Origin of the sequence: Enterococcus quebecensis (genome assembly GCF_001730365.1) — a bacterium.
Taxonomy (GTDB): Bacteria; Bacillota; Bacilli; order Lactobacillales; family Enterococcaceae; genus Enterococcus_L; species Enterococcus_L quebecensis.
The window spans coordinates 173,014-288,356 of the sequence record NZ_MIKB01000012.1 but is presented as its reverse complement, the minus strand read 5'-3'; the positions used below and the strand labels follow the sequence as shown (position 1 = coordinate 288,356).

Sequence of the window (115,343 nt, the reverse complement as noted above, 5' to 3'; positions counted from 1 at the left end):
TGTAATTTATTAAAATATCAGCTAAACTAGTAAGCGTGCTTGCGCCCTTAGTGTAGTGGATATCACGTAAGATTCCGGTTCTTGAGACGGGGGTTCGATTCCCTCAGGGCGCGATTTTTATAACTTGTTATAATATAGATTTATCATGATTTTTTACTACTATGTCAGTCCTAGAACTGATTATAACATATTTTCACAGTGATTATTTATTTAAATTTTATGCTGATTTGGGTGTAAAAATCTGTTAGCCAAAACATAATAAAATCAAAAACTCTCCTGTTATTTCAGGAGAGTTTTTTACTTATAATCGGTAAAATAAAAAATAACAGATACAACCATATTAGCTATTTTTTTAATCTTTCCCAGTTATATCTCCTCCAAAATAATTGTTTTAACATAAAGTATATTTCAATTATAAGTATATATTTCTCTTTATTTCCTGTTTTAACTAATGATATTCATCCATTTTTATCATTAGTCTAGAATGATATCATTAATATATAATGATTAAAAATAACATTTACGAACCTACAGACATAATGTATTATATAAATACCTCAATCACGATGAGTAAAAAATGAAAGTTGTGATAAAAAAGAAGCAGCAGATTGCAGATATAATGAATACATTTTATCTTAAGAAAAGAGGCTTTAACATGAATTTTAAGAACAAAATGAAGAAAAGAGCTTCATTACTATTGGTTGCTGCTATTATAATATTAATTGTGTCTGTCTGGGCAATCATTGAGTTGAAATACTTTTTTGGAGCCTTTGGTATTTTAATTAGTTTAATCGGAACACTCATCTACTCTAAATTAATAACAGAAATTAATTCCATCGAAGAATAATTTGTTAATGTACGAAAAATTTAATCGCTGCCTTTTATCATGTATGACCAGCCACAATAACGTTGTTTTTATCAATAACAATAGGAACCTTGAATCCAGAATTTTTTAATGATGTTAGCCACATAATTACGACCTCATCATTATTCCTTGGATTATGTTGAAATGATTAAATCTTCCATCTACTTACCTCTATACAAAAAAAACACTCAATGAGCGATCTTGATTTATTATTTAAAACTTTATACATAGTTAAAATGCTGTTTACCGTCACAAGTAGCATAAACCGTAACACAGAACAAGGAGATAGCCGTTGAGCTATCTCCTTGTTTGTTTTATAAGTTAAAATCAATGTCGCTGTAGTCGATACAAGGAATTGATTTCATGTGTATTCCCATTGTGTAACCTATTGTAAATTTAATCGGAACGGCTGAATAATTAGATATATAAATATATTCAGTTTGATTTTGAGAGCTATTTGTTGCTGCAGAAAACTTGTATTCTTCAACGGAATTGCTAGTAAATATTACCTCGTCCTTTTTGCCGTTATGATGTAAACCGAAATAATCATTGTTTGGATTCTCTGCTTTAACTTTGACTAATACTTTTGATGCAAAATTAGCTTTATTCGTTGTGCTTATACGGATGTAGTTATAATCTCCACTTCCCAAAGTGAACACTTGCCTAACAACAGTTGCTCTTGTCATAGGTCCTGATACCAGACCAACATTTTCTTTTGCCGATGCTGTCACTGCTGATAAACCATTTAGAAGCAATCCGAAAGCTACCAAACATCCAGCTGCTAATAATTTCTTTTTCATACTATTTAACTCTCCCTTCGTTTGAACATCATTCTACCACATAGAATATTATATACAACCAATAACATGAATAACCATATAAAAAGAAACAAAATCAGCGATAAATACTTGTTATACCCGTTCAAGTTATGACCATGCCCTGCTCTAATAATTAAGCAACCTTCACTAAACACTACAGCTCCTTCTTAATTTTAATCACCCACAGAAAGACCTTCAGTGGACATACATTTCAAAAGATAAAGACTTGTGGTCGCTAAATAATCGTATAATTGTTTTTGCCGATCTTTTTCCGCTAAATACACAACAATCATTAGGTCTATTTAACTCTCGATCTATTCAAAATTTTAAAAATAATTTAATCGATGAAAGGGGCGTAATCACTTCATTGGATCAGAATTCCCTTAAAATTTGTTTATAAATTATTTTGCCCTTTTAGGTTCAGTTTCAAAAAAACATTTGTCCATTTTCTAGTCGTTTCATAAACTATCTGCTCCAATTTATAGAAACGACTAGAGAAATAACTACTAAGATCAATCGCTCACTTTACCTCCTCCTTAAAAATATATTTCTCAATTCCCTCAACATACCAGTTCATATCAATATCTTTTTTAGTTTCTTGTAATCCAAGCGATTCAAAACTGTGCAAACCTCAAATAATCGATGTCTCTGTCGCCACCCCTAAAAAAGTCCTTGCCTAATTGTTTTTTTCGGCAAGCGTACCAAACTCAGTAGCCCCTTTATAATTATTGTCAATCGTCTCTAATAAGTCATAAAATCACCTAGCGTTTGACTTTGTATAGTTTATAAAATCCACTACTACTTGCTGTAACTCAAGTACCTCCTCTATATCCTGTCGAATTGGTAGTGATGATTTGAGTTGCATTATCTGATATAATCTCGTAGCTTACTCTTGACGATCCACTTCGTTTTCAAGTCTAAACATAGTTGTATGATTATCAATTTTACAATTGTTATATAGTTTTACATGCTTTTTTTATCACATTATCAATCATTTGCAAGTGTTGTGTCCTCCTTAATTGTCAGAAAATTCCGATTTCATATTGACATTTTTCTGTCTAAATGGTAACATTAAGTTACATCAAACAGTTATTAACTTTCAAAAGACGTGATTTCATGACAGTAGCATTAGTAGTTGTTTGTTTATTGATTCCAGCATTTTGTTATTAGTTAATCCTAAATTTTTGGAAGGAGTGATTTAAATGTTTGAACTTTTTTATGTCTATCTGCCTAACTTTTTAAGACCATAATGACCGTACAGATTAACGCTAAGTCGTTAGTCTGTTTTTTATTGCATCACACCACGAAATAAACCCATTTATATAAGGAAGCAATCTTTCCATCTGAAGAGAGTGCTTCTAAACATATTTCTCTGATTGCGATGTATTTAGCAACTAGATTCCAGGAGACAACAGGATTGACTAAAAATGACTTTGATTTTAACAATCAATAAAGCATTCGTTTACAAAAGAACTAAAAAAAACAGTACAAAAGCTATTAACTCAGTCCGAGTAGTGGTTTTTTATTTATTTTCAATAATATTTATAGCAATATCCCCTTAACTCCCTACATTTTCTCACTTTTCTATAGAATTCATCTAAAAAATGAAAAATATAATTTATTTTTTATGCTATGATAATCTTTTAATAAATAATTTTAGTTAGGATAGTCGATCTTATTGAGTCAACGTCATAAAAAACTATTAGTTGTATCTCTTCTTTTAGCTCTTATAGAGTTTATTTTAAGTCATTATTTTAATCAATTAACAATGATTGATTATCAACTTTTATTTTTAGTCATCACCATTTTACAAGGAGGAATTCTTTTATACTTCATACTCTCATTTGTCCTCTTAGTATTTATCAATCTAACGACTAGAAAATAAATTTATCTATTATTTCTGCACAAAAAAGAGTAAAGGAATTTGTCTTTCCTTTACTCTTTTTCTCTTTATAAAACCATTGTTTCAAGTTCAAAACGAATTTTACTTTGTAATTTTTGGATCTTTTCTATTTCCAGTTGATCTTCATCCAATTGATACTTTTTTGCTATTGAATGATTATAGGAAATAATATACGTAATTGCCCATAATTTGGGATTTTCAATAATTTTATCTGCCAATGGATATAACAGAGCAAAATGTAATCGTATTTCTTCCATAATATCTACTAATAAAATAGGATCGTCATTGATCAGTTCCTTTTCTAAAAACAGCAAAATCCTTTGATAAGCTGCACAATCTAGCGGAGTCCCCACAATCGCCGGAACAACTGTATATTTTTTGTTATCTCTCCACAAAAATTCGACTTCTTCTTTAACATGGAGATTTACAAGCTCTTCTAATACCCATGACCGAACCAAATTATGTACCCGCTCATCCAATAAAATCTTTTTTCCCATAAGAATAAATTCATCTTGAGGCAATTTGCCAGCTTTTTTTACGATGGTTAATTGTTCATAGTAATTATGTGTGTTTAAATAGTTCATCTCTTCTTTTAGTTCTTTGATTTTCACAACTTCATATTGTTGATACAGCAATTCAACATGGCGAACTTTTTTCTTCAAAGAAATCAACTTTCTCATTTCTCCACTTTGTTCCATCAAGATCCGCTCATTGATTATGCTATGCGCCTGAATAAACATATGATTCTTAATCAAAATTTGTATATAAAGTTCCATGTAATCTAAATAAGCGAAATAGTTTTCTTTCATTTCTGCAGCCAAAGATAAAGCTTGCTCATTTTCGCCAACCTCTAGATACATATTTACCAGTACTAAATTCAGTGGAAAATCTTGTCGAATTGCATAAGCTTGTTCAAAATAATCAACTGCCTCACTCAATTTATCCTTTTTTATTGCTTCTTGTCCCAACTCAATAAACCGTTCATAGTTCTTTGGAAATGGAATTTTATTTGTCAACAGAAACACCACCTTCCTAATGTTATTTCTCATGATATAGCACTTGTTATTACTAAATGATACCAAAAAGAAATAGTGTGTATACTTTAAAAAGGAAAAACTTTCACTTCAAACTAGTTATCGCCAAAAAAGCTTAACTACTTGCTAATATAAGTTTCTAATAATAATGGCTGTTTCTGCTTGTCCTTGTGCCTGCATCCGTTCTGCTTTTTCTATCAAAGTGAAGCCAACATAAAATTCTTTTGTCAACTCATCTTGTACTTTAAATTCTACAACGTCCTCTACATTAAAAGCGTTTGGTTCAACCTCTTGAACACTATCCCAACCAGTATCAATAAATACTTTTGTATCATCATTAATACGATCATTTGCGTCTAACTCTTCCACAAGCTTCTTTAATTGCGAAAAGGTCATTACCTCTACTCGATTATCCATTGCACTGCCTCACTTTCTGCTGCTTAATTTATTAGTTCTTTATCCCAACTACAAGTAAACGACACCTTGTCAACCATTTACTTTTTCTCCACTCTCATCATAACCTAAAATTGAATTTTATAACACTTAAAATTAAAAAGAAAAGAAATAAACTTTTGAGTCTATTTCCTCTCTACTACTATTTAAATTACTCTTTTGTTAGCTCACCGTCTTCAATACGGTAAACATTGTCGCTCCACTCGATCATTCTAGGATCATGAGTGACCATTATGGTTGCTTTTTGTTTTTCATGAGCTTCTTTTGCTAAAAGTTTTACAACTTCGTAGGCATGTTCTGTATCCAAACTTGCTGTTGGTTCATCGGCCAAAATCAAACTTGGTTCATTGAACAATGCACGAGCAATAGCTACTCGTTGACGTTCTCCACCTGACAAATCTCTAGGAAATTTATGAATCAAATCGGCTATATCTAAAGAAGACAATAGTTCATTAACTCGTTGCGTTTCCTTTTTTTTCTTTTCAATTTTATCTACTAAAGTAAATTGTTTTTCCACAGTAAGAAAAGGAATCAGATTAGAGGCTTGTAAAATAAACCCAATTTCCTCAAAACGTAGTCTTGAACGTTTTTTTTCATTTAAGTTGGTAAAATCTTTACCGTTAATCTTAATGGTACCAGATGTTGGTGTTTGTAAACCACCAGCAATTGTCAAAAATGTACTTTTTCCAGAACCTGAAGGTCCGATGATACTGACAAATTCTCCTGCTTCAACGTTTAAATTAATCCCTTTTAATGCTTCGACTTTCGCATGACCTTTGCCAAACGTCTTACGAATATCATCCATTACTAAAATATCAGTCATGTAATTAACCTCCTATCGCTTTCATTGGATCAACATGAGTAACTGTACGAATAGAGAAAACTCCCCCTAATACAGCAACAAAGACCAACACTATACTATACAGTGCTAAATTAACACTATCTAATTCAAATGGCATGGCAGATGGTAGTACAAGATTTGTAAGTAAAGTTAAGACTACACCAATCGCAACACCAATCACTCCTAAAATGAAGGTCTGAGCAATGATAGATTTTATAATGTACCCGTTTGAAACCCCTTGTGCTTTCATAACACCAAATAAACTAATCTTTTGTAAGGTCATCACGTAAATAAATATCCCTATTATCGCAGCTGTGATCGCAAATAAGAAATAAATCATCGCATTTAAAGTCAGATTTTGTTCACTGTATCCAGGTAATTTTTGGATAAAGTCTTCAATATCATATTTAGCTAAGTCATCATTATCCTTTGCGAATGTAATTTTATTTGTTGGAGTAGATCGAACAACAATTCCATTGATTGGAGCTTGATCTCCTTCTATAATTTTGCCAAATTTAAGTTCTTGCCATTGATCTATAGATGTATAAATCAGTGGTACGATACTAAAACTATTTTGGTTTGTGATACCAACCACTTTCAACTCTTTATCAAGTTTTCCGATTTTTACAGTATCACCTAGCTTGATTCCTTTATCCACTAAATTTTTTGGAATGATGATTTCTCCCTGGTTTTCAAAATAACGTCCCTCAACTAATTTGGGTTTGATTGAACTATTCTCAGTCACACCAAAAAGAGAAATATTGATTTTATCAGATTCTTTGTTGTGACCGACTTTATTCAACGCCCCAGCGTATTGTCCCAATGCTTCTTTTTGTTTTGCTTCCACTTGATCCAAATCACTCATTGCTAGACTTGAAGCATTCAAGCTCTTATTTGCATCATCCGATAAGATGATACTTGTTGCGTCCCAATTATCCACACCTTGTCGCACACCTTGAGCCAAACCATTAGCTAACCCAGACAACATGAATGCAACGTAAGCTACTAAAACAATGACACCAACTACTAAAGTATACCGAAGTTTAAAGTACTTCATCTCTTCTAAACCTAAAAACATGGATTCCACCTCTTTTTTATCAACTGATAAAAAAATGCCTAAAAAAAAAGAAATACACTTTTTTATCGCTTGATAAAAATATTAACATGAAAAAAAGAATTAAACAACTTTTTTATCAACTGATAAAAATAATTGTTTAATTCTTTAAGATAGTACTCCATGCAAAACCATTTCCATCAAATCAGCGATTTGCTCAGATCGTTCTTTTTCTGTAGAAAGTTGGTGAATCGTTGAAAACAACAAGGATAAACTCATCAGATAAAACTGCGCTGCCTTTCGAGAAGTGATCTTGTTACTTAATGGGTTTTGATTTGATTCAAAAATAGCTTGTATTGGTTCCAGATAATAATCATTTAATATATAAAACAATTGCTGTTTATTGTCCTGTTCCATCTCAGCTGCACTTTGATGAATAAAGGAAAAAATATCTCTATGGTACACACTCAACAATGCATTTGTACATTTAATCAATTGATTCTCCAAAGAGTCTGGACTTTTCTCAATTTGTTCAATATCATTTTTTAACTGGCTGCCAATTTGTTTATTTATTTCAATAAACAAAAGTTCTTTCGTGGAGAAATGATAATACAACGCCGGCTGTGTAATATTTGCTGCCTTAGCAATATCACGAGTAGAGGTATTTCTATATCCGTTTTCTAAAAAAAGTGCTTTCGCAGTTTCTAAAATAGACTGGTGAGTCACTTCGAACACTTTCTCTTTTTTCATTCCCTCTCCTCCAAACTTTCATATGATTACATCCTCATGGCTTCATGAACTATTTTAAAGCAAAATTGACAAAAAAGATAGTAACTAAAAAAAACCTCTTCTTTTTTATCAACTGCAACTTGATTCATACTTTCTAAATGACTATCCTATGTCAATCTCACGGAATAACTGTTGTTATCGAAATCTAACAGCGTTTACATTACAACAAACAATTTTTTTGAAATAAATGATCGTTTTTTGTAACTCCAGAAACAAACATTTAACCTCCCTTTTACAGACAATTCATACTTCCTGTGTTTAAATACTAGTTGGCCTTAGAAAAAGAAAAGCAACTTGCAAACTTACATTTTTGCTTTCAAATATAAAGACCAATTTTTATTTTTAAGGAGAGTTTTTTTGAAAAAAAATAAATTCATTACTAAATTAGTTTTAAGCTGTGTAACCCTTTCTGCAAGTTTACTACTAAGTAATCAAGCATTTGCAAACCCTGCTGAAGAATCCGTACATTCAGAAAAAATCATTACAGAATCTTCACAAAAATTATCACAACTAAAAGAAACAAAACAAAAAGTTTCAGAACAACAAATCAAAAAAAATAGTCAATTATCTACTTTAGATGAAAAAATTAAAAAAATCCAGATTGATCTTGACCATTTAAAAAAACTCAAGTCTATCGGAAATATTGTTAACACTTCAACAAAAAGCAGCAATCAGTCTGAAAATATTAGTTCATTCTTTTCACCAATCGTTATTAACGATAACACAACATCAAATACTCTAGATGAGAAAAATGAACAGTTGACTGAGCTAAAACAACAACAAGAAAGCTTAAAAACAGAAACACAAACCATTTCGAAGCAACAGTCACAACTCAATGATCAAGAAGCACAACTATCAGAACAAGTAGCACAAGCAAAAAAACAACAAACAGAACAAGCAAAACAATCTGATACTGGGTCTGCTATTGTAGCCGCAGCAAAATCACATCTAGGTAAACCTTATGTTTATGGTGCAGCTGGTCCTGACGCTTTCGATTGTTCTGGATTGGTTCAAGTTGCTTTCGCCTCAGCCGGTCGATCTATAGGTCGAACAACCGTTGATCAAGAGAGTGCTGGAACAACTATTCCAGTCTCTGACGCTAAAGCTGGCGATCTAGTTTTCTGGGGAAGTCAGGGTGGAACTTACCATGTCGGTATTTCAACAGGTGATGGTTCTTATATCCATGCCCCCGTTCCTGGTGATGTTGTACAAGTTGCAACAGTTGCTTCTTATGCTCCAGATTTTGCAATACATATTGTATAATTACTCTAGAGTCAAATAGGATGAGATCAAAGTAAAAATACTTTGATCTCATCCTATTTATTATTCAATTTGGGTTAAAAAATGACAAAAAAGATAATATATCAAACAAATCGTGTTTTCATCCTAATTTTATTCTCATTTATTTATATATAAGTCGAAATTATTGAGAATTTCGGGGAAGTGTGGTATTTTATTCTTGTGTGTAATTTGATTTGTGTTCCCTCCATCAATTTGATGGGGGAGCATTTTTTTTTGCTTATTTTTACTAGCCTTTACCAGCAAGAATTATTCATTCTCCCATAATTTCTTCGGTTATCTCTATCCATCTGACTATGTTCGCGCCTTCCTCTTCGATGGAAAGAATAATCAGTTGTTTCTTTCCATTCCTTTTGAATATCAGAGGCTTCTTTTTTCGTCAGCTCACCCGCATTAACTCTTTTCTCTAGTTCATTAGTAATGTCCTCTTGCTTATTTTTCCAGTGTCGTCCACCTCTACCTTCCATTTCAAATGTATTCATCCTGTTATCTTCAGAATTCCCAACAGCTTCAGCAACTGTGAAAATCCCAAAGGCTCCTAGAAATACTGCTAAAATGAGGCTACTAATTATTTTTTTCTTCATTTCTTGATTCCTCCAATCTTTTCTTTAGTTTATCCGCAAATTGTGTCAAATATGTGTCAAAAAAAAATTCCCCAAACATAGATTTATTGACTATAATAAAAGAAGAGTATAGGAGGACGTGCCATGAAAAACATCTTGATAGTTGACGATCATTCACAAATTACTGAAGTCTTAAAAGAATATGTTTTAAAAGAAGGTTTTTCCCCAATCATTGCTTCCGATGGAAAAGAAGCATTGCAACAATTCTTTAACCATTCAGTTGAGCTTATCTTATTAGATGTCATGCTCCCCAAAATCGATGGTTTCGATGTTTGTAAAAAAATACGCGAAACATCAAATGTACCAATCATCATGGTTACAGCCAAAGGCGAAGACTTTCATCGAATTATGGGATTAGACATTGGTGCAGATGATTACATTGTTAAACCCTTCTCTCCAAGTGAAGTCATGGCTAGAGTCAGAGCTATTTTAAGACGAATTGAACGAACAGATGATAACCAACATACCATGGATCAATTAATTTATGATAATTTAATTGTCTACTTGGAAGAAAAAAAAGTGACTATTGCCAAACAAGAAATCATGTTGACTAAAAGAGAATTGGAACTTCTTTGGCTCCTTTTAGCAAACCGAGAAAAAGTATTTTCAAGAGATAATTTACTGGATAGTTTATGGGGGATTGATTACTATGGTGATGCTAGAACCGTTGATACGCACATCAAACGATTGCGAGCCAAATTAGATGAAATCGACCATCCAAACTGGGAAATCGCTACAGTCTGGGGACAAGGATATAAGTTTGAGGGCAAAAATGAAAAATAAACTAACTAGAAAACTCATTCTTTATTTTTCACTCACTTTATTACTTTTTTCGATTGTCATCGGCATAGCATTTGGGCTATTATTTTCTAAACAAACGGTCACTATTCATACTGAAGAGATGACTCGGCGTGCAGTGGTCATAGCGGATACCTTGACTGATTATTTCTCCGAACAAAAAACATCAAGCAGTAATAACAGTTCTTCTATGCATGATATGATGGGTTCGAATTCCTCAATGAAAATGGGAATGGGATATTCTTCTTTCCTTAAATTCATGGATGAATTAGCAATGGATGATATTTGGATTGTTGATGAAAATGCAGATACGATCACTGTAGGGCATGGTATGCATAGTAAAGCATATAATAAGTTGCCAACAAATGCTCGTGATGTTATAAAAAAAGTGTATACAGGTAAGACAACTACAAGTGATGCTTTTAGTAATTTTATAGGAGAACCAACGGTTACAGTAGGTTCTCCTATAAAAAACAGTAGCGGTGACGTTTTAGCTGTTGTATTACTTCATTCAGCAGTATCCACTGTTCATAAAGAGAAAAAGCAGGGGTATGTACTTCTTTTCATTAGTATTTTGATCGCTTGGATCATTGGGCTTTTTCTTTCTATCATATTATCAAAAAAGTTCATTGCACCAATTAATAAGATGAGTAATTTTACCGAAGAACTTGTTGTAGAAAATTATGAAGAATCACTGGATATCATCGAAAAAAATGAAATAGGTCAACTAGGAGAAAAATTAACTATTCTAAAAAATCGACTAGCTGAAGCCAAATTTCAAAGAGAAAATCGAGAACAGGCACAAAAAAATTTCTTGTCTACGATTTCTCATGAACTTAGAACACCCGTAACTGTGATTCGTGGATCTCTTGAATCTTTAATTGATGGTTTGATTGATCAACCAGAAAAAATTGAGCAATACCACCAACAACTTTTAGATGAATCAATTGTCTTAGAGCGTTTGATTAATGATTTACTGGAATTATCCAGACTAGAAAATCCGGAATTTATAATAACAATGGAGCCTGTAGCAATTGGTGATATTTTATCCGACTGTTTGAGGAGTTTACGCTTGAAAGCCTCTGAAAAAGAACAACAACTCTTATTAGAAAATTCAGTAGAACAACCTGTTATCGTGAATGGGGATTATGGTCGAATTAGACAGCTTTTTGTTATCTTGATCGAAAATGCTCTCAAATTTTCTCCAAATCAGGCAAGAATAACTATTCAAGTTAAAACAGACACTAATAAATTGATCGTCAGTATTCATAATCCCGATTCATATATATCACCAAAAGAACAAAAAGAAATTTTCCAACGTTTTCACCAAGCACCAGCAAAAGAACAACTTGATGGCACAGGACTAGGTCTAACAATTGCCAAGGAAATAGCTGAAAGACATCACTTTGATTTAATCGTTAGCAGTGATAAAGAACTGGGAACCACGTTTTATGTTAAAATTCCCTTATAAACGAAAGAAACAACTGAACTCATCTGCTCTTGGCATGAGTTCAGTTGCTTCTTTCGTTTATTCTACCGTTACACTTTTAGCTAAATTACGTGGCTTATCCACATCATAGCCTCTTTGCAACGTTGCAAAATATGCGATCAATTGTGTTGGTAGAATACTGACTAATGGCGTCAACAATGGATGAACATCCGGTAAAACTAATTGATCTGTTTCTTTAGCCAACGAAGCTAGCGCAATCACAAAGTTATTTGCTCCACGACTTTCAACTTCTTTTAAATTCCCACGAGTATGTGCTGCTGTTTTTTTATCTGTAATCACACCGAAAACTGGTGTGCCCTCTTCGATCAGTGCAATCGTACCATGTTTTAATTCCCCTGCTGCAAATCCTTCAGCTTGAATATAAGAAATCTCTTTTAATTTCAATGCAGCTTCCATTGAAACATAGTAATCAACCCCTCGTCCGATATAAAAAGCATTTCTTGTATCTGTTAAATACTTCTCCACTAACTGACTGATGACCATTTTTTCATCAATAATCGTTTCCATAACCGCTGCAATTACACTTAATTCATGAGCAACATTAAAATCAATCGATACTTGATTTCCCTTTTCATCTCCCACAGCTTTAGCCAGAAGTGCTAAAACAGCAATTTGTGCAGTATACGCTTTTGTTGAAGCAACGGCAATTTCTGGTCCAGCATGAAGAAGTAGTGTATAATCCGCTTCTCTGGATAAGGTAGAGCCCGATCCATTCGTCACGGTCAATGATGGTAACCCAAGAGCATTAGTCTGTACCAATACCTGGCGGCTATCTGCTGTTTCTCCACTTTGACTTAAGAAAATAAAAAATGGATTCTCTGATAACAACGGCATATTATAGCCAAATTCGCTTGAAAGGTGAACCTCAACTGGAATAGTAGTCATTTTTTCGATAATTGCTTTACCTACCCAACCAGCATGATAACTTGTACCACAAGCAATAATATAAATACGATCACTAGCGGTTATCTTTCGAATGATTTGCTCATCGATCACAGTCGTTCCAACTGCATTTGTATATTCCTGAATAATTCGACGCATCACAGTTGGCTGATCATCTATTTCTTTTAACATATAGTATGGGTATGTTCCTTTTTCAATGTCACTTAAATCTAATTGTGCTTCATATGACTCACGATAAATAGAGTTGCCCTTTTCATCTTCAATATTAATTTTATCGGCTTGGACTGTCACCAGTTCTCCGTCAGCGATTTCTACAAAATGATTCGTTTGGTTGAGCATCGCCATAGCATCGCTGCAGATAACATTGAAATCATCTCCCAGACCAATCAATAACGGACTTTTATTTTTTGCTACATAAATTGTTGTCGGATCGTTTTTGTCAATCAAAGCAAATGCATAAGAACCTCTAATCACAGTTAGAGCTTTTTTCATGGCTACCTTTGTTGTCATTCCAGTTTGCGCAAAGTGCTGGATTAAATTTACAACAATCTCTGTATCTGTGTCCCCTTCAAATTGAAAATTTTTAAGAAATTCCTCTTTAATTTCCTCAAAATTTTCAATTACACCATTGTGTACTAAAATAAATTGACGGTTGTTTGATGTATGAGGATGGGCATTCCCTTCACTCGGTTTTCCATGAGTTGCCCAACGCGTATGCCCAATTCCTATAGTTCCTTGAACTTCTGGCGTTATTTGTTTTTTTAAGTCCGCAATTCTTCCAAGAGACTTTACTAAATACTCTTGCTTGTCATCTCTTGATACAAATATCCCAGCTGAATCGTAGCCTCTGTATTCTAATTTTTCCAAACCTTGAATCAAAATTTCTGTTGCATTCTCTTTTCCGATAATTCCTACAATTCCACACATAATGTTCGTTTCCTACTTTCTCAATTGTCTTAGGTCAATGATTAAGAAAAAAAGCCCCGTTGATAAACAATTTATCTTCAGTCATTTCCTGTTAAAATAACTTCTTATGTTTCCATATCACTAGGTTCAAATTTCTTAATTTTTCATCATATGTTTCTATTCTGCTTAGCTAGGCTTTTGTTATAATTTTGCAATTATTTTTTCTTCCTAGCTTGTAGAGTACAGTCCCTAGAGCTATCCGCCGAATCTTTCGATAAGCTCTCTCCTCGTCACCTGAATGCTCAGGCCTGGCGCTATCCCTTTATTGGTCTAACTACCCTCCTTTAAATCATATTCAACAGAAACTCCATTAATAATACATCAAACGAAACACGCATGTCAACATATTCATTAAAAACATAAATTGGTATAGTCTAAAAAAAGATAGGAGAAAAGTAAAAAACTTTTTTCCTATCTTATAAAAAATTATTAAACAAACGGATTATAAAATCTTCCTCCATTAACCTTAAATAGTGCAAAGCTGATAACTGTCAGTAAAACAGCCAAACTCATAACTAAAAAGTCAGCTCTATGAAACGGTCTTTGAGCATACCAAGTTCTTTTCTTCTTCTCTCCAAATCGGCGTAACTCCATTGCTGTACTGATCGTTTCAATTCGATCTAAACTAGAAAAAATCAAAGGAAAAACAATTTGAGCGGTTCCTTTCAGTCGTTGAAAGAGCTTGCCTTTTTTAGACATTTCAAAGCCCCGAGCTTGTTGAGCAAGAGATATATTGATAAAATCTTCTTGTATATCTGGAATATAACGTATTGCTAACGCCACCGCATAACTAATTTTATAACTAACACCAATCCGATTTAGACTTGACGAAAATTCACTTGGGTTTGTTGTTAAAAGAAAAATCAATACCAAAGGAATTGTACAAAAATATTTTAGGACTAAATTAAACTCGTAAAATAATTGTTCTTGGGTCAGCGTAAAACGACCTACACCTTGAAAAATAACAGTTCTAGAGTGATACAATTCCACTCCATATTCTGGTGCAAACAGATAGACAGCAATAATATTCAGTAATGAAAAAACAAAAATAAATTTTACCACAAATGATATTTGATGCCATTTAATATTCGACAACCTAAATAAAATCAATGACAATATAGTCATAAAAATGAGAAAACGTGTGTCATAAGTTGTCATGCAAGCGATCGATAAGAGAATCAAAAAGAGCAATTTAGTTGTTCCATTCAACCTATGAATAATTGTGTTATCAGGGATATAGCCTAACATTTGATGTTCATTCATTTCAAACGGACCTCCTGATCATATTTCATAAAATTTTCTGTGAACAAAAACGGATCGTCCATACCTAAATGTTGTGCAAAGGTAAATAAACTTGTTTCTTTAAGCGAAGCCTGCTCTACTAAACGAGAATCTGTCAGAACTTTAACAGGCGTTGTGTCCGCAATAATTTTTCCACCAAATAACACCAATGCTCGATCCGTATATTCTAACATAAGGTGCATATCATGCGTAATCATTACAATGGTTATTCCCATTCCATTCAGTATTTTCAAAAAAGTCATCATTTCAGTATAATGTTTGAAATCTTGACCAGCAGTCGGTTCATCTAAAATGATCATCTCTGGCTCCAAAACCAAAATTGAAGCAATCGTTACTCTTTTCTTTTGACCAAAACTAAGCGCTGAAATTGGCCAGTGTCTGTATGAATACAGTCCGCAAATTTTCAAAACATTTTCAACACGTATCGTAATTTCCTCTTCTGAGATTCCCTTCAAGACTAATCCTAAAGCAACTTCATCAAAAATCATTTTTTTAGAAATCATTTGATTGGGATTTTGCATGACAAAACCAATTTTGTCAGCACGTTCTTTAATAGAAAACTGTGAAAAATCCTTGCCATCCCAAACCATTTTTCCTGATTGAGGAGTAACAAACCCGCAAATCGCTTTACTTAGCGTAGATTTTCCAGCACCATTTTTTCCAACAACACTAAGAATTTCTCCACGATTAAACATTACTGAAATGTCATCCAACACATAGCGGTCATTTTTATTATATTGATACGTTACATTCTTTAGTTCCAATAAGGGTGCTAATTCACTAGGAGTTAACGGTTGCGATTGCTTTGTCATCAACTTTCCCATTTGTTCTTTTAGATTTGGTGCTTGAACTTTTTCAATATCAGACAAATGTTCAACTGTTTCTAAGTCTACACCAGCATACTTCATAGCTGTTATATATAACGGCTCCCGAATACCTTGCTCAGTTAAAATATTCGTTTTTAACAAATCATCTGGCGATAAATCTGACACTACTCGACCATCATTAAAAACAAGCACACGATCAACCGAGCGATATAAAACATCTTCTAAACGATGTTCAATAATCAAAACCGTTGTTTTCGTCTTTTGATGAATTTCATCAATCAATGCGATTGCTTCCTTCCCTGCTTGAGGGTCAAGATTAGCTAGTGGTTCATCAAATAACAAAATTGGCGCTTCATCAATCAAAATACCCGCCATCGACACCCGTTGTTTTTGGCCTCCAGACAAATCTTGAGGACGATGCTGTAAAAAATCATTCAGTCCGACAACTTCCGTCCACCGCTTAACTTCGGCTTTCATTTCTTTTTGAGGTACTTCATCATTTTCCAGCGCAAATGCAACATCTTCCCCCACTGTCAGTCCGATAAATTGACCATCAGTATCTTGCAAAACTGTTCCCACATCAAAAGATAAATCAAATAAGCTAGTTTTGGTTAAGTCTTTATCTCCAATTTTTACCCTACCTGTTATTTCCCCTTCATAACTATAAGGAATCAATCCATTAATGCATTGTGCAAAAGTTGATTTACCGCTACCGCTTGGCCCAACAATCAAGACTTTTTCACCTTCATAAATTGTTAAATCAATATTATGCAATGTTGGTTCAGCTTGGCTATGATACTGGAAAGTAAAATTATCGAATGTTATTAGTGGTTTTCTCATCGATGCCGCTCCTTTATTCTATGTAAAAAGGACAAGAAAAGACCTTTAAGCTCAGAAATTCAAGCTTTCTTTTTCTCATCCTTACTGTTATCTTCAAAAGTCATATTCATTCTAGAACTATTTTACTACATAATTAATCTTTTGTTAAACTACCTTTTTTCGTGCGGGTTGCAGCGTAGGCTGCCATCAATAGTGTACCAATGATCCCTACTGCAATGACATTTAACACAACAGCAATCACGCCTTGCGTATAGACTTTACTAGCTGGTTCGCTATAAATCAATACGTCTAATGTAGGTGCAACTAATCCCCAAACTAAAGCATTTCCAATCACTTGATATATATTAAAACGAATAATATCTTTTTTGTTGAATTCACCGTGTTGAAGATCAATTTTTCTTCCAGCAAACCCATAAACCACACCTATGATACCAGAACATAGAATCCAACTCCACCATGCGCTGCCATATGTGGTAAAATCTTTTAATGTATGACCAATTAATCCAATCAATCCACCTGCAACGGGTCCAAAAACAACAGAAATCAACGCTAAGAACGGATATGAAGTTTCTAAATTTGTATTAGGAAATCCTGTTGGAATAACGACGAATCGACCTAAAATGACAAATACCGCTGATCCGATACCTATTGCTACAATTGTTTTTACAGAAAAATCTTTTTTCATGTTCTACACTCCTATTCGAAAATAATCTTCGGCGCTTTTCTTAACTGGATCGTCCAATCTGTTCCCGTTCCAATATGATACAGTTTAGAAAAAGAATCCTGATTGACTGCCACACCGATGTTTACTAAGGAATTAACGTAAACTAACGGTTCTCCAATATTCACATCTGCAAAGGATTTAGCAAATTTCATAATATTCTGGTAAACTTTTTTCCCTTGATGATAGATTGTAACTTGTAATTGATCCCCATGAGCAACCCCTGCTGTCTTCAGAAAATCTAGTGGAATATTGGTCCACAAAGAACCAAAACGGATATCCAACACATCAATACTGCCTTCTAAAATCTGTTCATTACATGTTGCTTCAATCAAAGGCAATCGTTCGATAGAATCCATTGTAACAATACTACCAAGTTCTTCAAAACTGATTTCTCCACTGGCTAAACGCGCTCCATTATAAGCATAAATATCTCTTCCATGAAACGTGTGGCTCTCTTCCGAATGAGGCAAACGGCTTGTCACTTCATCAATCGAACGTATTTCTTCAATTCCTTGATAGTGGGAAATATGTGTCAAAGAGCCATTATCTGGCGTAATAATATAATGTCCAGAATTTGTCTTGGCTACGATGCTTCGTCTTGCACTCCCCACTCCTGGATCAACGACTGAAACAAAAACGGTTTCCTTGGGCCAGTATTTTACTGTTTGATACAAGCGATAAGAAGCTGACCAGATATCATAAGGTGGAATTTCATGGGTTAAATCTCCAATGATGATCTCATCACTGACCATATGCGCTACACCATACATCGCACTTACTGCTCCATCACCAAGACCAAAATCTGTTTGTAAAACTAAATGTTTTCCCATCTCTCTAATCCCTTCTAACATATATTCGTAAATAAATTAACACTTGAAAAAACAGGTTAAAATAGTTCTTTTTTCCTATCAATTCTCAAACATAGTACCTTTTTATCCGCTTTATGTCAACGGGATTATCGAACAATAAAAAAATAAAATTAAGAATCGTTCGTTATTTACAAAACAGAAAAATAACCTGATACACACATAATCATGTACACAGGTTATTTTAGAAAAGATAGATAATGATTAATCTACACCAATCTCAGCCTTTACTACATCGGCGATTTTATCTACATAGTAATCAACTTTTTCTTGTGTTGGCGCTTCAGCCATTACCCGTAACAAGGGTTCTGTACCTGAAGGGCGAACTAGAATACGTCCATCACCGTTCATTTCAGTTTCCATCGTTTCTACAATTTCTTTAATTGCAGGAACATCCATCGCACCATGTTTATCTGTTACTCGAATATTGACTAGTTTTTGTGGATAAACAGTCAACTCAGAAGCAAGTTGAGATAATTTTTTCCCTGTTTGCTTCATTACATTTAATAACTGAATACCAGAAAGCATTCCGTCACCAGTTGTATTATAATCTAAAAAGATCATATGACCAGATTGTTCTCCGCCAAAATTATAGTCATTTTTGCGCATTTCTTCAACAACATAGCGATCACCAACTTGAGTAATAACATCTTTCATTCCTGCTGCTTCAACAGCTTTACGGAAACCAAGGTTACTCATAACTGTGGTTACAATCGTATCTTTTTTCAAACGATTCTTTTCAGCTAGATATTTTGCACAGATAAACATAATCTTATCCCCATCAACGATGTTCCCTAATTCATCAACCGCAATAATTCGATCGCCATCGCCATCAAAAGCAAGACCCGCATCAGCCCCTTTTTCGACAACCATCTCCGCCAATTTCTCAGGATGCGTTGAGCCAACTCCATCATTAATATTTAAGCCATTCGGACTTGTTCCCATTGTATAGAAATCTGTTTCCAAATCTGCAAATAAACGGTTAACAGAAGTTGCTGTTGCTCCATTGGCTGCGTCTATACAAACCGACAAGCCAGACAAATCTCCCGGAATTGTTTGAACTAAGAATTGTGAATATTTTAGTAGACCTTCTGGAAACTCATCAAGAGTTCCTAAACCTTCGGCTGAAGGTCTTGGTAAATTGTCTTCATCTGCATCTAGCAACGCTTCAATTTCCAGTTCTTGATCATCAACTAGTTTAAACCCATCTGCTCCAAAAAACTTAATTCCGTTATCTTCGGCAGGATTATGAGACGCTGAAATCATTACGCCAGCAGACGCTTTTTGCAATCTCGTTAAATATGCTACTCCTGGTGTTGAAATAACACCTAGTTGAAACACTTCGATTCCAACAGATAAAAGTCCTGAAATCAATGCTTGTTCTAATAATTGACCTGAAATACGAGTATCACGACCTACGAGTACTCTTGGACGGCGTGTAGAATCTTCATGTTGACTTAATACATATCCGCCAAAACGGCCCAATTTAAACGCTAACTCCGGTGTTAACTCTTTATTCGCAATTCCTCTAACACCATCTGTTCCAAAATATTTACCCATTATAACTCTCCTTCTACTTGTTAAGATAGAATTTTTCCATTCTGATGAAGAATCCTCACAGGAATAAAAAAACCTCTTAATCATTTGACTTAATTCGCAGGAACTGAACTACTCCCATTTTCTTTTTCATTTTCAGCACTACTATCTGAACTAGGTACACTTGACGAGTTCGGTGTACTGGAGGAACTCTCTGGCTTCTCACTGGAAGGGACTGACGGCAACACCTGACTTGAAAAAGATGTTGTCGTACTTTGCCCACTCTTTTCAGAGAAACCTGTATTTGTTCCCGCAAAAATAGGATTTATCGTCACTTCTACTTCCTCAGGCGAAACAATATACGCTGTGTTTGTCGGTATTTTTATTGTTTGCTTCGTTGACGTCCTAATGGTACTTACATCTACTGGTAATTCAATTGTATCAATTGCATCTAATACTGATTTAGGTCCTTTAATCTCTGCTTTTTGTTGTGAAAGATTAAACGTATAGTGCGCAACTCCAGCTGGTGGTGAGCCCGTTGGACTAATGGTTAACCCAACCTCTTTTGTAGGTAATGATAGATTAACAACCACTTTTACTTGAGGAGCAGGATTTTCAATACTTAAGACTTGTCCTTTACTATCAAGAGCTTGGACATTAACGGTTTGTTTAATCGTATCAACAGATTGTTTCACATTCGATAATGGAGCAATCACACGATCAATTGCCTTAGCAGTCTCCTCCCCAGTGGTGATTTCAACTGTTTTAGGACTAATATCTATTTTCTCAACTTTGTACCCTTCTGCCTCAACAGATTCAGGTAACTGTGCTTGTACATCAAATGATTTCGTTACTTTTTTCTCTATTGTCGCTGTTATCGTCTTAGGTTCGATCTCAGCAGTTACAGCTGTGCTTAATCCTTTTACCCTTAACTTGATTTCTGAGGTTCCAAGCTGGGTTTTAGTTAAATCTGCGACTACTTGAAAATTTCTAGTATCTTCGTTGGATTCTAAATTTAATTGAATTCGATTTGCACTGCTTAAATGGACGTTTACGGTTTCTTCATACCCCGAAACAAAATATTTATCATGGTCATACTCAACCTGAACTGGAATATTATAAAGCATTTCATCATAGACTTGAGCCGTAGTGACTATATTAGCCATATTCCCCTGTGCATTAGCATTGAAAAATAGTAATAATGCAAAAAGCAATGCTAATAACCCGGAAAACCAATTACTTTGAGAGGGCTTTTTCATTTCTTTTTCGCCCCTTTCGACACACCTTCAATAAAGTGTTGTAAAAGATTTTTTCTATCTTTGCTTTCTTCTTTTGGAACTAATTCTGCTCTCAGAATTTTTAGATATTCTTCCTGCGTTAATCGAGGAATCAAGTCATTGTTTAGTGTTAAACTCACATCTCCTGTTTCTTCTGAAACAATAATAGTCACTGCATCACTAACTTCACTAATTCCAACGGCCGCTCTATGACGGGTTCCAAATTCTTTTGGAATCAAGTTACTTTCTGACAAAGGAAGATACGCACTTGCTACTGCAATTTTTCCTTGTTTTACAATCACTGCTCCGTCATGTAAGGGAGTATTAGGTATAAAAATATTGATCAGTAACTCACCTGAAATATCAGCATCCAGATCAATCCCTGTTTCAATATACTCATCTAATCCTGTGTTTCTCTCCACAGTAATCAAAGCACCGATTTTTCGTTTAGACATATATTGGATCGCTTTATCAAAAGCAAGAATCATTCTCTCGTCTTCTTGCTGCTCTGATTTAGTGGTGCGGAAAAAAGAACTTCGGCCTAAATGCTCTAAACCGCGCCGAACCTCCGGCTGAAATATAACCACTGCAGCAATCACACCATACATGATTACCTGATTCATCAACCAAGATAATGTATGTAATCCAATTACTTCACTCAATATCCGAATCACAATAAAAACTGCGACTCCTTTTAACAGCTGAACCGCTTTTGTTCCTCTAACAAGCATGATCAACTTATAAACAAGGTACCACACGACTAAAATATCTATAATATTGATTATATAATCACGGGACAAAAAATCTGACGAGATCAATTGCCGCCAATAATGTAAATCGAATAATTGACTAAGTTGAAAAGACATCATAAACCTCACTTCTCTCTGAAGATTTCTTAATTAGTATACCATAATCTTTTACTTGGTTACAGGATGAGAGTAAAAGATAGAAAAAATTAGGAATTGATCAATGAAAAGTGAAACAAAGCGATTTGCTCTCTTGATAATTAGGAAGCTGAATAGGGAACGCTTTTTGTGCTACGAAAAAAGGAAGAAAGAGTCAACAGCTCTATTCTTCCTTTCTATTTTAAAATCTCAAGTTACTCTTCAGTCTTCCCTCGTTTAGCAGCTCGTTCTGCTCGTCTAGCTGCTCTTCTTGCCTCAGCTTCTGGGTCCACAACTCGTTCTTTTTTGATCCGAGGGGCTTTTTCAACAACCACTTCATCTTTTGTTTTTTCTAATTTTGCTCGAATTTTTTCTTCTTGACCAGCCATGCGTGCGTAATTATAAAAGCGATTCTTCGCATCATCTACAGTCTTCTCGAAAAGTTTCCCAGCAAACTCTGGCTGGGTAGACTCTAACGATGAGAAGCGAACTTGTTTACGCATAAACTGTTGCATTTCTTCAAAATTCGGCTTTTTATAGTCTAATGTCATTGGATTTTTTCCAGATTCTCTTAATTCGGGATTATAGCGGTACAACGACCAATAACCAGAATTAACTGCTTCTTTTGCTTCTTCCAGTGTTTTACTCATTCCACCTGCCAAGCCATGGGTAATACATGGTGTATAGGCGATAATAATTGATGGACCAGGGAAACGTTCTGCTTCTTCAAAAGCTTTGATCGTCTGCATCTGATTTGCACCTGAAGCGATTTGAGCAACATAGACATTGCCATAGGTCATTGCCATCATACCTAAATCTTTTTTAGATACATATTTTCCACTAGCAGAAAATTTAGCGATTGCTGATGCTGGTGTGGCTTTAGAGGTTTGCCCACCAGTATTAGAATAAACTTCATTGTCCAACACCAACATATTGACATCTGCACCACTAGCAAGAACATGATCGATTCCACCATATCCAATATCATAAGCCCAACCGTCTCCACCAATCATCCACTGACTATTTTTTACAAATAAATCATTGTCAGCATAAACTGCTTCTAACAAGGGCTGACCAACTTTTTCATCAATCAAGGCTGCTTTCAGTTTTGCAGCACGTTGTTGTGTTCCTTCTCCTGTATGCATATGATTGGTCCAGTCTTCCATCAATAATTTCAATTGAGTAGAAGCCACGGCCATCGCTTCACTCATCTTCATTGCCAAATGTTCACGCCGTGTCTGGTTGGCTAATAACATTCCATAACCAAATTCAGCATTATCTTCTAATAATGAATTTGACCATGCAGGCCCTTGCCCCTCATCATTTGTTGTATAAGGAGCAACCGGAGCTGCCCCTCCCCAAATAGAAGAACAACCAGTAGCATTAGCGATCATCATCCGATCACCGAACATTTGCGTCAATAATTTCACATAAGGGGTTTCACCACAACCAGAACAAGCACCAGAAAACTCCAATAATGGTTTATTAAACTGTGTACCCAAAACAGTATTCGGTTTCGCTGGATTTTCTTTTTGTTTTAATGTCATTGAAAAGGCCCAATTCATGGCTTGTTCTTTTTGCTCTTCGTATGGTTTCATGACTAAAGCTTTTCCTTTAGCTGGGCAGGCATCTACACAAAGTCCGCAACCAGTACAATCTTCCACAGAAACCTGAATACGATATTTTAATCCATCTGCACCACGCATCTCTCTTACAATATAGCCTTCTGGTGCCTCTTCCATTTCTTCATCATCCGCTAAAAACGGACGAATCGCTGCATGGGGACAAACAAAGGCACACTCATTACACATCGTACAACGGTCGCTGATCCATTCTGGCACCTCAACAGCGATTCCTCTTTTTTCAACCGCTGTCGTACCAACAGGCATTCGTCCATCTGTCATATCATTTCTTATCAATGCACCAACTGAAAGCTCGTTTCCTTCTTGACGATTAATCGGTTCTACAATTTCATGAACATAGTCAGTTACATTTTCTTTACGAACTTTTGGTTTTACTTCAATTGTTTTCCAAGCATTTGGCACTTCGACTTTATGCAATAATTCAACTGTACGTTCGATTGCCTGAACATTTTTTTCAACAACTGACATTGATTTTCTTGCATAGCTCTTGAACGCTTCTTCTTTTAAAATTGGCAACACGTCTTCAAAAGGCATAATATCAGCTAATTTGAAAAAGGCCGTTTCCATAGCCGTATTGATTCGACCACCTAATCCAACTTCGCCAGCTAATTTCACTGCATTGATTGTATAAAACTGGATATCATTCTCAGCCAAATAACGCTTTAGTTTACTTGGTAAAAAACGTTCCAATTGATCATCATTCCAAACGGTGTTGAGTAAAAATGTGCCGCCTTTTTTCAAACCTTTGACTAAATCATAGGTATTTAAATACGCTGCTGTATGGCAAGCAACAAAATCCGCGTGCTCAATCAAATAAGTGGAACGAATGGGCGTATCACCAAAACGTAAATGAGACACCGTTAACCCACCAGATTTTTTTGAGTCATAATAAAAGAATCCTTGTGCATATTTATCTGTATGATCTCCGATAATTTTGATTGCCGATTTATTCGCACCCACTGTACCATCTGAACCAAAGCCCCAAAATTTTGCCTGATAGGTTTTAGAATTTGTCAGATCTAAAGCTTCACCTGAATCAAGAGAAGTATAGGTAACATCATCAACAATACCAATAGTAAAGCGAGATTTAGCAGATGTTTTATCTTTCAACAATTCATTATAAATCGCTATAATTTGATTCGGCAAAACATCTTTTGATCCCAATCCATAACGTCCACCAATGATCATCGGACGTAATTCAGATTCATACATCACACTTTGTACATCTAGTAACAAAGGTTCACCGCCTGCTCCAGGCTCTTTCGTACGATCCATTACCGCAATTGATTTCACTGTCTTCGGCATTTTTTCTAAGAAGCTTTCAATCGGAAATGGACGATACAAATGGATATTCAAGAAACCAACTTTTCGGCCTTGCTTTGTTAAATAATCAATCGTTTGTTCGATTGCTTGAGCTGCAGATCCCATTGAAACAATCACTTCTTCAGCTTCTTCATCACCATAATAAGTGACCAAATCATAATTTGTTCCTCTCAACTCGTTGATTTCATCCATATATTTCTTCACAACAGTCGGAATTTTATCGTAATAACTATTGATTGTTTCACGTTGTTGGAAATGAATATCTGGATTTTGGTTTGTTCCGCTAACAGACGGATGATTTGGATTCATGCTTCTACTACGAAATTCGTCTAATTTTTCTTGATCTAGTAAAGGAGCTAATTCATCATACTCCAACACTTCGATTTTTTGAATCTCATGACTTGTACGGAAACCGTCAAAAAAATTGATAAACGGAACACTTGATTCAATTGAAGCTAAGTGTGCTACCGCCGATAAATCCATCACTTCTTGCACGCTACTTTCGCATAACATTGCAAATCCGGTTTGACGAGCAGCCATAACATCCCCGTGATCTCCAAAAATATTCAACGCATTTGTCGTTACTGCACGACTAGCTACATGAAACACAGAAGGAAGCAATTCTCCTGCAATTTTGTACATATTTGGAACCATTAGTAAAAGTCCTTGTGAAGCAGTGTATGTAGTGGTTAATGCGCCAGTTTTCAAAGAACCGTGAACAACGCCAGCAGCTCCTGCTTCTGATTGCATTTCAACGATTTTAACTGGTTGTCCAAAAATATTTTGTTTGCCTTCAGCCGACCATTGATCAACTAATTCAGCCATCGTTGAGCTTGGTGTAATTGGATAAATAGCGGCTAATTCTGTGAACGCATATGAGATGTATGCCGCTGCCGTATTTCCATCCATCGTCTTCATTTTTCTCATTATAATAGTCCTCATCCTTCTATCTAAAAGTAGAATAGTTGCACGCATATTCTTCTTCATTATAACGGAATCAAGGAAAATTTGAAACAAGTTGTGACATTTTTTCACAAACTTATAAATTATCTACCCTTTCACTTTCAAAATAAAAGCGATTTTTACCTGTCAGCTATTTTCTTTTGTAACGTAATCCCTTTTCCGACATTCTTCTAAGAAGCTGGTAAAACCAATTATCTGTCGGAGCTATCCAACTTTGTTTGAGCTCATTTCGTTTGTTGGTATCAAAATATCGGGGTGGAACGCCATCTAATTTGTCATGAGTGTAATATTGATCAAATCTTGGACGCTCCCCATAATTAAAACTTTCACCATTTGTGATAGTACTTTCCCAATATTCATTCGTTCGAATGCTTTTTGTCCACTGACTTAATAACTGCCCTTGTTCATCTATGATAAATTCACTATGGTAATCTCCAGAAAGAATCTTTCGGTAAAAGCCTTCTTTCCTGACTTTCTTAAATAGTCCTTTGTTTGTAAGAGTCCTTTTGCCTTTATCTAAGTCTGTATCTAAGATATCTATTCCTATTTGGGCTCGATTATGGTATTGAGGATCAGCATAGAACCAATGATCCTTAAGAATCATTTTTATTGCTTCTTCATCATTTTTCAGACCAAACCTCTTTTTGTATGCTTCCACATATTCGATGTTGTGTTTATCAAGTTGATGTCTAAATTGATGAATTTTAGTTTCATCTGCATATTTCTTTTTGATTGCTATCTTTGATAATTTTTTATCTTTTTTAGCTACTATCAAACCATTAGGATATGCTTGTTGCACAGTTTTTGAGTAAATGTCTAAAAAAACAGCACCTGGAGACATTTGAGGATGAAATTTGTATCTCGCCTCGGTTGAAAGCTGTAAATCTCCTTCATCGTCAAGATAGCCACCTAAATGACGGATGACTAGCATGACTTTTTCTTTTTTAGAAAGCTGACTAGTTATAAACATCTCTGTGTAGCTATCAGAACCAACGAAGAAAACATCTAGATAGTCATTGATTGGTCGTTTCGTTTGCTTTTTGATATTGGTATTTTTTTGTCTATTTAATTGATCTATGTACACCAAAAGAGCCACTTGATCCCAGCCATCCCTTTCAAGATTTTGTACCTGTTGTAAAACTGTTTTTTTATATTCATTAAATTTAGAATTGGGTAATCCAATAGGTCTTTCTATTCTTTCAAAAATCGCTGTACAAAAAATTGACTCTTCCATGTTTTTCTCCTTAGTGTCCATTTAAACTCTACTATACATGCTTTTCCATTAAATTCACACTATTCATATGTATTAAAAACAGAAAAATAGACAAACCATTTTCAGGTTTGTCTATACTCACTAATTAATATAATTCCAAGTACTGTTCTCTTTCCCACTCAGAAACAGTTTGACGAAAAGCAGCCCATTCCATCCGTTTTGCTTCAACAAAGTTTGCATAGATATGACCGCCTAGTGCATCGATCATCACTTCATTTTTACGTAATTCTTTGATGGCATTATGAAGGGTTGAAGGTAAATCATGGATTTGCGCGTCTTTACGTTCTTCTTCGTTCATCACATAAATATTGCGGTCAACGGCTTCTGGAGGTACAATTTCGTTTTTAATTCCGTCTAAACCGGCTTGTAAAAGAACAGCCATTGAAAGATAAGGATTTGCTGAAGGATCAACTGAACGCAACTCTAAGCGAGTTGATAGTCCTCGTGATTCCGGCACACGTACAAGCGGCGAACGATTTCGACCACTCCACGCAACGTAAACTGGCGCTTCATACCCTGGTACTAGACGTTTATATGAGTTAACGGTAGGATTACAAACCGCAGTATAGGCACGAGCGTGTTTCAATAGTCCTCCAAGAAAATGATAGGCAGTTTGGCTCAATTGCATTGGACCGTCTTCGTCATAAAAGACATTCTCGTCGCCTTTAAATAAGGACATATTGCAATGCATTCCTGAACCACTGATACCGTATAACGGTTTTGGCATAAAGGTCGCATGTAAGCCATGTTTACGAGCAATCGTTTTGACCACTAACTTAAATGTTTGAATATTGTCGCAAGCTTCAATCACATCTGCATATTTAAAATCAATTTCATGTTGTCCTGGTGCTACTTCATGATGAGAAGCTTCCACTTCAAAACCTAGACTTTCCAGCTCAAGGACAATATCTCTACGACAATTTTCACCCAAATCTGTTGGTGCAAAATCAAAGTAACCGCCGCGATCATTTAAATCCGTGGTGATTTTACCATCTTCATCTAATTTGAATAAGAAAAATTCTGGCTCAGGGCCTAAATTAAATGAAGTAAAACCTAGCTCTTCCATATCTGCAAGCGCACGTTTCAAATTACCACGGGGATCCCCTGCAAACGGAGTCCCATCCGGATTATAAATATCACAAATCAAACGAGCAACCTTTCCATGAGAGCTCTCCCAAGGAAAAATCATCCATGTAGAGATATCTGGGTATAAATACATGTCACTTTCTTCAATCCTCACAAAACCTTCAATAGAAGAGCCATCAAACATCATTTTATTGCTTAACACTTTATCTAACTGGCTTACTGGAACTTCCACATTTTTGATTGTTCCCATAATATCCGTAAACATTAATCGTAAAAACCGAACATTTTCTTCATCGGCAATTTGTTTGATATCTTCTACTGTGTTTTGTTTTTTCGTCATTTTCTTCCTTCACGTCCTTCATTTTTTGTATAAATCTCAACGATTATAATTTCGGTCCTCTAGATTGGAATGGATTTTGTTGAGTAAGTCCACCTTGAGAAATAAGTTCATCATATAAAATTTTCCGAACATCTTCATCTGTCAGCGGTTTGCTTGATTCTTGAGCATGGATTTGTTCTTCTAGCTTCATTTCATAAACACGTTTGATGCCTGCCATATTTAGACCATCAGACAAATAATCTTTGATTTCCAACAAGACGTCAATGTCATTCAGTGAATACATACGTCGATTACCTTCACTTCTTTCTGGATGAATCAAATCTTGCTCTTCATAATAACGTATTTGGCGTGCTGATAAATCAGTCAGTTTCATAACTGTACCAATTGGAAAAACCGACATGGATCTTCTCAGTTCTTTCTCTCTCATATCCACCCCCCTCTCTTTATTAGGTATAGAATATCAATACTTTTTTCTATTGTCAACGATTTATGTTAGGTTTTCTGACATAAAAACCTTTTTTCTATTTTTATTCTAAAATTTAACGATTCTAGACAATTTTGGAATAATTTCCTAACATCTTTTATCATAAATTATTATTTCTGTGATGAATTCTCACATTTATAAAAACTAAAAGGGTATCAGACAAGAGTGAAAATCACTTTTGTCTGATACCCTAACTTCGGATATATGGTTGGAGAAGATGTATAACGCTACTGTCCCAACCGCTTTTTAACTATCTTTGTACCAATCTCTTGTCTGGTATTATCATTGCGAAGAATTTGTCCACCTTGACCCATTTTTAGCAAATCCCTTAACATGATAAACGTTTTGATCTTCATCAAAAATTTCAGATAAAAGTAATGTATGTCGTGTTAGTTCACTTAATAACTGTCCTTGATCTGAAGGTATATCCAGTTCGTAAGGAACCAACAACTCCATCATTTTTTCTCTAACAGCTTTTGTAAGCTCATCTTTTCCCAAAGTACTTTTAGCACAAACCAATACATTTGGAAATAAGGTTGGTGTAAATTCATCTTCATCAATTTGATCACTTTTATTATAAACTGTTAGCACTGGGATCTGCTCTAAATCCAGATCATTCAGTAACTCAACAACCGTTTGTTCATGTTGCATACGTTCTTCAGCACTCGCATCCACTACATGCAATAATAAATCCATACTTCGACTTTCTTCCAAAGTTGATTGGAAAGCTTCAATTAACTGCGTTGGAAGATCTTGAATAAACCCAACAGTATCAGTAATCGTCACAACCATCCCTTGCGGAAGTTGCCATTTCTTTGTTAAAGGATCTAGCGTCGCAAATAATTGATCTTCTGAATATGTCCCAGCTGTTGTAAGTAAATTCAAAATTGTCGATTTCCCCGCATTTGTATAACCAATCAAACCAATTTGAAAGACATCAGAAGATCGACGTTTCTGTCTACTTCTCTCACGATGAGCGGTTACTTCTTTTAACTCACGTCTGATTGCGGTGATTTTATTACGAATATGTCGACGATCTGATTCTAGCTTAGTCTCTCCAGGTCCTCTTGTACCGATTCCACCGCCTAAACGAGATAATTGTTTCCCTTGACCAATCAAACGAGGTAAAAGATAATTCAACTGTGCCAACTCAACTTGTAATTTACCTTCTTTTGAGCGAGCCCTCATTGCAAAAATATCCAAAATCAATTGTACTCGGTCGATGACTTTCACACCCACTGCTTCAACAATTAATTGATTTTGTCTTGGTGTCAGTTCATGGTTAAAAATAACAATATCTGCTTCATAAGCATCGACTAGCTGAATCAACTCTTCTACCTTCCCTTTGCCAATCACAGTCTGTCGGTCTATGCGGGGACGTTTTTGTGTTAGAGAAAAGACTACTTCTCCCTGTGCTGTTTTAGTCAAATTTTTCAATTCTTTCATTGAGCCTTCAAATCGAGTGTAATTATCCTCTGTTTCTACACCTACTAAAATGACTTTCTCTACTATTTTATTCATCTTTTATCCTTCCGAAGAATACAGCCAATCCTCTATTTCCTTTTCTAATTCTAAAATAGTTTCAGGCGTTTGCACTAAATCCCACCAGCTAGCATTCATACGATTTCTAAACCACGTCAGCTGCCTTTTTGCGTATCTTCTTGAATTTTGCTTTACTTGTTCAATTGCTTCTTCTAACGTTTCTCTCCCTTCAAAATAAGGGAAAAATTCCTTATAGCCAATTCCTTGAATCGATTGTTGCGTTTGTCTTTGATGAAGCAAGCCAGCTTCATTTAACAAGCCTTGTTCAATCATTAGATCTACACGAGTATTGATTCGATCATACAACAGTCCACGATCTGTTTCTAAGCCAATCAGAAGGTAATCATAAAGTTGCTTAGGCGCTTTTTTAGGTGCTAAAATACTATGGCCCGTTTTATCAAAAACTTCCAGCGCTCGAATCACTTTTACTTGGTTATTAAAATGGATACTTTCAGCTGCTTGAGGATCTTTTTCCTGAAGTAACTCCCATAACTGCTGATTGCCATTGGCTTCAGCAAATTGCCGATACTTATCCCTAATTTCTGTCGATTCATCTTGAGAACCAAGTTCAAAATCATAAAGTAACGCTTGAACATAGAGTCCCGTACCACCTACAACGATCGGTAATTTACCTTTTTTTACAATAGAATCGATAGCTAGACGCCCTTCTTTTTGAAAATCGGCTGCAGAGTATGTCTCAGATACGTCTCGACAATCGATCAAATGGTGTACAATCCCATCACGTTCTTCTTCTGTCACTTTTGCCGTACCAATGTCTAACCCTTTGTATACTTGCATTGAATCCCCGCTAATAATTTCTCCATTTAATTTCTTAGCTAATTTAATGCTTAATGCTGTTTTTCCAACTGCTGTTGGCCCTACAATTACTAGTACTTTTTTCAATCTATTCATCCTTTATTCTGTATCAGCTCACGTATTTGCAATGCTTTACCTGGAAAATCTGTATGAATCCCTGCTAATTGATGGTTAAAACAAAAGATCATCTGTTCCTCATTATTTACAGTCCAAGGGCGAATTGCTTTTGGAAAATCTATCAATTTATCTTCATGCTTTAGCACCCAATTGATGTTAGGATGAATCCCTTCAATAAATGTTGATTCAAGCGCTCGTTGTTCATCACTATCTGACATTTCAAATATCGAAGCAATTTTCTGACTCTTCTCGATTTCCCAAATGATCTCCAAACTCTTAAAATTAAAGCTTGAATACATGTAATCAAACGTCCATTGCTGTGATTTCATTAGTTGAACGATTAACGCTTCGATCCCTTCGTAATGTATCTTATCTGTTTTAATTTCAATATTCAATAGACCTTGAAAATTCTCTTTTTTTAATAACAACAACACTTCTACTAAAGTGGGTATTTCCTGAAACATTGGATTTATTTCAAACCAACTACCAGCATCTAACTGTTTCAACTCTTCTAGTGTTAAACGGTTCACTTCACCATGCCCATTTGTCGTACGGTCAACAGTTTCATCATGAATCACGATCAACTCATTATCTTTTGATAAATGTACATCCAACTCTATTCCATCCGCACCAATATGAATGGCTTCTTTAAAAGCTGCTAACGTATTTTCTGGGTGGGTTCCTTTGCTGCCACGGTGGGCGATTATTTTTGTCATAGTTGTCTCTCCGATCGAAATTATTGTATCACTCATAACGATGAGTATCAAACAATTAAAAGGATTAGCATTTTAAATCTCTATACTTTTCCATCTAAACAGAAAACCCTAGATGAATTTCACTCTAAGGCTAATAAACATTAATTTAATTCACTTTCTCCTTGGATGGGTATTTCGTGGAAAATAAAAATTTGATAGCTATCACCATGAAGAAAAGTCACTATTCCAATTTTGAGAAACTATAGGTAAAAAGGATATTGTGTAACTCGCCAAATAGACTCGTATTTAAAATAGCCCCTAGAACATCTAGTCAACTTTTTAACAAAAAGTAAATAGCTTTTCCATCCCCAGATCTATTCAATTTATTTTTGAATGCCACTTTGTTCATATGTAGAGAATCAATTCTCATAATAGATTCTTCAATACCTTATACTATAACCGTTTCTTTAGAAAGACCTAAGACATTTGTCATTGCTTACAAACTATGCCATTTTTGCTTAAGCTCCTGATATCAAAGTGTTATGTCTATAATGATAAACTGAAACTATTAAATCTACACTTTGAGCATTTTTTAGATGTTTCAGTTTGTACTTTATCAGAACATGTTGCTGTCCCATTTTCTATCAAGATATTATCTGTATTTATCGCGCTAAAACCAAATCTCTATCTAGAAAATCAACCTAAACTATTTCTTCATTACAAAGAACAAACCTTACAAGATTCATCAATAAATATTTAAAAATCCACTGATAAATCTTATAAGGTTTATTTTAATTCATGATTCGATTGTATAGTCTTGATTTCTCTCTGAGAATTAGCGTTTATTTTTTTCTGACATAAATAAAGTCTTGATTACCTTAATTTCACCAAAAATAGACATACAAATAAATACTACTCCTAGCCAAACTATCCCTCTAACTAGTAACGTAAAAAATAGACTAGAGAAACTTAGGAAAGGATTTGTTATGAAAACAACTATTGCTACTAATATACCTATAAAAGCAGGAATAATCAGCTGTTTCAATGCATCTTGTAGTCTGCCATCTAAAACTTTAGTCATTAATAACCAATAAGATACAGTAAAATTAACAAGATTAGCAAGGCATACAAAAATAGAAACATAGATAATCGTTCCAAGGCTCACACCAACTACTATACTAGGAATCATTATTAAAATAGAGATGATTCCACTTATTAGTAGCTTATTAGAATGATTTCTCGCCATAAATATACTACTCGTTACAGCATTTAGCATTTGAGCCCAGAGACTAAATGATAAAATAGAAAATGGAATCACTGCACCGTACCATCGTGAACCAAAAAGTAAAAAGATTATTTCCTTTGCATTTAACATCATAAAAACAGTTAAGGGAAAAGCAATTAAAGCTAATACACGAATAATTTTGAAAAAGGTTTCTCTAATTAGTTTTACATTATCCTGATGTTGTGAAAGTATTGGTTGCAATACAGGTGTTATAACCCCCAAAAACACCGTAGTGGGCATCGTAAGTAGTTGATAGCTTTTTTGATAATTAGCAATAGGAACTGGACCTAAAAATTTTCCTACTAATAAATTATCTGAATTTCTTGAAAGGTAATTAAAAATAGTGAAAAATAATTGGTTTCTTGTAAATGCTAGAATAGATAAAAAAGGTTTGATGCTTAAACTTCTAGTGAATTGAATTTTTACTGCAGAAAAATTTAACACCAATGAAACTATTGCTGGTATAACACTGCAAATAACTAAAGCATATATGCCAAATCCAGCAAAAGCAGCTGAAATACCCAAAATAGCCCCAATAAAACTAGAAAAAAACAAACGTAAATTCAATGCCCTAAAGCGCAAACTCTTATTTAAAATAGCCCTAGGAACAGCATTTATTCCTTCACAAAATACGATTAACGACATTGACCAAAATAATGTCTTATAAACATCGTTATGATATATATGAGCTACTAAATTACCTGATAGTCCAAAAATAAGTGTTAAAAAAATTGAAAATAACACAGTGTAATTAAATAGTATTCCGTAGTCCTTCTCATTCAATTCCTTTCGTTGAATAATCGCCGGACCTATTCCAGCAGAAGCTATCATTTGAAAAAATAATAAATAAACTTGAGCATTTGCTGCTATTCCAAATTCTTCCACTGCAATTAGTCTAGATAGAATAATATTAATCAGTAATTGAATTAATATTACACTATACTGACCCAGAGCTGTAAATATCATACCTATGCGAAAAGTATTATTCATTTTATGAAAACCATTCCCTTATTATAATTTAAAGCCACTCTAAAAAATATTAACATACAAATACTGAAAACTCAGAAATTGAAGAATCAATCTCTAACCGAACAAAACTATCAAATTACAATATTGAAGAAATTAGTAACGTTCCGATCGATGTTATCCTTTTATAAAAAACTCATTTAGTAATCTTTCTAATCAATTTTTTGATGAGCGTTTCTTTATCAATTTGATTTGTTTTATACATTTTACTAACTAATAAAATAAAAGAAGAATAGACGAACCATGTTGAATAGACAACTTTTCTTGGAAAAAAAAGTTTTGAGTAAGTTTTATTTTGAAGATACAATCTCTTCATCAAGTCTTTTGATAAATCTGTTTGATCTTCCACACATTTAACAGCAAGAAAATCATTTACATTCATAGCCTTTTGATAAAAATGCTTTAATGCTTCGGGATGATGTTCTTCAAAAAAGAGTAATGTAAGTTCATTCTTTTTTAGGATATCAAAGTTTTTTTGACTTATCTTTGAAGTTAAAGTTGAATTCATCGTAGTTCTATAATAATAACAAACAGTATCTACAAGAATAATCTCATCAATTTGATCAATTATTTCATAGAAAAAAATACCATCTTCATAGATAATTCCTTCATGAAATTTGACATGATCAATAAGCGTATGATGATAGATTTTTCCTGAAGCCGATACAGCATGATAATCTGACGCATATAGCTTTTCTACTAGTGATAAAAAATCACCTTTTAATGAGGTCATTTCCACTGACAAATTATTAGACAAGTCTTCTATTTTTTTAGAGAATTTACCCATAGCAATTTTTACATCCATTTCACTCACTGCTTTATAAAGAACTTCTACATGAGTTGAGGATATTAAATCATCACTATCAACAAAAATAAAATACGTCCCATTGGCATGTTGAATCCCAACGTTTCTCGCACTAGATTGTCCACCATTTTCTTTTACAATCAATTGAATATTATTCTCTGGATGATCATCACAAAATTTTTGGGCAATTATTCTTGATTGATCCGTTGATCCATCATCAATCAAGAGAATTTCAATATTCTTATACGTTTGAGAAATTAGACTTTCCAAACATTCTAATAAATAATTTTCCACATTATAAATAGGGACAATAATACTAACTAGTTCACTCATCGATAGCTCCTTTCAAATAGGCAATTACGGGAGAAAATGTTTTATCAAAAGTAAAATTATTTTTCCCGTAAAGATAGATTTCCTCCGAAAGCTGTTTTTTAGTTTTGTCTTTCAAAAGATTTTTATACCAATTTTCAATATCAGAAATTTCTATTGCTGTGTCATCACTAGAAACCCTATAATAAAAAGGTAAATTTCGCTCATCCAAGTCTGTCTTTACACCAGAAATAATCGGCAGACCCTTTGCAAGGTACTCTTTTCCCTTTAAACTACTATTGTAAGAAACACCTGAACGATGTCTTGCCAGAGAATCCACACCAATATCTGCTGCTTGATAAAAGGAAGTAAGTTCAGAAAGCTGTTTTCTACCTTCCAAATGAACTACATGTTCAAGTTGATAATCTGTAACCATCTTTTGATATTTTTTTAAAACAGGTCCATCCCCTATAAGCGTAAAAGTGATTTCAGTTTTATTTAGGTTATTGGCGTAATACTTATGTAAACCTTCAATAAGCCGATCATAGCCATGATAAAAACAAAGTGTTGCTACACCTAATAAATTAATTGATTGATCTTTTTTTTCACTCCCAATATTTAAACCTGAAAATTCATAGGCATTAGAAATATTGAGACATTCTATTCCAAAAATTTTTTGATCGTCTGAATAAGTAACTACACGATCAACATATTTTGTTAATTTTCCTGTCCACAATTTCTCCTTCATCATAATGTCAAATTTAACTAAGCCATTAAATTCATCCATATAAGGATATGTGGGAACTTCAAGGATTACGATTATATTAGGATTAAGTGTTTTTGCTTTTTTTACTAATCTAACAACACTCTTATCTAATACAGCACCTTTTCTTATGTACACAAAATCAAAATTTTTCCAGTTTATAGTTTTAGTATTAAAGTATTGTTCAGAGAAAAATGGAACTAGATTTCTTAATAAATGAAAAATATTCCTTTTTCCATTAATTTGTCTAGTCATATGAAAACCATTTTTTTCAAACTCATTTAATTGCTTATTAATTTTTTCTAAGATGCCATATGCATGTGTTAAATCTTGTGATAAGTATATTCCATTCATAAACTAATCCTCTTCTGTTTCATTCATCTTCTTCTTTAAAAGTGATAATTCTTGTGTCAGTACTCTTAATTGTTTTTCTGTATTAATTAGTGTAATTTGCGTAACCAAAGAGAAAAACAAGAGAATTCCAGTTAATAAGAAAAGAGCTAATGACGTTAATGTTGTAATTCCTAAAAATTTAGCCACTGTATTTCCTATTGGCGGGAACAATGCACCAAGTATCATAATAATCCCTAAGAAAAGCCATTTATTCATTTGACGCACTTCAGCGTGACCTTTGCGAGTCAAGTGGACAGTAGACGTAAAAAAAACAATCGCTATGATAACTGCTAAAATTTGTAATTGAAACGGCATTACTAAACTCCCTCCTTATCTATTAATGACGCAATTAAAATCGATAATGAAACATTAACCATGTAACTAACAGAATTTATAATATTAATACTAGACTTTCCAGTTTCTCGTTCAAACATTTTGACACCGACTTCTTTAATTCTATGTTTATTAGCTATCAGATACATATAACTTTCAGGTTCAGGATACTTGCTTGGGTATCTATCTACGAATTGCTGAATTATTTTTCTATTTCCCGCTCTGTACCCACTTGTGACATCTTTAATATTCACACCTGTCAATATTCGTATTAAACTAGACAAAATTTTAATACCTAATTGTCTAGCACCTGAGGATTTGAATTCTGAATCACTATCTAAAACAAATCTTGATCCTACAGTAAAATCAGTTTGATTTTCGATGATTGGATCGATTAGTTTAGATAGAGAATAAATATCATGTTGACCATCACCATCAAATTGAACCGCAATATCATAGCCTTCATTAAGTGCGTACTTATATCCAGTTTGAACAGCACCACCGATACCTAAATTGTAGACAAGTTCAATATGGTTAATATTATTTTGCCGTAAAACTTCTTCTTCATTATCCGTAGAACCATCATTAATTACAACATAATCAAGGTTATAAGGACATGCTTGTCTATATTCTTCTACTTTTTTTATTACATCCACAATTCCATCAGCTTCATTATACGCTGGAATGATCAATAAGATTTTATTAGTTTTCATTTTACCGTCCCCAAAAGTTGATTACGTATTGTTTGATTTCTGATTAAATGTATAAAACTTCATTATAAGTTTAGATATACTTTTTCCCCAATATCGTTCAAACAATACTTGCTCTTCGATTTCCCTCGTTTTATCAATTGTATTATTCGTTGTTTCAGAATCTTCATGTATTCGATGAAACATCAATTTTTTAGAAATATACTTAATATGCCCCTCTTTTTTCATGATTCTCTCCCAAGCATCCCAATCTAATGTCATCTTAAGGGTTTCATCAAATTTGAAGTCTTTTAATCTATCCATGTTATAGGACACTGCTGGACAAGAAATAAAATTACCAAAAGCATAAATTCTTCTTTGGTACCATTTAAATGGTAAAATAGATAACATATGAAGCCCAAATGTTTTAATATATAAATTAATATTTCTTTTTCTTAAGTTTCCTTCGTTATCTATCTCACTATAGTCAGTAAAAACAATATTACACTGTTTTTGTTTTTCAAAAGCTTCAAACACCGCTTCCCCGTAGTCAGAAACATATACATCATCTTGATGCGCAATCGTTGCATAGTTTGTTTCAACAAACGATAACGCATTATTCCAATCTTTACCAATGCCTCCACCTTGAAGCGTAAATATTGAAATATTATATTCTTTACATAATTGTTCGATATACTCATTTGGTGTACTTGTATACAACTGTACTTGTGATACACCAGCTTCTACAAGCGTTTGACTAACACAAGACTCAATGCAAGCTTTCAAATAAGGAGATTCTCCATAAGCACATATCATAAAAGTATGTTTTAACTTTTCCATACTGTTCCTTTCTTATCGCCATTAGCTAATAAAATAATTAATACAAAGAAAAAAATTAAGTTATCACCATCCGAAATTTGATCAGTTTGGTCGCAGATAACTTAATTGTATTGTACTATTTAAAATTGTGATATTCAAGTTTGCTTAGCAAACACTCATTATTCAGCGCAATTATTGCTTCGCAGAATAATGAGTATCTTTAATTAATGTGCTAAGAAAAAGAGACTCTAAAAAAATGACTGTTTGTTATTTACGAAATATTCGGTAACGGATCCTTTGTAACTTTTGACGAATTTTAAATTCTAATCGTGATAACTTACTCTTATTTTCATCTATAGTTAATAGATTGCCGATATGCCGAACCGAATTATCTTGATAGTGTTTATTACTATTTATTTCCTCAATAATTTCACTATAAACAACTGAAACTTCATAGATATTTTTTGCTTCTGATACAAAAACTAGCGCATCTTCTTGAACCTGTTTAAAGTTTTCTAATGTCGTTTCAATTACAGAAGTCAATTGATCTATATTACCAGTTTCATACATTTGTCCAAATTTAAACATTTCATAGGCAGAAGAATGTCCCGGATTATCAGATAAAATGACAGGAATACCATTTAACAAAGCTTCAACATAAACTAAACCGAACGTTTCCATTGCAGAAGGAAATACACAGATATCTTTATCCGTTATATATTCCCAAGGGTTTTCCATATTTCCCAAGAATGAAATATTTTTTAAGCGAGACTCTTTGATATGAGCCGTACATTCTTTTTTATACGTTTCGTCCCATCCACCAATAAAAACAAGTTCTACATCTGAGCGATTCATCTTTTCAAATGCTTGAATAAGTTCAAGTTGATTTTTTCTTTCAGATATTCTCCCGATAGATACGATTCTTTGTTTATTTCCAATTTTCGGCTTTATTGTTTCAATTTCCGTATATGGGGAGAAAGATTTTATTTCTCTCTCAGGAAACAATTCTGTTATTTTCTCACTTAATTGACCATTAACTGCAAAAATTTCAGCAGAATAATCATCAATGAAATCTAACTTATTAATATAATAAGAAAATTCATTATCCGGAAATTCATGAATTAACCAAAAATGTGGTGTATTCATTATTGCTGCTGCTACAGCGCCTTGAAAGATATTCACTGTATTGCTAATAACAATATCAACTTCATTTTCTTCAATTACATCCGCTATTTTTTTAATAGCTGACCTATACGAAGCAGCTCTCTCAGCTTCCGTTCCAAATAAGTGCCCAGGTGCATCTTCCCACCACCAGCGTTGACTATTAATTAAAACACAGTCAATACCACAATCAGTAAAACGTTTTGAATAGTCATTCTCAGTGACTTTTTGTTGAGTTGGGGCAATGTTTATCACTTTATACCCTTCAAAAGCCAAAAATTTCATTAAATTAAAAATTGATACTTCTGCTCCATTATCTAATGTACCTGTTGGTGAAATAAAGAGAATTGTTTTCATAATAAGATTCCTCACATTTTATAAATATCCATATAAAGCAACACAAGAATTAAGCACTGTAACTATAAATACTAACTTCATAACAAACAACTGTGTTTTATTTTCATCAAAATTAGAAAATAAATTATTAACTGCAAAATGAGGTTTTTTAATTACAGGCGCCAGGAGCAGTGGTACAAATCCCAACATGTAAAAATGATATCTCCCTTGGACTCCAGAGACATGTAAATCACCAACTTCAAAGACTCTTGGATCTCCAGTAATTGCATAAATTATTCCTAAAGTAATTATAGAAAAAATAGCTAAAAGCATTCTTACAAAAATTTTATTTACTTGAAACTTCACTTGTAAAGTTATTAATACAAATAACACAATAAACACAATAATATTTGTAAAACCTAGAAATCCAGCTTGCATAAAGAATGGCTGTGGTTTCTGTATCGACTCAAAGATTGTTACAACTACATCAGAAAAACCTCTTAATATCAATTCGACAGAATATACTGGATGGTTGATAAAATAGGATAATCTCCCACCACTTGATGTATTTTCGATGATTTGATCTGCCGAATGACTTCCTGGCATAAAAAATTTAAACAGCATATTTTGTACTAGCCACAAAAAACCTAGGAACAAAAAGGACATGATAGTACATACTGCCTTCAACCATTCTCGTGGACTTTTATAGTTATTTTTTTGTAAAAATAGTGGTAATAACATAAGTAAAATAGTTGGTGCCTTACAAAATACTAATCCTAAACAAGTAAAACTATACTTGACTACATTACTGAAAGTAACTTTTTTATCTCCACTTAGAAAATTGGTGATCTGTGCTAATACCAGCAAAATTAAACCATAATATAAATTATCATAGGTAAATCCCGATGAAATCCAAAGGGTATATGGTATTGCTGCTGTTACAAAAATCTGTAGTTTATAATTCCGACTGGTTTTAACAGCAGCCCAAACTAAAAATGCATAGAATAGTAAATTAAAAATTCGACCTAAATAATAAGAAACTGCAACTTTGTCACTAATCAGTCTACCCGCAACTATCCCTAGTGCACTTGGAATATACGCAGGATTATTAAATCCAGATACATCTAAAAGTTCTTTTTCATAATTTGAAGGGATATGTTCTAATTGAAGAAACTCTTGATTATATAAATTAGTATTTAATAAACTTTTATATTCAGGCTTACTTGGCAGTTTTGCAACTCCAAGAAAATCTGGTGAAACCATTAAAAAGTTTTTTTCGTTGGTTTGATTTCTTATTTTTCCATCCGCAACCTCTAATGCATGATAATAATGCGTATTTTCATCCAAATTTTGTCTAATAGGCATTATAAACGCATTTAATATTCCCATAACTGCTATGAGTATGAAGGCATTCCGAGATATTTTGTTTTTATCACTTAATCGACAAAAGGATAATAACATTACAAAAGCGAGTACAGCTAATCCCATATACAATTTTGGCCATATAGCAAATTTATACTGTAATAAAAATTGACCAAAAATCAGAAAAATAGTGAAAAGTAAAAACAACTTTTTATTTCGCCTTAATTCTTCAAAATTTTCCTTAATTAGATTCATTATTTTGACTCCTTAAAAATTTGGTCAGTTCATCTTCATGATTCACTGTAATTGTATGTTTAAGAACATATTCATAGGCTTTTGTAGCTATACATTTTCTATCTTCCAAAGTTTGAACTAAGCGATCTAACTTTTCAAACCAATCTGCATCATTAACAAGAATTCCTGTTTCACCATCTATAATCATTTCTTTAAATGCTCCAATATTACTGGCAACCGTAGGTACTTTTACCAAAGCAGCTTCAATCCATTTTATTTCCGACTTCGCTTCATTAAAAATTGAATTTACTAATGGAGCTATATTAATATCAACTTCACTAATTAATTGGGGTAGTTTTTGCCATGGTACAAACGGGTGTGTTTTTATTCTACTACTGAAAGGTTTCATATCATCTGGAAGATCCAGGTGTCCAACTAGATGAAGTTCTAAATTATCATATTTTTCTAGTAATTTTATGATAGCATCCTTCACCAATTCAAAGTTTTCATTATGCGTAATAGAACCTGAAAAATAACCTATTTTTACTATTTCATTTGGTTCATCGTAATTTTTCATTACTTTTTGGCTTAATTCAACTAATTCCTTATTCGCCAAATTTCTGTTTAATAATACTAGATCTTTATAGTTAAGAAGTTCACTTTGCATTTTTTGCGTTGAAGTAACGACTCCATCACATAGCTTTAACATCTCTCCATAACTAATCACACCATTATCATAATTTTGTTTTTCAGATGCTGGCAGTTCCTTAACATATGTTAACTGATCTGTATACTGAGTATCAATCACTAAATCATCTATATCATATAAAACGACCTTATTATACTTACGAGCCAAATGAATTAAATCAATTAACTTATTATCAAGCGGCGCACGATAAATGACGATATGACTTGCATGCTCTGCATAACCCATTTGAAAAGAAGACAAATTTACACTCCAAACATCATACCCTAAAGATTCTAATTGTTCTATTTTATTTTGAACTCGATATTTTGTCAATTGAGGAATCGCATTTTCCACTCCATCAATAATCAATATATGTTCTTTTGCTTTTTTATTTTTAATATCAGCCATAATCTGCTCAATGATTTCTATTGGGTAGCTTGTTTCTGATTTTATATATTCTATCAAATCAGGAATCTCTGTTTCTCTAAGTAATCCTTGCCAAGCAAACTTATCATTATTATAGTTAGAAAAAGCAGTATACTTGATTAACGGTACACCTTCTTTTACCATTTTCAAAGGATGGATATACATCGGACTATCCTCATTATTTTCATTGAGTGCTCCGTGTTTGAACCCTAAATCTTCAAAATGTTTAGTAAAGACTGTTTCATGTTTGCCTATTGCTTTATTTCTTGAATCAGTATCATCTAAACTAGCCCAATAGTCATAAAATCCATTATAGTTTAACAAAGATTTTTCAATAATTAAAAAGTAAGATTGCAAGTGAATAGGTATAAAACCATACTTGTTATATTGAGTAAAATCATTTTGTTCTTCACCATATGAAATTCCCCAAAAATCTAATTTTTTTTCAGCCATCTTAGAAAATACGGGTGAAAAATCACCAATTGGTCCGACATTCGTATCATTAACTAATAACAGTTCATCATATTTGATTAATTGTTCTTTTCCAAAATAGTTGATTCCATATCGAAACGCAGCAGTATCGTACCCTTGATTGCTTCTTAATTCAACGTGACCTATTTTTGATAACTCTTGAATATCACTTTCTGGTAAAGATCCATTTACAACTATCAAAACGTTATCAACAATTTCAGCAAGAGCATTTAAAAAAAACAACTTATATCGTTGAAGTCTCTCTTGATCTTCATAGATTACAAAAATCAATACTCTACTGGGGTGATTATAATTATTTTTCTTTCTTTGACTGTCTCTTACTTGTTTGAGGAGAATTGTCTTTGGACTAGGCAATTGTTTTGTCTTTCTTACTAGGAATCTATTTGTTTTACGAATCCCTTTACCAATCAATCGAGGGTTTCTCAAAATTTTTGCTCCTAATTTTAGTGGTTTGATTATAGAATTACCAACTTTAAAGGATTTAGAATTCAAGATTTGATTTTTTTCTACTTCCAACATTGATACTACGTTAGTTAAATGTTGATTGGTATTTGCCATCATTGTATTCTCATCTACTAATTTTAGTTTTTCTAAATTTACTTGCTCCTGCTCATTCGTTCTAATAATGATTTCTTTATTCAACTCTTCAATTTGTTCTGAAAGGTTAATTAAATTATGCTCTTGATTATGAATATGATTTGTCACTTCTTCCAAATGTTGGATAAGATCACTTAATCTATCTGACAATGTAAGGATGTTCTCTTTAACTGCTCCCATAACTTGCATAGGGAATTTACTGATATATTTACTTAAAATATACAAATAAACTTCAAAATAAAACCTTTCGGATACATGATTACCTTTCCTTGAAATTGAATCATTTAATACACGATAATTCAATTTGGCATCATGACATTTTTTTGGTGCAGCACCATTCATTAAAATCATATTCATGATAAAATCGTAATCAACTAATTTTTTCCGATTTAGTTCTATATCATATCTGCTATCTTTAATTTTTGACGTTCGAATTAAAGAACAATTATCAATATAATTCGACGATAAATAAGATTCTAAATCGAATTCTTTCGCTTCCATAAATACATCATTTGCATCAACATCAAATAAATCTGTATAAACAATATCTGCCTGTTCATTCTGTGCTGTAGAAATCAGTTTTTCGACATAATCATTATCCAGATAATTATCACTATCAACAAATAAAATAAATTCTCCCTTAGCCCACTCAAGACCTTGATTTCTGACAAAACAAATACCAGCGTTCTCTTGAGAAAGAAACTCTGTATTTTCATAGGGCGAACTTGGCAATAGTTCTGTAATAATTCGACTGGAATCATCTGTTGATCCGTCATTAATAATTAAAAGTTCTATATTGCTGTAAGTTTGCGAAAAAACGCTGTTCAGACATTGCGCAATATACTTTTCATGATTATAGCAAGTTATAATAATAGATACTAAATCTTTCAATGTCAGCTTCACCTTTACCTAAGTTTTATCATATTTTTAAAATATGTTTCGGAACTTCATACATAACAAATGATTACTTTTCTGATAGCCAAGAACCATTTCTTTTTAAAATCCCACTACTTGAAATCCGTTCACTTTTACTCATGTTATCTTTTTTAGCCACAATAATTACTGGCGAATTTTCCTTATCTGCAAATGCACAAGGTTCGTCATCGTCGTTACGAATTGAGACATTTAATTTTATCGTACAACCATTGATGCTGTTCAAATTACATTTATATCGTAATTGTTTCGTACCTTTACCTGAAGTCATTTCATCAAATGAATTATCGTTATATATCCAAACATTTCTATCAATGTCTACCATTGAAAATGCCACATACGTTCTCATATTGTCAATAACATCATAAGAAACGGTAAATTCAACTAAGGAATTGTCATTATCAATAATGGTTTCAGAAAGTAATTCTACCTGTAAATTTTCAATCAGTTTTGTTTCTTCTTCTTTTTCTTTTTCTGTTTCTGTTTCCTGTTCTTCATCATTAGATCCTTCAATGACAGTTGCAGCACCAGTTTCCATAACATTTGATAGAGAGTACTGATTAGCAACATCTTCTGGTGTTCCAATAATCTTCACTTCACCTTTATCGATCATCATTGCTTTATTACAGTACTTACGGACTGCATCCATTGAGTGTGTCACTAATATAATTGTCTTCTTGTCTTCTCTAGCCTGCATAAAATAATCATTACACTTACGCTGAAAAGCTTCATCACCAACAGCCAATACTTCGTCTAAAACCAAAATATCACTTTTGGATTGAATCGCAACTGAAAAAGCTAAACGAACTTGCATTCCGCTTGAATAATTTTTTAATTTTTGATTCATAAAATCGGAAAGTTCAGCGAACTCTACAATATCATCATACATGTCATCAATCTCAGCCGTTGAAAAACCTAATAAGGCTCCATTCAAATAGACATTCTCTTTTCCAGATAACTCTGGATTAAAACCAACACCTAATTCAATAAATGAAACTAATTTACCATTGATTTCAACATTGCCTTGCTCTGGCACATAGATTTGAGAAATGATTTTTAATAATGTAGATTTACCACTACCATTTCGTCCAACAACGCCAAAAAAGTCTCCTCTTTCAACTTCAAAAGAAATATCTCTGAGTACTCTTTGTTCTCTATACCCTTTAATTCCTTGAAAATAATTAACAATTGTCCGCTTCAGACTTGTCGTATTTTCAGTTGGAAGTCTGAAGCTTTTGCTTATACTATCTACTTTTACTGCAACTTCATTTTTCATAATTAAAGAATCTCCGCAAACTTCTTAGAATTTTTATTAAAAATTAAAAAGCCAAATATCAGTACGATAAAAGGTATGATATATGGAATGACCATAATAAATTTATTATCAATCAATTGCCATACTGTAACATTAACAGGACTTGTGAACCAGTATCGCATATCCTGAATCATCTGAGCCATTGGATTTAACAATAACAATTTTGCAATTCTAACATCTGCTCTTTGAATAATTAATGTCACTGGATAAATAATTGGAGTCATATACAAACCTATTTGCAAAAGAACTTCCCATATTGGACCAATATCTCTGAATCTTACATAAATTGTAGCCAAGATAAATGCAATTCCTAATGAAAATGCATATAATTCAATGAAAAGAAGTGGTGCCAAGAATCCAAATACGGATAAATCAACTTGATTGATCAGAGCAAAGATAAAAACAATAACTAGACTGATTATCAAATTAATGAAGGCATTTATTGAAACGGCCACAACAACTATATAGGTTGGAAAGTTGAGTTTTCTTAATAAATCTCCTCTATTAACAATTGACACCATACCTAAATTAGTTGTCTCATTAAAGAATCCCCATAAGACTTGACCTAAAAGTAAAGCTACCGCAAAGTGAGGAACATCATCTCCAAAACGCAGAAAATAAATAAACACTATATACATGACCGCAAATAGCATTACTGGCCTTAAGACTGACCATAAATAACCAATAACGCTTCCTTGATACCTTAATTTAAAATCAGTTTTTACCAGTTCTTTCAATAAGATTCGATTCTTTTTTTCAAACATTAATAAATTCTCCCTCAAATATCAGTTTTTGAAGAATGACAACGTTGATACTTTTATTGTCATAGATCATAAAAAAACTTACTAACACAGCCTAGTAAAAAAACAAATTTGCTTGCGTGTGATGGAACTAAAATTGCTAATTCGCTTATTATACTAAATCTTTTCGTTCAATGCTACTATATCTAAAATAGTCAATCTAGTACCGATAGAAAAATAAAATTTCCTCATCGAAAAGCTAGCCTTTTATTTTTACTATATTCATTATTATTAATCTCTTTTAAAAATATCTCTTGTATAAATTTTTTCTTCAACATCAAATAATGCTTCTTCCATTCTGTTTACCACAATGACATCAGAAGTTTGTTTAAACGTTTCTAAATCTTTCTCCACTTTAGAATTATAGAACTCTTCCTCTGCTAAATTCGGCTCGTAAACAATAACCTCTATTCCTTTTGCTTTCAAACGTTTCATAATCCCTTGGATGGAAGAATACCTGAAATTATCTGAGTTAGCTTTCATCGTTAAACGATAAATCCCTACTACTTTAGGTTTTTTAGCTAATATTTGCTCAGCAATAAAATCTTTTCGAGTTGTATTTGCATCCACAATGGCACCAATAATATTATTCGGTACTTTATCATAATTCGCACGTAATTGCTTTGTATCTTTAGGTAAGCAGTAACCGCCATAACCAAAAGAAGGGTTATTATAATGAGATCCGATTCTTGGATCTAAGCCAACGCCTTCGATAATCTGTTTTGCATTTAATCCTCTTGCCTCAGCATACGTGTCCAACTCATTAAAATAAGCTACCCTAAGCGCTAAATATGTGTTAGAAAATAATTTTATTGCTTCTGCCTCTGTAGCATGGGTCAGTAATACCTCAGCATTTTTTTCAACTGTGTTTTCTAAAAACATTGTTGAAATTTCTTCACCACGTTTGGAACATTCACCAACAATAATTCTTGATGGATAAAGATTATCATACAACGCTTTACCTTCACGTAAAAATTCAGGAGAAAAGATAATATTCTCCGTTTGATATTTTTTCTTTAAAGTCTCCGTATACCCAACTGGAACAGTCGATTTTATAATAAATACAGCATCTTTTCGAATAGCAAGAGCTTGTTCAATAACATTTTCAACGGTGGAAGTATCAAAATAATTTTTTTCCTCATTATAATCAGTTGGAGTTGCTATAATCAGGTATTCCCCAAATTTAACAGCTTCTTCAAAATCTTTCACAAATTCGACATTCAAATCTTTCCTGCCTAAAAAAGCATGTACTTCCTTGTCTTCTAGAGGAGAGATACCTTTATTTAATAAATCAATTTTTTCATCAACAATATCATACGCCTTCACTTGCTCTTTTTGACTTAGCAATAACGCGTTAGCGAGTCCAACATATCCTAAACCGAATATAGAAATTTTTTTCATTTTGCATTTCCTCCAATCAATATCATTTCATGATTTCAACTTAATAATTATAACTTAGATACTAGTAAAATAAAAGATACTATGACTTTCCCTTATATTTAATTAACATAACAGCTATGTAAAAAAGAAAAGAATAAACCAAAAAAATGTTTTTCTTTCTCTTTAAAAAATAAATACACGATTCCTTGATTTCAAAATAGCTTCTTCAGAAATCTACAAAAATTTAAAAAATAGTTTTTATAGATTTCTTTTATTCCCCGAAGCCAAAAACTATTATCAACTATTTCAACATCATTTCCAGTGCTACTTGCCAAGTAGGTATTTCAAACCCTAGTGCTTTAGCTTTACTGAGATCCATCACAGAGTATTTAGGTCGAATTGCTTTTTGCGGAAATTTACTGGAATCCACTGGTAATACTTGTACATCAGTATTCTTTAAAATTTCTTTAGCAAAGTCGTACCAACTACAACTATTGTCATTTGATAAATGATAAACACCATATGGCGCTTTTTCTTTAATCACAAATACCATAAATTCAGCTAATGTTCTGGTCCAAGTCGGACGACCAAACTGATCATTAACTACAGTTAATTGATCACGAGTTTCAGCTAACTTTTGCATCGTGAACACAAAATTATGTCCATATTGACCAAAGACCCAAGAAGTACGAATGATATAGTATTTTTCCATCGACTCTTGAACAATTTGTTCACCTAATAATTTAGTTCGACCGTATTCATTTTGAGGATTTGTTTGATCATCTACTTTGTATGTATCCTCTTTTTTTGTACCATCAAATACGTAGTCAGTACTGATATAAACCAACACAGCATCCACTGCTTTTGCAGCATTAACCACATTGCGTGTTCCATCTACATTTACTTTTTCATCTAACTCTTTGCCTTCATCTTCTGCTTTATCCACAGCCGTGTATGCTGCGCAGTGATAAATCAGTTCAGGCTTCAAATCAGTGATAAATGACATTGTCTGTTCCGCATTCGTGATATCCAAATTTGTTGAATCTGTTGAAACATATTCTAATCCTTGCTCGTCCAATAAATGACGTAATTCTGTTCCTAACTGTCCATTACCACCAGTTAAAAGTATCATTGCTATTTCCTCCTTCAAGAAAAAAGGCAGGACTTCTCCTGCCTCATAAACGATTATTTCAATCAAACTGTTTATCTAAGATTGGTCCCAGAAACTCAGTTATATAGATTTATTGGCCATTTTTCGCATAATTGGCTTCCACAGCTTCTTTATCTGCTGACCACCAATCTTCATTCTCTGTATACCACTTAATGGTATCAGCTAAACCATCACGGAAGTTAGTAAACTCTGGAACCCAACCTAATTCTTCACGTAATTTTGTAGAGTCGATTGCATAACGTAAATCATGACCTGGTCGATCATTTACATGTTCGTAAGCATCTTTTGGTTGACCCATCAACTCTAACATCAATTCCATAACCGCTTTATTGTCTTCTTCACCATCAGCACCAATCAGATATGTTTCTCCCAGACGTCCTTTAGTTAGGATTGTCCAAACTGCTGAAGAATGGTCATTGGTATGGATCCAGTCACGAACATTTTTACCAGCACCGTATAATTTAGGGGTGATTCCACTTAAAACATTCGTAATTTGGCGTGGAATGAATTTTTCAATATGTTGGTAAGGGCCATAGTTATTCGAACAATTTGAAATTGTCGCTTTCAACCCGAAAGAACGTCCCCAAGCTTTTACTAACAAATCTGATCCTGCTTTAGTTGAAGAGTATGGACTTGACGGATTGTAAGGAGTTTCAGCTGTAAATTTCTCTCCTTCACCTTCCCCATGTCCTGGCAAATCTTCACGTAACGGCAAATCACCGTAAACTTCATCAGTTGAAACGTGATGGTAACGAACATCATGTTTACGACATGCTTCGATCAGTGTATACGTTCCAATAATATTTGTTTGCACAAATGGAAATGGATCATTTAAAGAATTGTCATTATGAGATTCAGCCGCATAATGAACCACCGCATCTGTCTCTTTAACTAAACGTTCGACTAATTCTGCATCGGCGATATCACCAACAACTAATTCAACACGATCAGTCGGCAATCCTTCAAGATTTTTTTCATTTCCCGCATAAGTTAATTTATCTAATACAGTTACATGAACTTCTGGATGATTGTTCACTACATAATGGACAAAGTTTGATCCGATGAATCCAGCTCCACCAGTAACAATAATTTTTTTCATCTTTAAGGTCTCTCCTAAATATTCTTAGATTTCACCATAAATAAATGGATTTTCTGATTCAAATTCTTTTAATGTCGGATGATTTTTATCTTTTTCAGACGTAATTGCTTTTTGGATATCAATCGGCCAGTCAATTGCTAAATTCGGATCATCAAAGGCAAGCCCACCATCTGCTGGCGCATTATAATAATTGTCGCACTTATACATAAAGTTGACATTTGGCGTTAAGGTTACAAAACCATGAGCATAGCCTTTAGGTACTAATAATTGACGGTGGTTATGCTCTGACAAAATATAGCCTTCCCACTGTCCATAAGTTGGGCTGCCTTTACGGATATCCACGATCACATCTAGCACCGCTCCTGTTACTACACGAATCAGCTTTGTTTGAGCCGCTTCACCCTTTTGAAAGTGCAGTCCGCGTAACACACCTGCTTCACTTGAAAGAGAATGATTATCTTGTACAAAATCAAAATTCAATCCATGTTCAGCAAATTTTTCTTTAGAATAACTTTCAGTAAAAAATCCACGATGATCTCCAAAGACATCCATCTCAATGATTTTTACATCTTGTAATTTTGTATCAATAACTTTCATTTTATTATTCGCCCCTACTCTGTTTCCGCTAAGCGTAACAAATATTGTCCATAGCCGTTTTTCTTCAATGGTTGTGCTAATTCAACTAGTTGCTCTTTCGAGATGTAATTCATTCGGTAAGCAATCTCTTCCAAACAAGCAACTTTTAAATTTTGACGTTTTTCAATTGTTTCGATAAAGGTAGATGCCTCTAAAAGTGATTCATGCGTCCCTGTATCTAGCCAAGCATAACCTCGACCCATCAATTCAACGGATAGCTTATTCTTTTCTAGATAGACTTTATTCACGTCAGTGATTTCTAGCTCTCCACGTTCAGAAGGCTTAATATTTTTCGCAATCTCAACCACTTCATTGTCATAAAAATAAAGACCAGTTACTGCGTAATTTGATTTTGGTTTAGTTGGTTTTTCTTCAATAGAAAGAGCTTGCATGTTACCATCAAACTCAACAACACCAAAACGTTCAGGATCGTTCACATGGTATCCAAAAACTGTTGCGCCACTTTCTTTTGCGGCTGCTCGTTGTAGCATATTAGATAGACCGCCACCATAATAAATATTATCACCTAAAACCAGACAAACACTATCATCTCCGATAAATTCTTCTCCGATAATAAATGCTTGAGCTAGTCCATCTGGGCTTTCTTGTACAGCATATTCAATTCGAATTCCAAGGTCTTTCCCATCGCCAAACAAACTTTCAAAACGAGGTGTATCATCAGGTGTTGAGATGATTAAAATCTCTTTGATACCTGCCAACATCAACGTTGACATTGGATAATAAATCATTGGTTTATCATAAATCGGCATTAATTGTTTAGATGTTGCCTTTGTTAATGGGTATAATCTAGTCCCACTTCCTCCAGCTAAAATGATTCCTTTCATATTAAAAAACTCCTTTAAAATTATTTATTTCAGTTTAGTCGAACTTGTCACTAAACATTATCTCATTATCATTATAACTTGTCATGTCTTTTCAAACTATTTTACATAACTGTAAAATAATTCTCATTTTATTTTAGCACACCACGCTTCACAAGCGCTTTAATCAGCACATATCGCCACTTTAGCTGTTGAATAAAACTAGCTTTAGTCTTGATTTCACTGGCGTTATTATCATGTCTACGGTATAAGGTAAGCTGTTGTGGTATCAACCCGCTTTTATTCTTATATGCTGCAATCAAACCAATCCACATATCATGCATAGGTACATCGGCTGGGATTGGTAAAATTTTTGCTTTAAGATTGCTGCGAAAAGCCATTCCTGCACCAATATATTTATTTTTCACTATATTATGAAGAAATCCAAGTTTAACTTTTCTATAATCAAAATAGGAAGCTTCAATCGGTTCTAAATGTTCATCAACAATTACTAAGTCACTGATTACTAAATCGATTTTAGGATGATTTTCAAAAAAATTCAGTGTTGTTTGAACTTTTTCTGAAAGCCAGACGTCATCTTGATCTGCTAAAAAAATAAATTCTCCCTGACTTTGAGCAATCGCAAATTCAAAATTAGCAATTACACCTTTACCTGGCCCATTAAAAAACCTTATCCGAGAATCTTCAACCGCATAACTATTGATTATATCTATCGTCCCGTCTCCAGATCCGTCGTCAGATATAATCAACTCATCCTCCGCTCCTAATTGGAGTAAAATACTATCCAACTGCTCCCTTAGGTATGTTTCTCCATTATATGTGGCAATACAAACTGAGATCATTTATTTTCCTTTCATCAGTGATCGATATTCCAGAAACGTACGACGCCAAATCTTTCTGTTCTTCACACGTAAAAATTGTTTGATTGTTCTTAAAAACAGATGTTTTCTGTGAACAAGTAACTTATCCTGATCATATTTTTGATAGAATAATGTTTCAGCACGAATAATGGACTCATATCTTTGACTATTAACCCTGCGATAATCCAACACAGATAAATCATGCTCTAAATGATAATCTAATACACAAACTTTTTTATGTAATTGATAAATCTTCCAAAAAAGCCAATGGTCTAAAAAATCTAACGGAAAATCTAGATTGAACATACCAATACTTTTTAATGTTTCTTTAGGTAATGCCGTTCCTGAATTAATACTCATGATCATTTTTGAATAGCTGCCTGATGTAGGTAACTCTGATTGACGACCAATATATTTGTCAGAAAACACAGGTGATATCTGCCTACCATGAGAACTTACAATCGGAACATACGCTCCTATAGCTATATCTAACGACATACATAAAAGCTTCTCAAGATACCGTTCATCCAATAGAGTGTCTTGATCTAGCAATAACATTATGTCCCCCTTAACTTCTGTAAGGTATCGGTTTCCAGCATTGTAAGCTTTTGCTAGCCCCGGATTCGTCTCGTCATGGATGTAACAAACATTTTCTTGATCAAACAATTCATTATCTTGTGCTTTATCACTATTATCATAAAGCAACAAATAAACTGACTTTTTTTCTACAATATAGTTCTTCAGTAGGTTGTAGCTAGGTGTTTGTGAGAAGTTCGTTCGATATAAAACGATTGTAATGACTACCTTATTCTCCACTTAAAAAAACCTCCAGCCCCATTTATTAAAGAACTTACCCATAGATTGTAAAAAGATTTTAAATAGTTTTTTATTTTTATGTGCTCCTTTTTCGTACAAATGAATCACAGTCTCAAAAGGTGTGTATAATATCTTATATCCTGCTTGTCCAAAGCTCAAACAAAGATCATTATCCTCAAAGTACATAAAAAATCGTTCATCAAATCCGCCTACTAACTTAAACTTTTCACTATCTATCACCATTAAACAACCCGATCCCATCTTAATATAAGATGTCTTGTCATCTGGTAAATCTCTACATTCATAATAACTTAAGCGCTTGTCAAACAACTTTTTAACAAAAGGAAACGGAACAAAGCGCAACATATAATCGAACACATCAAGTTTTTGGCGTACCAAATGCTGTGTCGTTCCATCTGAATTTAATACTTTTGGACAGACAGCAGCTAACTGCTCCTCTTCTTTCATTCGTTGAATCATTTTATCCAACACATCTTTTGTAATCAAAACGTCCGGATTAAAAATGACACTATATGGTGTGGCAACATTTTTTAAAACCTGATTGTGTCCATAACCAAATCCTTTATTTTCAGAAGATTTGTGCAATACAATAAAGGAGCCATAGCTCTCAAGTCTGTTTATGTAACTTTGCTCGGAAGCATTGTCAAATATATGTATGTCATATTTTGATTCTGGTCCTAATTCACATTTCAAGTTGTCAAGCACATCAAAAATATGACGGCTATTGTGAGTAACAATAGAGATCGTTATTCTATCATTCATATTTTGGCCCCTCATTTATAGATAAGTTAAATCAAAGTAGCAATTCTTCTTTTACTAGCATATTTACACCTAATTTGAAACAACAATTACTTTGTCGTTATTCGGTTAATTTTATTTTATAAGAGTGGAGCAAAACCTCCAGAGTTTTGTTCCACTCTCTTATTTTGCTTATTCAATGAATTATAACACAGCATTACATCTCAACAAGTATTACCAATGATTATTTACTTTTTCTTAGAATGCTTGCCTAATCGTTTTTCTATTTGTTGCTGACGAAACTCACGATTTCCAAATACACGTAAAACATACATTAACGGCTGATGGTTTTCACCGACTAATCCAATCATTTCTATAAACAGCTCTAAACCAATGGCACTAAACACAATAAGTAAAATCGAAGCAACATTACTGGCGTAACTGAATAACAATGCGACAAATGAAAAGACCAATGCCAAACCATAAATCGTCATTACTGCCCCTTTATGAGTAAAACCTAAAGATAGTAAGCGATGATGCAAGTGCATCTTATCGGCTGAAGAGATCGGACGTTTATTCATTAAGCGCCGGATGATTGCATAAACGGTATCCGTAATCGGTACACCTAAAATAATCATTGGTGTAATCACTGTAATAAACGTAGCATTTTTCAATCCTTGTAAAGACATTACAGCAATCATAAACCCTAAAAACAGCGCACCAGTATCCCCTAAAAATACTTTAGCTGGATAGAAATTATAAGGGAAAAAACCTGCAATGCTAGCAACTAATACAAAAATCACAATTGGAATAAACACCGTTTTAGCATGAAGGAAAAAATAACCAATCACGCCTATCGTTGTTAAACTTATTATCGAAACCCCTGATGCCAATCCATCTAATCCGTCAATTAAGTTAACGGCATTTGTTATAGCTAAAATCCAAAACAAAGTTAATGGCAAACTAAACCAGCGCAAATCAATGTGACCAAAAAATGGCAAGGTTACCATATCAATCCGAATATCAGCAACAAAATAAATGACCAAGGCTCCTAACAAAATACCAATTGTCTTTTTCTTTGGTGACAACTCATAAATATCATCAATCAATCCTGTTAAAACAACAATTCCCGAGCCTAATATTATCGGCCATATGTAATCGATAGGTATGATCGACTGAAACAAAACTAAACAGGAAAATGCAAAGACAAAATAAATACTCAATCCTCCAGCTGTGGGCATGACCTTCGTATTAATTCGTCTTTCACCAGGAGCATCATAAGCTCCTATTCTAAAAGCCAATAGTTTAATTATCGGCGTTACAATCAAAGATAAAATAAACGTCAGAAAAAGACGAATGAAAATTTCATAAATAAACATAGACATGAATGAACCTACTTTCTTAATGTACATCGTATATTATACCGAATCATTCCACATTTACAAGTTGGAACAGGTGTTTTCACTGAATAGAAAACCCAAAACTTAGACTCTTTCATTCAAAATCAGAGCATTCGGTCTATTTCTTTAATTTTTCTTTTATTGTATCTACTAACCGATTAATAAAACCATAACGATGTTGAATCTTTTCATTTGATAGATATTCTTTAACGACTGCATTCACAATACCACCTAAAATAATAATCGTTGCTGCAAAATTCAACCATAACATCAAGATGATAAAGCTACCTATAATCTGATAACCAGCAACCTTAGAACTGAAATATTTAATATAAACCCCAAAAACCTGTGACAATAACATCCAGCCAATCGTTGCAAAAACAGCACCTGGTATAATTGAACGGAATGTTAGCTTTGCATTTGGAACAACCCGATAAATCAAACACATGATAACAAGTAAAACAAGTGACGTAATTGGCCACTTCAATGCCTGAAAAGTCTCAATAAAATCCGTTGAAAAATGCAAAATCGGTTGCAGTGTATCTAAAATCGTTTTTCCTAAACCTAAAACACCAACAACACCGACAATTGCTGTCAAAAATAAGACAATCACAAATAGCGACATCAATCGAACAATCACAAAATTTTTACGCGGTTCAACACCAAAAGCCTTATTCATTGCTGTTTGAAGAGCATTAATACTCTGACTAGCACTCCATAAAGCGGCTAATGCAGAGATGGAAAGCAAACTGCCGGAACGTTGCGTCAGCAGTGACTGAATGGCTGGTTTCAAATCATTAAATATTGCCTCTGGAATTGCTGAAGCAATGTAAGGCAACACTTCGTTTGGATCAATATGTAAATACGGCAGGAGATTTCCCACCGCAATCAAGAGAGGAAACAAAGACAAAAGTAAATAATAGGCCACAACCACAGATGTATTCCCTATTTCAGAATCAACCATACGTCGTTGTGTTGTTTCAATGAAACGCATTAGGTTTTCATTATTTTTTACTTTGTCCGCCAGTTTCATAAAATTCTCCTCTAGTTCAGTTGATTAATAGGTCAATTCTTCCCCTTGAGAGGTCAAAATTTTTGGTCCTTCTTTGGTAATAGCTAATGTGTGTTCAAATTGACAACTGATACCTCCATCTAAAGTATACGCTGTCCAACCATTTGGATCCATTTTCATGCGCCAAGTTCCCGTATTAACCATGGGTTCGATCGTGATGACCATCCCTTCTTTCAAGCGAAGTCCTTTACCTGCTTCACCATAATGAGGAATCACAGGACTTTCATGAATCGTTGGACCAATGCCGTGTCCTACAAAGTCTCGAACAACTGATAGATTTTCACTTTCAACATAGGTTTGAATTGCATGACCAATATCTCCAATACGATTGCCCACTTTAGCTTGTTCTATCCCTAAATATAATGCCTTTCTTGTTACTTCCATTAAATGGTCTAACTCAGGAGTTGATTTACCTACCACGTAAGCCCAACAAGAATCTGATACAGCTCCTTTTAGATCAATACACATATCTACCTTGATTAAATCACCATCTTTTAATGGTTTTTTTCTAGGGAAACCATGACAAATCTCATCATTAATACTACAACAAGTTGCATATTTATAATCCTCAAAACCAATTTGTGCAGCAATGCCTCCATGGCTTTCAATAAAATCTCTAACAAACACTTCAATATCCCAGCTAGTTATTCCTGGTTTAATAAATGTACGTAAATGACGATGGACATCTGCCAACAAGTCTCCAGACTCATCCATCATTTCAATTTCTCTTGGTGATTTTAGTGTAATCATTTATTATCGTCTCCTAATCTTTATACTAAGAGTATTTTATCATAATTTATGAAAATTTCACTGAAAAGTAGTTGTTAAATTCTTTTTTAGTTAATTATTGCCTGATTTATGCTATTTAAGCCGACTTTTGTAATTTACACAACCTTCGTTCTTCTGATATAATCAAGGTTGTATTATTTAAAGGAGGACGTCTAATGACCTTAGCTAAAATCGTTTATGCAAGCATGACTGGAAATACAGAAGAGATCGCAGATATCGTTGCTGAAGCTTTAGAAAATTTAGATATTGAAGTTGAAATCAACGAGTGCACACAAGTTGATCCTGAAGATTTTGAAGATGCAGATATCTGTGTTATCGCTACATACACTTATGGTGATGGTGAATTACCTGATGAAATCGTTGATTTTTATGAAGAATTACAAGAAATTGATTTATCTGGAAAAACATACGGTGTATGTGGCTCTGGTGATACTTTCTATGATGATTTTTGTAAATCGGTAGATGACTTTGATGCTGCGTTTACTAAAATTGGAGCTTCAAAAGGTGCAGATAGCGTAAAAGTTGACTTAGCCGCTGAAGAAGAAGATATCCAAAATCTCGAAGCATTTGCTAAAAAATTAGCAGAAGCTGTAAAGTAGATAGTTACATAAAAACACTCACCCATTCTTGAGAAAGGTGAGTGTTTTTATGTACTTAACCATCAATATCAATCGGTTCGTTACGCTCTAAAATCTGGTCGATTGCTTCTTTCATCAAACGTTCAATTTGTTCATCACTTGGATGAATGATGCCAGAAGTCATCAATGCTGCTATTCCAGTTGCAACAATCCATGTTCCCATGTGAAGAGAATTGATTTCGGTATCATTTAATTTGGAATAAACCGGATCTTGCTTAACTGCGTTAGAAAAATAGTTATACGAAAATTCCTGCATTCTTTTGCCGCCGCCATACTCTTCCAAATAGAGAGCGCGATATAATTTACTTTCATTTTTTGCAAAGTGAATGTAATTTAACGCTAGATCTACAATTGTATTATCTGTATGAGAAACGGGAAATACTTCTTTTGCCAAATATAAGTGGATCCTTTCAAAGAGTTCTTCTTTTAAGTCGTCCATATTTTTAAATTCTAAATAAATAGGTTGTGTTGAGCATTTCATTTTGGTTGCAATGTTTCGTGCGGTGAATTTCGAAAAGCCTTCGGTGGCCACTACTTCGTATGCAGCATTTAAAATCTGATCTTTAGTAATTGTTTTTTTTCTTGCCATAATCTTTCAATCCCCTCTACCTATACTTTACAACGCTTTCTTATCTATACTAAAGTTATTGTAACATGATTTGTTTATTCTGCAAAATACTAGTCCTTCAATTTATATTATTTTATTTCTTTGATTAGACGGGACTTTAGAGACGTTTTTTCTATAATTAAATAATCACAAAATACCGTGAGATTGTTTGAGTTCACAAACTTTACGTGTTATGATATTGGCAATTATGTAAACAAAAATCCAGGAGGTTATTCTATGATAATACCAAATTTTGATGAAACATTAAAAAAATACGCACGACTAATTGTCGAAACAGGTGTCAATGTTCAAAAAGGACACAGTATTGTTTTACAAATCAGTGTGGATCAAGCCCCTTTGGCTCGATTAATAACAGAAGAAGCGTATAAATTAGGAGCAGGTGAAGTTATTGTCCAATGGAATGATGATATCATTCAACGTGAATTTTTATCACACGCAGATAAAACATATTTAGAAAATGTTCCTCAATATAAAATAGATCAAACAAATGACTGGGTTAATAAAGGCGCAAGCCGTATCAGTGTTGTTTCGTCCAATCCTGACGCTTTAGCAGGTGTAGACGCAGATCGTGTAGCAACTTTCCAATCTGCTTCTGGAAAAGCTTTAGTTAACTTACGGAAAGCAACACAATCCAATAAAGTTAGTTGGACTGTTGTTGCTGCTGCTGGTAAAGAATGGGCAGCAAAAGTTTTTCCCGATTTGAAAGATAATGAGCAGCAAGTAAATGCACTCTGGAATGAAATTTTTAAAACAACCCGAGTTTATGAAGCAGACCCTGTTGCTGCTTGGAAAGCACATGATAACAAACTAGCAACTAAAGCAGACGAATTAAATAAAGAACAATTTAAAGCTTTACATTATACAGCACCTGGCACAGATTTAGTGATTGGCTTACCCAAAAATCATTTATGGGAAGGTGCTGGAAGTGACAACACACGTGGAGAAAAATTCATGGCCAACATGCCAACAGAAGAAGTATTCACAGCACCAGACAGACGCCATGTCGATGGAGTCGTTTCAAGTACAAAACCATTAAGTTATGCCGGTACAACAATTTCTGGTATGAAATTTACCTTTAAAGATGGAAAAGTTGTTGATTTTTCAGCAGAACAAGGTGAGGAAGTATTAGGAAGATTACTAGACACAGACGAAGGTGCACGTCATTTAGGTGAAGTTGCTTTAGTGCCTGATCCATCCCCTATTTCTCAATCTGGAATCATTTTTTACAATACCTTATTTGATGAAAATGCCTCAAACCATTTAGCTTTCGGCTCAGCCTATGCTTTCAACTTACAGGGTGGAACTGAAATGAGTGAAGATGAATTAGTAGACGCAGGTTTAAATAGGAGCCATACCCATGTTGATTTTATGATTGGATCAAACAAAATGAACATTGACGGAATCAAAGAAGATGGCACACGTGTCCCAATTTTCCGTAATGGCGATTGGGCTTAATTCCACAGACGAACGCACTGATTAAGTAGATCAGTGCGTTTTTTAGATTAGAAAGGGGAGGTTCTGATTGGAGTATCCAAAAAAGCTTGTTGAAACCGTTACAAAAAAAATGTCTGAACATAATTTAGAAGGCTTTCTCTCTGGACAAGGCCCTAAAAATGCAACGTTAATGCTAGTAGGAGAAGCTCCAGGAGAAACAGAAATAAAAACAAGTATCCCATTTAGTGGTAAATCTGGAAAAAAACTTGATGGTTGGCTAGCAGATGCTGATTTAAAACGACAAGATATTTATATTACCAGTACTGTTAGAAGCAGACCTTTCAGTATAAAAAGACAACTGAATAAGCGAACAGGTATCGTAGAAACAAAATACCCTAATCGACCGCCAACAAAAGCAGAAGTGTTGGCTTATGCGCCGTTACTTGATTTTGAGATTCAAACGGTTCACCCTAAAATTCTTGTTCCTATGGGAAATACTGGTTTAAAACGATTGTTGGGAAACAACTATACGATTTCAGATTGTCACGGAAAATTGCTGGAGTTACCGATTTTGGAATATTCTCAAAAAGAAAATAAATTGATCGAATCTACTAGAGTATATAAATTATTTCCAATCTATCATCCTGCAGCTGTTTTTTACAATAGAAAACTTGAAGTAGATATTCAAAAGGATTGGGCTTACTTAGCTTCCATATTGAAGAAGGTTTGATTTGTTTAACTATGAACTTATTCTTGCCAAATTTCCAGGCACAAAAAAATAAAAACACCTGTTAAACCAACGTTTAAAGGGTGTTTTTTACGTTCCCGACTGGAATCGAACCAGCGGCCTATCGCTTAGGAGGCGATTGCTCTATCCTACTGAGCTACGAGAACATTCTTCATTTAGTTATTAATACTACTACATTCCTGTTAAAGTTCCTGTAGCCTATTTTACTTTGAGAGTTTGGATCTGTCAATTTACCGTTCCCAATGCCTATTTAGTAGTAATTCAAGTATGTATTTATATTTTTTAAACTACACTAAAATGATGAATAACAAGATCTAATCCAATTTGTTGCTCTATCTTGTACTTACTACTGTGATTTACAGAGTGGCTTTCAAGATATCATCATTGAAACCCTTTAATCGGTATTCAGCGTTTGTTTTTGTTTCTCAAAAGTCTCAGTGATTTTCTTTCCAAACTGCCCTTTTATTGCCTATTACAGTCCTGTAGTTGTTTGAGAAACAGTAGCTTTTCCTTCTGTTTTAACTTTTTGTTGCTTATTATGAGTTTGTTGTATTGCTACAATTCCTAAGGCTCAAATATTGATTTTTTGATTCTCTTTTCTCAGCTTTTTTAAGAGCTCATTTGAACTATCTACCATGCTTTATCTCCTATCATTTTATTTATTTTCATTCATCAACTGTCGGAGGTCTCTATACTATTTTCCGTCAGTTGGAGTATAAGGTTTACCTTATTTTCAATAAGATTGTTCTGCCGACCATTTCTTATTAATCCAGAAAAAATAGAAGTGCTCAATATAACTGAACACTTCTATAACATTCTTCATATTTTTTTACTTTTTAACATCCTTTTTCCCTTTCAACATCTTAACTAAGTAAAGTCCGCCAATCACCAAGGCTAAAGTTTTACCAATTTTACCATTTCTTGCAACTTTTTCTTCTTCTGTCTTACTCATACATTTTCCACCTTTCCATAGTTAACTTTTACTTCTTTCTATATTCTAAATTATAAGAATTTCCAGCTATTTTTACTAATCATCCGCTTATGAACAAAAAATTCGTAAATGCTTTCAAAGGATGTTAAGCTTGAACAATACCGCTAAAAATAAGGGAGGTGTATCTATGCTTGATAAATCTAAAGAAAAAACATTTGCGGAACGTCAGGATAGTTATAAACAAGAAAAAGAAGAAATTTTTAAAAAAGCTTTAGAAGAATACCATGAAAAACCATTTGGAGAAACGATTGAAAATGACCAAGAGAACGTATAACTATGAATAGGCTAAGTGAGTATATTGAAAGATCAACTCACTTAGCCTATTTTTTAAAAGTAATCTTCTAAAACTGGTATTCCTTTTACTAAACGTTTATCTAGTGAACTGATCAGTTTTTCTTTTCCAGAAATTTTTCCAAAAAATCTTAATTCACTGATTGTTCGATAGCCCATAAAAACTTGAGTCAACGATTGAATCGAGCTTACAAGTAATGCTTCGTCACTTATCAGGTCGGGTTGCTCCTCTAGTTTTCTTACAGTACTTTTTCCTTCTTCGTTAATCAATAATTCCCAGAATCCCTCGTTCCACGAACCATAAGTATCTTCTACCTTAAGATAATATCTTTCGTTATCTCCTGTTTTGAAAGGATATTTATTCAAGAAACTCTGTAAATCAATAATTCTTCCCATCATAAAAGGAGTAATTTTCATGTCCACTAAAGGAGCCTGCATCAAATAACTCAAGTTATGACCATCAAATCCTGTTTCTAAATAAAATTCTTGCGATGATCCATTATGGGAACCCACAAAACGGACAATTGATTGAAATGCTTGTTCAGTTAAGTATCCCCAATCTTTAATGACAAAGCGTTCTGCACTAGATTGATAGATCAAGTACCCTTTTGCTGATCCTTCTTCATCTTCATACAAAGCAAATTGATTTTCCTGATCCATACCAAAAGTATATTCTAACCACCAAGACTCTCGTATCACTGCACCACGTTGATTTTTTGTTAAAGCGCCATATATGTTTTGACAAATACTGTTTGCTTCTTCAAAAGCCACACGTCTCATCTTACCAGGAACCGATTTCATGCTGGGCCAATCAGCCGCTTTGACTGTGTAATTGATTTGTTCAAATATCTGTTCAAAACCATATTTTCTATAAAAAGGGTAAGAAAATGGGGCTAAGTATGCTAGTTCAACTTGATTTTCAGCTAATTCTTTTAATAGTTGTTTCATAATAGCTGAAATCCCCCCTTGTCCACGATATTCGGGATAGGAAGAGACACAACCAATACCAGCCATTTGATAACTAATTCCATGAAATGCTACTGTGAATGGTATTGCGATTACTTGACTGGTTAAGTGATTTTCCGAAAAACAGCCGTAATTCATAGACCGTTTAACTATTTTTTTAAAACGTTCTTTGCGTTTTTCTGTTTTTTCTGAATTGAATGCATAGGCGGCCAACTGGAACATTTCTTCTATTTGATCTTCATTCATTTTTTTAACTTGACTCATTGACCTTATCCCTCCTTGTCTTTCTTAGTTAAGGATAACGCAATAAGGGATTTGTTTAAATAGTTTTGACTTTTTTTGAAGATAATTTTATGTAATTTTTTGATAGACCTTGAACTCTGGAGAACCGTGTAGTATATTCTTCAGCTGTTTGTCCAGATCGAGGCTTTTTGGTGATTCACTAGTAAGGTGACTTCTTTGATCTTTCCTTTAGCTTCTTAATTTTGGTGCCCTACATCCTGTTTAGTGATTCACTGGTATGAGAACTTCGCTCCCTCTGGTCGCCTACTGTTCATCATCTGCTCTGCTGTGCAATCCTCTCACTTCTCTTCTTTAACTTTTGCTTCAGCTTCTTAAATTTGATGCTCTATATTCTGTTTGGTGATTCACTAGTAAGGTGACTTCTCTCCCTTTGGTCGCCAAGTACTGTTCATCATCTGCTCTGCTGTGCAATCGCAGTGATTCACAGCAAAAGAGTGCCCTCAGACACTCTTAATATGATTCTTCTATCATTTGCAGCATTTTGTTAAATTGGCGTTTTTTGAAGTACATCAGAATTGTTCCTAATGCTGCATCGTTTATTTTTTGTAAAAATCCGAATGATTCCATTTTTTCTGTATAATGAATCTCACATGAGTGATCGTTGATTGGTATGATTTCATAGCCAACAGAAAAATTATTTTTAGTCGTTGATGTTCGGAAGTGATAAGATGAATTGTCGACAATTTTTTCGACTTTGATTTTTGCTCGGCTATTTTTAGAAAATGATTTTACATATTCAAAATTATTCAATTGTTTTTTTGTTAAACTTTTCCCAGTGTGTTTACGGATATCAAAAAGAACAGAATCAATCACTTTATCATAAAAGTAAGGTGCTGGAATATTTAATTTTTTAGTAATTTCCATTATTTTTTCACCTCGTTATTTTGCTTTTTTGCTTTTGCTTCTTCAATTTTTTTCCCTTTGAAAAAGAAATAACCGCCAACACCTACTAAGAAAATCCCTGTCGTCATGCTTAACAAATCATAGTTCATTGAAGTAGGATTTACTGTGTATAAAATTATTATAAAACCGATACTGCATATAAACAAGCCATTTCTAACCATCTGTCATCCATCCAATCTTTTTTAAACTGCCGCTACTTGGAAGTATAAAACACCGCCCCAAGGTTGTTCTTTAATTAATTCTTTTGCTTTTTTTGCTGCTTCTTCTTTATCTCCAGTGATATCAAATGCTAATTTGATTCCTTGCTTTTGTTTAAATGTATACGTAAAATCGCCACCGTCATAGTTTTCTAATAAGTTTTTGATTTCTTCTTGTTGCATTGCACTTGCGATTGTAATCATTTTTACCTCTCCTTACAATAAAGCAGTTGCTTTCACTTGCAGATGAAGTGAAAGCAACATACTATTCAATTTTATTTTATTCGAAATCTGTTGGTTCCATTTTATTTGCTGCAATGACAAATGGTGCCCAGATAAGGAATGTTGCAATCATAGCAACAATTGTTACGATTGGCGCTCTCCAGTCTCCACCTGTTGCTAAGAATGACAACAAGACAGGAGGGACAACCCATGTTATTTGTTGAGAAACTGGCGCAACTAATCCAAAGTAAGTCGCTAACCATCCAATTGTAGTTGCTACTACTGGAGCTACTAAGAATGGTACAAACATAATTGGATTTAATACGATTGGTAAACCGAACATGATTGGTTCGTTAATATTGAAAATACCAGGTCCTAATGATAGCTTACCAACAGTTAGATAGTCTGCGCGTTTAGAGAATAGTAAGATTGCAAGAATCAATACAATCGTTCCTCCAGACCCACCAAACCATGCAAATGCATCAAATGAACCACGTACCCACATATAAGCTTTTCCATCATCAATGGCTGATAAAACAGCTGGTGTACCAGTTAAGCCTTTATATCCTTTTTGGAAAATATCGATATTGATTAATTGTGCTTGCCCCCAGATACCTTCTAAAACAGGTGCCAATACGTTTGGACCATGAATTCCGAAGAACCAGAAGATTTGAGTAAAGATTGTTACAATCAATACAGCTCCAAGACCTTGAGAGAGTCCTAAGAATGGTTCTGCAATATATTTTTGAACAAGATCAATAATCAATTGTCCCTCTGTTAATTTACCTACTACAAAGTTAATAATTGCAATTACATATAATGCGATCGTTGCAGGCAAAATAGCCGCGAACGCTTTTGATACTGCCGGTGGAACTGAATCAGGCATTTTGATTGTGATGTTCGCCAACATTAATTTACAGAAAATAATAACTGAAATAGCGCCCATAATCATTACTGTAAAGTATGCGTTTCCATTTAGGTGATCTAATTTTAACCAACCCCAACCGCCGGCTGTTAAACCTTCAGCTGTTGCTGACCAACCACTTGTTGCTGAGTTTTCATTGATTTTATTCATCAACTCTTTTGGAACAGCTGTTTCTAATGTATTAGAGTAAGAAAAAGCAATTCCTTGAATTAAAGTTGCCAAACCAACGATACCACCAGCTAGATCGTTTACTTTATATGCTCTTGCTAGATTATATCCCCAAGAAAAGGCAAATATCAAACCAGCAATCGCCAATGTACCATTCCAAACAAACCCATTGATACCAATAATAACATTAATAACTGCAAAGATTCCTTTGTCTGCCGCAAGATTTGCTGCATAATCAGAGAAAAACTGCTGAGGTAAGTCACGAATCATCGCATTGATCATTACTGCAATCGATCCGGCCATCGTTGCGGGCATTGTTCCAATAAAGGCATCACGTAACGCAACCAAGTGTTTCTGCCCACCGATTTTTCCGGCTACTGGCAGAATGTACTTCTCCATCCAGGCTGTTAATCCATCCATCTTTTGTTCCTCCTATAAGTAAAATTTATCCAAAGAGTTGTGACACTCTTTAAACCATATATTATTAAAGTTCCGTTCAAAAAACTTTAACCTCTACTTCCTTCCGTTCAAAAAAGAAAATAACACAGCTTACTCGTTATTCATACGGCGATACAAATCAATCACTTCTTTTGCTAAATCAGTAAATGCGATCGCTGTCATTAAATGGTCTTGACTATGAACTGTCAACAACGTCACTTGGATATGATTTCCTTGTGCTTCTTGTGTTAACATTCCAGTCTGAGAATGGTGGGCATGTACTAAGGATTCTTCAGCATCAATAATTTTTTGATCTGCTAACTCGAAGTTCCCTACTTTAGCTGCTGCTATTGCTTCCATTGCATCGCTTTTAGCATTTCCTCCATACATGATTAGCCCCATAATCACTTCTAAATTTTGTTGCTCTTCCACTTTTATAGCTCCGTTCATTTTTTATTTATCCATTAAAGCAATAGCTTGATCTAAGACTTTTTCGCCATTCATCATGCCATAATCAGACATATTAATTACATCAAAAGGAATTCCTTTTGGTGCTAATTTTTGCTCGAATTGTGCTTTCATAAAACGAACTTGCGGACCTAAAAGTAAAACGTTTACATCTTTTGCCTCTAAGTTATTATCGGCATCCGATGCGGATACTGCAAAGATGTCTGCTTCCATTCCACGTTCTTCTGCTGCTTTTTGCATTTTCGTTACTAATAAACTTGTACTCATCCCTGCTGAACATACTAACATAATTGTTTTTTTTGCCATTTTTTACACTCCCTTTAATGAATTGTCTTTACACTTTTATATAAAGCAAGAAGTGTGCCAAAAACATGTATAGACCAAACCCAATAATAGCAAGGTTTTGGTCTATACAGATTGTGTACACACTATTAATCTTATTGTTACACACTCATTTTTGTGTGCGCTTTCTTTGCCTTTATATCAACATCCAAGTGATTTATAAGCTAATAAAAAATTGACATCTTTTTAATTAAATCCATTATTCTCAGTCAGCTCTTTAAACCAATAACCACTTTTCTTAATCGTTCTTTTGGCCTCTTGATCTAGATCTACTGCAATGAATCCATAACGGTTTTTATACGCATTCAACCATGACCAGTTATCCATACATGTCCACATGTGATATCCTTGAACTTGGCTTCCTTCTTGAATAGCTTGGTGTACCCATTTTAAATGGTCTGTCACAAATTCAATCCGATAATCATCTTCAATCATCCCATCCGCATTGACAAATCGTTCTTCACCTTCTACTCCCATACCGTTTTCAGAAATATAACAACGGATATTGTTGTAGTTTTCTTTGATATTCATCAATGTGTCGTAAATGCCTTTTTCATAAATTTCCCAACCACGATAAGGATTCATTTTTTTTCCCGGCATATCGTATACATCATAAAAATCCTCTGGTAAGATGCTGTTTCCAGATATCTCAATAGGGGTTTCTTTAGCTTTTACCCTACGTGGCTGATAATAATTCACACCTAAAAGATCAATCGTATTTTCTGCTATTACAGCTAAATCTTCTGGTGTTGTTTCTGGCATCAAGTCATTTTCTCTAACCCATTCCACTATATCTTCTGGGAACTCCCCTTTTACAGCAGGATCTAAAAAGGAACGATTGAACAATCCATCTACTAACCGAGCTGCTTTAACATCCGCTTCATTTTGAGGATCTCTTGGATAACTAGGGGTCAAATTAAGAACAATCCCAATCTCGCCAGTCAAATTCATGCTATGATACACTTCAATAGCCTTAGCGCTTGATAATGCTTCATGATAAGCAACTTGAACCCCGTGTTTTAAGTTCACTTCATCAGGATAATGCCACCCATACAAGTAACCACCTTCAACTGGTACAATTGGTTCATTGTGTGTAAACCATTTTTTCACGCGGTCTCCGAATAATTCAAAACAAGTCTTTGCATAAAAAACATACTGGTCAACAACTTCTCGATTAAGCCAACCACCTTTTTCCTGCAACGTCATCGGCATATCAAAATGATATAAGTTAAAGAACGGCTCAATATCATTTTCTAGTAAATTGTCGATAACATCATTATAAAAATCGACCGCTTTTTGATTAACAATTCCAGTTTCTGGGTCAGGTATCAATCGACTCCATTGAATCGATGTTCGAAAAGAATTATGACCTGTGGCTTTCATTAATTGAATATCTTCATGGTATTTTTTATAAAATTGAGATGTTTTGTCTGGACCTACTTCATTAAAAAATTTTTCAGGCTTTTCCTCATACCAAAAATCCCAGATATTTTGAGCTTTTCCATCTCCTTCAAAAACGCCTTCCGTTTGTGGTCCGCTTGCAGCAGAACCCCACCAAAAACCTTTTGGGAACTGATAATTCATAGTAGTCATCTCCTAAAATAAATTCATTTGAAAATAGATAAAACCTCCTAGAGATTGAGATCAAACTGTTGTTTAGTTTTGTCCCGATCTCACTTAGGGAGATTTTATCTATTCGTTCGTTCATTAAGCTTGAGCTTGTTCTTCCTTAGCTAATGCTTCTTCTTTTAAGAATTGAGCAGTCGCTACTTTAACAAATGGAATGTAAATCAAGATAGAAATCACTAAGTTCACTGCGGCTAATACTCCACCTGCAATACTCTTAGTTGCTAAAAATCCACCAATAATCGGCGGTGTTACCCATGGCGGCATAAATGTCGCACCTGGCACAAGTCCTGTTGAAGTCGCAATATAAGCTGTTGTTACAAGAACCATTGGTGTAATGATGAATGGAATAAACATGATTGGATTCAACACAATAGGAAGTCCAAACATCACTGGTTCATTAATATTGAAAACACCTGGTGCTAAACTTAAGTTTGTAATCACTTTAAATGGTTTGTTTTTGCGTCCCACTAAGAAAATAGCGATTAATAGACCTAAAGTAGCACCTGTTCCTCCTAAGTTTACAAATGAATCAAAGAAAGGTTTGTTTACGATATAAGGAATTTTTTCTCCCGCTTCTAATGCTTTGATATTTGCATCAATCGCTGGTACATTGATTGTTTGCATTAACGGATCAATCATATTGGCACCATGTAATCCAAAGAACCATAAGAATGGTGTAATAAATGCCAATAGTAATGCAGATGGATAGCTGTTCGCTAAGCCCATAAATGGTTTTTGTACTGCTTCGTAGAATGATACGACGATATTTTCAATCCCAAATCCGAATAAAATTGATGTGATTAAACTAAAAAGACTGATTGTGATCATTGCAGGTAGTAATGCTGCAAATGATTTAGCAACCGCTGGTGGAACACCATCCGGCATTTTAATAACTAATTTATCGTTTCCTACTAATCGTTGGAAAATTTCTCCTGAAATAAGTGCAATAACTAATGCAATAAATAATCCTGTTGCGTCTGTTCCGCTTAGTCCACCTACTGCAAAGAATGAAGCAACTGACACAGTTCCTGCTGCAATACCATCTTTACCATATGATTTAACTAAGTTATAGGCAACTAAAAATGAAATTAAAATTGAAAAAATTGCGAATGTTCCGTTCCAGATATTCCCACCAAAACTTTTCCAAATCGGTGCATCATTAACGATCATTGGAAATAGCTTATCCATTAATTCTGGAAATCCAGGAATCGGCAGGTTATTGATAAGTACCGCTAGCGCTCCTAAAATCATTAATGGCATCGTAACGACAAATGCATCACGAATTGCCACTAAGTGGCGTTGAGCCGCAATTACTGAAGCTTTCGGCATAAAATGTTTTTCCATCCATTGAACAAATCCGTCCATTGTTGTATATCCCCCTAAACAATATTTATTTAAAAAGCACTTGCGCTTTTCAAATCAGTTTTAAAATTCCGCTTTTGTATAAAGCGTTCTCATTTCCGCTACTTCTATTCAAAGAGCGATGTTCTCATTACTCGTTATCCATACGACGATACAAATCAATGATCTCTTTTGCTAAATCAGTAAATGCAATTGATGTCATCAAATGATCTTGACTATGAACAGTCAATAATGTCACTTGGATATGATTTCCTTGTGCTTCTTGTGTTAACATTCCTGTTTGAGAATGGTGTGCTTGTACTAAAGATTCTTCTGCATCCGCAATTTTTTGATCTGCTAATTCAAAATTTCCTGCTTTCGCTGCGGCAATCGCTTCCATCGCATCGCTTTTTGCATTTCCCCCAAACATGATTAAACCCATAATCGCTTCTAAATTTTGTTGCTCTTCCATATTCTAAAACTCCATTCATTTTTATTTTTTTAATTAATTACCCATTAAAGCAATTGCTTGATCTAGAACTTTTTCGCCGTTCATCATGCCATAATCAGACATATTAATTACATCAAAAGGAATTCCTTTTGGTGCTAATTTTTGCTCAAATTGTGCTTTCATGAAACGAACTTGCGGACCTAACAGTAATACGTTTACATCTTTGGCCTCTAGATTGTTATCAGCATCTGATGCGGATACGGCAAAGATATCAGCTTCCATTCCACGTTCTTCTGCTGCTTTTTGCATTTTTGTTACTAATAAACTTGTACTCATTCCTGCTGAACAGACAAGCATGATTGTTTTTTTAGTCATTATTGGTCACTCCTTCTAATTAGTTGTACTTACACTTTTATATAAAGCAAGAAGCGTGCCAAAAAAAGTATAGACCAAACCCAGTAATGATCAGGTTTTGGTCTATACTTTTTGTGTACACACTAATTATTTTCTAGTTACACACTAATGAATATTAGTTATATTCTGTTAGTAATTCAATTCTATTTTCCAAAAACAGTTGTGTTAAGTGCGCAATATCTGATTCAGTAAAATCAATATGATAGGCTTTTTCAATTACCATTAGATTTGTTCTAGTGACATCAGTTTCTAAGCGATTCGTTTTCATAAATTCGGTAAGGTTCTCGAACTCTTTTGATTTCTCACCTTTTAAAATAGCGTCTACCAAAAATGCCAAATGTATTACAATCCCAGCGTCCACTCCTGGCTCTACTATAATATGCATATCTGATTGAATTTTATGCACTGTTTTTTGCAACATTACAATTAACTTTTGCAGCGAATCAACTGCTGTGATCGTCCCACCTAATGAGTTGACGATTTTCTCTGTTGGAACCTCGTCACCAGCGATTCGCTTCAAAACATTTAGTTTCTCATCATCAAAGATGTCATAAGCTGAGAAAAATGGAATGTTCTGGTATTCTACATCAACTGTTCCAGCAATAGCTTTGATTTCATAGTCTTCCATTAAACTATCAATATGTTTTTTAAACGCTTCACGTTCTAAAAACTGCATTTGAATAATTTCGACTTTGCTTTCATCAATTACAGGTAAAATACGTTGGTATAATTTCGCAGCAACGCCTTCACCAGTGAAGCAAGTTACGACCACCGCTTTTTTTATTTCCTCACGATTTTGCGGACTGGTGCGGAACTGTTCTCTGATAATACTTTCAAAAGACATTTGAATGTTTTGATAAATATCTTCTAAACTTCGTCCCACACTAGCCATCCGAATTGCTTCTAACACAATCATTGTACTCGTCATCGTAATCGCTTTTGTACGTATACCTGTTTCTTCAAAAATCAAATGTCCAAAAGAATTCAATGAGCCCATATCTGTTAAAAGTAACATACCGTTAGCTAAATCCTCACGATGACTCAATACATAGTTTTTTAGTTGCTCATACATTGTTTGAACTTCCATCGTTAAAGGCATATTCATCGCTGCACCTGTTTGCGTTCCAAGTAATTCTTGTGCTGTTTTCAACATACTTGAAGCAGTAGAATCACCATGCATCAACACTACTACACCTACATTATTAGCATGAACGATTTCTTTATTTCCAACATTAATAGATAAAAACATACTGATAAAACCAATTTCATCAAAGGGGATTTCGATATTGTTTTCTTCTTCAATGATAGCGGACAAATCCATCGCTACCTGAAATTCTTTTTTCATTTTTTTTCTGACATTATTTAAATCAGGATGAACAATTACATGTCCTTCCTTTACTCGCTCAATTGTACTTTGCAGATGCAAAGCGAAGGCAAAACGAGCTTTTTCATTATACGTACGTTCTAACCTTTTTTCAGCAATATCATATAACTGATCCGTTAGTTTCCAAATCGGCTCTGGTAGTAACTCTTTATGAACCGGATTTTGCGTAAGTTCATCTACATAGGTTTGAAAATAGGCGTCCATATCACTAGAAATCAACTGCTCTAAATTAACATTTTCTAATTCATTTGCTGATAGCTTCGCTACCTTTTCTTCGATTTCATTATATACTTGCATATTACGAGCAGGATCTTGAGACCAAACAACTTCATTTGTTCCAGGCTCAAAACTTAAGTAATTACTTTTACTATCTACAAAACGATCCAAACGATCGGCAACTTCTTTGATTTTTAATAAACCTTTTTGTACTTGTAAAGGTAAATCTCGCTTTCTAATCACCAAGCTTGACTCGTTATGGGTTCGATAATGAAGAAAAGATTTTGCACAAACAAGCTTCAAATCCCGTTTGACTTGACCGATATTGCCTTCTGCATCATACAACATAAAGGCTAAGATCGCTTCTCTTTTAATATCGATCCGTTGATTTAAACGATTTGCTTCTTGTTTGATAAACAATGAAATAATATCATAGCGTTCGTCTAGTGAACGAGCATCTAAAGACGGCAATGTGATTGCCATCGGTATTCTACGGTTGAAAGTCGTCAAAAAACTTTCGGAAGATTCTGTCGTTGCACCAATGATTTGAACAGATGCTTCATAAGTTTGACCGCTTTCTCCTAAAGGACGATAAACTCCCTTGTCAATAAAGGTAAACAACATTTCCTGACCTTCCGGAGGTAAGCGATGAATTTCATCAAGGAAAAGAATGCCTCCATCTGCCTTTGACATTAAACCTGGGCTATCTTCATTGGCACCAGTGTACGCTCCTTTTTTCACACCAAAAATATGACCAAAAAGCAATTGAGGATTTTGGGCATAATCGGCACAGTTAAATGAAACAAATGGTGCATTCGCTGGTAATGTCTTGGAATCAACAGCAAAGTGGTACATACATTCTGCAAACAGTGATTTCCCCGTCCCTGTCTCACCAAAAATAATTGTGTGTAAGCCTCGAGGCGGGTATAAAATCGCCGCTTTCGCTTGTTGGATACTTACCTTTAAAGAGTCTTGCGCTCCGACTAAATTATCAAAAGTCACCTCACTGGAATTATCCACGTGAAATTTGTCTTCTTCTGTGATAACTGAATAAATGACTGGACGACCATCACTTTTACTGATTTTTTGTTCCTTGTATAGTTCACTTAAGTAACGGCTGGCATTACTTCGATCGATTGCCAGTTTCTCTGCAACATCTGCCGCTGTCATACCTTGCTTTTGTAATTCTAAAACTGTCAAAATCTCGTCTTTTCTAGATTTCATGGATAGCCTCCTCAAATCATGACGTTCTTACTTATTCTCTATTACTCAGGTTTAGACGGTTTACGTCTAGCCCCTTTATTTTTATTGTTTTTAGGACGTTTTTTAAGCTTATCTGTCCGTTCTTTAGGTCCTTTTCTTTCCGCTTGCTCTTTTTTGACTGTTACATTTGAGCTACTGGCTTTTTCTTCTAAAGAAGCTTTTTCTTTTCTTGTTAGATGAATTGCTCCATCATAAAGGAAAATTTCCTTTGAAGGTAGCTCTATTTTTTTCATTAGTCGTTGGTAATCTCTCTTGGTCGCATCATTGACAAATGTAATAACAGAACCTGCTGCGCCCATTCGTCCAACTCGTCCAGCCCGATGGATATAGCTTTCTTCAGACAAAGGGACTTCAGCGTTCACAACAAATGGAATGGCAGTAAAATCCAATCCTCTAGCAGCAATATCCGTTGTTAAAAGCATAACTGCTCGTTCCTTAGAAAATTGATCAATCGCTAATTTACGTAGTGTTTTATTCTGATCTGAGGCAAGTCCTGCAACTGAAAGTCCTTCATAAATCAATTTTTCTTCTACTGAACCCAAATCAGCTACTTGATTGAAAAAAACCATTGCACGAAAATTAGGTGTATAGGCTAAACTTCTTAAATAGTCACTTTTCTTTCTAGGAGATAAAGCCATAAAGTAATGATTTACAACTCCGCTAGACTGATCTTCCTCTGTTACATCAATAACTGTCAGCTTATCTGTTAATTTTTGCGCTTCTTCTGCTACACGATCCGCTGTTGCTGAATAAAAGACAAGCTGAAATTCTTTAGGCGCACTAGTCAGAATTTGTTGTGTTAAATTCATTTCTTTTTCATGAAAAAGCTGATCCACTTCATCCATAACAATGGTTTGTAGTAAATGACTTTTGATTTTCTTTGTTTTAATCAGCTCTAATACTCGACCTGGTGTTCCTACCAAAATTTCTGGTTTCTTTTTTAATTTTTCTACTTGCCGCCCAACATTAGCGCCACCAATCAGCGTTTGTGTTTTCAACTGAAGTAATGTTGCCCAATCACGTACCACTTGACTGATTTGGACAGCTAGTTCTTGTGAAGGTGCCAATATCAATAACTGACTTCCTTGATTTTTTTCTATATTTAAAAGTAACGGCAAAACATAGGCCAAAGTTTTCCCAGAACCTGTCGGAGAAATACCTAAAACATTTTCTTTTTCTTTTAAAGGTAAAAAACTTTTTTCTTGAATCATTGATGGCTCGCTAAAACCAGAAGCTTGCCAATGTTCTTGCCAAGCTTCTGGTAAATTTTTTATAACTGTCATAATAGTCCTTTCTTTATTAAAGCAACTTATTCTTTGTCGGCATCAAAAATAATGCCAGCACTTTTTCTTAATGTTGTTAATACTTTATTTACATTGCGTGATAATTCTACCCATTCCTCATAACGTACACCCATTGTCGGATCGTTAGGATTTTCAAGTACATCTGCAAAATCTCGAGCCTCTTCAACCATCGGATTTTCTTCAGTGGTTAAAGAAATAATATCACGTTCTTGATGATTTCGATCATGAAATTCTGCTTTAGAGATTGCATTTACACCATCTAAAATTAACGTTCCTCCGTCAAAATAGATTTCAGAATCTAAGAAAGAATCGGCATTTTTCCCTGTTTGTAATGTTACATCAAATAAATCATATCTTAAAATTGCAGTACCAATCCCATCCACATTTGTTGGGATTTTTCTTGCAAAATAATGACTTTCATTTGGCATACCAAACCAGCCAACAGCGGCATAAACTAAATAGACACCTAAATCAGCCAAAGCTCCTCCTGAAAAATGTGGAGAAAAAATATTTGGTTCTTGACCGTCAAGCACTTGGTCATAGCGTGAAGAATATTTTGTATAAGTAAAGTTTGCACCGATAATTTGATTTTTTAATGGTAATAGATCACCAATTTTTTTGAAACTTTTCTCATGAATATTACGAGCTGCTTCAAAAAAGAAGACTTTTTTCCGATTTGCTAACTCAATAATTTCTGCCATTTCTTCAGGAGTTGAGAAAGCGGGCTTTTCAACAATAATATTTTTCCCGGCTAAAATTCCTTGCTTCGCTTGTTCAAAGTGTAATGAATTCGGCGATGCAATATAAACTGTATCCATATGAGCAATGCCAAAAAATGTTTTTAAATCCGTTGCATATTCAACATCGCCGTACTCGTTACCAAACTCTTGTGCAGTCTCCAGTTTTCTCGAATAAACTGCAGTCAAATCATAGCGGTTCGTTTCCAGTGCTGCCTTTACAAATTGATGACTAATCCAGTTTGTTCCAATAATACCTAAGTGAATCATATTTACCCTCACCTTTCTGAATTTGGATCTTCAAACGTTTTTGTGACATCAAATGGTACCTGATGTTCTATTGCTATTGTATCAGGAGTCACACAACAATTGTAAGCAATGACTCTTAACCCTTGGTTTTCACCTATTGAAATCATGTCCGCTAAAGCAGGCTGCATTTTAGTGTGGATTGTTGCCAATTCAACTTTTTCAAACTGAATCACAAATAAAACATAACTTTGGTATCCCTCTTGAATCGCTTCAATCAGTTCAGTAACATGCTTTAACCCGCGAATCGTTGGAGCATCTGGAAAAGCTCCTATACCATGATTTTCCAACGTCATTCCTTTGACTTCCACAAAAGCCTTCTGACCAGTATCAGTTTCAACTAAAATATCAAATTGTGATTGAGCAAATCGTTTTTCTCTTTTCACCGAAACAATCTGACCATTTAATCCCGGTAATACAATGGTTCCGTCTAGTATGGCTTGACTGGCTAAGGTATTAGGAACTTGGCTGTCGATATTGAACCAAGCAGAATTTTTTTTCACGGCAATTAAGTCGTAATCCGTTTTTCTTGTTGGAGAAGGCTGATAGGACAACGCAACCTCTACATTTGGTAAAAACAACTCTTTACAGCGTCCTGTGTTTTTGACGTGAACTGTTACTCTTTCACCAGTTTCTTGCAACGTACATTCTGCTATAAAACGATTTGGTCTATGATTAAAATGTGCTAAATACACTTTAGGATAAGTAATCAATCGTAACACCCTTTCTTGAAAACAATACCATATTTTTGATGAAAAAGCATCGTCAACATTTTAAGTAAAATGAATCATCGTTTATATAAAATTAAATAACGTCAAAGACTAATTTATCAAACACAAGTTACTTCATTAAGTTTTTTTATAGGTAAAGATTTAAGAATAGTTTGTTCATCCATTTCGTGCTATGATTGTATTTGAAGGAGATTGATACTATGAAAAAACATTGGTCATTATTTTTGGGCGCTTCACTTATCACTGGCATTGCCGGATCCTTATTCCTAAAAAAGAAACAAGAAAAACAAGTGGAATCAACTATTCCTGATTCATATAAAAATTATATAGGCAGTTGGTGGTTTGTTAATAAGCAAAAAGCAACTCAACATACGTTAAAAGTCGAAGATAGCTTACAAATCTTGATTGACGATCGAAAATTAAGTTATATGTTAGTTGAATTAACAAATACACGCCTCGTTGCTCAAGATGAGTATGGGTATCATTTGATTATCCAATGCATTGATAGGAAACCAACTTCACTTTATGATGAAGCTGACGATGTCACTTATTTATTAGAATCAAAGAAAACATCCGATGATGTTCCTGCAAATAATTAGATAAACAAAGAAAGACTATGAAAGTCGCTCGCCGTCCAAGAGAGCCTTCATAGTCTTTTTTATTTGATGTACATCCATATTTTTAATTCAATCTATTATGAAATTCCAGTATTTCTTCTGCTTGCCATAAATCTGTAAAAATTAGACCTGAGATTGAAACTGCTGCTTGATTACTAAAGGTCACCCTAGACGAAATGAGAAGTTATCTTTAATCGCATCTAAGCCTAGTTTTACTGGTTTATCTGTATAAAATTTAATGCCAACATCCTTTTTATCTTATGCTCTTTAAATACAGATAGATCATAGACCGTTATTGTTGTGAATTCTCCAATTGAATTGTCTCTTTAAAATTATCGTTCTTCACTTTTTTGAACTGTTTCAACGTATATAGTGATAAAATATTCTTCATTACTTTCACGTTCAATCAAATACAATAACTCCTCAGATCCATCCCAATTTTCAGAAAACTCTCCAAATAGATTGATAGCTTCACTTTCTGTGTTAAATGGTCCTGCGACTTCTAAAATATTCTCTTCTTCTATTGTTCCAAATTCATCACTGTCGCTTTTTACAACAATATATTTCAGGTAGGCAATAGCCGCTGAAAAAATGAATATAATAAGAAAAAGAACCCCTATTCTATTAAAAAATAATCCCAATGAATAACTGCAAAAAGTAAACATCGCTATTATAAATAGCTTCGTTAATTCACGATTTACTTCAAAATCGCCTCTCATTTTTGAATATATAACTATAAGAAACAACATTTGTATGGTAATCAGTAAAAATGCCACAAAAAGGTATATTAAAATATCGCTAAGATAAAATGTTGTAAAAAAATGTAATTGACTAATTATTCCAGCTTTCTTATCAACATAGAAAGCAGCATCTTTATAGAAGTTAAAAAAGAACAACATGTATACCACACAGCTTATTATCAATAAAAGTTCTAGCACATAGTATTTTTTATTTGTTTTTATTATTTGCACGACAGTTACCTTCCATTTCGTTTAGTTTGCTTTTTATTTCATAACACATATAAAATCACAGAGAATTGACCTGGCTTTGCCACAACAGAAATCATTCTTTGAGTATATTTAAAACAGGATTTCATGCGTCTCTTATACATGCTTCGGATGTTAAATTTTGAATCTAATGCTATTTGACCTGTACAATCATCTTCTCATATTATTTCCTTATTTTCCTATCCTATTTCGAACGGTTTCCTAATCACAATAAAATACAAAAAAATTAAACTATCGGTTAGATAAAAAAAGAGACTCAGTGTATTGATTGTTGCTAGTACTTTATCCTCATTTCAAAGTAGTGAACATCTTCAATAAATCATAAACTTACTGCCACCTATCATTTTTGTAATCTATCTGTTCGTTCATTCACACGCCAGATAGATCTATTTTTTTGTACTATAAAAAGGGAACAAAATAACATCTATTATAGGAGAATGATATGAACGGAAATCAATTAAAACTTATTATGATGGGTTTGATGGCTCTTGATCATCTTGTCCCTCTTTTACCATCGCAATTTGGCTTACCTATCCACATGATGACTCGTTGTGTGGCTGTATTTTTTGCTTTTATGGCTGTTGAGGGATTTCACTATACAAAGAATCGGAAAAACTATTTACTTCGTTTATATGGCTTTGCAATTATCATGCTTATCGGAAATACTTTGATCAACACCTTGGTCATTAAAGATCCAATATATCAGGTCCACAATAATATTTTTCTAACGCTAGCAATTGGTGTGACAATTTTAACACTGGTTGATTTTAGTAAACGTGTGAAGGAACCTTTCTTTAGGATTTCATCAATTATCCTAGCAATTAGTTTAACGTTGACAACTTTTCTAGGTTTTATCCCAGTAGAAGGTGGATTCGTTGTTATTCCATTTATGCTGCTTACTTATTTCTTTAGAGAAAATCCTAAAAAAAGAGACATTTCCTATCTTATTTTTACAATTCCATTATTCATAATGCCTCTAATTGGCTTGTCTGATTACTCTTTTAACATGATCAGAGTAATGCTTGAAGTAAACCCTGAGTTTTTATTTATTCTAGTGATTCCTTTTATTCATCTCTACAATGGTAAAAAAGGGCGTAGTAATCCGATCTTTAAATATTTGTTTTACGTATTTTATCCAGCACATATATGGATTATCGCTTTAGTTAATTTCTATCTAAATCAAGGGTAATCCGATCAAAAAATAGAGGGAAACAAAACGAATCATCCGTTTTGTTTCCCTCTTAAAATCCGAATAGACACTGTTGTTCCAGCTTCTTTTAGATTTGGTGGTCTTTATAATTCATTTGCACTTTTTTCGGTAATTTGTTCAAGACTAGTTCATAGGATTTTCTCAAAAAGGATGCCAGTTGTTCTTCTGTAAACGATGAGTTTTCTATCATAAATGAATTCCAATGCGTTTTATTAGCGTAATATCCTGGAACTACACCTGGATATTGTTCCCTTAAAAGTTCATTTTCTTCTGGATCACCTTTAACTGTCATCACCCACTCCCCAGCTTTATTTGTTCCTAGCATGCAAAAACATTTTTTTTCGATTCCAAAATAATCACAATCCCAGTCTTCTCGGTAATCAACTGTTGCCCCTGGCCATTTCTTTGCTTCTGCTTTTAAATAAGCTATTTTCTTGTCCATTATTCTACATTTCCTGACTATTGCAAAAAAAACTTAAAAGATTGCCATCAGGATCTTTAATAATTGCATAGTACTGCCCCCAAAACGCTTGCCACGGCTCACGGAAAATCTCGTAACCAAAATCTTTCATTGTTTTACACAACTGGTCAATCTCAGCTGAAGATTCGCAAAGAAAAGCTAATTCGATCTTATCTCCCTCATTTTTTGGTTCATATCCATATACTCCAGCAATCATTTTTTTAGTGTTTAAGGAAATTCTTGTTCCAACATGATCAAGTTCCACGTATTCAGCATTTTTTTCACCTATTGCTTTAAAACCTAAGCGTTCGTAAAATAAAATTGCTTGCTCCATTGATTCAACAATAATTCCAACCATATCTAATTTCATCGTGATCCGCTCCCTCACTCTTTTGATATTATTATAAATCAGTTATTCAAGATTTGTCTTGTAAAATTCCGACATGTTGAGAAATTTCTTGTGGCGTGACTCCAGCCATCTTTTTGATTTTCCGACTATAGTGTGCTTGATCAAAAAAATTATATTTCTCTACTAAATCCAAATGCTTGACCTCAGGATGCCTTATTAATTCTTGATACACCTTTTGGAAACGTAATACATCAAATGTTTCATAAGGTGATAACCCTGTTTCTTCTCGGAACAAACGTTGCAAACTTCTTTCAGACAAAGTCAGATTTGCTATACATTCACTATAACTCAGTGAATGATGATAACTCTCGAGAAATTTACCAACAACTCGAGAAATTTTTTTAGTGTTCAAGTGATTTAATTGTTCCAAGAAATATTGGTTAGTACTTTCAATAATTTCATATAGGGATTTTTTTCCTGATAGTTTTTCGACTAAATCAGCAGTCAGTTTCTTTTCAACCAAACCTAATTCAAATCGCTGGTCTTTCATTCCTTTTAACGACTGTCTAAGAAACGGATACATACCGCTCAAGTGATAACGAATGCCAAAGTAAATTGTCGGCTGATCTACACAGGAATAAAAAAAACATGTATTTGGTCCGCAAATATTAATCGCTAAAACATCCAAATCTGGACTCAGCTGTATAATTATATCCGAACATAGATCAGGGATAATCCGAGCTGGAAGACTTGACTGGTCGGCATAATTAAACCAATAACACTGAATATATGAGCGCAACAGATCATCAGGACTAATTTCTTTGTAAGTAGTAGTAAATTCTTGCCAGGTTTTAGTTTTAAGAATCATCTTTCGCCCCTTTCTTCAATTAATCAAAGGCTTCTTTATTAATCACTCTTTTGTGTTATAAGCCATAGTTGCATGGACTGCCCTTAACCAACCATCGTATAGTTGGTTGCGTTTTTCCTCGGTAATCTGGGATTCAAATTGTTTACCATTATGTGTAAAAGCTTTGATTTCATCTAGATCTTTCCAAAAACCAACAGCTAAGCCAGCTAAATAGGCCACTCCTAATGCCGTTGTTTCAGAAAATACCGCTGCTTCAACTGGCTTGTTCATAATATCCGCTTGAAACTGCATCAATAAATCATTTTTAGAGGCACCACCATCGGCTCGTAATAATTTTATCTTGATTTTAGACTCTTTTTCCATCGTCTTAATAACATCAACCGTTTGATAAGCAATTGACTCCAATGTCCCCCGAATCAAATGTTCTTTTGTTGTTCCTCGAGTAATGCCAAAGATAGCACCACGAGCCTCCTGATCCCAATAAGGAGCGCCTAGACCAGTAAATGCTGGTACAACATAAACACCACCAGAATCTGTCACTTGATTTGCTAAAACTTCCGATTGGTCGGCCTCTTCAATCAACCTTAAACCATCACGTAACCACTGGATAGCTGATCCTGCCACAAATATACTCCCTTCTAAAGCATAGGTCACATTACCATCAATACCATAACCAATCGTTGTCAATAAACCATTCTCAGATAGAATCGCTTTTTCTCCTGTATTCATCACAATAAAAGCGCCTGTACCGTAAGTATTTTTGACCATCCCCTTCTCAAAAGCGGCTTGACCAAACAAAGCGGCCTGCTGATCACCTGCCATAGCAGCGATAGGAATATTTTCTCCATAAAAGTGATAATCTTCTGTGTACCCGTATATCTCTGCATTTGAACAAACTTTGGGAAGCATAATTCTAGGGATCTCTAAAATATCTAAAATTTCCTGATCCCAGTCTAGCGAGTGAATATTGAATAACATTGTTCGACTAGCATTAGTGTAATCTGTTTTATGAACCTTACCACCAGTTAGTTTCCATAATAACCACGTATCAATCGTACCAAATAATAATTGTCCTGTTTCTGCTTTTTCTTTTGCTCCGGATACATTTTCCAACAACCACTTTACCTTTGTTGCAGAAAAATAAGAATCAATGATGAGACCTGTTCTTTTTTGGAAAAATTCCCGATGTCCGTTTTCCTTTAGCCAATCCGCAATATCATTGGTCTGCTTTGACTGCCAGACAATAGCATGATAGATTGGCTCGCCAGTTTTCTTATCCCAAACAACAGTGGTTTCTCGCTGATTTGTAATACCTATGGCTTTAATTTGAGCTGGTTTTAGCTTTGATTCGATCAACACATCTGCAATGACCGACTGCACTGAATTCCAAATCTCATTTGCATCATGTTCAACCCAGCCTGGATTAGGAAAATGTTGTGTCAATTCCTTTTGTGCCTTAGCAATTTCATTTCCTCTTTGATCAAAAATAATTGCACGGGAACTCGTTGTTCCTTGATCGATAGATACTATATATTTTTTTTGTTTCACGTCTTGTTCGCCCCTCAAAAAATGATATATTCATTATAAAGCAAAATTCGAATAAAAGTCACATCCATCGCAAAAGAAAAAACGACCAAAAACTTATTTATTATTCTATTACCCTTTAAATAATTTAGTTTCTCTCAAAATTTTGCAATAGCTTCTTTAAAAATCAGACTATTTATACAACATCACTTTTAGTAAGCCACTCGAACATCAAGAATTTTTCCAAAGAAAGAACATAATCTAATCTATTTCTAATATTTCATAAACCTAGGGAAAATCACACTGAAAAAAGAAGCATTTTTATGAGGACAACCAACCAGAAAACGTTATCATTACTAAGATTTCTCACAATTTTATTCTTAACTAAACAACTGAACATTTTTTTTAAGATTAATATCTTATTAAATGGTCAAAAAAAGAATTTTCTGATAAACTTAGTTTGATGGCTTCTTTGAAAGGATGAAAATTATGACCCCAAATCGCGAAGACTACCTAAAACTTATTTTCGAATTAGGTGGCGATGAAAATAAAATCAATAATAAACAAATCGTTTCTGGCTTAAATGTTTCTGCTGCATCTGTAAGCGAAATGATCTCAAAATTAGTAAAAGAAGGCCTTGTTGAACATTCACCTTACCAAGGCGTTCAACTAACAGAATCGGGGTTAAAAAAAGCCAGTACGCTGATACGTAAACATCGCTTATGGGAAGTATTTTTAGTTGAACACTTAAACTATTCATGGAACGAAGTACATGATGAAGCCGAAGTTTTAGAACATGTTACTTCACAAACCTTAGCAAACCGTTTATCAGCTTATCTAGATCAACCAAAATTTTGTCCCCATGGCGGAGTGATTCCAGATGACAATCAGCCTGTTCACGAAGAAAAACGTCAAACATTGGCAGACTATCCCGTAGGCACAAAAATTCGAATTGCTCGTGTTTTAGATGAGAAAGATTTGCTGGATTATCTAGTCTCCATTGATTTGAATATTCATGAAGAATATACAATCAATGAGATTTCAGCATACGAAGGGCCGATTAATATTGGTAACCATACGAAAGAATTAGCAATCAGTTATAAAGCCGCAAGTACAATTTTTGTTGATCAATTATAAATCGCAGGCTTATACAGACAAATAGAAAGCGGGGAACACAATGAAAGAACAAATTGCTCTATTTACAATATTTGGCGGCACAGGAGATCTAGCGAAAAGAAAACTTTATCCTTCTTTATTCCGGTTATATCGTAAAGGAAATCTAGCTGAACACTTTGCTGTCATAGGTACAGCTCGCAGAGAGTGGTCTGATGATCATTACCGAGAAATTGTTCGGGAAACAATTCAAGAACTAAACCCAACGCCCGAAGAGGCTAAAGCTTTTTCAAGTCATTTTTATTATCAAGCTCATAATGTGAATGACTCTGAACATTACGATACTTTAAAAAAATTATCTGATAAATTAAACGATCAATATCAATTAGGCGGCAATCATATCTACTACTTAGCGATGGCTCCGCAATTCTTTGGTACTATCGTTCAACACTTAAAAACACAAGAAATTTTAACAACAGAAGGCTTTGATCGCTTGATCATTGAAAAACCTTTTGGCTCTGACTATGCTTCTGCTTATAAATTAAATGAAGAAATTCGGGCAGTTTTCCCTGAAAAAGATATTTTTAGAATTGATCACTACCTAGGAAAAGAAATGATCCAAAATATTTCTGCGATTCGTTTTGCCAATAATATTTTTGAATCACAATGGAATAATCGTTACATTGATAACGTGCAAATCACTTTTGCTGAAAGTCTTGGTGTAGAAGATCGCGGTGGTTATTATGACCATAGTGGTGCGTTAAAAGACATGGTTCAAAACCATATTCTTCAAGTTGTAGCCTTACTAGCTATGGAACCTCCTGTTGCTTTTTCAGAAGCTGAAATCCGAGCAGAAAAAGTCAAAGCTCTGCAAGCAATCCGGCTTTATTCGGAAGACGAAGCTTTAGAAAATTTTGTACGTGGTCAATACGGTCAAGGTAAACTAGAGGATCAAGAATTTGTGAGTTACCAAAAAGAGCCGAATGTTGATGAAAATTCTCAAACAGAAACATTTGTTGCTGGTAAATTCCTAATAGATAACTTCCGTTGGTCTGGTGTTCCTTTTTATATACGTACGGGAAAACGATTAACTGAAAAAGGTACCCGTATCAATATCGTCTTCAAACAAGTTCCTGTTAATGTCTTCAAAGATGATATAGATAAATGCGGTGAGAAAACCGATTTACCGCCAAATGTCTTAACTATTTATATCCAACCAACAGAAGGCTTTTCAATGACTCTTAACGGAAAAGAAATTGGACAAGGTTTTACTACAACTCCTGTAAAATTAGATTACCGTCATAGCGCAGAGACAACTGGAAATAGCCCAGAAGCCTATGAAAAACTGTTATTAGACGGCTTAAATGGTGATGGAACAAACTTTTCTCACTGGGATGAAGTGGCTCAATCTTGGCGTATCGTTGATATTATTCGTCAAGCTTGGGATAAAACATCCGTAGACTTTCCAAATTATGCCGCAGGCTCAATGGGTCCTGACGCAGCATTTGACTTATTAGAACGAGATGGTTTCTCTTGGGATTGGCAACCAGATATCTGGTACCGTGAGCGAGGAAAATTAAATTAAAAAAAAAGGCTCTGGAAATTTTTCCAGAACCTTTTTTATTTTTCTACTCTTCAAATCCTTCTGCTACAGCTTCTGGATAATTTTCTTCAACGATTGTTGCACAACGTCCACATAGATGTGGTAATTTTTCATCTTCACCGACATCTGTACGTACTGCACGACAACGATCACATGTTTCACCTGCTGCTTTTTCCACAAGAATCGACATATCATCAAATTTTTCAACATTTTCAGGAATTTCTGCCGTTTTAGCAGCCACCTCAAAATCAGAAACAATCAATAATTGAGCCACATCTGCATCCACAGCTGTTAATAACTCATGGATTTGTTCATTTGGATAAACAGTTACTTTAGCTTCTAATGATTTACCAATCAATTTGGAATTACGAGCTTCTTCCAATGCTTTCAAAACATTATCTCTAAAGTCCATAAATGCAGCCCATGTGTCTAATAACTCTTGTTGATTTGCAAATTCTTCATATCCTGGGAATTCAGATAATTGTACATACTCTTCTTCTTCTTTTAAGAAGCTCCAGATTTCCTCAGAAGTATGTGGAATAATTGGAGTCAACAGTTTAGTTAAAGCCACTGCTGTTTGGTAGAATACTGTTTGCATACAACGACGTTGATAGTTATCTTCTGCTTCGATATAAACGACATCTTTGGCAAAATCTAAATAGAATGACGATAAATCAACGGTTAAGAAATTCATTACTGAACGATAAATTTGCATGAAGTTGTATTTATCATAGCCTTTTTCGCGGATTTCTTTAATTACTTGATTTAATCGTACAATCATATACTTATCCACAGAACGTAATTCTTCATATGCTACAGTGTGTTCTTTTGGTTCAAAATCACTTGTATTTGCCAATAAGAAGCGCATTGTATTACGGATTTTACGGTAAACTTCAGATACTTGATTTAGGATATCCATTGACACACGTACATCCGCTTCATAATCCACACTACTTACCCACAGACGTAGAATGTCTGCACCCATTTGTTTAATTACTTTATCTGGTAAGATTGTATTTCCTAGTGATTTACTCATCTTACGACCTTCGCCGTCCAATGTAAATCCTTGAGATAATACGGCTTTGTAAGGAGCTACACCATTTATAGCCACACTTGTCGTAATACTTGAGTTGAACCAGCCACGATATTGATCAGAGCCTTCTAGGTACATATCAGCTGGGAAAGTCAGTTCTGGACGTTGACGCAGTACTGCTTCATGAGATGACCCAGAATCAAACCAAACATCCATAATATCATTTTCTTTCGTAAATTCCCCATTAGGAGAACTTGGATGTGTAAAGCCTTCTGGTAATAGTTCTTTTGCCTCACGCTTGAACCAAACATTTGATCCATATTCAGCAAATAAATTGGCTACATGTTCGATCGTTTCTGGTGTAATAATCGCTTCTCCATTTTCAGCATAGAAAATTGGTAGAGGTACACCCCAAGCGCGTTGTCGAGATATTACCCAATCACCACGGTCACGAATCATATTGTAAAGACGTGTTTTACCCCAAGGGAGAATCCAGTCAACTTTTTCTACTTCGTCTAAGATATTTTGACGGAACTTATCTATAGATGCAAACCATTGTGGTGTTGCGCGATAAATAACTGGTTTTTTTGTACGCCAATCATGTGGATAACTATGGGTAAAGAAATCTAATTTTAATAACGCATCTTTTTCATCAAGCAATGCTGTAATCATCGGATTAGCTTTATCATAGAATATCCCTTCAAAACCAGGTGCTTCATCCGTAAACACACCGCGATTATCCACAGGTGAAAGAACTTCAAGGTTATATTTTTTACTAACAATATAGTCATCTTCACCATGTCCAGGTGCTGTATGAACTAAACCAGTACCAGCATCTAATGTGACATGATCACCTAACATGACTAATGATGTCCGATCATAAAATGGATGCTGTGCTGTCATATACTCCATGTCGTTACCAGAAATTGTTTCAAGTACTTCCAGATCTTCCCAGCCAATAGCTTCTTTAACAGTGTCTAAAAGATCTTTTGCAACAACATATTTTTTGCCATATGCTTTAACAATAACGTATTTATAATCAGGATTTACAGAAATTCCTAAGTTTGCTGGAAGTGTCCATGGAGTTGTTGTCCAGATTACTAGTGAAGTATCTGTATCTAAAATCCCCTTACCATCCACTACTTTGAAAGCGACATAAATAGACGGTGATTTAACATCTTTATATTCAATTTCTGCTTCTGCTAGTGATGATTCACTTGAAGGTGACCAATAAATTGGTTTTAGTCCTTTATAGATATAACCTTTTTCTGCCATTTTTCCGAATACACGAATTTCAGCAGCTTCATATGAAGGATCTAACGTGATATAAGGATTTTCCCAGTCTCCAGCAACCCCTAAACGTTTGAAATCTGCACGTTGTGTATCTACTTGTGAACGCGCATATTCTTCACATTTTTCGCGATATTCTGCTAAAGTCATTTCTTTTCTTTTGATTCCTTTATTCGTCAAAACTTGTTCAATTGGTAGTCCATGTGTGTCCCAACCAGGTACATATGGTGAGCGGAAACCTGACATTGATTTTGAGCGGATAATGATATCTTTACTAATTTTATTTAATGAATGTCCTAAATGAATATTTCCATTTGCATATGGCGGTCCATCGTGAAGAACAAATGTCGGCTTTCCTTCATTAAGTTCTTGACGTTTTTCATAAATTTTTTGTTCTTCCCAATCTTTTTGCCATTCTACTTCACGATTTGGCAAATTTCCACGCATTGGAAAAGCTGTTTTCCCCAACTGTAATGTTTCTTTCATTTTCATTTTTATTTCCTCACTTTCATTGATAGATATTGATTAATAAAGGAGTAGCTGTGTTAACTAGTGTAAAGCAACCCTTTACTCTATTCTTTGTCTGATCTGTTACATTCGCTCGACTACGTCCTCCAAGTTCTGTGAATCATTCAGCCTGGCAAAGCCAATCGTGGTGATTCACAGCAAAGCAAAAAGTACTTTCATCCCAAGGGACGAAAGTACTCGCGTTACCACCCAAATTTAAAATAATCAATACACTCGATTATCTCCTCTGTAATTGTTAACGAAATCACTCGTCAAGTTTTACTTCATTCAAACTTGAGTAAAATAGAGGATCTTTTCAATACCAGGGTCTGTCAAACTTTCACTATCATTGACTCGCTAAAAGAATGGTTATTGACTTTTCTGTTCTATTTATTTACATCATTATTTAGGATCTTTATTTAGTAAATCAAGCATTGCTTTTGGATCCATTGCAGCTTGCTCAAGAGTTGGTCTGTCAATCTCTTCAACTTCACTTGCAACAACTTCTTCACCTTTATCAAGCTCTTGTGCAAGAACTTCTTTAATAACAGTATGTGAGTCACTTACATAGCTTGAGAATGGTTTTAATAATTCATTCCATTCTTCACTCTTAACTTGTTCCAATTGCGCTTCTAGCATTAAACTTAGACGTTGGTGGAAGACACGAGTCTTCTTCTTCAAATCATCCGTTTCAGCAGCCAATTGGCGAGCACGATCCGTTGCATCAGTTAAAATTTCTTTTGCTTTTTCTTCCGCTGATGTAATAAGATTACTTGAGCGTTTTTCAGCAGAAGAGATCATTTCGTTCGCTGTATTTTCAGCTGAAGTAACAATAACCTCAGATTCTTTATTCGCACTAGTTTTCACTTTATCTGCTGTATCTTGAGCGACAATAATTGATTGGTTCAATGCATCTTTTAATTCATTGAAATATTGTAATTTTTCTTCCGCATGTTTTAATGATTTTTCAAGTTCACGTCTCTTTTGAAGAGAATCTTCATAGTCTTTCGTTACTTGATCTAAGAAATCATCGACATCGTCTTGACTATAACCTCTCATTTTCGTAGAGAAATTCTTATTTTGAATATCTAATGGAGTTAATGCCATATTCCTTCACCTCTTTGGATTATTTTCGTAAAACACCCAATAACAAACGAAACTTGTCCTTTTTCGTCTTACCTTCTAACTCTTGAATTTGGATTCGGCCGAAACCTCTAATAGACACAATATCCAATAGGTCTACCAAGAAATCTGATCGTAAATTTTCCGTCCAATTCACTTTGACTTTTCCAGATTCAATTAACTGCTTTGATCTCTGTCTAGATATATTATATACGCTAGAGATCAAATTATCCAGACGTAAAGAACTTATTGTTGTTCGTTCCTGCATCCAGTCATCTTTAGGAAGGATCATATCTGTATATTTTCTTTTTTCCAATCTTACAGATATTTTTCCGATTTTTTCTACCTGTGTCAAAATAAAGTTCGCTACTTCTTTAGCAACAAAGACTTGCCATCTATCGCCGTCAGAAATAATATCCCCAAAATATTCACGCTTAATTCCTGTATTAACTAAAGTTCCCAAAATCTTACCATGAGATAACGTAGAAAACTTTGCAGGATAAACAATTTCTAGTAATTCTAATTCAAAATCATCCTGCTTAGGTTCATAGTAATCTGGATAAATCAAACAACGTTTACGCTCAGCTTGCTCGTAACCACCATAAAACTGGAATTCCAATTCACTATTTTGTCTTATCAACGTTTCTAAAATGTAAGACTGCCTAGGATCTAAAAAATCAGATAGGTAAGGGGCATATTGACTTTCAACTTGTTCTAACCAATCACCTACAGAATCAATAAAAGGATGCTCATCTTTTCGAAAATGTTGGTACACATTTGCGTTCATAGACAAACCATCCTTTCTTTTATTGATACATGATCGATTGTAAAATACGTCCTAATCCGCTTGCTGCTAAATTCAACACGATAATTGCAATCATTACGTTAAAGCCTACCATACCGATTCTCAAATTTAGTCGATCAAATAAGCTTAAGTATGGCTCACAAATCCTTGCAATCAAACGACCAAACGTAGAATCATATGCTCCTGGAAACCACGATAATAATGCATAAATAATTAAAAGTCCTGAATAGATTTGGACACCCTTATATAATATAAATATAAATAGAGCGATAATAACAACCTCCTGACTAGAAATCAAACATTTGTTTTTTTGCTAACGATTGAGCCGTAGCACTATCAATTTCTATGTTTGATGGCGTGCAAAGAAAAATTTCATCGCCTACACGTTGAATGTCTCCATCTAATGCATAAACTGTTCCTGTAAGAAAGTCAACAATTCTTCTTGCTTGATTTTCTTCTACTAAATGAAAATTAACTAATACCGCATCACTTGCAATAATATGTTTAGCAATATTCATTGCTTCAGAATAGACCCGTGGTTCAATAATAGTAATTTTACCAGACCTAGCTGAGTTATGTGTATCTTGCGAACGTTTATTTGAGTTATTAGAACTACGCATGGAGACAACCTTTTTCTCATTAAATGCTGTTTCCTGACGGCTTTCATTCTTATTCTGATGCGTTTCTGTTGAACGATAACGAGCAGATGGTTTTTCGGTCAAAGGCTCAGTTGGTTTTTGTACCTGTGCTGTTGCTTGTCGAACCGTCTGTCTTGGTTGTTGATTAACAACCTTTTGCTCTTCGTATTCATCATAATTATCATATTCATCTTCACCAGATAATCCAAAAAAGCTCGATAACGCATTTTTACTAAAAATTGACATAGATTCCCCTCCTTTACGCACCTCTGAAAATTGCTGTTCCGATTCGTACAAAAGTTGCACCTTCTTCAATAGCAATAGGAAAATCGTTACTCATTCCCATGCTAAGCTCTGTACATGGCGCAAATGACAGATGCTGATTATTTATTGCTGTTTGCAGTTTTTTTAACTGAGAAAAAACTTCGTGAAGAACTTGCTCAGAAGCATCCAGCGGCGCCATCGTCATTAATCCTACAACTTTGATTTTATCAAAATCTGCTAATTGTAGGATGAAGTCAAGGACTTCATCTGATCTGAAACCATGTTTGCTCTCTTCACCAGTCACATTTACCTCAACGAAACAGCAAATTTGCTGTTCTGCTCGCTTCTGAATTTCTTCTGCTAGTTTCAAACTGTCCAAAGCGTGAAAATAATCTATCTCATTTATTATTGATTTTACCTTCCTACGCTGTAAATTACCAATCAAATGCCACTTAATAGACGAAAAACTTTTCAGTGCCATCTTTTTGTCAAGTAATTTATCTACTCGGTTCTCAGCCATATTCTCAATACCAAGTTCAGCAAGTTCCTTGGCTGTATCATTTCCCACTGATTTAGTCACAGCAATCATGGTTACATCATTGCCTGAACGCGATACTTTCTGACATGCTAGCCGAATATCTTGATTTATTTTTTCTAAATTATCAACTAGCATGCTCAAAAGTCTCTCCTATCGTTTTCTGCGGAAAAATGGTGGTGTGTTTAATTCATCGTCATTGTTTTGCGATGGTTCTTCACGATGAAATGTTTCAAAATCTTTTTTCTCAACATTTTCAAATGTTGTATCTTCTACTTTAGGTCTTACGTTTTGTTCACGACGTATATCCCAGTCACCAAAAGCACTAGTCTCTTCTTGTGGTTGAGGTTGCGATGGTTTTGATTGCTCCATATCCAATACAGGTGCTTGTTGCACAGCTTGGATTTGAGTTGGTCTATTTTGACGTTGAGGTTTACGATCTTTTTTTGAAGGGTCAATTCCTGTCGCAATAACAGTTACACGAATTTCATCGCCCAAATCTTCATTAATAGATGTACCTAAGATGATGTTCACATCACCTGTCGCTGCATTTGTCACAATATCTGAAGCATCTTGTGCTTCAAACAATGTCATGTCTAAGCCACCAGTGATATTTAACAATACTTGTTCAGCACCATCAATAGATGTTTCAAGTAGTGGAGAAGAGATTGCTTTTTTCGTTGCTTCAATCACACGATCTTCCCCGCTAGCAACACCGATTCCCATCAAAGCTGTTCCTTGGTTTTCCATAACTGTCTTCACATCAGCAAAGTCCAAGTTAACGTAACCAGGAGCTGTAATCAAGTCTGAAATACCTTGTACACCTTGACGCAATACGTTGTCTGCTTCACGGAATGCTTCAAGCATTGGTGTCTTCTTGTCAACAACTTCTAATAAACGATTATTGGAAATAATCAATAGCGTGTCAACATTTTCTTTTAAAAGTGCAATTCCTTCTGCTGCGTAACGTCCACGTTTTGGACCTTCAAAACTAAATGGTCTTGTAACAACACCTACTGTTAATGCACCTAATTCTTTGGCAATTTTAGCAACTACAGGAGCAGCTCCTGTTCCTGTTCCACCGCCCATACCTGCAGTGATAAAAATCATATCCGCCCCTTGTAAGGCATCTGAAATTACTTGTTCACTTTCTTCTGCAGCTTTTTGTCCAACTTCGGGTTGTGATCCAGCTCCTAAGCCACGCGTATATTTAGGTCCAAGTTGAATCACTGTTTCAGCTTTTGAGTTTTTAAGAGCTTGTACATCTGTGTTTGCAGCGATGAATTCAACGCCTTTAACGTTTTCATCGATCATGCGATTAACAGCATTGCCGCCGCCGCCGCCTACACCGATAACTTTGATGACAGCGCCATTGTTAATGTTATTATCTAAAGAAAATTCCATATTATCGTTTCCTCCTGTTTTAATTGTTAGTCAAAAATGTTTGAGAAGAAGTCTTTGATCTTACCTGTAACATTTTCACCGGATTCGTGTATTTCAGAATCGTCATAGTCGTCTTGGGGTGTATCTGCATACGTATCATACTGTATTTCTTGTTGAACTGCGATTGGCTGTGATGATTTAATCTTTTCTCCTGGAATCGCACCTTTAGCAATATGATAAATATCATTTAGTTGAGCAGAATATTCTACAATACTAATCACATTTGTAAATACTGGGTTACGTAGACCCATATGATTAGGTACATACAATTTCACACTTGCATCAAAGATTTCTTGTGCCAAGTCAACCACGCCTGGAAGGCTTGCTCCGCCACCAGTTAGAATCACTCCGCCAGGAAGTTCCAACGCATCAATCTCGTCTAACACCTCTTTAGATTTCTTAAAGATTTGTTCTACTCTTGCTTCAATTACTTCTGAAAGATAACGTTCATCAACTTTTACAGGTTCAGATTTACCAATTACGTCAACTGGAAATTCTTCGCTTACGGATGTTCTTTCAGGATAGGCATCACCATAGTTGATTTTCAATGCCTCCGCATTATTGAATGATGTATTCAATACGATAGAAACATCTTTAGTGACAAATTCGCCACCTTCTTGATTAACATGAGTGAACTTCAATTGCTTATCATGCATCACTGAAGTCGTTGTTTGACCGCCCCCCATATCAATAACAATCGTACCAAAATCTTTTTCACCATCTGAAAGAACTGTTTCAGTTAGTGCTAACGGCATAATTACTAATTCATTTACAATTAAACCAGCTTTTTCAACGCATTTTCTTGTGTTATGGATAATTGTTTTCGGACCTGTGAATACCACTCCGAACATTTCTAAACGAACACCAATCATTCCTCTAGGATCTTTGATCCCTTCAAACCCATCAACTGTAAATTCTTGAGGCAGGATTGCTACGATTTGACGTTCAGGAGGAGTTGAACGAACCAGAGCTGCCGATGCAACGTTTCTTACATCTTCATCAGTGATTTCTTTTGACTCACTACTTACAGCAATCATGCCTTGACAATTTTCCACTTCAAGTAGATTTGCTGGCAACCCCACATTCACACTTTTAATTTGAATTCCCGCTTTTTCTTCTGCTTGTCTTACTGCTCTTTGAATCGCATTTACTGTTTTATCAATATCGACGATGATTCCTCGATTTAATCCATCAGATTTTGCGTTTCCTACGCCAATGATATTCATTTGACCTTCAATAAATTCAGCCACTACAACTTTTACAGATGTTGTACCAATATCAAGGCCTACATACATTCCTGTCTTTGCCATGAATGGGGTTCCTCCTCCTATTAATTCCAATATGTAAACAGACAAGAAATGCCCATTTTCATATGTATTTTTTTATGAATACTCACTTCTTTCAATTTTACCATAAACATAGGCTTTTTAGAAAGCAGATTCTATTATTTTATTCTTTTATTTTTATTAACTTTACTCTAATGGCTGTGAAGATTCTCCTGCACTTTCTTCAGTGACCTCATTATTAAAAGGATATGAGAAAATCCCAACTTCCATATCGATGATTCCTGGTTTGTCCATTTGACTTGCTACTCTCCCGTAATAAGCCATTTTCTCTTCCAATTGAGAGATATTCACAATGACTTCATTGGCATCTTTCATGTGAAGATTGATTAATTCTTTGTTTGCATTAGAAGGCGCATAACGAATTTCTGAGATATTTTGCTTTAAATCCTCAGGAAGTTTGTTATAAGAATTCATTAAGTTTTTAATTATTGACTGATCTTTAAAATTTTGGAAAACAGGCATACCGCTTATAGGTGCTTTCATTTCTTCCGGCAAAATTTTACCATTTTCTAAAATAGGATGAAAAACATTGTTTATTGACTCTAAAGCAACTACTTCATACTCATCAATTTTTATGTTAAATGAATTAATACCGCTCAATGAAATCGTTGCTTTTTTTACACGTGGTAATTGTCGTACAATCTTTTCTTCATATATATCCCGATCTCCAAATTGCTCCCACAAACTTTTACCCTGTTCTAACTTTGATTGGGCAATGATTTTCTGGCTATCTACGGACTTATTACCTGTTACGCTAACAGTACCTAACTTACTTAGTGGAGAAACAAAATACAATACAATCACTATCGCTATCATAAATACTGATACAATAAGTGTCAAGCGACGGAATAGACGTTTATTTCGCACTTTTTTTATGTTTGGTAAGCGGTCTGCAAAAGATTCGTAAGTTTTCTTTTGTATTTCTTCTGTTTCAAGATTTTCTGAAGGAGCTTCCTCTGTTTCAGTTTCGGTATCTTCTACAATTTCTTCTTGATTCTGTTCATTAGATAATACAGAGGGATTCCATCCTGGCTGATCACCTTGTGTTTTCAAATACTCAAGGTTTTCTTTTTGCCAAGGAGTCAACTCTTGTTCTCCTAACTCGTTAGTTGAATCTAACTCTTTCTCATCTTTATTTTTTGGATCGTCCTTTTTCTTACTAATCTTTCACACCCCCTATCAAGTAATCTCTTTTACCACTTTAAATAGTCGTTCACCAGCATCTGGGATACCTTCTTTTTTAGATGCTTCTGCCATCATTTTATGACGTTCTTCATCTAATAAAATACGGTCAATTTCAGTAGCTAGCTTAGAACCTGTTAGCTCTTGGTCACTGATCATTTCAACAGCTCCAGATTTGACTAAACTTTGAGCATTTTTTGTTTGATGGTCATTTGTAACGTATGGACTTGGGATTAAGATAGCTGGTAGCCCTAACGCTGTAAATTCTGCAATGGATGTTGCTCCAGCGCGACCGACCATTAGATCTGCAGCTGCCAGAACTTCTGCCATTTTATCAATATAAGGCTGAATGCTTACGTTTGTCAATTTCTTTTCGGAAAGATTTAGTTTTTCTTGTAATTCTTTATAGTATCTCTCACCCGATGCATAAAGAACCTGATATTCTCTTTGCTCAAAGAGAGACAGAGCCTCAACAAAAGCTTGATTGATTTTTAACGCCCCACGGCTTCCACCGAAAATGACAACAGTTTTTTTATCAGGATCTAAGCCGTATTCTTTTAACACATCTGTCTTTTCAATCGTCACTACTTCTTGAGCTCTAGGATTCCCTGTCAACACAACTTTTTCTTTAGGAAAATACTCGGCAACATCTGGGAAGCAAATAGCCACTTTAGTCGCATACTTACTTAAAAATTTGTTTGTGATTCCAGGTATGCTATTTTGCTCATGAACAATCGTCGGTATTTTCAATTGCTTTGCTGCATAAACAACCGAACCTGATACATAACCACCCGTTCCAATAACAACATCTGGTTGAAAATCTTTAATAATTTTTTTAGCTTTTCCAATACTGCTTAAAAAAAGATAAACAGTTTTAATATTCTGAGGGCTTAACGAACGACGAAATCCTTGGATCTTGATTGTTTTAAACGGAATACCATATTTGGGTACAATTTGACTTTCCAGTCCTGCTTGTGTTCCCACATACATAAACTCTGTGTCTGGTTCTACTTGTTTTACGTAGTTTACAAAGGCCAAAGCTGGATAAATGTGTCCACCTGTTCCGCCGCCGGTTATTAATATTTTCATAATTATCTCACTTTTCTTTGTCTTTTAGCTGATGCATAGCTTGAATAAATGCATCTCCTCGCAGTTCAAAATTAGGATATTGATCCCAACTTGCACACGCAGGCGATAATAGAATAGTATCATTTTTTTCGGAAAAATCATAGGCTTCACCTACAGCTGTTTGAACATTTTCGGTTAATTTTATCTTTTTTATACCAGCTTCAACTGCAGCTTGGTACAGTTTATCTTTTGTTTCCCCAAAAAGAACAATTGCTTTAATTCCCTTTAATGAAGGAATTAATTCATCAAAACTATTTCCTCGGTCTAAACCACCAGCTAATAAAATAAGTGAGGAATGATCAAAACCACTAAGTGCCATCTCCGTTGCTAATATATTTGTTGCTTTTGAATCATTATAAAATTTACGTCCAGCTGTTTCTCCAAGGTATTGTGTACGATGAGGTACGCCGCTAAAAATCATCAACGTTTGTCTTATTACATCAGTCGGAACATTTTTCAATTTGGCTACAGCTATTGCAGCCAATGCATTCTCAATATTATGGCTACCTGGAACACCCAATTCCGTTGCCAACATGATGTATTCCTCTTTATAGTATATTTTCCCATCCGCAAGATATGCTCCTGCGACTTTCTCTTTTGTTGAAAATGGAATAATTGCAGCTTTTGTTTTTTTACTTAATTCTTGTAATTCTTTTTGATTCCAATTTAGGACGAGACAATCACTTTTTTTCATATTATTTTGTATTGCCCATTTAGCTTTAACATATTCATCTCTAGAACCATGATAATCTAAATGTGCCTCATAAATATTCGTAATTACAGCTATTTGAGGTTGAAATGTTTGAATACCCATCAACTGAAAACTTGATAATTCCATAACAATATCATCCGCTGTACTTGCTTCTTCTGCCACTTCACTGGCTGGATAACCAATATTTCCGGCTAAACGAGCAGTCCCAGCTTTGCGATCCGCATTTAATAACAAGCCAATCATTGTAGTTGTTGTTGTTTTGCCGTTTGTTCCAGTAATTCCGATAATCGGACACTCTGCAATTTGATAAGCCAGCTCAACTTCAGTAATAACTGGCAAATTCATGCTTAAAGCTTTTTCTACTAAAGGATTCGTATAAGGTATACCTGGGTTTTTAACGATCAGAGAAAAATCTTCATCTAATAGTTCAATCGGATGCCCACCTGTAACAACACGAATACCCAAGGTTAATAAATCTTGGGCTTCCGGGTTTTGATCAAATTGTTTAAAATCGTTGACAGTTACTAATGCACCTAGTTCATGCAGCAACTTAGCAGCACTAACACCACTTTTAGCTAGTCCAAGAACAAGGACTTTTTTATTTTCATAATTTGTAATTTTTTTCATTATCATTTCCCCTTATCTTAGAAAAGCTGAAAGAAGTGATCAGCTCTGTAGAAAATTAGGGATTTTGATGTGGAATGCTTCTTTGTTCCATTTCAAAATCATCTATTTTCCTAAGTGCTGCTTCTTTTGGCTAGATCTCACTGAAAAGCTGAAAGAAGCGGTCAGCTCTGTAGAAAATTAGGGATTTTGATGTGGAACGCTTCTTTGTTCCATTTCAAAATCATCTATTTTCCTAAGCGCTGCTTCTTTTAGCTAGATCTCACTGAAAAGCTGAAAGAAGCGATCAGCTCTGTAGAAAATTAGGGATTTTGATGTGGAATGCTTCTTTGTTCCATTTCAAAATCATCTATTTTCCTAAGTGCTACTTCTTTTGGCTAGATCTCACTGAAAAGCTGAAAGAAGCGGTCAGCTCTGTAGAAAATTAGGGATTTTGATGTGGAACGCTTCTTTGTTCCATTTCAAAATCATCTATTTTCCTAAGCGCTGCTTCTTTTGGCTAGATCTCATAGTAATAATTTAAAAAATAATCCAAAGTGTAATGCCTGAACAAATGGCACCTGTTAACCAAAAGACAATATCGATCTTCCATTCCGACCAACCACACATTTCAAAATGATGATGAATCGGAGACATTTTAAAAATTCGTTTTCCAAATAATTTGAATGAAGCAACTTGTAAAATGACACTTGCCGTTTCACACACATAAACAAGTCCAATCAAAAGTAATGTCCACTCTTGACGTAATATAATAGAAATAGCTGCTAGTAAACCACCTAAAGCGAGAGAACCAACATCTCCCATAAAAATTTTAGCTGGCTTTTTATTGTACGGAAAGAAACCTAACAAACCACCGATTACACTTAAACAAACGATAACAACATCAAACTGTTGCTGTTTCCAAGCAATGATCGCATATGTCGCAAATGAAATCGTTCCTAAACCAGCAACTAATCCATCAATACCATCAGTCAAATTTACGGCATTTGAAAAACCAACTAACCAAAAAATAACGAACACACCATAAAAAATACCTAAAGGTAACGAAACAATTCCAAACAAGTCTAACGAATCTGACAAACCTTCAGAATGATAAACAAAATAAAAAACTAAACCACCAATAATTTGCCCAATTAATTTTTGACGGGAATTCAACCCCATATTTCTTTTTTTAAACACCTTGATAAAATCATCTAAAAAACCTAATAATCCATACAGTACCAAGATAAATAAAATAATTAGTAAAGAAGGAGTAAGCTCTTTCTGCCACAATCCCACTAATAGTGACGTAATGAAACTTGCCACTAAGAAAACCAAACCACCCATCGTTGGCGTACCAGTTTTTACGTTATGCCAAGTTGGACCATCTTCACGTGTTGTTTGACCTTGCTTTTTCATTTGAAAATACCCAATAAACATCGGCATTACTGCTACCGTTATAGCAAAACTAAATACTATGGGAATAAAAATTTGTGTCCACTCCATGATATCTCTCCTAATTATTCAACTCATATTGAGTTACTTTGTCATTCATTTTTAACGATTTATTTTGCAGGTTCTACTGATGTCGTTGATTGACTATCCATAGAATCCATTACCACTTGCATCAATGGATTTGCTATTTTTGCAAGTGCATCTCTTGTATATGTCTGAGGTTTTTTCATTGTAAGATATAAAATATATTCTGGATTATCAGCTGGCACAAATTCTACTACTGAATAAGTATAATCAGTCAAACCAGCCATGTAACCATTCTCTCCAGTAATTTGTGCAGTTCCAGTTTTAACCCCCACATGATAACCAGGTACTGAGTAAACATCGTGAGCAATACCATAGGTTGGATCTTCTACGGTATCTATCATATACGTTCGGATATCACTCGCCGCTTGAGGCGTTATCACCGGTTGTCCTACTTTTTCTGGTTTTGTGACTTTTTCTTCACCGGTATCTTTATCAACGATTTTACTGATATATTGAGGTTTTAACATAGAACCATCATTAGCTATTGATGTATAAGCCTGCATCATTTGGAAGTTTGTTACAGAGACCGCTTGACCAAATGACGACATCGCCAAATCGACCCAGTTATCGCCAGGTAACTCTCCCGAAGATTCTCCTGCTAAACCTGAATTTGTCGATTTTCCAAATCCAAATTTTTCTAAATAACTTCTCCAAACTTTCCCCGTAGGATCCATTGCTTGTTCTAAAGTAAGCATCCCTACGTTACTTGACCAAGAAATAGCTTGTCGGAACGTTAATGGACCAACTGCACCAAAATCATGATCATTTACAGTTCTATCATCCAACTTATACCCGCCAGCCGGATAAACAAATGTCGCATTAGGATTAAATTTTCCTTCCTGCATAGCCGCAGCTGAAGTAAAAAGTTTCATAGTAGAACCTGGTTCGAATTTATCTTCTACTAAAATATTACGCCACACAGTATCTTTTCCTAATCCTTCTTTTGTTTCAGGATTGAAAGAAGGGCGTTGTGACATCGCTAATATCTCACCCGTTTTGGCTTTCATCAACATAGCAGTCATATCTTCTGGTTTATATTCTTCCATAACTGGATCTAATAACGACTCTAATCGACTTTGGATACGGCTATCTAAAGTCGTATAGATATCCTTACCATCAACTGCTTTCTTTTCACTTGCCACAGTTCCTGGCAAGGGATTTCCGTAAACGTCTTTTTTATAATCAATTTTGCCGTCTGTTCCACTTAAAATATCATTGTATGATTTTTCTATGCCCATCTTACCGACCAAGCCTTTTGAATCATCTTCCGCATCAGCAGAACCTGTATAGCCAATAAAATGGGAAGCAAATGCACCATTTGGATAAATCCTAGCTGGGTGACCTTCAAAGTATAGACCTGAGACTTTATTTTGTTTGAGTTCATTTTCGATTTTTTGTCTGGTTTCTAACGTAATATTTTTACCTTTAGAGCCAAACTCAACTTGAAATTTCACAGATCCATCTTCATTTACACCGCTATTTAAAAAGTTTAAAGCGGCATCTTTAGTGAGGTCAGTATTTCTATCTAAAATGTCCGCTAATAGTTGGAAATCTTTTTTCTGTGCATATAGTTTTTTATTTTCTTCACCTAGATAAGTCTCAGACAAAATAGCATAAACAGAATAAGAAGTCGCATCTTCTGCAATCACGTTTCCATTTCGGTCTAAAATAGCTCCTCTTTTTGCCTTGACAACACTGCTTCCTTGATAGAGATTTGCAGTTTTTTCTGGTAAAGAGACACCTGCGACTTTTCCTACTGCAACTATGTACGTTAATCTAAAGGCAAATAAAAAGAACAATCCAATACTCGTAGCAAATAAAATAATGCCTACTTTTTTACGATTGTTCATTGGATTTAAGTTCTTCTTTTTGACAAAATTCTTTATTTTATTTTTTATAGTCATTTATTTCACTTTCCTTATGTTATCAAGGTTATCTGAAAGACCCTTGTTCTTTGCAACTTCCTTGATACGATCTGCTTTTGATAATTCATTTTTTTGTTGCTCTAATTTTAAAGCTGACTCTTCTTTTTCTTGGATCGTTGCTTGCGTTTCTGTGATCTCATTAGTCATTTGTGTAATAGATGTACGTACTTGAATGGTGAGAACTGCTATTCCAATAATCGCTACTAACAATAAAAAGCCGATTGTCTTTTCCAAAAGTGAGATATTTCTCAGCTTCCTTTTCGGAGATTGGGGTAGGTTCACGTTTTTTTGAACTTTAGGTTCATTTATTGGCTCTGTGAATGGCTCATCCATCAATGGAACATCATATTGAAAATCATCCACTTTTTTTAATTCAGCCATGTTCTTACCCCTTCCTCTATATGTTTAGTTTGACTTTTTCGGCAATTCTTAATTTAGCACTTCTTGAGCGATTATTCTCAGCCAATTCAGTCTCACCTGGTAAAATCGGCTTTCTAGTAATTACTTTTAACTCTGGTTGAAATTCTTCAGGAACCACCGGAAGTCCTGGTGGCAAATCCTGCATTGTACTATATTCTTTAAACATGCTTTTCACAATTCGATCCTCTAGTGAGTGAAAGGTAATTACACTAATCCGACCATTTTTATTTAGTAAAGCAATTGCTTGTTCTAACGATTCTTCTACAACCCCTAGTTCATCATTTACAGCAATCCGAATCGCTTGGAAAATTCGTTTTGCCGGATGTCCACCTTTGCGTCTGGCTGGCGCTGGTATGGCTGTTTTAATAATTTCGACTAATTCACCAGTCGTCTCAATTGGTGCTTTAGCGCGTACACGTTCAATTTCTCTAGCTACTTGTTTAGAAAATTTCTCCTCACCGTAACGAAAGAATATCTTCACCAATTCATTATAAGTATAATTATTGACTACATCATAAGCTGAAAATTCTGCTTGTTGATCCATCCGCATGTCTAGCGGTGCATCTTGATGATAGCTAAAACCTCGCTCTGCTTCATCCAGTTGAGGTGAAGAAACACCCAAGTCGTATAAAATACCATCAACATGGTAAATCTCTTGCTTCGCTAATTCTCTTTTTAAGTGCCGAAAGTTCGACTTGATAAAAGTCACCATGCCTCGATCAACATATTTTTTTAATCGTTGTGCTGCAAAATCCAATGCTTTTTGGTCTTGGTCGAACGCATATAAATGACCTTGCTCGCCCAGTTGAGAAAGTAAATACTCACTATGACCTGCGCCACCTAATGTGCAGTCGACATATACCCCATCTTCTTTCACATGTAAGCCGTCAACTGTCTCTTTTAGCAAAACAGTATAGTGCTGAAAGTCTTTCGTCATAATGCTCCTCTTTCTAAAAACCAAAATCAATCATTGTTTCTGCAATTTCATCAAAATTCTCTTCAGCCTCTGTAGAAAATTCTTGCCAACGCGCTTCATCCCAAATCTCGATTCGATTTGAAACACCGATGATTACGCAAGCCTTCTCTATGCTCCCATGTGCTCTCAACGCAGCCGGAATATTTATTCTGCCTTGTTTATCGATCTCACATTCTGTAGCAGCCGAGTAAAAAAAGCGGACAAACGTGCGGGCATCCTTCTTAGCTAGCGGCATCTCTTTTAACTTTTCCTCTAGTTGTTCCCATTCGGACATTGGATAACCAAATAAACAGCCATCCATCCCTCTAGTTACCACAAATTTCTCACCTAATTGGTCTCGAAATTTAGCTGGTACGATGAGTCGGCCTTTGGCATCTATATTATGTTGAAATTCACCCATAAACATAGCCAATATTCCCCACTTTTCCACTTGATAGAAACAGTCTACCACATCCTACCACTTTCTACCACCAAAAACGGTGAATCTACCCTCATTTAATGGTTATTTAAAAATTTTGTAATATTTCAAAATACTATTCTTTTTAAAAAAAAGCGATATCAATAGCTATGTAATAAGTTTTTAAAAGAATTCACTTATTTTTTTTATTTTTATTTTCTCATGAAAATATTACAAATAAATTTGTTGGGGGAAAGTGGTGAACTTTCTTTCCCCTCTCCTTTCAGTTTTACGAAAAATAATGAACGATATTCAGTAAAATAAGTACGGCGTATAAGACTAGGCTGAAAAGAAAAACTAATCGCCAAAACATCTTAAAATATCTGCCATAAAGAATCTCGCCATAGTAATAGGCTTGAAAGACCGCTACACAAATACCTAACAGTAAAACTGAGATAACCATATAGGGAACAATTGATTGACCATAACTATCTTTTGATAATTCGTTTAATCCTATAAACAAAAATGGAATTGAGATATCTGGAGCTTTTACTTTAAAACGTTCTGTTAACGAAAACGTTGAAATAATAAAATTACACGCAAATAAGACAATTACTGGAAAAACATACCAAAAAAGCATAATGATTGAAAACGACACCATTTACTAACAATTCCTTTCATAACACACTTAGTTAACTATACTTCATTTACTTTACACTGATGTTTCATTTCCTTTAAAAGTTCGTGCCTAAATAATACCAAATGACAAGAGTTTTATTCCCCAAAATCTACTTCTATCTATTATAATAGATAGAAGTAGATTCTTAAAAAACGAGGTGGCATTTTGATTACTTATTTAAAAATAGAAAATGGACATTTTACTTCTTCACAAACAGATACATCTGACACAGTGTGGCTTAATGTAGAAAAACCAACGGAAGAAGAGATCGACCAATTAGTTACGGCCTACGAACTTCCTAAAGATTATATCACAGGTGTACTAGATGACAACGAAAATTCTCGCTTTGAGGGCGTGCACCAAAATACGCTGGAAGAACCCGCACTTATGTTACTTCAATATCCTCATGCAGAGACAAGCCCTAGCGGATATACTCAATTAAACACATTTCCTTTTGCAATCATTTTAACAACCGATGGAAAAGTAATCACAGTCATCAACAATCCAGCTGATTTTTTGAAGCAACTTTTCACTCAACCAGTCCCTGATAGCGAATTACCGATTCAAGAAACCTTGATTTTATACCTATCTTGGCAAATTTCAACTAGTTACAACCGCTTTTTAAAAGAGTTAATCCAACAAACTAATAAACTTGAAGGGGAATTACAAGTTTCAACCGAAAACAGTCAACTCTATCAAATGATGGATATTCAAAAGAGTTTAGTTTATTTCGACTTTGCTATTGCTTCTAATTTAGAAGTCTTAAATATGCTCTACACCGCTAGAATTTTTAGAGATCCTAGAGCACATCTTCCCCGACTTCATGATATTCTTGTAGAAACAAAACAAGCTGCCACAACTACTAACATTCAACTAAAGCTTGTAGACAAAGTCAGTGATACATTTTCTGCAATTGTTTCAAACAACCTTAACAACGTAATGAAAATCTTGACCTCTTTAACAATTGTTCTAACGATTCCTACCATCATCGGCGGTATCTTTGGAATGAACGTTAAATTACCATTCGCCAACAGAGCCGATGCTTTTTGGTGGATCTTTGTTATCACTACGGCCACATGTATTTTCGTCATTCGAAGATTAAAGAAACGAAACCTCTTGTAAAATTTCTAGTTGCCGATTTTAATAAAAGGTTGTACACTATAGAAAGTAAAGATTAAGGATGTGTAGAATCAATGAACGATAAAAAGACGAGTACTTTTTCTAAAGTAACGAAAATCGTTGTTTGGTTGATGCTAATCGCCATTGCCGGTTCAACAGTATTGACTGCCATAATGAGTTTAAGATAATCAACTAAATAAAGATTAATGGAGAAGATAGATGACGTTATACGACATCTACCTTCTCCATTTTTGAGCAACTTGGAATAACGAACTGGCTCAGGTTAGTCTTTCCGTTCATTTCCAGCCATCTTTAATAGTTCTTTCGCATGTTCAGTAGTTAACTTAGTAATTTCACTTCCTGAAAGCATACGGGCAATTTCTGCTACACGTTCATTCTGCTTCAATCTTCTCACTTTAGTTTCAGTCCGTTCACCAATAATTTCTTTTTCTATAAAATACTGATAATCTGCTACAGCTGCAACTTGAGGAAGATGAGTGATACATAATACTTGTGAGTTTTCAGATATCTGATAAATTTTATCCGCAATAGCTTGTGCGACACGACCACTAACGCCTGTATCAACTTCATCAAAAACAATACTCGTAATTCCTTGCGATTTAGAAAAAATTGTTTTTAACGCTAGCATCACACGAGAAAGCTCTCCGCCAGAAGCCACTCTTACTAATGGTTTTAGTGGCTCTCCTGGATTTGTTGTGATGTAAAACTCAACTTGGTCTAACCCTTCTTCTGTGAATTGCTCTTCTGGTAATTCCATAAAACGAATGTCAAATACTGTTCGCTCCATATACAATTCTTTTAGTTCCTGTAAAATATTTTTTTCGAGTTTTTTCGCAATTTTTTTCCTAATTCCCCGCAACTTCAGGCCTGTTTCAAAAACTTGATTTCTCTTTTCGACTAATAACGTTTCTAACTGACCCGTTTTTCCTTCCAGAAAATCAGCATCTGCCAGTTCACGTGTAATTTCTTGATAGTAATCAAGGATGGATTCAATCGATTCGCCATACTTCCTTTTCATCTGGCGAATAAGTTCCAGTCTTGTTTCAACTTCATTCAAGCGATTTTCATCTAGTTCTAAACTATCAATATGGCGAGACAAATCGCCACTAGCTTCTTGTAAAAGATAATAACTATTTTGAACAGCTTCTGATATTGCTTTATATTCCGAATCTAGTGTTTCAATAGATAGCAGTTCGTTCATCGCATAACCGATCTTATCTAAACTGCTGTCACCATCTCCATTGATGGCTTCATAACTTACTGCTAGTGCATCCGCAATTTTTTGGAAATTCCCTAATTTATTCCGTTCTTCCATCAATTGTTCTTCTTCGCCTAAAACAAGTTCAGCCGCAGCAATTTCGTCACTTTGAAACTGCAACATATCCATCCGTTGGGCAAATTCTTTTTCATTTTTTTGACGGTTTCTAACTTTCTTTTCAATTAAGCGATATTCAGCATAGATTTCTTCATATTGTTCTTTTACCTTAAGTAATTCTTTACCCCCAAAGTCATCTAACATCCCTAAGTGTTTTTCACTTTGCATCAATTCTTGGTGCTCATTTTGTCCATGGATATCAACAAGAAACTCTCCAACTTTTCGCAAATTCGCAATATTAATGATACGTCCATTTACACGACAAACATTTTTCCCTGATGTTGAAATATCTCTTTGAATGACGATTGATTCTTCATCTGCTTCAATACCTAATTCTTCTAATAGGTTAAACAACTCTTGGTTTTTAGGCATGGTAAACAAACCTTCTAACGTACATTTTGATGCACCTTGGCGAATGTAATCACTTGATCCTCTGCCACCAGTTAAAAGACCCATTGCATCTATAATAATTGATTTTCCAGCACCTGTTTCTCCTGTTAAAACAGTCATTCCCATTTGAAACTCTAATTGTAAAGAGGAAATGATCGCAAAATTCTTTACAGAAAGTTCTTGCAGCATTTTTTATTCACCTCGATTTTATAAATATCGGAACAGTTCACTTTTTAAAAATTCAGCATTTTTTTCAGTTCGAGCAATTATTAACACACTATCATCATCGTTAATTGCTGCAAATACGATTTCTTTGTAGTGTTTCTCAATTAAATTAGATGCAGCTGCAGCATTCCCTGGTATAGTACGCAAAATAACGTGCTTTTCCATCTGATCAACTGAAACAAATGCATCTTTCATTAGTTTTTCTAATTTTGCAGATGTATCTTCTTTTGTTTCGGCTGGGATACTATAGCGGTAGCCACCTTCTATTGAAGGGACTTTGATTAATTTCATTTCTTTGATGTCACGAGAAATCGTAGCTTGGGTTACTTCAACCCCTTTTTCTTGAAGATAAATCACAAAGTCCTCTTGTTTTTGAATATTTTTATCAGCTAGTAAACGAGTAATCAGACGATGCCGATCTTTTTTCCTCATAAAATAATATGCTCCTTTTTCGGTTCATTTCTATTTTTATCATAGCGTATTTTTATGCATTTTGAAAGGATAAAAAATAAGACTGAAATAAAACGCTAGGCGCCCATTCTCAGTCTTATATATCGCTTGTATTTCTCGAATAAAAAACTCAATCATTCTGATCTTTATTTCTTAATCTAGCCTTTTAATTTCTTATGAGCCTCATCAACAACATCTGCGATTTCTTTTGAAAGGTCTACTACCTCTGCTGCTTCTATTGAAGTTAAATAGGCTAAAAACTCAATATTTCCTTCTCCTCCAGTAATCGGCGAGTAATCTAATCCACTGACTAAATATCCGTGTTCTTGAGCAAATGAAAGGATATCGGTTAAAACCAACTTGTGTGTTTCAGGTTCACGAACAATGCCTTTTTTACCAACAAGCTCTTTACCAGCCTCAAATTGAGGTTTGATTAAAGCAACTACTTTACCGCCTCGTTTTAAGATTTTGTGTAACGGCGGCAAGATCAATTTAAGTGATATAAAGGAAACATCAATCGTTGCAATATCCGGCACTCCTTCATGAAAGTCCTCTGGTGTACTGTAGCGAAAATTCGTTCGCTCCATCACAACTACTCGTTCATCTTGCCGAATTTTCCAAGCTAACTGATTGTATCCAACATCTAGCGCATAACTTAAGCGGGCTCCGTTTTGTAAAGCCACATCAGTAAATCCGCCAGTTGACGCACCAATATCCAACATCGTTTTATCTGTGACATCTAATTGAAAAACATCTAGTGCTTTCTCTAACTTCAATCCACCACGTGAAACGTAAGGTAATGTCTGCCCTTTCACTTGGAGTGGTGTCTCAATGGCTATTTTTTCACCTGGCTTATCCAATCGTTCATTCTTATCGTTATAAACAAGTCCTGCCATCACTGCTCGTTTGGCTTTCTCTCTCGTTTCAAATAATCCTTGAGTAAACGCTAAAATATCGACGCGCTCTTTTTTCATAAGTGCCTTCTTTCTATCCTAATCGCAATTGTTCTACTAATTCTTGTAGTAACTCTATATAAAATTCACTACTTATTTGTTTTATTTTTTCTAATGTTTGGGTCCCAAAAATTAGTTGCTCTTCCAGTGCTTTTTTTGCACCATCTAACCCAAGCAAACCTGGATATGTACTTTTATTTAAAGCTTCATCCCGACCAACTTGCTTGCCTAACTCTTCTTCTGAACTCGTTGCATCTAACAAATCATCTTTAATTTGAAAGGCTAGACCCAAATGACGGGCAAAAACACCTAATAAATCAACGACTTCATCTGGTTGCTGTGCTAAAATTCCGCCAGCTAAAAGAGCAAATTCAATTAGCGCTCCTGTCTTCTTCTCGTGAATATCCGCTAATTCAGTCAGTGACAATAATTGATTTTCTCCTTGCAGATCTCCTGCTTGTCCTGCAACCATCCCTTGTGTACCAGCAGCTTTACTTAATAATTGAATCAACAGCACTTTTTGTTCTTGTTGAATTTGACTGATTGCTAATAATTGAAAAGCAGCAGTAAGTAAACCATCCCCTGCTAAAATCGCATGGGCTTCACCAAACACTTTATGGTTTGTCGGCTTGCCTCGGCGTAAATCGTCGTCATCCATCGCTGGCAAGTCATCATGGATCAATGAATACGTATGAATCATTTCTAAAGCTGCCCCCACTTGATAGTCATGTACCTGCGGCTTTTTGTTGAATGAACAAATCGTAGCTAAAACTAGCAGTGGTCTAAACCGTTTGCCACCAGCACGAATCGAATACATCATGGCGTTTTTTAATTGCTCATTTGCAGTATATTCATTGATAAAATCTTCCATTTCTTTTTCAATAAGCGGTAAACTTTGCTTACGAAAATCATTGAAGTCTTCCATCAATTATCCTCACTTTCTTCGAAAGCGACTTCTTCGTTATTTTCTGTCATAACTTTTGTCAATGTTTTTTCAGCTTTTTCCAGTGTATCTTGACACTGCTTGCTTAAAACCATCCCTTCTTGAAAAGCAGCTAAGGCTTCTTCTAAAGGAACATCCCCACGCTCTAAACGTTGAACGATTTCTTCTAATTCAGTTAATGATTCTTCAAATGTTTTTTCGACTGCTTTTTCTTTAGCCATTTTTTTACTCCTCTTCAATTGGTGATACTTGATCGATCACCGTATCTACTACACCATCCATATAATGGATTTGAATTTTTTCTTTAGGTTTAAGTTCTTTAACTGACTTGATTACTTGTTGATCTTTTGTTGTATAACTGTATCCTCGTCCCATTATTTTTAACGGACTTAACAAATCCAGTTGTTGAACAGCAGAAGTAAATTGTTTTTGTCTGTCTCTCATATATTGCTCCATACGATCACAGAGTGTTTTATTTAAAAACTTTAGTTGCTGCTGCCCTTCTCTGATTCGTCCTTGGGGTGTTTGCTGTCTAAATTGCGCAATAATCTCTTGTGCTGTTCGTTGTTTTTGATGATAGACCGTCTCCATAGATTGAATTAAACGCTGAGTGATTCGATCTAATTTGATAGTTTGTCCTTCATACAAACGATCCGGTTGCTTAAAAACATAAGAATTTTTCAAGCGTTGATAGCGATCATTTTTTTGCTGCAATTGGTAGAGAAAGCTTTGCTCTAAACGTGTTTGTCTATCTTTTATTTTCAATAATTCTTCATTCAAAACTGGAACAGCTAATTCTGCTGCGGCAGTCGGAGTTGCTGCTCTGACGTCAGCAACCATATCTGCAATTGTCACATCTGTCTCATGACCAACAGAAGAAATCACTGGCGTTTTGGCTTGATAAATCGCTCTAGCCACACGTTCTTCATTAAACGGCCACAAATCTTCTATCGAACCGCCTCCACGACCAATAATCATCGTGTCAAAGTTGCCCAACTCTTCTATACGTTTTATATTGCGGACAATATCATCAGCCGCTTGATCCCCTTGTACCAAAGTAGGAAATAAAACAAGCTGGGCAATTGGATATCTTCTTTTTACTGTTGTAATAATGTCCCGGATAACCGCTCCGCTGGGGCTTGTAACAACTGCAATGCGCTTAGGATATCTTGGCAGCATTTTTTTAGGCCCTTCAAATAACCCTTCTTTTCCCAACTTTTCACGTAATTCTGCTAAAGCTTGGTACAGTGCACCAACGCCATCTGGCTCCATATGTTCTACATAAATCTGATACGAACCGCCGCTTTCATACAATGAAATACGACCGACCAACAAGACCTTCATTCCTTCTTTTGGTTGAAATTTCAACTTTTGAAAGGCTGATTTAAACATAATTGCAGAAATTTTCGCACCATCGTCTTTTAAACTAAAGTATTGATGGGCATTTGGACGTAAACGAAAATTAGATATTTCGCCAGTTAAATAAACACGCTCCAAGTATGGATCAGCATCGAATTTACGTTTTAAATATTTTGTTAAGGCAGTAACTGTTAAATATTGCTGCTCCATCTTCTCACCTTACTTTTGTTTTTTAGCTGCTTCCACCGTTTGGTACATTAACATCGTGATCGTCATCGGTCCAACACCTTTTGGTACAGGTGTAATAAAACTTGCAACCTCAGAAACTTCATCAAATTTTACATCACCGATCAATTTACCATTTTCGTCTCGATTCATACCGACATCAATCACAACTGCACCAGGTTTAACGAATTCTTTTGTAACAAAATGACCACGGCCAATTGCGACTACTAAAATATCTGCTTCTCTAGCAACTGCGGGTAAATCAACTGTTCTTGAGTGAGCAATGGTCACAGTCGCATTTTTCATCATCATCAATTGCGCCATTGGTTTGCCAACGATATTGCTACGCCCGATCACGACTGCTCGTTTACCCTCTAAATCAATATTATAGGCTTCAAACATTTTCATAATGCCATATGGCGTACAAGGAATCATTGTAGGTTCACCAATAAATAATTGTCCCATATTCATTGGATGAAAACCATCAACATCTTTTTTGGGATCGACAGCTAACAACACTTTTTCTTCATCGATGTGTTTTGGCAACGGTAATTGAACTAATATACCATGATAGTCTGAATCTTGATTGTATTGTTCAATCACAGTAAGTAATTCTGTTTCAGAAATTGTTTCAGGTAAGCGTTCGATTTTTGAACGGATACCGATTTTAGCAGCTGCAATGTCTTTGTTCTTCACATACGTTTGACTTGCTGGATTTTCGCCAACTAATAAAACAACTAAACCTGGATGAATGCCTTTTTTTTCAAGTTCTTGTACTTCTGCCTTGATTTGCGCCTGCATTTTATCTGCTAGTTCACGACCGTTGATTAACTCTCCCATAAGATCACTCCTCATTTTTGTTATATTCTTTTATTTTAGCATAAGTCAGCTAGTCTTGACACTCTATAATCTTTCTCATTTCCGATATTTTTGTAAACTAAAAAAGATTCAAAGTATTTCTACTTTGAATCTATATCTTTCATTACATTAGCCAAAACACCATTAACGAATTTTCTAGAACGGTCATCACTATATTTTTTCGCTAATTCAATTGCTTCATCCAAAGCAACTGTATTTGGGACATCTCCAACATAAAGCATTTCAAAAATGGCTATACGTAAAATAATCAAATCCATTTTAGCAATACGTGTGATTGACCAATTGTTACCTAAATGTTTTTTGATGATCTCGTCTAGCTCTGCTTTTCGATCACAAACGCCGCCTACCAATAAGTCTAAGTAAGTTGGGACAAATTCTTCCCCATCTTCACTAATGATTTCTTGATTATCTAACTCCAATGCGTAAGAAATCGCATCTTGTTTTGTTAAGTCAACATTAAAATCTAAAGGAAATAACGCTTGAAGCGCCTTTTCACGAATCTCGTGACGAGTGAAACTTGGCTTACTCATTTTCTCCCTCTTCTTCCGGGAATAATTCATCGAAATCTGGTTCAGGTAATTTTTCAGGTACTACTGCTACTACATGAACATTCACTTCCACCAAATCAATATCTGTCATAAATAATACTTGCTGTTTTACACGATCTTGCATTTCTAATGCTACTTTCGGCACAGAAATACCATAATTTAAGTAACAATAAATATCGACTTTCAAGCCCTCTTCTTCGGCTCTTAAATAAATACCTTTACCGTGAGCAGCACGTCCAAGAAATTCTGTTACATTATTAGCAAACGTTCCACGCATACCATATACGCCGTCCACTTTAGATGCTGCAATACCAATAATGACTTCAATTACTTCTGGCGCAATAACAATTTCGCCTAAAGAATCTTTTGTATTAATCACTAGATTTTTTTCGTCAGTCATTTTAATCCTCCTTATACTATAGGTAACAACGTTGTTCCGCTTCGCTACACCTTGTACTTTTCAACATCAGTTCATTCCATTCACTGTATTTCAAAGCAAAAGCGTAGTGGGCTCACTTAGCTCTGAAATAAAAATAGGAAAATCAGAGGGTAACTTTTTTGTCACAATCAGATTTTATCTTTTTCCGAGAAACAAGCCCATGTAACCGGAAAGTCATGCACGAGAAACTTTTTATATTTCAAAGCTACCGCTCATTTACCTATCCAAGTTTATAATCATTCCTAGTTTATCATTAATTGGCTCATTTCGCTACAAAAAAAACTAAGAGAAAATCAGTCTAAAACGCTTTATGCTTAGAATATAGGCTCATATCAAAATCATTCACCGTTTCTTTATTTATAATCTTTTTTCTGCTTCTAATGATTTGTAACAATTTATAATATAATTAATTCTTTAGGAGATTGTGTCAAGACCCGATTCCCATCTTTGGTAATCAATAAATCATCTTCGATTCTGACACCGCCAAGACCTGGCAGATAGATTCCAGGCTCATCTGTTATAACATTTCCAGGAACAAATTGTTTATCTGCTTTAAAAGAAACATTTGGTCCTTCATGAATTTCAAGTCCGATCCCATGACCTGTGCTATGTCCAAAAGCTTCACCATATCCATAAGAAGCAATATGATCACGAGCAATGGCATCTAGTTGAATCCCTGTTAATCCTGGTTTTGCTTCATCCAATACTTTTAATTGCGCTTCTAAAACGATTTGATAGATGTCTTTAAGTTTGCTATTAGGTTCGCCAATCGCAAATGTTCGAGTCATGTCTGAAACATACCCTTGATAATAACAACCAAAATCCAACGTGATTAAGTCACCTTTTTCAATAACTTTTTCACTTGCAACACCATGAGGCATCGCCGAACGTACACCACTTGCTACGATTGTTTCAAAAGAGACACTAGTTGCACCTAAAGAACGCATATAAAAATCTAATTGGTTGGCAATTTCTATTTCAGTCATCCCTGGTTTGATCACGGTCAAAATATGTTTAAATCCAAGATCAGCAATACTACAAGCTTTTTCAATGATCGCAATCTCTTTTTCATCTTTAACTTCACGTAATTCTTCAATTAACCCCGCAACTGGAATCAAGTCACACGGAGTGATCTCCTCTAGCAAGCTATATTCTGCAAAACTTACAAATGTTTCTTCAAATGCCAAGTTAGCTAATTGTTGTTTTTCTGCGATCGCCACTACCTCATCGTAGATTGGACCAGTATTTTGAATAATTTCAAAACCTTGTGCTTGTTCTGCAGCTTGTTCTGTATAACGAAAATCAGTTACAAAAAAAGCTTTATCTAAAGTAATAATAGCTAACCCAGTTGTTCCAGTAAAATTGGTTAAATAACGTAAATTGTATGGACTTGTAATCAGAAAACCTGAAAGATCATTTTTTTTCATCAACTCTCGCAACTTATTTACTCTTACCATCATTTTATTCGTCCTTCTTTCCTAATTAAGTTCTTATCTATTATAACAAATATTGATTTTGAAAAACACCGAAGACATGCAACCTCTAAATTATTCTAAAGTTTCTATAATTACAGAGGACACTTTACCTTTTTTTAATCTATTTCCATTATAGTAAGAGTTGAAAGTGAGGTCACTAATGAAAAAAAGATATTTTGTATACATATCATTCTTAGCAATAATCGGCATGATTCTTTACGC

108 protein-coding genes and 2 tRNA genes (1 of these 110 running past the window's edge) are annotated in these 115,343 nt (G+C 34.7%); 16 read left to right on the top strand and 94 right to left on the bottom strand.

Features of this window, described 5'->3' with window-relative positions:
• Nucleotides 1–41 precede the first annotated feature (41 nt).
• A tRNA-Arg gene (locus tag BCR23_RS05755) sits at nt 42–113 on the top strand.
• A 464-nt stretch (nt 114–577) separates the two neighbouring features.
• Nucleotides 578–847: a hypothetical protein gene (locus tag BCR23_RS05750; RefSeq protein WP_069634521.1), complete on the top strand. Its 270-nt coding sequence runs from the start codon at nt 578–580 to the stop codon at nt 845–847.
• A 332-nt stretch (nt 848–1,179) separates the two neighbouring features.
• Here BCR23_RS05750 and BCR23_RS05745 read toward each other — a convergent pair whose 3' ends face one another.
• The 6 genes from BCR23_RS05745 to BCR23_RS05720 form a co-directional block, all read right to left on the bottom strand.
• Nucleotides 1,180–1,665: a hypothetical protein gene (locus BCR23_RS05745; protein ID WP_069634520.1), complete on the bottom strand. Its 486-nt coding sequence runs from the start codon at nt 1,663–1,665 to the stop codon at nt 1,180–1,182.
• Between the two features lie 1,968 nt (nt 1,666–3,633).
• The gene (locus BCR23_RS05740) at nt 3,634–4,611 is read right to left on the bottom strand and encodes a tetratricopeptide repeat protein (RefSeq protein ID WP_240482530.1); all 978 of its coding nucleotides are present in this window, start codon (nt 4,609–4,611) and stop codon (nt 3,634–3,636) included.
• Nucleotides 4,612–4,746: 135 nt separating this feature from the next.
• The gene (locus tag BCR23_RS05735; protein WP_069634518.1) at nt 4,747–5,037 is read right to left on the bottom strand and encodes a hypothetical protein; all 291 of its coding nucleotides are present in this window, start codon (nt 5,035–5,037) and stop codon (nt 4,747–4,749) included.
• Nucleotides 5,038–5,224: 187 nt separating this feature from the next.
• Nucleotides 5,225–5,896, bottom strand: coding sequence for an ABC transporter ATP-binding protein (locus BCR23_RS05730; RefSeq protein WP_069634517.1), 672 nt, complete (start codon nt 5,894–5,896; stop codon nt 5,225–5,227).
• Between the two features lie 4 nt (nt 5,897–5,900).
• Complete coding sequence (locus BCR23_RS05725; RefSeq protein WP_069634516.1) at nt 5,901–6,992, bottom strand: ABC transporter permease; 1,092 nt, start codon at nt 6,990–6,992, stop codon at nt 5,901–5,903.
• 144 nt (nt 6,993–7,136) lie between these two features.
• Nucleotides 7,137–7,718 carry a TetR/AcrR family transcriptional regulator gene (locus tag BCR23_RS05720; RefSeq protein ID WP_069634515.1) on the bottom strand — a complete coding sequence of 194 codons (582 nt, stop codon included), beginning with the start codon at nt 7,716–7,718 and terminating at the stop codon, nt 7,137–7,139.
• Between the two features lie 396 nt (nt 7,719–8,114).
• Between BCR23_RS05720 and BCR23_RS05715 the strand changes: the two genes are divergently transcribed.
• On the top strand, nt 8,115–9,020 hold the full coding sequence (locus BCR23_RS05715) for a C40 family peptidase (protein ID WP_069634514.1): 906 nt from the start codon (nt 8,115–8,117) through the stop codon (nt 9,018–9,020).
• A 272-nt stretch (nt 9,021–9,292) separates the two neighbouring features.
• Here the strand turns inward: BCR23_RS05715 and BCR23_RS05710 are convergent, their stop codons facing one another.
• Nucleotides 9,293–9,640 carry a hypothetical protein gene (locus tag BCR23_RS05710; RefSeq protein ID WP_069634513.1) on the bottom strand — a complete coding sequence of 116 codons (348 nt, stop codon included), beginning with the start codon at nt 9,638–9,640 and terminating at the stop codon, nt 9,293–9,295.
• 123 nt (nt 9,641–9,763) lie between these two features.
• Between BCR23_RS05710 and BCR23_RS05705 the strand changes: the two genes are divergently transcribed.
• Nucleotides 9,764–10,462, top strand: coding sequence for a response regulator transcription factor (locus tag BCR23_RS05705; protein WP_069634512.1), 699 nt, complete (start codon nt 9,764–9,766; stop codon nt 10,460–10,462).
• Nucleotides 10,452–11,948 (top strand): sensor histidine kinase, encoded by a 1,497-nt coding sequence (locus BCR23_RS05700; protein ID WP_069634511.1) that lies wholly within the window; start codon nt 10,452–10,454, stop codon nt 11,946–11,948. The genes BCR23_RS05705 and BCR23_RS05700 overlap by 11 nt, the downstream gene beginning before the upstream one ends.
• A gap of 57 nt (nt 11,949–12,005) precedes the next feature.
• On the opposite strand, the gene glmS is transcribed toward BCR23_RS05700, so the two are convergent.
• The 37 genes from glmS to map form a co-directional block, all read right to left on the bottom strand.
• The gene (gene glmS / locus BCR23_RS05695; RefSeq protein ID WP_069634510.1) at nt 12,006–13,817 is read right to left on the bottom strand and encodes a glutamine--fructose-6-phosphate transaminase (isomerizing); all 1,812 of its coding nucleotides are present in this window, start codon (nt 13,815–13,817) and stop codon (nt 12,006–12,008) included.
• 468 nt (nt 13,818–14,285) lie between these two features.
• Nucleotides 14,286–15,119, bottom strand: coding sequence for an energy-coupling factor transporter transmembrane component T family protein (locus BCR23_RS05690; RefSeq protein WP_069634509.1), 834 nt, complete (start codon nt 15,117–15,119; stop codon nt 14,286–14,288).
• The gene (locus tag BCR23_RS05685) at nt 15,116–16,825 is read right to left on the bottom strand and encodes an ABC transporter ATP-binding protein (protein ID WP_069634508.1); all 1,710 of its coding nucleotides are present in this window, start codon (nt 16,823–16,825) and stop codon (nt 15,116–15,118) included. The genes BCR23_RS05690 and BCR23_RS05685 overlap by 4 nt, the downstream gene beginning before the upstream one ends.
• Before the next feature lie 133 nt (nt 16,826–16,958).
• Nucleotides 16,959–17,510, bottom strand: a complete 552-nt coding sequence (locus tag BCR23_RS05680) for an ECF-type riboflavin transporter substrate-binding protein (RefSeq protein WP_069634507.1) — start codon at nt 17,508–17,510, stop codon at nt 16,959–16,961.
• An 11-nt stretch (nt 17,511–17,521) separates the two neighbouring features.
• A complete protein-coding gene (locus BCR23_RS05675) occupies nt 17,522–18,379 on the bottom strand; it encodes an SAM hydrolase/SAM-dependent halogenase family protein (RefSeq protein ID WP_069634506.1) in 858 nt (285 codons plus the stop codon).
• Between the two features lie 240 nt (nt 18,380–18,619).
• Complete coding sequence (gene glmM, locus BCR23_RS05670) at nt 18,620–19,975, bottom strand: phosphoglucosamine mutase (protein ID WP_069634505.1); 1,356 nt, start codon at nt 19,973–19,975, stop codon at nt 18,620–18,622.
• 89 nt (nt 19,976–20,064) lie between these two features.
• Nucleotides 20,065–21,210 (bottom strand): CdaR family protein, encoded by a 1,146-nt coding sequence (locus BCR23_RS05665; protein ID WP_069634504.1) that lies wholly within the window; start codon nt 21,208–21,210, stop codon nt 20,065–20,067.
• Nucleotides 21,207–22,094, bottom strand: coding sequence for a diadenylate cyclase CdaA (gene cdaA, locus BCR23_RS05660; protein WP_069634647.1), 888 nt, complete (start codon nt 22,092–22,094; stop codon nt 21,207–21,209). The genes BCR23_RS05665 and cdaA overlap by 4 nt, the downstream gene beginning before the upstream one ends.
• Before the next feature lie 233 nt (nt 22,095–22,327).
• The gene (nifJ, locus tag BCR23_RS05655) at nt 22,328–26,005 is read right to left on the bottom strand and encodes a pyruvate:ferredoxin (flavodoxin) oxidoreductase (protein WP_069634503.1); all 3,678 of its coding nucleotides are present in this window, start codon (nt 26,003–26,005) and stop codon (nt 22,328–22,330) included.
• A 166-nt stretch (nt 26,006–26,171) separates the two neighbouring features.
• The gene (locus BCR23_RS05650; protein WP_083241895.1) at nt 26,172–27,275 is read right to left on the bottom strand and encodes a DUF3114 domain-containing protein; all 1,104 of its coding nucleotides are present in this window, start codon (nt 27,273–27,275) and stop codon (nt 26,172–26,174) included.
• Between the two features lie 124 nt (nt 27,276–27,399).
• On the bottom strand, nt 27,400–28,740 hold the full coding sequence (glnA, locus tag BCR23_RS05645; protein ID WP_069634502.1) for a type I glutamate--ammonia ligase: 1,341 nt from the start codon (nt 28,738–28,740) through the stop codon (nt 27,400–27,402).
• A 43-nt stretch (nt 28,741–28,783) separates the two neighbouring features.
• Entirely contained in the window at nt 28,784–29,167 is a 384-nt protein-coding gene (locus tag BCR23_RS05640; protein ID WP_069634501.1) for a MerR family transcriptional regulator, read from the bottom strand.
• Between the two features lie 339 nt (nt 29,168–29,506).
• Nucleotides 29,507–30,745, bottom strand: coding sequence for a GTPase HflX (gene hflX, locus BCR23_RS05635; RefSeq protein WP_069634500.1), 1,239 nt, complete (start codon nt 30,743–30,745; stop codon nt 29,507–29,509).
• Between the two features lie 3 nt (nt 30,746–30,748).
• Entirely contained in the window at nt 30,749–31,669 is a 921-nt protein-coding gene (miaA, locus tag BCR23_RS05630; RefSeq protein WP_069634499.1) for a tRNA (adenosine(37)-N6)-dimethylallyltransferase MiaA, read from the bottom strand.
• A gap of 5 nt (nt 31,670–31,674) precedes the next feature.
• Complete coding sequence (locus BCR23_RS05625; RefSeq protein ID WP_069634498.1) at nt 31,675–32,415, bottom strand: glycerophosphodiester phosphodiesterase; 741 nt, start codon at nt 32,413–32,415, stop codon at nt 31,675–31,677.
• Nucleotides 32,416–33,229: 814 nt separating this feature from the next.
• Nucleotides 33,230–34,669: a lipopolysaccharide biosynthesis protein gene (locus tag BCR23_RS05620; RefSeq protein WP_069634497.1), complete on the bottom strand. Its 1,440-nt coding sequence runs from the start codon at nt 34,667–34,669 to the stop codon at nt 33,230–33,232.
• A gap of 172 nt (nt 34,670–34,841) precedes the next feature.
• Nucleotides 34,842–35,843 carry a glycosyltransferase family 2 protein gene (locus BCR23_RS05615; protein WP_069634496.1) on the bottom strand — a complete coding sequence of 334 codons (1,002 nt, stop codon included), beginning with the start codon at nt 35,841–35,843 and terminating at the stop codon, nt 34,842–34,844.
• Nucleotides 35,836–36,936, bottom strand: a complete 1,101-nt coding sequence (locus tag BCR23_RS05610; protein ID WP_069634495.1) for a glycosyltransferase — start codon at nt 36,934–36,936, stop codon at nt 35,836–35,838. The genes BCR23_RS05615 and BCR23_RS05610 overlap by 8 nt, the downstream gene beginning before the upstream one ends.
• 3 nt (nt 36,937–36,939) lie before the next feature.
• Complete coding sequence (locus BCR23_RS05605) at nt 36,940–37,290, bottom strand: DUF2304 domain-containing protein (protein ID WP_069634494.1); 351 nt, start codon at nt 37,288–37,290, stop codon at nt 36,940–36,942.
• Between the two features lie 2 nt (nt 37,291–37,292).
• Nucleotides 37,293–38,021 carry a glycosyltransferase family 2 protein gene (locus tag BCR23_RS05600; protein ID WP_069634493.1) on the bottom strand — a complete coding sequence of 243 codons (729 nt, stop codon included), beginning with the start codon at nt 38,019–38,021 and terminating at the stop codon, nt 37,293–37,295.
• 21 nt (nt 38,022–38,042) lie between these two features.
• On the bottom strand, nt 38,043–38,837 hold the full coding sequence (locus tag BCR23_RS05595) for a glycosyltransferase family 2 protein (RefSeq protein ID WP_069634492.1): 795 nt from the start codon (nt 38,835–38,837) through the stop codon (nt 38,043–38,045).
• 246 nt (nt 38,838–39,083) lie between these two features.
• The gene (locus tag BCR23_RS05590) at nt 39,084–40,334 is read right to left on the bottom strand and encodes a glycosyltransferase family 4 protein (RefSeq protein ID WP_069634491.1); all 1,251 of its coding nucleotides are present in this window, start codon (nt 40,332–40,334) and stop codon (nt 39,084–39,086) included.
• 18 nt (nt 40,335–40,352) lie between these two features.
• Nucleotides 40,353–41,930: a DUF2142 domain-containing protein gene (locus tag BCR23_RS05585; protein WP_083241894.1), complete on the bottom strand. Its 1,578-nt coding sequence runs from the start codon at nt 41,928–41,930 to the stop codon at nt 40,353–40,355.
• Nucleotides 41,917–45,003: a rhamnan synthesis F family protein gene (locus tag BCR23_RS05580; protein ID WP_069634490.1), complete on the bottom strand. Its 3,087-nt coding sequence runs from the start codon at nt 45,001–45,003 to the stop codon at nt 41,917–41,919. The genes BCR23_RS05585 and BCR23_RS05580 overlap by 14 nt, the downstream gene beginning before the upstream one ends.
• A 73-nt stretch (nt 45,004–45,076) precedes the next feature.
• The gene (locus BCR23_RS05575; protein WP_069634489.1) at nt 45,077–46,321 is read right to left on the bottom strand and encodes an ABC transporter ATP-binding protein; all 1,245 of its coding nucleotides are present in this window, start codon (nt 46,319–46,321) and stop codon (nt 45,077–45,079) included.
• Between the two features lie 2 nt (nt 46,322–46,323).
• Entirely contained in the window at nt 46,324–47,124 is an 801-nt protein-coding gene (locus tag BCR23_RS05570; RefSeq protein WP_069634488.1) for an ABC transporter permease, read from the bottom strand.
• A gap of 267 nt (nt 47,125–47,391) precedes the next feature.
• Nucleotides 47,392–48,561, bottom strand: coding sequence for a nucleotide sugar dehydrogenase (locus BCR23_RS05565; RefSeq protein WP_069634487.1), 1,170 nt, complete (start codon nt 48,559–48,561; stop codon nt 47,392–47,394).
• A gap of 280 nt (nt 48,562–48,841) precedes the next feature.
• Nucleotides 48,842–49,672: a dTDP-4-dehydrorhamnose reductase gene (gene rfbD / locus BCR23_RS05560; RefSeq protein WP_069634486.1), complete on the bottom strand. Its 831-nt coding sequence runs from the start codon at nt 49,670–49,672 to the stop codon at nt 48,842–48,844.
• A gap of 109 nt (nt 49,673–49,781) precedes the next feature.
• A complete protein-coding gene (gene rfbB / locus BCR23_RS05555; protein ID WP_069634485.1) occupies nt 49,782–50,810 on the bottom strand; it encodes a dTDP-glucose 4,6-dehydratase in 1,029 nt (342 codons plus the stop codon).
• Nucleotides 50,811–50,834: 24 nt separating this feature from the next.
• Nucleotides 50,835–51,407, bottom strand: a complete 573-nt coding sequence (gene rfbC, locus BCR23_RS05550) for a dTDP-4-dehydrorhamnose 3,5-epimerase (RefSeq protein ID WP_069634484.1) — start codon at nt 51,405–51,407, stop codon at nt 50,835–50,837.
• A 14-nt stretch (nt 51,408–51,421) separates the two neighbouring features.
• Nucleotides 51,422–52,291, bottom strand: a complete 870-nt coding sequence (rfbA, locus tag BCR23_RS05545; RefSeq protein ID WP_069634483.1) for a glucose-1-phosphate thymidylyltransferase RfbA — start codon at nt 52,289–52,291, stop codon at nt 51,422–51,424.
• A 128-nt stretch (nt 52,292–52,419) separates the two neighbouring features.
• The gene (locus tag BCR23_RS05540; protein WP_069634482.1) at nt 52,420–53,130 is read right to left on the bottom strand and encodes a glycosyltransferase family 2 protein; all 711 of its coding nucleotides are present in this window, start codon (nt 53,128–53,130) and stop codon (nt 52,420–52,422) included.
• Entirely contained in the window at nt 53,131–53,964 is an 834-nt protein-coding gene (locus BCR23_RS05535) for a glycosyltransferase (RefSeq protein ID WP_069634481.1), read from the bottom strand.
• On the bottom strand, nt 53,965–54,747 hold the full coding sequence (locus BCR23_RS05530; protein WP_069634480.1) for a glycosyltransferase family 2 protein: 783 nt from the start codon (nt 54,745–54,747) through the stop codon (nt 53,965–53,967).
• A gap of 224 nt (nt 54,748–54,971) precedes the next feature.
• Nucleotides 54,972–56,108 (bottom strand): glycosyltransferase family 4 protein, encoded by a 1,137-nt coding sequence (locus BCR23_RS05525; RefSeq protein ID WP_069634479.1) that lies wholly within the window; start codon nt 56,106–56,108, stop codon nt 54,972–54,974.
• A gap of 133 nt (nt 56,109–56,241) precedes the next feature.
• Nucleotides 56,242–57,156 carry a YihY/virulence factor BrkB family protein gene (locus BCR23_RS05520; protein WP_069634478.1) on the bottom strand — a complete coding sequence of 305 codons (915 nt, stop codon included), beginning with the start codon at nt 57,154–57,156 and terminating at the stop codon, nt 56,242–56,244.
• A 24-nt stretch (nt 57,157–57,180) separates the two neighbouring features.
• Nucleotides 57,181–57,945: a type I methionyl aminopeptidase gene (gene map / locus BCR23_RS05515; protein WP_069634477.1), complete on the bottom strand. Its 765-nt coding sequence runs from the start codon at nt 57,943–57,945 to the stop codon at nt 57,181–57,183.
• A gap of 194 nt (nt 57,946–58,139) precedes the next feature.
• Between map and BCR23_RS05510 the strand changes: the two genes are divergently transcribed.
• Complete coding sequence (locus BCR23_RS05510; RefSeq protein WP_069634476.1) at nt 58,140–58,583, top strand: flavodoxin; 444 nt, start codon at nt 58,140–58,142, stop codon at nt 58,581–58,583.
• Nucleotides 58,584–58,638: 55 nt separating this feature from the next.
• On the opposite strand, the gene BCR23_RS05505 is transcribed toward BCR23_RS05510, so the two are convergent.
• Entirely contained in the window at nt 58,639–59,211 is a 573-nt protein-coding gene (locus tag BCR23_RS05505; RefSeq protein WP_069634475.1) for a TetR/AcrR family transcriptional regulator, read from the bottom strand.
• Nucleotides 59,212–59,466: 255 nt separating this feature from the next.
• Between BCR23_RS05505 and BCR23_RS05500 the strand changes: the two genes are divergently transcribed.
• Both BCR23_RS05500 and BCR23_RS05495 read left to right on the top strand, forming a co-directional pair.
• Nucleotides 59,467–60,705 carry an aminopeptidase gene (locus BCR23_RS05500; RefSeq protein WP_069634474.1) on the top strand — a complete coding sequence of 413 codons (1,239 nt, stop codon included), beginning with the start codon at nt 59,467–59,469 and terminating at the stop codon, nt 60,703–60,705.
• Nucleotides 60,706–60,772: 67 nt separating this feature from the next.
• Complete coding sequence (locus BCR23_RS05495) at nt 60,773–61,414, top strand: uracil-DNA glycosylase (RefSeq protein WP_069634473.1); 642 nt, start codon at nt 60,773–60,775, stop codon at nt 61,412–61,414.
• Between the two features lie 90 nt (nt 61,415–61,504).
• Here BCR23_RS05495 and BCR23_RS05490 read toward each other — a convergent pair.
• A tRNA-Arg gene (locus tag BCR23_RS05490) sits at nt 61,505–61,578 on the bottom strand.
• A gap of 683 nt (nt 61,579–62,261) precedes the next feature.
• The gene (locus BCR23_RS14970) at nt 62,262–62,384 is read right to left on the bottom strand and encodes a hypothetical protein (protein WP_276205075.1); all 123 of its coding nucleotides are present in this window, start codon (nt 62,382–62,384) and stop codon (nt 62,262–62,264) included.
• A gap of 166 nt (nt 62,385–62,550) precedes the next feature.
• Here BCR23_RS14970 and BCR23_RS14720 point away from each other — a divergent pair, with 166 nt between their 5' ends.
• Complete coding sequence (locus BCR23_RS14720) at nt 62,551–62,697, top strand: hypothetical protein (RefSeq protein WP_167352153.1); 147 nt, start codon at nt 62,551–62,553, stop codon at nt 62,695–62,697.
• A gap of 53 nt (nt 62,698–62,750) precedes the next feature.
• Here the strand turns inward: BCR23_RS14720 and BCR23_RS05485 are convergent, their stop codons facing one another.
• The 15 genes from BCR23_RS05485 to sfsA form a co-directional block, all read right to left on the bottom strand.
• Entirely contained in the window at nt 62,751–63,944 is a 1,194-nt protein-coding gene (locus tag BCR23_RS05485) for a GNAT family N-acetyltransferase (protein WP_069634472.1), read from the bottom strand.
• A gap of 489 nt (nt 63,945–64,433) precedes the next feature.
• Complete coding sequence (locus BCR23_RS05480) at nt 64,434–64,847, bottom strand: DUF3284 domain-containing protein (protein ID WP_069634471.1); 414 nt, start codon at nt 64,845–64,847, stop codon at nt 64,434–64,436.
• On the bottom strand, nt 64,847–65,047 hold the full coding sequence (locus tag BCR23_RS05475) for a DUF3188 domain-containing protein (RefSeq protein ID WP_069634470.1): 201 nt from the start codon (nt 65,045–65,047) through the stop codon (nt 64,847–64,849). Before BCR23_RS05475 ends, BCR23_RS05480 begins: the two co-directional genes overlap by 1 nt.
• 21 nt (nt 65,048–65,068) lie before the next feature.
• Nucleotides 65,069–65,287 (bottom strand): hypothetical protein, encoded by a 219-nt coding sequence (locus BCR23_RS05470; protein ID WP_069634469.1) that lies wholly within the window; start codon nt 65,285–65,287, stop codon nt 65,069–65,071.
• Nucleotides 65,288–65,363: 76 nt separating this feature from the next.
• Nucleotides 65,364–66,818: a PTS sugar transporter subunit IIC gene (locus BCR23_RS05465; protein WP_069634468.1), complete on the bottom strand. Its 1,455-nt coding sequence runs from the start codon at nt 66,816–66,818 to the stop codon at nt 65,364–65,366.
• 129 nt (nt 66,819–66,947) lie between these two features.
• Complete coding sequence (locus tag BCR23_RS05460; RefSeq protein WP_083241901.1) at nt 66,948–67,268, bottom strand: PTS lactose/cellobiose transporter subunit IIA; 321 nt, start codon at nt 67,266–67,268, stop codon at nt 66,948–66,950.
• Between the two features lie 21 nt (nt 67,269–67,289).
• Nucleotides 67,290–67,610: a PTS sugar transporter subunit IIB gene (locus tag BCR23_RS05455; protein WP_069634466.1), complete on the bottom strand. Its 321-nt coding sequence runs from the start codon at nt 67,608–67,610 to the stop codon at nt 67,290–67,292.
• A 222-nt stretch (nt 67,611–67,832) separates the two neighbouring features.
• Entirely contained in the window at nt 67,833–69,230 is a 1,398-nt protein-coding gene (locus BCR23_RS05450) for a glycoside hydrolase family 1 protein (protein WP_069634465.1), read from the bottom strand.
• Nucleotides 69,231–69,353: 123 nt separating this feature from the next.
• Nucleotides 69,354–70,640: a PTS sugar transporter subunit IIC gene (locus BCR23_RS05445; RefSeq protein ID WP_069634464.1), complete on the bottom strand. Its 1,287-nt coding sequence runs from the start codon at nt 70,638–70,640 to the stop codon at nt 69,354–69,356.
• Between the two features lie 127 nt (nt 70,641–70,767).
• Nucleotides 70,768–71,088, bottom strand: coding sequence for a PTS lactose/cellobiose transporter subunit IIA (locus BCR23_RS05440; RefSeq protein ID WP_069634463.1), 321 nt, complete (start codon nt 71,086–71,088; stop codon nt 70,768–70,770).
• 33 nt (nt 71,089–71,121) lie between these two features.
• Nucleotides 71,122–71,442: a PTS sugar transporter subunit IIB gene (locus BCR23_RS05435; protein WP_069634462.1), complete on the bottom strand. Its 321-nt coding sequence runs from the start codon at nt 71,440–71,442 to the stop codon at nt 71,122–71,124.
• 154 nt (nt 71,443–71,596) lie between these two features.
• Complete coding sequence (locus BCR23_RS05430; RefSeq protein WP_069634461.1) at nt 71,597–74,305, bottom strand: sigma-54-dependent transcriptional regulator; 2,709 nt, start codon at nt 74,303–74,305, stop codon at nt 71,597–71,599.
• 41 nt (nt 74,306–74,346) lie between these two features.
• Entirely contained in the window at nt 74,347–75,627 is a 1,281-nt protein-coding gene (locus BCR23_RS05425) for a DEAD/DEAH box helicase (RefSeq protein ID WP_069634460.1), read from the bottom strand.
• A 26-nt stretch (nt 75,628–75,653) separates the two neighbouring features.
• The gene (locus tag BCR23_RS05420) at nt 75,654–76,655 is read right to left on the bottom strand and encodes a Gfo/Idh/MocA family protein (protein ID WP_069634459.1); all 1,002 of its coding nucleotides are present in this window, start codon (nt 76,653–76,655) and stop codon (nt 75,654–75,656) included.
• A gap of 8 nt (nt 76,656–76,663) precedes the next feature.
• Entirely contained in the window at nt 76,664–77,401 is a 738-nt protein-coding gene (gene sfsA / locus BCR23_RS05415) for a DNA/RNA nuclease SfsA (RefSeq protein ID WP_069634644.1), read from the bottom strand.
• A gap of 221 nt (nt 77,402–77,622) precedes the next feature.
• On the opposite strand from sfsA, the gene BCR23_RS05410 reads away from it, so the two are divergent.
• The gene (locus BCR23_RS05410) at nt 77,623–78,021 is read left to right on the top strand and encodes a DUF4828 domain-containing protein (protein ID WP_069634458.1); all 399 of its coding nucleotides are present in this window, start codon (nt 77,623–77,625) and stop codon (nt 78,019–78,021) included.
• A 350-nt stretch (nt 78,022–78,371) separates the two neighbouring features.
• Here BCR23_RS05410 and BCR23_RS05405 read toward each other — a convergent pair whose 3' ends face one another.
• A complete protein-coding gene (locus BCR23_RS05405; RefSeq protein WP_069634457.1) occupies nt 78,372–79,010 on the bottom strand; it encodes a hypothetical protein in 639 nt (212 codons plus the stop codon).
• 478 nt (nt 79,011–79,488) lie between these two features.
• Here BCR23_RS05405 and BCR23_RS05400 point away from each other — a divergent pair, with 478 nt between their 5' ends.
• A complete protein-coding gene (locus tag BCR23_RS05400) occupies nt 79,489–80,235 on the top strand; it encodes a TraX family protein (RefSeq protein WP_069634456.1) in 747 nt (248 codons plus the stop codon).
• 88 nt (nt 80,236–80,323) lie between these two features.
• Here BCR23_RS05400 and BCR23_RS05395 read toward each other — a convergent pair whose 3' ends face one another.
• From BCR23_RS05395 to glpK, 4 genes are read right to left on the bottom strand one after another with little or no spacing between them, the layout of a single operon-like run.
• Nucleotides 80,324–80,698 (bottom strand): MmcQ/YjbR family DNA-binding protein, encoded by a 375-nt coding sequence (locus BCR23_RS05395; protein ID WP_069634455.1) that lies wholly within the window; start codon nt 80,696–80,698, stop codon nt 80,324–80,326.
• Between the two features lie 4 nt (nt 80,699–80,702).
• On the bottom strand, nt 80,703–81,086 hold the full coding sequence (locus BCR23_RS05390; RefSeq protein WP_069634454.1) for a VOC family protein: 384 nt from the start codon (nt 81,084–81,086) through the stop codon (nt 80,703–80,705).
• A gap of 46 nt (nt 81,087–81,132) precedes the next feature.
• Nucleotides 81,133–81,933, bottom strand: coding sequence for a helix-turn-helix domain-containing protein (locus tag BCR23_RS05385; RefSeq protein ID WP_069634453.1), 801 nt, complete (start codon nt 81,931–81,933; stop codon nt 81,133–81,135).
• Nucleotides 81,934–81,975: 42 nt separating this feature from the next.
• A complete protein-coding gene (gene glpK, locus BCR23_RS05380) occupies nt 81,976–83,481 on the bottom strand; it encodes a glycerol kinase GlpK (RefSeq protein WP_069634452.1) in 1,506 nt (501 codons plus the stop codon).
• A 465-nt stretch (nt 83,482–83,946) separates the two neighbouring features.
• On the opposite strand from glpK, the gene efaR reads away from it, so the two are divergent.
• Together efaR and zwf are read left to right on the top strand one after the other, a co-directional pair.
• A complete protein-coding gene (gene efaR, locus BCR23_RS05375; RefSeq protein ID WP_069634451.1) occupies nt 83,947–84,594 on the top strand; it encodes a transcriptional regulator EfaR in 648 nt (215 codons plus the stop codon).
• 40 nt (nt 84,595–84,634) lie between these two features.
• Nucleotides 84,635–86,155 (top strand): glucose-6-phosphate dehydrogenase, encoded by a 1,521-nt coding sequence (zwf, locus tag BCR23_RS05370; RefSeq protein WP_069634450.1) that lies wholly within the window; start codon nt 84,635–84,637, stop codon nt 86,153–86,155.
• 43 nt (nt 86,156–86,198) lie between these two features.
• On the opposite strand, the gene ileS is transcribed toward zwf, so the two are convergent.
• The 17 genes from ileS to BCR23_RS05285 all read right to left on the bottom strand — a co-directional run bounded on the left by ileS (nt 86,199) and on the right by BCR23_RS05285 (nt 104,702).
• Nucleotides 86,199–88,988: an isoleucine--tRNA ligase gene (gene ileS, locus BCR23_RS05365; RefSeq protein ID WP_069634449.1), complete on the bottom strand. Its 2,790-nt coding sequence runs from the start codon at nt 88,986–88,988 to the stop codon at nt 86,199–86,201.
• Between the two features lie 417 nt (nt 88,989–89,405).
• Nucleotides 89,406–90,110 carry a DivIVA domain-containing protein gene (locus tag BCR23_RS05360; protein ID WP_069634448.1) on the bottom strand — a complete coding sequence of 235 codons (705 nt, stop codon included), beginning with the start codon at nt 90,108–90,110 and terminating at the stop codon, nt 89,406–89,408.
• 19 nt (nt 90,111–90,129) lie between these two features.
• Nucleotides 90,130–90,912: a YlmH family RNA-binding protein gene (locus tag BCR23_RS05355; protein WP_069634447.1), complete on the bottom strand. Its 783-nt coding sequence runs from the start codon at nt 90,910–90,912 to the stop codon at nt 90,130–90,132.
• A gap of 19 nt (nt 90,913–90,931) precedes the next feature.
• The gene (locus BCR23_RS05350; RefSeq protein ID WP_240482529.1) at nt 90,932–91,228 is read right to left on the bottom strand and encodes a YggT family protein; all 297 of its coding nucleotides are present in this window, start codon (nt 91,226–91,228) and stop codon (nt 90,932–90,934) included.
• Nucleotides 91,218–91,814: a cell division protein SepF gene (locus BCR23_RS05345; protein WP_069634446.1), complete on the bottom strand. Its 597-nt coding sequence runs from the start codon at nt 91,812–91,814 to the stop codon at nt 91,218–91,220. Before BCR23_RS05345 ends, BCR23_RS05350 begins: the two co-directional genes overlap by 11 nt.
• Before the next feature lie 13 nt (nt 91,815–91,827).
• On the bottom strand, nt 91,828–92,505 hold the full coding sequence (locus BCR23_RS05340; RefSeq protein WP_069634445.1) for a YggS family pyridoxal phosphate-dependent enzyme: 678 nt from the start codon (nt 92,503–92,505) through the stop codon (nt 91,828–91,830).
• A 15-nt stretch (nt 92,506–92,520) separates the two neighbouring features.
• Nucleotides 92,521–93,771, bottom strand: a complete 1,251-nt coding sequence (gene ftsZ / locus BCR23_RS05335) for a cell division protein FtsZ (protein ID WP_069634444.1) — start codon at nt 93,769–93,771, stop codon at nt 92,521–92,523.
• A 26-nt stretch (nt 93,772–93,797) separates the two neighbouring features.
• Nucleotides 93,798–95,120 carry a cell division protein FtsA gene (gene ftsA / locus BCR23_RS05330; RefSeq protein ID WP_069634443.1) on the bottom strand — a complete coding sequence of 441 codons (1,323 nt, stop codon included), beginning with the start codon at nt 95,118–95,120 and terminating at the stop codon, nt 93,798–93,800.
• Between the two features lie 162 nt (nt 95,121–95,282).
• Nucleotides 95,283–96,242 carry a cell division protein FtsQ/DivIB gene (locus BCR23_RS05325; protein ID WP_069634442.1) on the bottom strand — a complete coding sequence of 320 codons (960 nt, stop codon included), beginning with the start codon at nt 96,240–96,242 and terminating at the stop codon, nt 95,283–95,285.
• Between the two features lie 93 nt (nt 96,243–96,335).
• Nucleotides 96,336–97,427: an undecaprenyldiphospho-muramoylpentapeptide beta-N-acetylglucosaminyltransferase gene (murG, locus tag BCR23_RS05320; RefSeq protein ID WP_069634441.1), complete on the bottom strand. Its 1,092-nt coding sequence runs from the start codon at nt 97,425–97,427 to the stop codon at nt 96,336–96,338.
• A gap of 7 nt (nt 97,428–97,434) precedes the next feature.
• On the bottom strand, nt 97,435–98,805 hold the full coding sequence (gene murD / locus BCR23_RS05315) for a UDP-N-acetylmuramoyl-L-alanine--D-glutamate ligase (protein WP_069634440.1): 1,371 nt from the start codon (nt 98,803–98,805) through the stop codon (nt 97,435–97,437).
• Between the two features lie 516 nt (nt 98,806–99,321).
• The gene (gene mraY / locus BCR23_RS05310) at nt 99,322–100,287 is read right to left on the bottom strand and encodes a phospho-N-acetylmuramoyl-pentapeptide-transferase (RefSeq protein WP_069634439.1); all 966 of its coding nucleotides are present in this window, start codon (nt 100,285–100,287) and stop codon (nt 99,322–99,324) included.
• Between the two features lie 59 nt (nt 100,288–100,346).
• Nucleotides 100,347–102,227 carry a peptidoglycan D,D-transpeptidase FtsI family protein gene (locus BCR23_RS05305; RefSeq protein WP_069634438.1) on the bottom strand — a complete coding sequence of 627 codons (1,881 nt, stop codon included), beginning with the start codon at nt 102,225–102,227 and terminating at the stop codon, nt 100,347–100,349.
• A complete protein-coding gene (gene ftsL / locus BCR23_RS05300; RefSeq protein ID WP_069634437.1) occupies nt 102,228–102,629 on the bottom strand; it encodes a cell division protein FtsL in 402 nt (133 codons plus the stop codon).
• A 16-nt stretch (nt 102,630–102,645) separates the two neighbouring features.
• Nucleotides 102,646–103,605, bottom strand: a complete 960-nt coding sequence (rsmH, locus tag BCR23_RS05295) for a 16S rRNA (cytosine(1402)-N(4))-methyltransferase RsmH (RefSeq protein ID WP_069634436.1) — start codon at nt 103,603–103,605, stop codon at nt 102,646–102,648.
• A gap of 13 nt (nt 103,606–103,618) precedes the next feature.
• Nucleotides 103,619–104,050, bottom strand: coding sequence for a division/cell wall cluster transcriptional repressor MraZ (gene mraZ, locus BCR23_RS05290; protein WP_069634642.1), 432 nt, complete (start codon nt 104,048–104,050; stop codon nt 103,619–103,621).
• Between the two features lie 280 nt (nt 104,051–104,330).
• A complete protein-coding gene (locus BCR23_RS05285) occupies nt 104,331–104,702 on the bottom strand; it encodes a DUF3397 domain-containing protein (protein ID WP_069634435.1) in 372 nt (123 codons plus the stop codon).
• 183 nt (nt 104,703–104,885) lie between these two features.
• On the opposite strand from BCR23_RS05285, the gene BCR23_RS05280 reads away from it, so the two are divergent.
• Nucleotides 104,886–105,842 carry a magnesium transporter CorA family protein gene (locus tag BCR23_RS05280; RefSeq protein ID WP_069634434.1) on the top strand — a complete coding sequence of 319 codons (957 nt, stop codon included), beginning with the start codon at nt 104,886–104,888 and terminating at the stop codon, nt 105,840–105,842.
• Nucleotides 105,843–105,913: 71 nt separating this feature from the next.
• Nucleotides 105,914–106,027 carry a DUF4044 domain-containing protein gene (locus tag BCR23_RS14470; RefSeq protein WP_071870045.1) on the top strand — a complete coding sequence of 38 codons (114 nt, stop codon included), beginning with the start codon at nt 105,914–105,916 and terminating at the stop codon, nt 106,025–106,027.
• Nucleotides 106,028–106,122: 95 nt separating this feature from the next.
• Here the strand turns inward: BCR23_RS14470 and recN are convergent, their stop codons facing one another.
• The 10 genes from recN to BCR23_RS05230 form a co-directional block, all read right to left on the bottom strand.
• Nucleotides 106,123–107,814: a DNA repair protein RecN gene (gene recN, locus BCR23_RS05275; protein ID WP_069634433.1), complete on the bottom strand. Its 1,692-nt coding sequence runs from the start codon at nt 107,812–107,814 to the stop codon at nt 106,123–106,125.
• 18 nt (nt 107,815–107,832) lie between these two features.
• Nucleotides 107,833–108,282, bottom strand: a complete 450-nt coding sequence (locus tag BCR23_RS05270) for an arginine repressor (protein ID WP_069634432.1) — start codon at nt 108,280–108,282, stop codon at nt 107,833–107,835.
• 176 nt (nt 108,283–108,458) lie between these two features.
• Nucleotides 108,459–109,274 carry a TlyA family RNA methyltransferase gene (locus tag BCR23_RS05265; RefSeq protein ID WP_069634431.1) on the bottom strand — a complete coding sequence of 272 codons (816 nt, stop codon included), beginning with the start codon at nt 109,272–109,274 and terminating at the stop codon, nt 108,459–108,461.
• A 13-nt stretch (nt 109,275–109,287) separates the two neighbouring features.
• Nucleotides 109,288–110,178, bottom strand: a complete 891-nt coding sequence (locus BCR23_RS05260; protein ID WP_069634430.1) for a polyprenyl synthetase family protein — start codon at nt 110,176–110,178, stop codon at nt 109,288–109,290.
• Nucleotides 110,178–110,417 (bottom strand): exodeoxyribonuclease VII small subunit, encoded by a 240-nt coding sequence (locus tag BCR23_RS05255; protein ID WP_069634429.1) that lies wholly within the window; start codon nt 110,415–110,417, stop codon nt 110,178–110,180. The genes BCR23_RS05260 and BCR23_RS05255 overlap by 1 nt, the downstream gene beginning before the upstream one ends.
• A 4-nt stretch (nt 110,418–110,421) precedes the next feature.
• Entirely contained in the window at nt 110,422–111,765 is a 1,344-nt protein-coding gene (gene xseA, locus BCR23_RS05250) for an exodeoxyribonuclease VII large subunit (RefSeq protein WP_069634428.1), read from the bottom strand.
• Nucleotides 111,766–111,774: 9 nt separating this feature from the next.
• Entirely contained in the window at nt 111,775–112,620 is an 846-nt protein-coding gene (locus BCR23_RS05245) for a bifunctional methylenetetrahydrofolate dehydrogenase/methenyltetrahydrofolate cyclohydrolase (RefSeq protein WP_069634427.1), read from the bottom strand.
• 119 nt (nt 112,621–112,739) lie between these two features.
• Entirely contained in the window at nt 112,740–113,189 is a 450-nt protein-coding gene (gene nusB, locus BCR23_RS05240) for a transcription antitermination factor NusB (protein WP_069634426.1), read from the bottom strand.
• On the bottom strand, nt 113,182–113,607 hold the full coding sequence (locus tag BCR23_RS05235; protein WP_069634425.1) for an Asp23/Gls24 family envelope stress response protein: 426 nt from the start codon (nt 113,605–113,607) through the stop codon (nt 113,182–113,184). Before BCR23_RS05235 ends, nusB begins: the two co-directional genes overlap by 8 nt.
• A 434-nt stretch (nt 113,608–114,041) precedes the next feature.
• Entirely contained in the window at nt 114,042–115,106 is a 1,065-nt protein-coding gene (locus BCR23_RS05230; protein WP_141706698.1) for a M24 family metallopeptidase, read from the bottom strand.
• A 175-nt stretch (nt 115,107–115,281) separates the two neighbouring features.
• On the opposite strand from BCR23_RS05230, the gene BCR23_RS05225 reads away from it, so the two are divergent.
• On the top strand, nt 115,282–115,343 hold the 5' end (the start) of the coding sequence (locus BCR23_RS05225; protein ID WP_069634424.1) for a metallophosphoesterase. The gene runs 748 nt beyond the window's last position; the window shows 62 of its 810 coding nt (coding positions 1–62); it begins with the start codon at nt 115,282–115,284; its stop codon lies off the right edge, out of view.

Excerpts from the sequence above, each read along its gene's own strand:
- BCR23_RS05750 (WP_069634521.1), top strand. The coding sequence starts at position 578 with ATGAAAGTTGTGATAAAAAAGAAGCAGCAGATTGCAGATATAATGAAT.
- BCR23_RS05745 (WP_069634520.1), bottom strand. The coding sequence starts at position 1,665 with ATGAAAAAGAAATTATTAGCAGCTGGATGTTTGGTAGCTTTCGGATTG.
- BCR23_RS05735 (WP_069634518.1), bottom strand. The coding sequence starts at position 5,037 with ATGGATAATCGAGTAGAGGTAATGACCTTTTCGCAATTAAAGAAGCTT.
- BCR23_RS05730 (WP_069634517.1), bottom strand. The coding sequence starts at position 5,896 with ATGACTGATATTTTAGTAATGGATGATATTCGTAAGACGTTTGGCAAA.
- BCR23_RS05725 (WP_069634516.1), bottom strand. The coding sequence starts at position 6,992 with ATGTTTTTAGGTTTAGAAGAGATGAAGTACTTTAAACTTCGGTATACT.
- BCR23_RS05720 (WP_069634515.1), bottom strand. The coding sequence starts at position 7,718 with ATGAAAAAAGAGAAAGTGTTCGAAGTGACTCACCAGTCTATTTTAGAA.
- BCR23_RS05710 (WP_069634513.1), bottom strand. The coding sequence starts at position 9,640 with ATGAAGAAAAAAATAATTAGTAGCCTCATTTTAGCAGTATTTCTAGGA.
- BCR23_RS05705 (WP_069634512.1), top strand. The coding sequence starts at position 9,764 with ATGAAAAACATCTTGATAGTTGACGATCATTCACAAATTACTGAAGTC.
- BCR23_RS05700 (WP_069634511.1), top strand. The coding sequence starts at position 10,452 with ATGAAAAATAAACTAACTAGAAAACTCATTCTTTATTTTTCACTCACT.
- glmS (WP_069634510.1), bottom strand. The coding sequence starts at position 13,817 with ATGTGTGGAATTGTAGGAATTATCGGAAAAGAGAATGCAACAGAAATT.
- BCR23_RS05690 (WP_069634509.1), bottom strand. The coding sequence starts at position 15,119 with ATGAATGAACATCAAATGTTAGGCTATATCCCTGATAACACAATTATT.
- BCR23_RS05685 (WP_069634508.1), bottom strand. The coding sequence starts at position 16,825 with ATGAGAAAACCACTAATAACATTCGATAATTTTACTTTCCAGTATCAT.
- BCR23_RS05680 (WP_069634507.1), bottom strand. The coding sequence starts at position 17,510 with ATGAAAAAAGATTTTTCTGTAAAAACAATTGTAGCAATAGGTATCGGA.
- BCR23_RS05675 (WP_069634506.1), bottom strand. The coding sequence starts at position 18,379 with ATGGGAAAACATTTAGTTTTACAAACAGATTTTGGTCTTGGTGATGGA.
- glmM (WP_069634505.1), bottom strand. The coding sequence starts at position 19,975 with ATGGGTAAATATTTTGGAACAGATGGTGTTAGAGGAATTGCGAATAAA.
- BCR23_RS05665 (WP_069634504.1), bottom strand. The coding sequence starts at position 21,210 with ATGAAAAAGCCCTCTCAAAGTAATTGGTTTTCCGGGTTATTAGCATTG.
- cdaA (WP_069634647.1), bottom strand. The coding sequence starts at position 22,094 with ATGTCTTTTCAACTTAGTCAATTATTCGATTTACATTATTGGCGGCAA.
- nifJ (WP_069634503.1), bottom strand. The coding sequence starts at position 26,005 with ATGAGAAAAATGAAGACGATGGATGGAAATACGGCAGCGGCATACATC.
- BCR23_RS05650 (WP_083241895.1), bottom strand. The coding sequence starts at position 27,275 with ATGGAAGAGTCAATTTTTTGTACAGCGATTTTTGAAAGAATAGAAAGA.
- glnA (WP_069634502.1), bottom strand. The coding sequence starts at position 28,740 with ATGACGAAAAAACAAAACACAGTAGAAGATATCAAACAAATTGCCGAT.
- BCR23_RS05640 (WP_069634501.1), bottom strand. The coding sequence starts at position 29,167 with ATGAGAGAGAAAGAACTGAGAAGATCCATGTCGGTTTTTCCAATTGGT.
- hflX (WP_069634500.1), bottom strand. The coding sequence starts at position 30,745 with ATGAATAAAATAGTAGAGAAAGTCATTTTAGTAGGTGTAGAAACAGAG.
- BCR23_RS05625 (WP_069634498.1), bottom strand. The coding sequence starts at position 32,415 with ATGACAAAAATAATCGCCCACCGTGGCAGCAAAGGAACCCACCCAGAA.
- BCR23_RS05620 (WP_069634497.1), bottom strand. The coding sequence starts at position 34,669 with ATGAATAATACTTTTCGCATAGGTATGATATTTACAGCTCTGGGTCAG.
- BCR23_RS05615 (WP_069634496.1), bottom strand. The coding sequence starts at position 35,843 with ATGAGTGAACTAGTTAGTATTATTGTCCCTATTTATAATGTGGAAAAT.
- BCR23_RS05610 (WP_069634495.1), bottom strand. The coding sequence starts at position 36,936 with ATGAATGGAATATACTTATCACAAGATTTAACACATGCATATGGCATC.
- BCR23_RS05605 (WP_069634494.1), bottom strand. The coding sequence starts at position 37,290 with ATGCCGTTTCAATTACAAATTTTAGCAGTTATCATAGCGATTGTTTTT.
- BCR23_RS05600 (WP_069634493.1), bottom strand. The coding sequence starts at position 38,021 with ATGAAAACTAATAAAATCTTATTGATCATTCCAGCGTATAATGAAGCT.
- BCR23_RS05595 (WP_069634492.1), bottom strand. The coding sequence starts at position 38,837 with ATGGAAAAGTTAAAACATACTTTTATGATATGTGCTTATGGAGAATCT.
- BCR23_RS05590 (WP_069634491.1), bottom strand. The coding sequence starts at position 40,334 with ATGAAAACAATTCTCTTTATTTCACCAACAGGTACATTAGATAATGGA.
- BCR23_RS05585 (WP_083241894.1), bottom strand. The coding sequence starts at position 41,930 with ATGAATCTAATTAAGGAAAATTTTGAAGAATTAAGGCGAAATAAAAAG.
- BCR23_RS05575 (WP_069634489.1), bottom strand. The coding sequence starts at position 46,321 with ATGAAAAATGAAGTTGCAGTAAAAGTAGATAGTATAAGCAAAAGCTTC.
- BCR23_RS05570 (WP_069634488.1), bottom strand. The coding sequence starts at position 47,124 with ATGTTTGAAAAAAAGAATCGAATCTTATTGAAAGAACTGGTAAAAACT.
- BCR23_RS05565 (WP_069634487.1), bottom strand. The coding sequence starts at position 48,561 with ATGAAAAAAATTTCTATATTCGGTTTAGGATATGTTGGACTCGCTAAC.
- rfbD (WP_069634486.1), bottom strand. The coding sequence starts at position 49,672 with ATGATACTTTTAACTGGTGGTAATGGACAGTTAGGAACAGAATTACGT.
- rfbB (WP_069634485.1), bottom strand. The coding sequence starts at position 50,810 with ATGAAAAAAATTATTGTTACTGGTGGAGCTGGATTCATCGGATCAAAC.
- rfbC (WP_069634484.1), bottom strand. The coding sequence starts at position 51,407 with ATGAAAGTTATTGATACAAAATTACAAGATGTAAAAATCATTGAGATG.
- rfbA (WP_069634483.1), bottom strand. The coding sequence starts at position 52,291 with ATGAAAGGAATCATTTTAGCTGGAGGAAGTGGGACTAGATTATACCCA.
- BCR23_RS05540 (WP_069634482.1), bottom strand. The coding sequence starts at position 53,130 with ATGATCTCAGTTTGTATTGCCACATATAATGGAGAAACATACCTAAGG.
- BCR23_RS05530 (WP_069634480.1), bottom strand. The coding sequence starts at position 54,747 with ATGAATGATAGAATAACGATCTCTATTGTTACTCACAATAGCCGTCAT.
- BCR23_RS05525 (WP_069634479.1), bottom strand. The coding sequence starts at position 56,108 with ATGTCTATGTTTATTTATGAAATTTTCATTCGTCTTTTTCTGACGTTT.
- BCR23_RS05520 (WP_069634478.1), bottom strand. The coding sequence starts at position 57,156 with ATGAAACTGGCGGACAAAGTAAAAAATAATGAAAACCTAATGCGTTTC.
- map (WP_069634477.1), bottom strand. The coding sequence starts at position 57,945 with ATGATTACACTAAAATCACCAAGAGAAATTGAAATGATGGATGAGTCT.
- BCR23_RS05510 (WP_069634476.1), top strand. The coding sequence starts at position 58,140 with ATGACCTTAGCTAAAATCGTTTATGCAAGCATGACTGGAAATACAGAA.
- BCR23_RS05505 (WP_069634475.1), bottom strand. The coding sequence starts at position 59,211 with ATGGCAAGAAAAAAAACAATTACTAAAGATCAGATTTTAAATGCTGCA.
- BCR23_RS05500 (WP_069634474.1), top strand. The coding sequence starts at position 59,467 with ATGATAATACCAAATTTTGATGAAACATTAAAAAAATACGCACGACTA.
- BCR23_RS14970 (WP_276205075.1), bottom strand. The coding sequence starts at position 62,384 with ATGAGTAAGACAGAAGAAGAAAAAGTTGCAAGAAATGGTAAAATTGGT.
- BCR23_RS14720 (WP_167352153.1), top strand. The coding sequence starts at position 62,551 with ATGCTTGATAAATCTAAAGAAAAAACATTTGCGGAACGTCAGGATAGT.
- BCR23_RS05485 (WP_069634472.1), bottom strand. The coding sequence starts at position 63,944 with ATGAGTCAAGTTAAAAAAATGAATGAAGATCAAATAGAAGAAATGTTC.
- BCR23_RS05480 (WP_069634471.1), bottom strand. The coding sequence starts at position 64,847 with ATGGAAATTACTAAAAAATTAAATATTCCAGCACCTTACTTTTATGAT.
- BCR23_RS05475 (WP_069634470.1), bottom strand. The coding sequence starts at position 65,047 with ATGGTTAGAAATGGCTTGTTTATATGCAGTATCGGTTTTATAATAATT.
- BCR23_RS05470 (WP_069634469.1), bottom strand. The coding sequence starts at position 65,287 with ATGATTACAATCGCAAGTGCAATGCAACAAGAAGAAATCAAAAACTTA.
- BCR23_RS05465 (WP_069634468.1), bottom strand. The coding sequence starts at position 66,818 with ATGGATGGATTAACAGCCTGGATGGAGAAGTACATTCTGCCAGTAGCC.
- BCR23_RS05455 (WP_069634466.1), bottom strand. The coding sequence starts at position 67,610 with ATGGCAAAAAAAACAATTATGTTAGTATGTTCAGCAGGGATGAGTACA.
- BCR23_RS05450 (WP_069634465.1), bottom strand. The coding sequence starts at position 69,230 with ATGAATTATCAGTTCCCAAAAGGTTTTTGGTGGGGTTCTGCTGCAAGC.
- BCR23_RS05445 (WP_069634464.1), bottom strand. The coding sequence starts at position 70,640 with ATGGACGGATTTGTTCAATGGATGGAAAAACATTTTATGCCGAAAGCT.
- BCR23_RS05440 (WP_069634463.1), bottom strand. The coding sequence starts at position 71,088 with ATGGAAGAGCAACAAAATTTAGAAGCGATTATGGGTTTAATCATGTTT.
- BCR23_RS05435 (WP_069634462.1), bottom strand. The coding sequence starts at position 71,442 with ATGACTAAAAAAACAATCATGCTTGTCTGTTCAGCAGGAATGAGTACA.
- BCR23_RS05430 (WP_069634461.1), bottom strand. The coding sequence starts at position 74,305 with ATGAAATCTAGAAAAGACGAGATTTTGACAGTTTTAGAATTACAAAAG.
- BCR23_RS05425 (WP_069634460.1), bottom strand. The coding sequence starts at position 75,627 with ATGACAGTTATAAAAAATTTACCAGAAGCTTGGCAAGAACATTGGCAA.
- BCR23_RS05420 (WP_069634459.1), bottom strand. The coding sequence starts at position 76,655 with ATGATTCACTTAGGTATTATTGGAACAAACTGGATTAGTCATCAATTT.
- BCR23_RS05410 (WP_069634458.1), top strand. The coding sequence starts at position 77,623 with ATGAAAAAACATTGGTCATTATTTTTGGGCGCTTCACTTATCACTGGC.
- BCR23_RS05400 (WP_069634456.1), top strand. The coding sequence starts at position 79,489 with ATGAACGGAAATCAATTAAAACTTATTATGATGGGTTTGATGGCTCTT.
- BCR23_RS05395 (WP_069634455.1), bottom strand. The coding sequence starts at position 80,698 with ATGGACAAGAAAATAGCTTATTTAAAAGCAGAAGCAAAGAAATGGCCA.
- BCR23_RS05390 (WP_069634454.1), bottom strand. The coding sequence starts at position 81,086 with ATGAAATTAGATATGGTTGGAATTATTGTTGAATCAATGGAGCAAGCA.
- BCR23_RS05385 (WP_069634453.1), bottom strand. The coding sequence starts at position 81,933 with ATGATTCTTAAAACTAAAACCTGGCAAGAATTTACTACTACTTACAAA.
- efaR (WP_069634451.1), top strand. The coding sequence starts at position 83,947 with ATGACCCCAAATCGCGAAGACTACCTAAAACTTATTTTCGAATTAGGT.
- zwf (WP_069634450.1), top strand. The coding sequence starts at position 84,635 with ATGAAAGAACAAATTGCTCTATTTACAATATTTGGCGGCACAGGAGAT.
- ileS (WP_069634449.1), bottom strand. The coding sequence starts at position 88,988 with ATGAAAATGAAAGAAACATTACAGTTGGGGAAAACAGCTTTTCCAATG.
- BCR23_RS05360 (WP_069634448.1), bottom strand. The coding sequence starts at position 90,110 with ATGGCATTAACTCCATTAGATATTCAAAATAAGAATTTCTCTACGAAA.
- BCR23_RS05355 (WP_069634447.1), bottom strand. The coding sequence starts at position 90,912 with ATGAACGCAAATGTGTACCAACATTTTCGAAAAGATGAGCATCCTTTT.
- BCR23_RS05345 (WP_069634446.1), bottom strand. The coding sequence starts at position 91,814 with ATGTCAATTTTTAGTAAAAATGCGTTATCGAGCTTTTTTGGATTATCT.
- BCR23_RS05340 (WP_069634445.1), bottom strand. The coding sequence starts at position 92,505 with ATGCTAGTTGATAATTTAGAAAAAATAAATCAAGATATTCGGCTAGCA.
- ftsZ (WP_069634444.1), bottom strand. The coding sequence starts at position 93,771 with ATGGAATTTTCTTTAGATAATAACATTAACAATGGCGCTGTCATCAAA.
- ftsA (WP_069634443.1), bottom strand. The coding sequence starts at position 95,120 with ATGGCAAAGACAGGAATGTATGTAGGCCTTGATATTGGTACAACATCT.
- murG (WP_069634441.1), bottom strand. The coding sequence starts at position 97,427 with ATGAAAATATTAATAACCGGCGGCGGAACAGGTGGACACATTTATCCA.
- murD (WP_069634440.1), bottom strand. The coding sequence starts at position 98,805 with ATGAAAAAAATTACAAATTATGAAAATAAAAAAGTCCTTGTTCTTGGA.
- mraY (WP_069634439.1), bottom strand. The coding sequence starts at position 100,287 with ATGGAGTGGACACAAATTTTTATTCCCATAGTATTTAGTTTTGCTATA.
- BCR23_RS05305 (WP_069634438.1), bottom strand. The coding sequence starts at position 102,227 with ATGACTATAAAAAATAAAATAAAGAATTTTGTCAAAAAGAAGAACTTA.
- ftsL (WP_069634437.1), bottom strand. The coding sequence starts at position 102,629 with ATGGCTGAATTAAAAAAAGTGGATGATTTTCAATATGATGTTCCATTG.
- rsmH (WP_069634436.1), bottom strand. The coding sequence starts at position 103,605 with ATGACGAAAGACTTTCAGCACTATACTGTTTTGCTAAAAGAGACAGTT.
- mraZ (WP_069634642.1), bottom strand. The coding sequence starts at position 104,050 with ATGTTTATGGGTGAATTTCAACATAATATAGATGCCAAAGGCCGACTC.
- BCR23_RS05285 (WP_069634435.1), bottom strand. The coding sequence starts at position 104,702 with ATGGTGTCGTTTTCAATCATTATGCTTTTTTGGTATGTTTTTCCAGTA.
- BCR23_RS14470 (WP_071870045.1), top strand. The coding sequence starts at position 105,914 with ATGAACGATAAAAAGACGAGTACTTTTTCTAAAGTAACGAAAATCGTT.
- recN (WP_069634433.1), bottom strand. The coding sequence starts at position 107,814 with ATGCTGCAAGAACTTTCTGTAAAGAATTTTGCGATCATTTCCTCTTTA.
- BCR23_RS05270 (WP_069634432.1), bottom strand. The coding sequence starts at position 108,282 with ATGAGGAAAAAAGATCGGCATCGTCTGATTACTCGTTTACTAGCTGAT.
- BCR23_RS05265 (WP_069634431.1), bottom strand. The coding sequence starts at position 109,274 with ATGAAAAAAGAGCGCGTCGATATTTTAGCGTTTACTCAAGGATTATTT.
- BCR23_RS05260 (WP_069634430.1), bottom strand. The coding sequence starts at position 110,178 with ATGGAAGACTTCAATGATTTTCGTAAGCAAAGTTTACCGCTTATTGAA.
- BCR23_RS05255 (WP_069634429.1), bottom strand. The coding sequence starts at position 110,417 with ATGGCTAAAGAAAAAGCAGTCGAAAAAACATTTGAAGAATCATTAACT.
- xseA (WP_069634428.1), bottom strand. The coding sequence starts at position 111,765 with ATGGAGCAGCAATATTTAACAGTTACTGCCTTAACAAAATATTTAAAA.
- BCR23_RS05245 (WP_069634427.1), bottom strand. The coding sequence starts at position 112,620 with ATGGGAGAGTTAATCAACGGTCGTGAACTAGCAGATAAAATGCAGGCG.
- nusB (WP_069634426.1), bottom strand. The coding sequence starts at position 113,189 with ATGAGTAAGCCAAGTTTCACTCGTCACGAGATTCGTGAAAAGGCGCTT.
- BCR23_RS05235 (WP_069634425.1), bottom strand. The coding sequence starts at position 113,607 with ATGACTGACGAAAAAAATCTAGTGATTAATACAAAAGATTCTTTAGGC.
- BCR23_RS05230 (WP_141706698.1), bottom strand. The coding sequence starts at position 115,106 with ATGATGGTAAGAGTAAATAAGTTGCGAGAGTTGATGAAAAAAAATGAT.